This is a genomic window from Fenollaria sp. C0166D3 (genome assembly GCF_056590255.1).
This window is the reverse complement of the sequence record NZ_JBWPVU010000005.1, coordinates 1-115,343: the sequence shown is the minus strand read 5'-3', so window position 1 is coordinate 115,343 and position 115,343 is coordinate 1. Positions and strand designations below refer to the sequence as shown.

Here is a 115,343-nt window from a genome sequence, read left to right as displayed (position 1 = left end):
TATGTAACGCCGTAAGGGATTACGTTTGCGTCATCTGTGAAGATCCTCATCAGCTGTTCTGGTATAGCTAGCGCCAATATTGTGAATATACTTGCCACGATCACGGATAGCATCAAGGCCATGCCATGTGATTTTCTCACGCCTTCGTAGTCTTCCTTGCCATTGTACTGAGCAATCATAACTGAAGTACCTGTCGCTATCCCGAAGCAGATAAGCGTCATAAAGAAGAAGATTTGGTTTGCAAGACCAACTGCCGATATCGCATAGTCCCCTAGTGACGATATCATCGTTGTATCCAGTGTATTAAGTACACTTGCGAGCAGATTTTGAAGTGCGACTGGCACTGCAAGGCTATATACTAATTTTAAAAACTTTTTATCCTGAAACATTTCACGTAAATTTTTCATATAACTCATCCTTTCAATTCAATAATTTTATCATTTACAAGATGACTTGTCAAGACATTTCGCCTTACGAATGGAAAAGATCTTCCTCCATATATATAAATATATTTTGCAAAGAAAAAAGAGCCTGGCTAGAGGCTCATATTTCTAATAACTAATTAAAAATTACTACTTTTCTTCCATTACTAGTATTTCTTCATCAGCTTCGTTTTTTGCGTCTTCAACAGCTGCTTCGTAAGCTTTGTAAACTTTTTCTTCGATGTCAGCTCTTGCTTCTGTGTTGATTGGGTGGGCTACGTCTCTGTAAGTACCATTAGGTACCTTTCTTGAAGGCATTGCAATGAATAAACCTTCTCTTCCTTCGATAACTTTGATGTCGTGAACAACAAAAGCGTTATCAAAAGTAACTGAAGCTGTTGCCTTTAAGTTTAAACCTTCCTTGTCAACTAGTCTTACTCTTACGTCTGTGATTGTCATTTTCTCCATCCTCCTAATTCAGCTAAAATTTGCTTGATTTTTATCATAATATATATTATGATAGTTATATAAGCGAAATTATAAAATAGCTTATATATATATTATACTAAAGAGTTGAATTATTTTCAAGTACTTTTTATATATTTAGGAGGAAAAATGGGATTTTTTTTGAAAAAACACAATATTGATAATATATTTTTCATAGGCATAGGCGGAATAGGCATGAGTGGACTTGCTGAACTGCTTATCTCGGAGGGCTGCAAAGTTAAAGGCACTGACACAGGTGAATCACAAATCATAGAGAGACTTAAGAAGATGGGCGCCGTTGTATACAATAAGCACGAAGCAAAAAACGTTGAGTCATCAAAGGTAGTTGTTTACACAGACGCGATACGTCCAGACAATCCAGAGCTTTTAAGAGCAAAGGAGCTTGGCCTTGAGATTTATGACAGAGCAAGCTTCTTAGGCGAAGTGATGAAGCTCTTCCCTAACTCAGTTTGCGTTTCAGGCACACACGGCAAAACCACTACAACATCGATGATTGCTTCAATCACAACACATACGCAAATGGATCCAACCATACTTTTAGGTGGCGAACTTGACGAAATTGGCGGCAATATCAGGATAGGTAAAGGAAACATCATTGTCAGTGAAGCCTGCGAGTACAAGGCAAACATCTTAAAATACAATCCTACCATGGCCATGATACTAAACATCGACGAAGACCACTTAGACTTTTATAAAAACATCGAAGACATCATCGCCACATTCAAGAAATACGCTGACGACGTGCCATCAACTGGCTACGTCCTATACAATAAAGACGACGAACACGTTATTGAGGCCATCAAAGACGTTAAGGCCAAAACCATCAGCTTCGGTGTTGACTCTGATGCTGATTATAAAGCTGAGAACATCACTTATGATGAGAATGGCTGTGCGAACTTCGATTTAATTCACAACAACGAAAAAACTGAGATCAAGCTAAGCGTTTTAGGTAAGCATAACGTTTATAATGCGCTTGCTGCCATCGCCATGGCGAATACTTATGGCGCTTCACTACAAGATATTAAGAAGTACATCCTTCTATACGCTGGCGTTCACAGAAGGATCGAGACAAAGGGCTACATCGGAAGCGTGCGCATCATAGACGACTACGCACATCACCCAACAGAGATCATGGCGACACTTGAAGCCGTGAAGAAGATGGCTAAAGGCAGGATCATCACCATCTTCCAGCCACATACCTTCACTAGAACGCAAAAGCTTCTAGAAGGCTTTGCCGAAGCGTTTAAGAGAAGCGATGTAACCATCATCACAGACATTTACGCTGCGAGAGAAAAGGATACAAAAGTCGTTCACTCCAAGGACCTAATCAAGTCTATGAAGGAGCACGGCTACGATGCGATGTATATCTCGAAGTTCGAGGACATCGAAAATTATCTTCTTGACAATCTAAGGGAAAACGACATCATCTTAACTGTCGGCGCGGGCAATATCTACAAGCTTGGCGAGGACCTTTTAGAGATTAAGGAAAAATAATATAATTATAGAATAGTTTTACAAGGCACACAGCGATGTGTGTCTTTTTTTATGCTTATGGCCTTGCTGCGATAAATGTTTTGCCACGATTATGGTCTTGCTCCTCTGCTTATTTTTTCACTTTGCTAATGGTTTTGATACGATTTTTATTTTTGCTATCTTTAGTAATTTTACTTTTGAAAATGGTTTTGCTATGATTAGCAATTTTACTTTTGAAAGTGATTTTGCTATGATTAGCAATTTTACTTTTGAAAGTGATTTTGCTACGATTAGTAATTTTGATTTTGCTAATGGTTTTAACACGATTTTTATTTTGCTATCTTTAGTAAATTTGCTTTTGCAGAACGATGCCTTTTTAGTGAGAAAAGTGATTTTCACGAGCGCAGCATTCGGAGAAAACTGTTTTTAGTGAGAAAAGATATGTTCCAAAAGCAGCGCATTGAGACAAATTGCTTCAATTGCTTTGCGTAGGACGACGGCCAAAAATCCATCTAGTTGAGCGCAGCGAACGAATATGGATTTTTAGTCGGACAAGCTTAGCAATTGTCAATTTGTTGAACTAAGCTGCGTGGAACTATCTTTTCGATGTGCAAGCGAAGGAAAACACTTTTCGATGTGCAAAACAATATGAGTGAAATAAGTAAAAGCGCCCCACCATTATCATAGCTAGACCATTCGTAAAATTAATACTTAAGGCGTTAAGTATAATAATTTCTTATGCTATTAATAAAAATTTATCATCTTTCAATCTATTTACTCTTTATTTACTTCTATGATATAATAAAGAAAAGGAGGGAATAATATGATTAATACATATTTAGCATTTAAGCTAGAGCCCATCGTCAAGGCGATCAACAGTGTTTTATGGTCAAAGTTTTTGATGTATGCGCTTCTAGCTTTGGGTATATTCTACACTATATATCTAGGTTTTCCGCAGATCACTAAGCTTGGTCTTGCGTTTAAATACGCTTTCGGCGGATTATTTAAAAAGAAAGACAAAAAAGAGAAAAAAGATGATGTCGAGGTCGAGGTAAACTCTTTCCAAGCGCTTGCTACGGCGATTGCCGCTCAAGTTGGTACTGGTAACATCGGCGGTGTAGCTACTGCTGTTGCATCTGGTGGACCGGGTGCGATTTTCTGGATGTGGGTTTCTGGTATACTTGGCATGTCAACTATATTTGCTGAGGCAGTTCTTGCTCAACTATATAAGGAAGAAAGAGACGGCGAGCCTGTCGGCGGACCATCGTACTACATTTCCAAGGGTCTTAATTCAAAGGTCTTGGCAAGTATATTTTCAGTCGCTATAATTTTAGCTTTGGGCTTTGTCGGCAACATGGTTCAATCGAACTCCATAGCCCTAGCTATGTCGAACGCGCTAAATGTTAATGCGCTTTATATCGGTATCGGACTTGCGGTTCTTGTTGGCTTCGTCGTTATGGGAGGCGTCAAAAGAATCACGTCTATGGCTGAGCTTGTAGTGCCTTTCATGGCGCTTATCTACATCATCGGTTCATGCGCTATCCTATATATATACAGAAATCATTTGGGACTAGTTTTTTCTGGCGTATTTAGAGAAGCCTTCTCAACTGAAGCGGTTATCGGCGGTATGGCTGGTACTGTTATGAAGGAAGCGATTAAAAATGGCGTTGCGAGAGGACTTTTCTCGAACGAAGCTGGTATGGGCTCAACACCTCACGCTCACGCAACTGCAAAGGTTAAGGACCCTTGTATACAAGGTTTTGTAGCGATGGCTGGCGTTATTGTTGACACTATCGTTATCTGCTCAATCACTGCGCTTATAGTTCTAGCAACTGACGCTCACATGTCGGGTGCAAAGGCTGTTGCCATCACTCAATATGCGTTCACAGCGGCTTTTGGTAAGACTGGAACCATATTCCTAGCAGTATCACTAATGTTCTTCGCCTTCACAACCATAGTCGGTTGGTACATGTTTGGCGAGATGAACATCCGCTACCTATTCAAGGGCAAAGGGGCCATCAACGTATATAGAGTGCTTGTACTTATATGCATCGTCGTTGGCTCGGTATTCGGCTCAAATCTAATTTGGGACCTTGCCGATACATTCAACGGCTTCATGGTCATCCCGAACCTTATCGCTCTGTTCTTACTTGCGCCTCAAGTAAAAAAGGCGTACAAAAACTATTTGCGTAGAAAAGACATGGGCGAATTGGATTAATTTTGTATATTGAAAGGCTCTCAACATATGCTGAGAGCCTTTTTTACGTGTATAGAGCTATAATATTATTATAAAACTATTTGTCAAAATTTGCTTTTAGTAGAGCTTCGATGCTATCATAGCCAGATGGATCAAGATCAGTCATGCTAGCAGTATACTCGCCTTTTGAGTCGATGACAAGAACTTTATTTTCATTGTTAAGCTTGTATTTAAAAGCAAAGATGCTGCTTAAGTAGTCTATGTCAAAGTAAAGAGTCTCGTCAATGACCTTCACTTCTTCAGGTGCGTGCTTCTTGTAGGCAAAACTGTCAATTCCTTCGTCGTCACCGACGAAGCTGTAGCTGATATTGTAGCTTTCATTATAAGTATAGGAAAACTCCATGCTTCCAGGGTAAACGCCGTAGATGATTTCGTTGTCGTTAACGAGTTTTGAGTAGTCAGTCACTTGATCAAGAGCCTTGTCGTCAGCATATTCGCCACTCTTCCAAGCGCGAACCATGATCTTGTTAATGCCAGATGCGTTAAATAACCTTCCGCCAATAGTCTCTACGTAGCCGTAGTCTTCGCCGTCAACACTTACAGCGTATTCGATTTCTGCATCTTCATCTATTTTTTCTTCTGTTTTTTCATTTTCCTCGTCAATAGGCTCCTCGCCCTCTCTGGTCTCAGGCACTGCCTCTTCATTTGCATCCGCTTCTTCTATGCCCTTCTTTATAGCTTCCTCCTTGCTTGGTCCGCCGCACGAGACCATAAACATGGATAGAGCGAGTAAAATTAATAATATTTTTTTCATATAAACCTCCTAAACTAGTTTATTATAAGCCTTCTTTTGAAGATCATCAAGCCTTTCCTTATTGCCCTTCGCCATAGCGCCAGTAAAAGGCACCTCATAAAGCACTTTGGCTCCTAGATGAACTAAAGTAATATTTGCTTTGCTGCTTTTATAATCCACAGTAAAATTTTCAATCTCGTCCCAAGGCATCAAAACAAAATTTCCCTTCACAGAATTTGAAATTTCCTTCTCATATATACCCTTTTCACTAAAATATAATACAAAAGATCTAGCACTGTCCATAATATAATACAATTTACTCAAAAGTAACTTAGCTAAACCCCTTTTGAAGTCATTGCGTTTTAGCGTAAATAAATAATTTTTATCATCATTAAAATCTTCTTTGACCTTATCTGCGATTTCACTCGCAGTATTCATTAAAAGACCCATGTCTATACCTCCTACTTAAAAATAAATACTTCCTTAATGTCCTTGCCTAAGACCTTGCAAATCTTGTAGGCAGTCTCAAGACTTGGGCTGATAGTTCCCGCCTCATACGCCATGATGGATCTTCTCTTTAAGTCCACCGCCTTGGCAAGCCTGTGCTGCGAAAGACCTTGCTCCTTTCTAAATTCAGCGATTCTGTTTTCGATTATAACATCCAAACTATCACCCCTTATAATTATGGTTACATTTATAGTACTAAATATGTTACATTTATAGTACCATAGTCATGGATCTTTGTCAATAGTTTTTTTGTAAATATAAAAAAGTGACCTAGAATTAACTAAGTCACTTTGATTATGGGATTGAGTTATCCTAAAATTTCGGATAAGTCATTTCCTATTTCAGAAAAATGCCATTATGGCAATAATTCTAAATAGGATTTATTTAAAGCTAATTAATTCTTCTTCTTTTAATTCGTAGTAAACAATAGATTGCTTCTCTCCAAGCTGATTCGTCCACGAGTCATATTCAATACGAATTTTCTTAAAGCCAAGCTTTTCGTAAACGTGCTGAGCTCTTTCATTATTTAGATTTGTCGTTAGGAATATGGTCTTCGCGCCCATTTTGAAGAGCTCTTCTATAAACAAAGTAAGTATTACTCGTCCAAGCCCCTTCTCTTGATAGCTACTATCGCATATCTTTATACCTATCTCGCATCTATCATCATCAGAAAACTCATAATTCATCTCGCCAATGGCCTTGCCTTTGTACTCAATCATCAGTACTCTGTGAGTATCAGTGTAATTTTTGATCTGCTCCTTGATTTTCTCTTCATTAGTATTCACTCCGTTCGGGAAACCTGCGTGAGCCATGACAGAGCCGTCGTTCCACCAAGATGCGAGCTGAGCCGCATCAGTATCAACCACATTTCTAATTAATATGTCTTTGTAAATTATCTTCATAAGTACTCCTATATCTCTATATTTAATAATTTACATATATTTTTATATGCAATCTTCTCCATATCCTCATCTGAAAAATTCATTTCATCCAATATATTGCAGTATCTTTCGTAAACATCTTCTGCCTTTGTGTTATAAACTTGTGGAAAGTCAGTTCCAAAGATAAGCCTATCGGCACCGAATGCTTTTAATATACGTTCTGTCATATCTCTACCATATATTTCATATAGCTTTGGCAATATATATGAAATATCCACGTAAGTAAGTGCACTTAGCGCGTCTTGCCACTTCATTCCGCCAAGATGTGAGGCTATAAAAGTTATGTCAGGAAAGACTTGTATCATCTTGTTAATTCTATCTGGAGCACAGTCGTCGTGAAAGCCGATCATGGTTGGATTTGAGTGCACCATAACTGGAATTTTGAGTTCAGCCGCTTTACGAAGAACAGGGACCATCCTTAAATCATCGAATGGAATGTTTAAATTGTTCGGATGAATTTTAAGACCCGAAAGGCCATTGTCTTTAATCGCAATTTCTAAATGATTTGGTGCAACGTCTAAGATATATGCACCGTTATTTTGAATGTCAGCAAAGGCTAAGAACAAACCATTAGACTGCTTTACTTGTGATGCGAGCCAATTGTTATTCGTAACAGTTTCTTGATACATGTATGTATCGTTTGTTGGCTGCAAGATAAATTTCTTGACGTTGTATTCTTTAGCAATTTGCTTAAAATAACTCTTATTTGAATATGTCCAGCAGCTCTCCTTGTCATCTTTAAAAAATTCTCTAAAATCTTTTGTAACAAGATGAGCATGTGCATCAATTTTCGGAATCTCTTTCCACTTCATATTATCACCTCTATATAATTCAATAATACCACGAAGGCGGCTAAAAGTAAAGAAAAGTGACGAAGAATGAACTAAGTCACTGTGATTATGGTTTTGAGTTATTCGAAATTTTCGAATAAGTGAACCTATTTCGGAAAAATGCCATTATGGCAATAATTCTAAATAGTATTTATTTTTGTTCACTTATATCCTTTCTCTATACTCCTTCAAATTATTCTTCATAAGTCTCTCCCACTCATTAAGAACATCTACTAAGCCAGCTACATCCATCTCTTCTTCAAGCACGAGGCTATCTTTGCCTTTTTTGATTACGCCTATGTATTCTTTTTGAAGCTTTTGTGTTCTCTTCATAAGTTTATCCTCTTCAATAAGTATAAACATAGTCACTAAATCAAGTAGAGCCGCTCTAAACAGCGTATTCATTGACTCTCTTAGTTCCTGCTTAGTAATCACACGTTTTGAAAAATGGATTATATCCTTTTTAAGTGCGCCAAGATTTTCTATAGACTTTAAGAGCGGCTCCTCCATATCAACGTCCTTAGCATCGCATTTTTCAAGATGTGCAAGCTGCGTCACTTCATCAAGCCTTTCCTTAAGCTCCTCTGCAGTCCAAACGAATTCGTCAGGCTCGTCACTATCATCATATTTATTATTTATAAATCTAAATCTATTATCCTTGTAATCTTTAAAAATTATCGCATGCTTATTGCCTGGAGCAATATTAACACCGAGCATATAGTTTTTATCTGATGCTTCTAATATTTTCAAAACTTCATCTTTATCATATTTCTCTTCAATAAATTCATAGCCAAGAGCATTTAGATAAATATCAAAAATCTCTTTTGACTGCAGCATAGGACCTGCCAAGTAAGAAGCTCCATCTTTTAATAATAGGTATGGTAAATAAATCGCATTCGCAATTACGAAATCTTCTGTGTCAATGCCTTTCAAAAATAATAAATTAGCCACGCCCGCGTAAGAGCACGACGAATTAAAATACATATATTTCATATACTATCTCCTTTCATTCCAATATCAACTGTCTTCATTAAATAATACCACGAAGGCGGCTAAAAGTAAAGAAAAAGTGACCTAGTATAAACTAAGTCACTTCAAGCTCTATTTACTTAACTTTTTTGCGCAATAGTGATGCCATAAAGAAAAATAGCATTCCTAGTACTGCTGCTAGTATTATAGCTCCACCTGGTTTCACGTCGTAGTAAAAACTTGCTGTGATACCTGATAGCATGTACACTAGTCCTAGCAGTATCGTGATTAGAAGCGTCTTCTTGTATGAGCGTGCAAGTATAAGACTTGTTGCTACTGGCAAAACCACTAGCGATGTCAGCATTAGTGCACCTACTAGCTTCACCGCCATAGCTATGGTGATGGCGCTCAGTAGTGTGAATGCTGCATTTACTAATCTTACCTTAACTCCTGAGAGTCTTGCAGTGTTTGGATCTATGGCGATGGCAAGTAGTCCTGCGTACTCTTTGATGCTTGCAAATACTACAAATACAAAGACTACTAGTGAATTAATCACGTCCTGCATCGATACTGAGGCGATACTACCAAATAGGTATGAATCAAATGATGTTCCTCCCGGAGCGAAGTCCGATAGTATCGAGGCTACTCCAAGGCCTATACTCATGATTATGGCTGTTGCCATGTCGCCGTATTGAGGGAATTTATGGCGAATAATCTCGATTAGAAAGGCTGCAACTACGCATATGACTAGCATGCCTATAAGTGGGTCGAAGCCTAGTATAAGGCCCATACCTACTCCTGCTAGTGCAGAGTGCGATAGTGCGTCACCTATCATCGAAGTTTTTCTATTTACCATAACTACGCCTATGGCTGGCACCATGATTGATAAAAAGAAGGCAACTACGAGCGCCTTTCTCATAAATGCATACTCTAGCATGTCTTCGCCTCCTTTTTAATCTCTAATTTCTCTAGGCCGCCATCCTTTATTTCGTAGATGGCGTCAAGCTTTGTATATGCCATGACCTCGTCTAGGTCATGCGTTACTAAAACTATGCTTGTGCCTTTGTCGTCGTTCAAAGTTTGTATTGTTTTTAAGAAGGAAATTCTACTTTCTTCGTCGACTCCGGCTGTTGGCTCATCTAGTATTAATAGTTTTGGATTGTTTAGCATAGCTCTGGCTATCATGGTTCTTTGTTGTAAGCCACCAGATAACTCGTTAACAGGCTTGTTCTTGTACTCAATTAGCCCCAAATACTCTAAAATCTCGTCTACTTTTTTATAGTGTTTTTTGCGTGGGAACTTGAAAAATCCAAAGTCCTCATAAAGGTTCAAAACAACCATCTCCCTAACGGTGATAGGGAAGCTAACCTTGCTAACAACACTCATTTGCGGCACGTAGCCTATATCCTTGTAGCTTTTATATGACGCTATAGGTTTTTCTAAAATTTCTACCGATCCCTTTTGCGGTTTAAGCTCTCCTAAGAGGTTCTTGATGAATGTTGATTTACCGCTACCGTTCGCTCCAACTATGGCGATGAAATCACCCATCTCTAGCTCTAAATTTATATCAGAGAGAACTTTGTGATCAAGGTATGAAAAGTCTAAATTTTTTATGCTAATTGCTTTCATTTTGTAATTTCATCTCCTCATATAGATTCGTTAGGTTCATCTTCATTAGCTCAATGTAGTCCATCTCATCAATCGTTTGACCAGGTATTATAAACTCCATACTAGCTAGTGGACTTATGTGCGCACCCTCTATCTCCTCAGAAATAACTTTGGCAATGGCTGTCGGCGCACCGTACTCATAAAATATCGTCTTGATATGACCTTTCTTTGCATAGTCGATTGCCCTGACCATACTCCTAATGCTTGGCTCACTCATCGATGTAAGTCCTTGAAGTGGGTACTGCGTTAGTTTAAAGTCTCTAGCAAGATAAGCGAAAGCATAGTGCATTACGATAAACTCCCTCTTATCAAGCTCTTGAAACTTGTCACGAAACTCAGTTTGCATAAGAGTTAGCGTGTCAACCGCCTTAAACCTTCTCATATCAATCATAGCTGCCTTTTTTGGCACAAGATTCGTTATCTCTCTTGCTATGGTGTTAAGGTAAGTCTTCGCATTGTTTATCGATAGCCAAGAGTGCGGATCGTAAGTGATCTTGTCAAGCTTTTGTGAGCTGCCTCTTAAGAGTTCCTCTCCCTTCATCGGATTGTCCTGCATATCGACAAACTCGAAAGACAAGATGTCCTGAGGAAGTCTGTCCGTGTAGACTATCCACTTTCCAGTTTCAGGAAGCACGTAGTTTAGCTCACCCGACTCATGACGCATCTTTATCCTGTATACCTTGCCATCTTCAACGTCAAGCTGCGTTTCTTGGCGAACAATGTCACCTTCTACATTCATTATCTTGCGTCCTTCTTTCATAAGCTCATCTTCACTCATGCTGCCATCATCTTTTTTGAAAGCTATACGCAAGTAGTCTTCGTGAGTGTGACCAAATAATATGTTGTTTCTGTTTTCCTTGTAATCAAATCTTGTCATGAGCTGAAAGTCGCCGATGGCTGCCGCCCCAGTGTAAGAGATGAGGTCAACGTTATCAGACAAAGTCAAAACCTTCAAGTCAGGAAGGTTCTCTTTAATCTTATCAACCCATCTCTCCATGTTAGCTCCGTTAACAATCAAAAGATCAGCCTTAGCTAGCCTTTTGATGTCCTTAGCAGATGGCTCCCAGCTGTGAACTGTAGCAGACGTTGGCATAAAGCTCTTCACTTCTACATCATCTGCTGCCACCATCTTCGTAAGCTTATATATAGGAAAAAAAGAAGTATAAACCAAAGGCTTGTCCCCGGTCATACCTCTTTCTTCTATAGCATTATCACATGAAAAAAATGTTATTGATACAAGGAGCAAACATAGGAATAATAATTTTCTCCTCATATTAATGAAATTACTCAGTTAATTCTTCAGCAATGTCTTGGCTGTCTACAGATGTTCTGATGTATGTTGGGAACCACTTGCTGTCTTGGTCCTTAATATCATCTAAGTTATCAGTATATCTTGTGTGATAGTGAGCTAAGTGCTCTTCACCGTGGATTTGCATTAAAGCCATGTACTTCTTAACGTCTTTAGAATCAGTTTCAAATACGAACCAGTTTAAAGTCTTGTTTCCGTGAGGTACTTCGATAGTGTCAGCTAATTTATACTCAGCCTTAGCAATTTCATTGCCTTCACCAATCTTGCCATCATAGAAAGTGATAGTGTTGCCTTCAATGTGTAGACCCTTGTAGTCAGTTGCTCTTCTTTCTTCGATGCCCTTGATGTAATCATCAGCAGACATACCCTCTTCCTTAGCCTTTTTTTCTATAGCTTCCTTAACAACAGGGTCGTCGTAGTAAGCGTTGATAGAGTTCCAGTCTCCAGCCCACATTTCTAAAGAAACATCTTCAGCTGCTGGAGCTTCTTCGTGATCATTATCATGATCGTGGTCGTGATCGTCATTGTCTTTTTCGTCCATAGTATCTTTAGCGTCAGCAGCTGCTTCAGTCTTTTGTTCTTCATTTGCTGGTGCTGGCGCATCGTTTTTCTTGCATGCAAACATCATAGATGAAACTAGAGTTAGAGCTAATGCAAGAGTTAAAAATCTTTTTGTGTTTTTCATTTAAAACCCTCCAATGTAATATTTTGATTGATGCCTTTCTCCTCTTAGCACTAATCAGTGGTAATTATAGCATAGGCTAACTACTTTGTCAATACCCTGTATGGATGTAATTCTCTTGCTTACGCGGCTTTTCATATAAGCGAATTTTTATATTAATAAATATTAATATTTTCTAATAAAGTAAAATACATATTTTGTTAGCTTTGCCTAACTCAATGAAAAAGCAAAAATATTTCAAAGAATAAATTAATAAAATGTAAAAAAAAACTATGAATTATCATACTTTATAGGTAGTAAATAAAAAAGACAGAACGAGTCTGTCTTTATTATAAACTTAAATTGTATACAGTCAATACTAAGACGAAAGTCTTGTGCACCCCTTCATCCTCAAAGGACGAAACCTGAATTATGTACTCGTGGAACTTCTTGAAGCTTCTCATAGCCGATACGAAGTCGTCGATCTCGTCCTCACTAAGCGTCTTCATCTTGGCAATAGTTGTCTTGATAAAAAGTCTTTGCGCGTGGCAATGCCATTATCAAGGTCTTCTTTAAACAAAATCTCCATAACGCGCCAAAATCTATTTTGCGGATGGCCATAGAAAAAGCCATATTCGCGAGTCTTGACCGATGGAAATGAGCCAAGGATCAGAATTTTCGAATCCTTTGTAAAGCATGGCTCAAGCGGATGGACTATGGTTTTGTAATTATTATCTGTCATAAAATTATCACCTCTATATTAAAAGAAGGCAAATATATTTACTTAGCCTTCTCATAATTTATTTTATTCAGCACTTAAGGCTTCTACTGGGTCTTTCTTAGCTGCTATGCTTGACGGTATAAGTCCTGCTATCAAGCTAAGCGCAACTGATATTGCAATCAAGATAAGCGCCGCTTCTTTTGGAAGCGTGGAGCTAATAGTAGCTATGCCCGTTGCCTTAACCATGATCTTTGTTATAAATATATTTAAAAATGAGCTTATGCCAACACCTATGAGCCCTGAAAGCAAGCCTATAATTAAAGTTTCTGACATAAAAACTTTGTAGATGTCGCCCTTGCTTGCGCCAATCGCCCTTAGTATACCAATCTCTTTTGTTCTTTCAAAGACGGATATATATGTGATGATCCCTATCATTATCGATGAAACGATAAGCGAGACGCCTACAAAGGCTATCAAAACGTATGATATGGCTGCAAGTATGTCTGTGATGGATTTTGAAATGGAGCCGATAAAGTCGTTAAAGTTAAGTTTTTGTGCGCTTTTCTTGCCTTCATTGTACTCGTTAATAAGCTTTTTAACCTTATCTCTATTTTCAAATTCGTCCACATATATCGATATCTTCGATGGATTATTCTCATCGATATAGCCGAGATTTTCAAGGTTTTTCTTGTAAGAATAGTCTTTCAAAAATTCATCATAAACGTCTAAGTAGTCTTTGTCAGTGCCTTTATAAAGCATATAGTCAAGCATGGCTCTGTCATTTGACTCTCTTGTCTTAGGCGCAGCTGGTGCTATAGCATTCATGGCCGCATTAAGCGCTTGCATCTCTACTATCATCTCTTTTTTGTTTTGCAAGATCCATGCGTTGAACTTTGCAAGGCTTTCATCTGGCAAATTATTTAGATAGTCTTTTGCCTGATCCATCTTTTCTTTTTCAGTATCTGCCTTGAACTTAAGTCCATTTAAAACATTTATGTCCTTCTTATCTAATTGCTCCTTAATAATTTCTTGCTCTGAAACATATTTAATCATAGCATCAGTAAATTTACTGCTATAGGCAAGCGGTGTTTGGCTTATATTGGAGTCGTTGTCAGCCTTTTTCCTTGCAATGCCAGCTATATGCATGCTGATAGCAGAGTCTATAAGCTTTTCTTTCTTCTCTTCATCATCCTTGATGCTAATGTAGCTAACATCCTTCTTTTCGTAATAGTCCGATGGAGTGACTACCTTATACTCATGACCGATGATTTCCTTTGGGTCAATTTCAACTTTTTTTATGTCAACCTTTTTATTATCGTCCATATCAGAAAGAATTTTCTTGTATTCTTCCGAGTCTAAAAAGCCTAGCTCGTAGAAATTACTTCTTAAAATTTGATTATTATAATCAGTAAATAATACTAATTCGTCCTCTTTTTCAGACCACTTGCCCTCGATTAGCTCGTATTCATCTAAGACCATTGGCGAGATATTGCCGTCTTTGTCGCTAATAATCTGAGAAAAATTGTCATTGTTCTTTGAAGCTGACAAGCTGAAAAATTGATTAAAGCCAAAGCCGCTCTTCTTTTCAAAATCAGAACCATTAGTATTAATCACTTTGCCCTTAGCATCCTTTGTATAAATATCAAAGCCTCCATCATAAGCGTAAGAAATAAAGTGCTTGCCAAGCTTTTCGTCTAGCTCCGCTTCATTCTTGTCTAGGTAGTCTTTGAACGAGGCAAGGTCATTCTCATAGCCGCTGCCTGATATCTTTGACCTATTTGTAAGACCAATGTCATTTGAGCTAAATTTAGATCTATCCGTAGTCTTTGAAACGTTGTTATCAAGCTTTGTAAGACTAGATAGGTCGATGGATTTGCTCTCAATATCGATTGGGAAAGACTTCAAAGCATTCCTTTGATTGTCAGCAATGTAGTCACTTGCGCCATTTGATATAGATATGATGAGGGCAATCCCGATGATGCCGATGGAGCCAGCAAAAGCTGTTAGAAGCGTTCTTGCTTTTTTACTCAAAAGATTGTTAAAAGATAGTCCTAGAGCCGTTCTTAGCTTAAGAGCTATCTTCGAAATTTTAAAGCTGTCGCCCTTTTCTTCCGCTTCATAAGGATCCGTGTCAGAAATTATCCTGCCGTCCTTTATACCGATTATCCTTGTTGAGTACTCTTCCGCCAAAGTCTTATTGTGCGTAACCATGATGACAAGCTTATCCTTAGCAAGCTCCTTTAGTAAATTCATTATAGATATAGATGTTTCGCTGTCAAGAGCACCCGTTGGCTCGTCCGCAAGTATGATTTGTGGATCATTAACCAAAGCCCTAGCTATGGCTACCCTTTGCATTTGACCGCCAGATAAGGCACTTGGCCTTTTGTGTATGTGCTCCTTTAGGCCGACCCTTTCAAGAGCTTTGATAGCCCTTTCTTCAGCATCGCCAGTATTTTTATTCGATAAAGTCAAAGACAGCTTTACATTGTCAAGTATACTTTGATGATTAATTAAGTTGTACGATTGAAAGATAAAGCCTATCCTAACGTTTCTGTAGTAGTCCCAGTCCTTGTCCGAAAACTGCTTCGTAGATCTGCCATCGATTAGAAGGTCGCCCTCGTCGTATCGCATAAGACCTCCGACTATATTTAAAAGAGTTGTCTTGCCTCCACCCGATTCACCAAGTATAGAAACAAACTCACTCTCTCTAAACGAAATCGATACATTGTCTAAGGCCCTTTGCGAAAAGCCTTCAGTGTGATATATTTTTGAAATATTTTTAAGTTCTAACATATTTACTCCTTTCTCATACTTATTACCCAATAGCCACCTTTGATAATATTTTCATAAGCATAGATAAAAGGCAAACGAGACAAATAAAGCCCTCCTTACAACTAAAGTAAAGAGGGTGCTTTGATAAATTTTCCTTTTTTTGCCCTAAAAAATAAAAGAGCAAGTCTCAGGCGCAATTCTGTGCTATTATTTAATATTGTGCTTAGCCATCTTTTCCTTGAAAATATCAGTGATGATGTTCCTAAGCTCTTCCCTTTCCTTTTCAGGCAAATCGCCCTCAAGCTTTGCAATTGCAAATAGGTCGGGACGTTCATTGGCTATCCTTTCAATAGTTTTACTAGTCGCGTGCTTCCTAACGAAAAATGGTATCTTCTTAATCCAGCCCTCTGGCAATAGCGCAAGAATCTTATCTGCCGCAGCCTTATCGCTAATCTCAGCAGTAGATAGGCCTTTTTCTATTTGTCTTTGTTCTTTTTCAGTAAAATCTTTAATATCCATATTTACCTCCTAATGTATATCTTATAGCTAGTGTATTTTTACTTAATATATATACCCAGATTTATAAGAAATGCAAAAAAAGTTTCTGAATACAAAATATTTATAAATATGGTAATGCTTTGGCAATAAAAAAGAAGAGAGCGATTGCCCTCTTCTTATTGATTTATTTTGTTTTTATCGCTGAAAATTCATACGAAGCGATTGAATCATCACTATTTTAATTTCGCTGGAAAAATTCGATGATTGTGCGAAGTGGACAGACGAAGCAAGCGGAGTGTACTAAACGTACATGAGCATTGCTGAGGAAGGAACAAGCGCAAGGGCGAATTTTAACGCGAAATATTTATTATAACTAGTTCTGGTCGATTAAATATCCGTGGCACCCTAGTCGACTCTCTTGCCAAGCCCCTGCTAACTATCATCTCACTGCCATTGTCAAAGCTATATCTTCCTCCCGCATATTTCGGTAGCCAGCCTTCGTCTGGCGCGAAAGTACCGTTCAAAATGCCTGGGATGCGCCACTGACCGCCATGCGCATGGCCCGCAAGTACTAGGTCAAAGCCGGCATCCTTATACAAATTCACAAAAGACGGGCGATGTGTCAATAGCATCGTAAAAGCCGTATCGTCTCTTTCGTTTTTAGCGCGTTCAAGCTCAGTCACCATGCCATCACCTTCGCCTGTGTAGCGTGCTTCGTCTGGATCGTTCAGCCCAGAAAGACTGATTTCATTGCCATTAATAGCGGTGCGAATAGTCTTGCCACCGATGTCCTCAATGCCATTTGCTTCAAGCCAGTCTAGCATCTCGCCTACGCGGCGGCTCCAGTACTCGTGATTGCCAGTGACGTAGTAGCAGGGGTAGCGCTTCGCGATGGCTGTGAGAAATGTTTTTGTGTTATCATCAGGAATTTCGTCGTCAAAGATGTCTCCGCCCAAAAGAATCATGTCCGGCTTTTCTTTATCCACAGCATCTATCAGTGTTTTTTGATCCGCGCCATATTTGCACGAGTGAAGATCCGTGATTAAGGCTATGCGCATATGCGTATTGATTTTATCTGAAGTGATAGTGTAGTGAACTATTTTTAGGCGCACGTCAAAAGCTAGTAGCGCGAGAGCTATTAGCATAGTGAAGATGATGTATTTGATATGTTTTTTCTGTATTTTCATTTATTGCTCCTTTTGAGTTTATTAAAACACTGTCAACAGATATCCATCCACTGCTGCGACGACTATATACATAGGAACTGCTCTTAAAAAGGCTTGGATGTGTTTTTTAGGGTTTTGGTACAAGACCTTTTCTGGGACCTTGCTTAGTCTTATGCGTTTTGTATTTCTCCACCAAAGTAGGTCTATGACGACTAAATCAAAAATGTTTAGCGCCTGACCAAGTATAAGTAAATTTATAAGGTTTTGCATAAAATCTTTTTCGCGTATAAATATTCCAAAAATTATAAATAGTATTAAAAATACTACTAGATTTGCAAACCATGTAACGAGCTTGTTAGCTTCATGGTACTTGCCCTGGTATTCTTGAATTTCTCTGATTCGCTTTTGCACTTCATCTGGATATGAGGCGTAACTCTTAAGATTCTTCTCGTCTGTTCCTGTAGCTAAAAAGCATAGGACAAAAAATATTGTACACAAAATTATTATCTCTATAATTAACATTATTTATCACCTTTGCTTAATTATATCACATTAACAGTAGCTAATAAATATTTTATAATAATTTCAAAGCCATTTGCAAAATAAAAGCACCTATGATTATAGATGCCTTTCATAAATCCTACTTCTTCTTTAGCTCTTCGATGTTTTTATTAAGTCTATTAAGCTGCGTAATAATCATCCAGTTTTGCTCGATTAGTCCTTGCATACCGCTAAATCTTGTAGCTTTATATGTCTTATACATATCTTCTATTTCTTCTTCGTCAAAGTCTCCTAGTTTATAGCGCTCGATGAACTTTTGCTTATCCTCTGCTATCTTTTCTTCTTTTGCTCTCTTATCTGAAAATAGCCCCATAATATCACTCCACTTATATACTAATTTTATTTCTTTTTTATGCTCATACCGATACTCATGCCAAGCATCATGCCGACCGACAAACCGATGGCTATATTGTCAGCATCCATTGCTATGGATACAGCAATTCCTAAACACATGCCTATAGCCATGCCCTCAGACATGTAGGTTTCTTCTGTTTTTTCACCCTTGTCATCACCTTGCCTCTTCTTAGCTGTTTGTATGATGTATACCACTACTACACAAACTAGGAGTAGGGGTAGTATAATTCTTAAAATTTCCATATTTTCACCTCCTATATAACAGTAATACTTTTATTTTATCATTTTATCGAAACAATAGCAAGGGTATCAGACCAACACCCCACCTATTCCTCTCTCGTCATATAATACTCATCGCAGAACTTATCCCACTTCTCTACATATTCCTCATGCTCAAGCAAAATTAAGTCTTTTGCTGAGTATATATTTCTTTTTCTTGCTTCATCAAAGAAGTAGTCGAAGCCATCGAAGTCTTCGCTAAAATAAGCGTAGACGTGCTTGAAGCCAAGGGTATATGCAAGGTAGAGGCGTGTGTGGCCATCTAGGGATACGTATATATCATCGCGCTTCACAACTGGTATGATCACGTCTTCTTCTGTATGAACAAAGCTCTTTACTGCTTCTAATTTATCTTTATCGACAAAGAACTGTATCGGCTGGATTTTGTCTATATCAAGCTTAAAAAGCTCTATGTCTTTGAACTTCTTCACGATTTTGCCGCTCTCGTCGTAAAATTTTGTGATATGCTCTGCATTGAAGCGAAACTCGTCTATGACCTCATCGAAGTAGCTTTCATCGCCTATTATAATAGCCTCGCTCTGTGATATGATTTTAATCTCTATGGGCGCATCGCCATTCGCAAGGTAGCAGCCATGCTGATTAAGTGCTTCTTGACTGAAACGATGGTCGTCGTATGTATTGATTCTAGTTATGTTCATTAACTCACCACCTAATTTACTTGTTAAGTCTATTTTCTAAGTATATAATTTATTTTATCATTTTATCGGAACAATGGCAAGGGTATCGGAACGATATATCTCATTTTGCGGAACGATTGACGTGTTCGTAGTAAAGTGATATAATGAAAGTATACACTTAGTACTTATAGGAGGTGTATTATGTATAGATCTAGACGAATAATTGCTTTTCTTCTTTCTTTAATGCTTATAGTTTTGACATCTGCTGCTTGTGCAAATAAGGATGAAGACCGCTACACAAAGGCTGATCTTGAAGCGATGGATGCACATGACTTGTATGAATTATTAAAAAAGAATGGTTTAGAAGTGGGCGCTGACATTAAGGAAATTCTTTCTGACAAGGAATTGGAAGAGTACATCAAAGAGGATTTTGATTTGCTTATAGAGGGCGCTTGCTCAAGAAGTGATAAGGCGTACAAAAATCTGGCTGATAAAGTGGAGAAAGTTTACAAAAAATTGATTAAGGAGTAGTTTTTACTTAGAAAGTGATATGAAAATGGCGATAGATTTTGCTTCTATCGCCACAAAATTTATTATTCAATATTTATTTTAGGAAAATCAGATGTTAATACATCTACTATTTTGAATTTCAAAACTTGGTCTAAATCAAAGCTTTTTATCCTTATTAAATTCATCACTTAAGCTCTCTCCTGCTTCTAGTATAATGAACTGCTCGTCCCACCTGCCTGAGAACAGCTTTTCCAATAAATAGGTTCCGCCATCTACAAAGTCAAGCTTCGCATCAAGCCAAGCTGCATCTTCCTTGACGGTTCGAACGTAATCTGCTCTTCTGCAGTCATTAATTTTTGTATCGATGATGTCTATCTCGTGGTAATACCGCTTCCAGTCCTCATGGTAACGCTTCTTCGTATCTTCGTCTAAATTTTTAGTGAGCTTATCAAAAGTCGAATGAAAATTTTCTTTCATCGGATCTTTTTCGCGTACATATAGGTGGCCTGGCTCTTTTAAATCACTTTTTACTTCATCTGTGTTTTGCAAAAGAAGCGAAACGCACTCGTCTATCTTTGGCATAACAAGCCTACATGGAGCCTTGATGTCCTTCCACGATCCGCCGCAGTAACCCATAGCGACCAAAATCGTGTCTACGTCCTTGTCCATTGTCATCAGCTTGTGGATGATGTGATCACGCATCTCTTTTGGGTCTCTATGATAAAGACGATTTAAATAAAATACCGGGTAATTCGTTTTAACTTTTCTTTGAGCCTCATCGATGTAGTCTTTTAATGATGAACACCCTAAAATTACTGTTTTTGGCATAGTGTCACTTCCCTTTAATCTAAGTACTTTACATATATTTGACAAGGGTTGTTCTTATCCCATAAATCCGGAAATACTTCTAATTCTTTATATCCGACTGCTTTGTAAAATTTATTCGTTATGTCGTACTCATCGTAATGGCCGGACTGAACGGTTTTTACCTGTGTGTATGTGTAGCCTAAACTCTTGGCTAAGTCTTCATAGGCTTGGTTTAGCTCTCTTCCAGCGCCATGATGATGAAATTTTTTCTTCACGCCCATGACAAAAATCTCTGCACAGTCGGGGCTGCTCGCGCCAAGGACAATAAAGCCAACTAGCTCATCCTTATAAAAGCTTGCTAAGAATGGCTTTGCTTGTGACTCTTGAATGTAGTTTTCTGTGCTCTCGAGCAAGCCGAACCATTCTGGCAAGTCATAAAGCACTTCTCTTGCGATATTTTCTTTTTCTTTTTTATCTATAATTTCTTTTACAATAAATTTCATACTATAATTAGTCCATTATCCTTTCATCGTAATTATATGCTATACGCCATTTTATAAGCTTGCCTATCTATAGAATATCACCACTTATGAGTTTCTCCACTCATCTTGGATGCAAAGAGAATCTCGTAGATATAAAGCTGGATAGTCAGCATAATCAATATAGCAATAGTCCACAGAATTACTGGCTCATATAGGCTATATTTGCCTTTTGTCTGAAATTTTCCAAGCAATGAATCGAAAAATGATCTACTAAGTAATTCATATACTCCATAACCTAGTACTGCTCCAAAAGTATTCGTAATCAAGTCGTTTATATCTGTAGTCCCAAATCCAAACATTTGAATGATTTCTATAGACAATGAAAATAGAAATCCAAGTAATAAAACTTTGGATAAGCTATTATATTGCTCATAGAGTAGTGGCAGAAAAATTCCTAATGGAAGAAACAAAATTACGTTTAAAATTGTATCTTTAGGTCCTCTAATCATATCTATAAAAGGTAGTAATGAAAATCTCGGTGAAAAATTTGCTTTTAAACAAACACCTGTTGCAGACAAAACTCCTACAAGATAAAAAGGAAATATAAAAGCCAAAATTATATGTCCTTTGCTTGGTCTATTGCCAAATGATTTTAATATTATAAAATATAATATTAATAAGACCATAATAGGCAGGTATCCACTTATTACGTGATTAATAATAAATTCTAAATCCATAAAAATTCCTTTCTATTTGTTGTAAACAAGTTGTATCATGTATACTTTAGTTTATTTTAATTATATTTCTTTTAATAATTTCAATGCCAAATACAATTTTCCAAGATCGTGGTTGGCGCTATTAAGTCCCTCTACCTCATAAGAGCTCTCATCTAAAACATCTCCTGCTTCAAGAAAGTTATAAAGCTCAAAGCCATAAAAATCACAAGCTGCTTGTACGCCTGCAAGCTCCATCTCAACAGCTATGCAGCCTTCTGACTTTCTCTTTGCGACAAGCCCACGCGTCTCACGAAGCATAACGTCTGTAGTCCAGACCTTTCCCTTGGTATATGGAGCTTTTTCCTTGATGAAAAATTCTTCAAGCTTATCATGGTTTTTAATAGCAATGTAGTCTGAAGGAGCGGCATAATAATAAGATGCACCTTCGCCCCTGTAAGCCTCTGTGGGTACGATGTACTTGCCAAGAGTCTTTTCTTTGTCAAGGCTGCCGCAAGAGCCAAAGATAATAAATTTATTCGCACCTGTAAGCCAATTAACCTCAACACAGCTTGATGAAGCAAGTGCCGAGCCCATCATGCTAAGGTAGAAAGCAAATTCTTGACCTTCAAAATGGCTTTTATATATTGGCATTGAGCCATTCGCTGAGCCTACTTTAGCAATTTCTTGGCACTCAAAATTATCGAGTATATATTCTACTATCCTTTTTGAAAATATTACCAAGCATTTATCTATTAAATTTTTCTTCTCGCCATAAAAATGTTCTAGACTTGTAATTGGCTCTGTGTCTATATCGTAACTGTCTATTATCATAATTTACCTCTTTCGTTTACACTATACCATTATGAGTAAAGCAATAATTATTCTGCCTGTGCATCAAAAGATTGTTTTACAATCTCCATAACTTGATCTAATTCATCCTTATTCTCCATAAACAATTCTACATCACCATTTCCCCAACGTCCAAGTCCAGTAATATCTCTACAAATGCCATTAGGATCAATAATATTTGAAAACTTCATATTAATTGAAATGCGCAATCTTTGCTTTTGGAAAACAATATCTACAAAATTAGTATCCAGCTTATAGGCAACATATAACTTTTTATATTCCTTTTTTACTGCTGGAGATAGATTCATAATTCGCTTATCCAAAGAATCGAATAGCATCTTTGTAAAATCATTCATATCATATGTTTCCAAAGAATACTTCTGAGTTGTTTTTTCATCCGCTTGATACTTTGCAAGTTCTTCAGCTGTTAAACTTGGATATGGCCAGATATATTTGGCTTTGTTCGCTAATTCTTCTGCTCTCTCCTTTATATGTTTTTCATTCCACTCATTTTGTAAAACAAGAGATTTATTAAGTCTAAGTGCACTTTCTTTAAATCCTCCTGGCATATCCATCTTTACCAAAAAGTTCCTGTCGCTCATCTCAGAGTTATATGCAGTCAAAGTAAGATTACCAATTGTGTGCAAGTACTTTTTCTGAACCTCCTGCCAATTGTCGCCAAGGTCAGCTTGCCATTTTAAAGAAAGATTTTTGTTCTGTGGCATAATATGCTCAATGGTGTAATTTTCTATTATAATTGGAGCTTTGTTTTCAAAATTTTCCAAACTACTAAGAATATAATTTCTATTGCGCATATTGTAAATATCACGACTAACAAACGCAATTTCAAACTTATCGTTATCAGGAAATTCTTTATAAGTATCTTGCATCAAGAAGAATGCCTTAACAGAATTCATGTAATCATTTGATCTAATATAATTCTTCATAGTTGCAAAAGTTTTGTTCAGTGAATTAGTAGGGATTTCACAAATTGAACGTCTTAATACATAACTAATGCAAAGCTTTAGAATTTCCTTGAGCTCGTCTGATGTAATTAGTCCTTCATCACAATCGCGATGAATTTTCAATAAGAATGGATAAGATACTTCCATTTTTAAATCAATAATATCCTCATATAGATTTTTTAAATCTGTATCAGAACTTCTGATAAATACAATGTCTGTATAATATTTTGCATAATCAAGCAAATCTCGGCATAGCTCTCTTATAGTTCCAAACTCGCAATTTAAATGATACAGCTTAAATTCTTCATATACACGTCCCAGTTTTGGAATTCGAGAAAGTTTCATAGTCAAGTAGTGGCGGAAAAAAGCATCCATTACTGTTCCCTGTGTTTCATAAACAAATAGTTGTTCCATAGGTCGCCAAAGATGTTCATACACATATTTTTGTTCAGAAGGCTCTAGCCCCATCAATACATAGTTACGAATCAAATCAGATTCAGAAAGTTCTTTACCTGTTGAATTCAAGCTTTCAAAAATTGCTTGTGCATCATCTACGGCTCGATCTAATGTGATATTAACAATTTGTAATTTTCCGATTGACTCATAAACCTCAGCAGGCTGAATCTCTTTATCGGCAATCTTGCCTACAAAATAATCATAGTTTTCAATCAGCCTTGATTTAGTACCTTCCATAATTGGTTTTTTCTCAATAAGACTTATGAGAATATCTCGATCTGTTTCAGTTAACAAAAGCTTATATCTTTCATCACCATCTTCATACTCATTCTTTAAAAGCATATTATCTATACGTCGAGCATTTATTGTTTTATCATCCGGATTATTTAGTGCATAATCGCGCAAAGCTAAAAGAAGCAGTGTTAATGTAGTCATTCGCTGTTGACCATCTATAATCATATACTTTTGAACACCTGTTGGCATTGCTTGCTCAGCAATATTAACGATAGATCCAACAAAATGACCAATCTTTTTCTCTTTCTGCATTTCTACAATATCGTTCCAAAGTCTTTTGCACTGATCAATATCCCAGCTATAAAATCTCTGATAAACAGGGATTAAGAACTGCTTATTTCCATTTAATATCTCATAAATATTTCCTTTTTGCGCGTCCATATTGTACCTCCATTATTTGTTTTCTCCCTTATATCCTTTCAAGTCTCACAATGCTCTCTTCTTTTTTAAAGATTCTTATTCCACAATATAATCATTAATACTACAAGCAATAAAAGACTTATTTTTTATTCCTATATAATATTCTAAAAATTGATCTAATTAATAATTATATTAAATGGTGCTTTTATAATATTTGTTAAATTATTTATATCAAATCCTGTAATTATTAAAAGGATTAAAACAGGATATAAAGAGTAGAATAGATCTATAGCTCTCAATTGTTTTTTTAAAGCTATTTTCAATAAAACTACAAGATTGATTACAATTAAAATAAAGTGGGCTAAAAGCAATAAAGCAAATATTAAATCTATAAATCTACTTTGAGTGTTTTTCACAAGATGTATATCGTAGATATAATTAAATTTTCCTTCAAATTTAATAAATAATGCTACAAACGATATTATAAGTAAGTGTGAAATTAAAGTAATTATTCTAAGTTTTTTATAGTTTTTCATTTTAATACCTCAAATTTTTAATTATTAGATTTCTTGATTAATTTTAAACTTTAATATACTTACTTGATCTTCCCTTACCTACTTGCTTAATTAAGCCACTGTCTTTTAATTCTTTTAATGCCCTTTCTATAGTTCTTTGAGAAATATCTGGGCAAAGCACAACTATATCTGATTTAGATAATGGCTCTAAAGAATTTTCAAATATCTTCATTACTCTATCTGAAGAGGATAAAGATTTTTCTGATATTAGTTTAAATCTTTCATCGCATTCACTATATGCCTTATATATAACCGAAAGCATATATTTTATAAAGGGCAAGTCGTTATTAGTTCCAGAGTGCCAATTTTCACTAGAAGCTTGCAATTCTTCATAGTAAATATCTTTCGTCTCTTCGATAATCATTTCTAGTGAAATATATCTTCCTACAAAAAATCCATTTTTGTAAAAAAGTAGCAAAGTCAATAACCTTGACATTCTACCATTGCCATCAGCAAAGGGGTGTATAGCTAAAAAATCATGAATCACAGTTGGTATTAATAATAATGGTGGAATTTTTAAGCTAAGGGCTTTATTATAAGCCTCAATCATTGCATCAATATACTTTTCTGTTTCAAAGGCTGATACAGGCTGAAATCTAACTATTTTCTCGCCAAGGGAATTTACTTCAACGATGCTATTATCAATTGTTTTAAATTTCCCTTTATGACTTTCTCCAGAATAAGAATAAAGTTTATTGTGTAAGGTCAAAATATTATTTTTTGTAAATTCAATATTCTCATAGTTTTCATGAATGATGTCAAGAACCTCTCTGTAACCATATATCTCTTCTTCATTTCTATTCTTAGGTTCACTTTTTTTATTCATTAACTTTTCTAGTCTTGTATCATTTGTTGAAATACCTTCTATGGCATTAGATGATTTTGTTGACTGAATTTTCGCTACTTCTACTATTCTATCGAGAACATCAGAAAAATTAGCTACGTATAGCTCCTGTTTTCCCTTATATTCATAGATTTTTGATATTAAATCATACATTTTTGCCGGTATATTTAAATCTAACAGTTTTGAATAATCAAATTCTCTCATACAGTTCCACCACCTTCCTCGCCATTATATCACAAATGGCGTATATAAATCAATAGTGGCGAGATTATTTTCGCCATATTAATGAGTTTGAACATGATAAATCATATTCTTTCATCTGTAATTATATGCTCTACTCTATTATGCTTCGAGCTAAGATAGTTTTTCATAAATGTTGGGTATGCTTTGCATTTATCAAGCTCATCTATAGGCACCCAATGCATTGTCTCTTTAGCGCCTGACGCTGTAGTGCTTTGGCTCGTAAAATTTATTTTGCCCATGGGTTTCATAATGTAGTAGAATGTAAGCTCATGAAAGTCCACTCCTTTTAAGCCAGAGCTTCCGATGAAGAAGTTCTCGTGTATTACAGCAAGGTGATCTACCTCGTAATTAAGGCCCGTCTCTTCAAATACTTCTCTCTTCACGGCTTCTTCAGATGTCTCACCCATGTGAACTGCTCCGCCAACCGAGTAGTAATAGTCGTCCTCATCATTTCTTGCAAGCAAAACGCAGCCCTCTTCTACTATTATGGCTGCCGCCCTATATCTAAATGCTTTTTTATCGTTAATAATAGCGCAATTATTTTCCATAGTTTTCTCCTTTATATAATTTCTCATCTAAGATGCGTAACTTATGGTTCAAATGCAAACAGGTTCCCAAGCTGAATTGAAAATCCAAGTGATTTATACATTTGTATATCGCATTGTGCACAAGCAACAGTCATTGAACTTATAGCACTTGACTTATATGCAAATTGGACTAGCTGGCGTGCTATTCCTTTATGACGAAAGTCAGGACATATGAAAAAATCTTCAAATATTCCACTTGGCATATAATCAAAAGTTGAAAAACCAACTGTTATTGAACAGCAGCCTACCAATGCATCACCTTCCCATGCTCCGAAAAATAATATTTCCCCTTTGCTGATTGCATCTTTCAGACGTTTCTTGGATATATCATTCGGTATATCCTCTCCTATTTCTGCTTTATATTGCTTTTGAAGTTCCCACAAATGATCTATGTGTGAAGCGTCTATTTCCTTATAATCCATTCATAACCTCCAGATAAATTCCTATTATATTATAAATTCAAATTCTTATTTTCTTGTACAATAATGCTATAGTCTACACATGGCTTGCGTGACAAGTATGGATAAAATTATATTTTCCAAAATCTTCATAAGTTGAAATATATTTATTCTCAATTATTTCTAAATTTTTCTAACATTTTATTGAGAACTAATGCATTTTCATATTCTTCAACAAATGCATCTTCTTTATACTGAGGAAAATTTGGGATATTTGGTACTTTTAGATTCTTTAAATACTCTTTTCTATTATACCATTTATTCCTAATAAATTCTATACGCTATTCTTCCTATTCAAATAATAGTACTACTTCAAAGAATTCCTATCTATAGAACTAATACTGTAGGCTTCTTGAAAAATGAAAGGGTAGAGTTTGTGACATTTATGACTATATATTTAGCCAAACAATAAATTTAGAAAAGGTATCATCATATTTATCATATTATTAAAAATAAGGAATTAAAAAAGCGATAAATGTAAATCAATGATAACCTTACAAATCGTACTGGGAATAAATTGGAAAGAAACGCAATAATCGTTGCTTAAATTTATTAAAAAGACTTGACATATTTCGTTTACAATAGTATAATTGTTTTGAATATACTAGTTTACATTTGTAGACAACAAGGGGGGAGAGGAAAATTAGCACAATAGAACTTAATACTTATATCACAGATGCTGAATGGGAAGTCATGCGTGTAGTTTGGGCAAATGATCGAGTAACTAGTAAAAAAGTCATTTCCGTATTGCAAGAAAAAATGGACTGGACACAATCCACTATCAAAACGATCTTAGGTCGATTAGTTGAAAAAGGCGTACTAAATACAGAGCAAGAAGGTAGAAAGTTTATTTACACTGCCAATATTGAAGAGACAGAAGCCGTAATGGATTATGCAGAAGATATTTTTAACCGTATTTGCAATAAGAAAGTCGGAAATGTAATAGGAAGCATCATTGAAGATCATGTTTTAAGCTTCGATGATATAGATCGACTAGAAAAAATATTAGAGATGAAAAAATCTCTCGCAGTAGAAGAAGTGGATTGTAATTGTCCAGAAGGACAATGCAAGTGTCATTTACATCATCATGAAGAATAAGGAGGAATTTAAAATGGACAATAACAACAAACATTTATCCCACAGTCACCATAATCATGGCGACATGGATCATTCAAAACATGAGCACGTAAGCACGGAAGAACATGGAGACCATAAGGATCAACATCAAGAACATCATGCTGGGCATGATCACAGCGGGCACAATGGGCATGATCACAGCGGGCACGGAGGACATGAGCATCATCATCACGGAAACTTTAAGGAACTTTTCTTAAAGTCATTGCCACTAGGAATCATTATTATGCTCTTATCCCCTATGGCTGGGTTTGACCTACCATTCCAGTTTTCTTTTCCATATTCTGATATTGTAGTAGCTATTTTATCTACTATATTAATTATTTATGGTGGACGTCCATTCTATCAAGGTGCAGTTGACGAATTTAAACAAAAAGAACCTGGAATGATGGCTCTCGTTTCTTTAGGTTTAAGTGTTTCATATTTATATAGTATTTATACTGTAATAGCAAGCTACGTAACAGGTGAACAAATTATGGACTTTTTCTTTGAATTTGCTTCATTACTATTAATCATGTTATTAGGTCACTGGATTGAGATGAAAGCTATTGGAGAAGCAGGAGATGCACAAGCAGAATTGGCTAAATTAGTGCCGAAAGATGCTCATGTAGTATTAGATGACGATTCAATAGAAACACGACCAGTTGCTGACTTAAAGGTAGGTGATTTAATTCGTGTTCAAGCCGGAGAAAATGTGCCAGCAGACGGGATTATCGAGCGTGGCGAATCACGTTTAAATGAAGCTCTTCTAACTGGGGAGTCAAAAGCAGTTAAAAAAGGTCCTGGCGATGAAGTAATCGGAGGCTCAACAAATGGAGAAGGGGTTCTTTATATTAAAGTAAATGAGACAGGTGATAAGTCCTTTATATCTCAAGTACAGGATTTAATCAGCCAAGCTCAAAGTCAGCCTTCCAGAGCAGAAAATATTGCTCAAAAGGTTGCAGGATGGCTCTTCTATATTGCTGTTATTGTCGCGCTAATTGCTTTTGTAGTATGGATGGTTATAAAAGATGTGCCAACGGCAGTTATATTTACTATTACTACATTAGTTATTGCTTGTCCGCACGCATTGGGTCTGGCTATTCCATTGGTAACCGCTCGTAGCACAAGCTTAGGAGCTAGCCGTGGCTTATTAGTAAAAGACCGCCAAGCCTTAGAAATAGCTCAAGATGCAGATGTGATGATTTTAGATAAAACGGGTACTTTAACAACTGGTGAGTTTAAAGTATTAGATGTAAAACTTCTTAATGACAAATATACAAAAGAGGAAATCATTGCCTTACTGGCAGGTATTGAAGGAGGATCTAGTCACCCGATTGCTCAATCAATTATTAGTTTCGCCGAGCATCAAGGTATAAGTCCAGTATCTTTTGATTCAATTGATGTGATTTCCGGTGCTGGCGTAGAAGGCAAAGCCAAGGGCCATAGTTACCAATTAATCAGTCAAAAAGCCTACGGACGTAATCTGGATATTGATATTCCAAAAGGAGCAACTCTCAGTGTCTTAGTAGAAAACGATGATGCTATTGGCGCTGTAGCTTTAGGGGATGAATTAAAACCAACGAGCAAAGAGTTAATTAAAGTTCTTAAAAAGAACAATATAGAGCCGATTATGGCTACAGGTGATAATGAAAAAGCAGCTCAAGGCGCGGCAGAAGATTTAGATATTGAATATAGATCAAATCAATCTCCACAAGACAAATATGAGTTAGTAAAAACACTTAAAGAAGAAGGAAAGAAAGTTATCATGGTAGGTGACGGTGTCAATGATGCTCCTTCTCTTGCCTTGGCAGATGTTGGTATAGCTGTCGGTGCAGGAACCCAAGTGGCTTTAGATTCAGCTGATGTCATCTTGACTCAATCTGATCCAGGTGATATTGAATCATTTATTGAATTAGCGCACAAAACAACTCGTAAAATGAAACAAAACCTATTTTGGGGAGCTGGTTATAACTTTATAGCTATCCCTCTAGCTGCAGGAATTTTGGCTCCTATTGGTATCACATTAAGCCCTGCATTAGGAGCAATTCTAATGTCTGCGTCAACAGTCATCGTAGCCATTAATGCTATTTTATTAAGTTTAGATCCAAAAAATAACGGCTAACAAACCGAATGATTGAAACTCCTTAAAGTATCAAGATACACTAGTTTTACAGGAAAAAAAGAGATGTAAGTACTGGCTCTTTGTAAAATCGTGTTGGTAGAAGTAAACGATTTTTCTACCAACACGATTTTTAATTTATTATAAAACTGATTTCTTTTAAAATCCTAAAAGCCACCTATTTCGGCAGTTTTGTAGCTTGTTATTCTATTTTCTTGACATTAACACCACCGTCTCGACATTATCTTTATTGTCCAAACCAAAGTCAATCTCATTATCTATAAGCGGAAGCTTGAAAACAACCGATTTTATCCAAGTGTCCTTTTCTGTTTTTTCGTCATAAATTTGAATTTCTTCTATCATTTCGTTAAGTAATCTCTTCTTGTCGATATCTGAAAGAACTGTATAAAGGCTATTAAAATTTACAAGAATCTTATAAATATTATCCGAGGTTATTTTTTCTTCAAGAATTGCCTCTTTCCTTTTTCTGCTATCATTTAACTGCATTTCTGCATATTCTAACTGGTCATATATAGCATCAAGTCTAAGATTTAAATCGGTGTATTTTCTATCATAATGTTTATCTTCAAAATTTAAAGAATCTATTTGATTAATTAGTGATGCTTTTGTACCTGTTAATTGCCTAATCTTCGCTAAGTGCTTATTAATAACTTCATCAATTTCTTTTGTGTCTATTTGAATATTGATTTTTTCTTCAATTTTTTTGGCAAAAGTAGGATTACTAACTACTTGAGTAATTATTGTTTCAACTTCTTTTTCAATTAATTCAGCTCTAATTTGTTTATTAAAAGTACATTTATGTCCATTCATCATTTGTCTATGTTTACAACCGTAATAGTAATAATCTTTGTAATGCTCTCCTTCTTTGTTTTTATTACGTTTACGGCTTTTGTTTCCATACAAACCAGCACCACAATATGGGCATTTTATTAGATTTGATAAGATATGAACTCTCTCATCTTTTCCTCTATTTATCTTCTCATACTTTTTAGCTTGAGATTTTCTTTTTTCCTGTACTGTATTCCACAACTCATCATCAATTAAAGCTTCATGATTTCCTTGAGCTATAATATAATGATCAGATTTTTCTAATTTAATTTTACCAGTAGTTTTATCTTTAATTGTTTTTCTTCTTCCATATGCAATTTTCCCATTATATACAGGATTATCCAATATTTGTCTTATTAAACTAGCTGAAAAATATGGATTCTTGCCATTTTGTCTTATAGGTTTATTAATACCTAAAGAAACTAAATACTTAGATACTCCATTGGCTCCCATATCTGAATTAGCATATAAATCAAAAATCATCCTTACTGCTTTAGCTTCATCTTCATTAACAACTAATTCTCCATTATCTAATGAATAGCCAATTGGAGCAAAACCACCATTCCATTTTCCTTCTCTTGCCTTTTGTTTCCTTCCTTCCATAGTTTGAGAAAGTATATTTTCACGTTCCATTTCTGCTACTGCCGATAGAATTGTTATAACAAGCTTTCCAGAATCTTTAGAACTATCTAAACTATCATCAACACAAATCAGATTTACATTATGATTTTCCATGACTTGCAATGACTGCAATACATCCGCTGCATTTCTTCCAAATCTAGATAATTTAAAAACCATTACATAATCAACTTTATCTTTTTCAGCTTCTATATCATTAAGCATAGCTATGAATTCATTTCTACCTGAAATAGATGTTCCTGATTTTCCAGCATCTTTATAGGTTTCTATTATTTCTATACCATAAGCTTTTGCATACTGTTTTATTCTTTCTTCCTGAGCATCAAGTGAGTAACCGTCAATTTGCATAGATGTTGACACTCTTGTATATACATACGCCTTTTTATTTTTCATTTTTCCACCTTTAGTTTGGACATATTTTCACGTTATAGTTATACCTATATTTTACATAAATCATAATATAAAAGTCAATACAATAACCTAATCCGATGAATTAATATTATCCTCATTTTTATTTTTTTCTGAACATCTTGGCGGTACTTCCAATTTTTCAAAATCTAACTGATCTGCATACTTTTCTATTAATTCTTGTAAGAGACGTGCCAACCCATCTAATTCATAAGAACAATCTTTTACGCTATTTTTATTATACAAGGTAAATTGCCTCCTAATTTTGATTTCACCTTGTATATGTCAGAAAAAAGTATTGATTCGTGTTTTTCTCCACACAGACTTTTTTATTGAAAATCTTTTAATGCATATATTCAATAGTTAATTGAAGAAAGGAGTAAAAAATGAAAAAAGATAGGAAAATTCCACTATTAAACGAGTTTTATTGCCGCGGAAGGATTGTAGGAAAAGGAGGTTTTAAGGAAAGAAATCCATACTTAACAATCTTTATTAATGGGAAAAGAGAGCCAAATTATATGAAAGTATACTTTGAATCTATAGATATTCATGATTTTAAAATGAATCAAACTGTTTATATTACAGGTTTTGTGAAAAGCCCTGTCATTCCCTATTTATATGAAGGTAGAAAAGAACAGTATTTTCTTGGTGAAAAAATAGTCTTAGAGAACACTTTGTTATCAGAAGCCTTTGAAATAGAAAATATAGGTTTTTCTTTTAAAAACCCATTTTCACGAGTTTTTCTTAGCGGTTCTATCTTAAGCATCAAAGAGTTCAATAATTGGATTACGATTCAAGTGCGAGACTATAGAGAGCAAGTAATTACACTTCAATACTCTAAAAACATGCGTGTAAATGATGTTTCGCTCGAAATAAATGACTTTGTTTTCGTATCGGCAATACTAGTCTCTGCAAGGAAAAATTATGATGAAATTACAGTTGACTATGAGGATTTAATAGTGGATGATTTAGCTGTGAATTAAAAAATAAAAGCTTGAGGTTAGACAATCTCAAGCTTTTATTTTTACTAGATTTAATTATAATTTTTTAGTCACTCTCTTTGGATCTCATACACAAAGCTATGCCAGTTATTAAAGAATTTTTCATTAAACAAATGGGACAACTTTATGAAGTTTTTAAAGCCTATACTCTCTAAATCAAGCTCTATATCAAAACTTCCATAAACTTCTGCATAGCATCTTATGGTTACTATCATATCGCTTAAAAAGTACTGAAGTGACTCACCTTCTCTTTCTAGTAAAATATCTCTGACGCCATCTACACAATAATAGTGTCCTCCAACATCTAGCCACACTTCTTCACTTAAAATAGATTTTTCTACCGACATAATATTCATGACTACACTTTTAAAAACCTTATCCAACAATTCTTCTTTTTCTAATATCATAATAATTTCCTTTCCTAATATATATAGTTACTTCTTACAGTCTTTATATGTCAGAATTAATATCCAATAACAAACTTGTCGTCATTGAAAATTCTTCCTATTATTATAAGAGATTGCTACTTATCTTTTACACTAACTAAAGAGAGTAATACTTTCTTTAAATTCTACTACTTACACCAATCGAATATCTATCCTTTTTCACAATACATATCACTTCTATCCTCATTTAATGAGGTCATGAAATTGACTTTTTATACTATAAACTAAATTTTCAACTTTCTCTTTTTTATTTTTAGAATAATAAAGATACGGCTCCTTGCATAACAGTCTTTTTATATATCCTAAAATGCGCCCTTTGTTTTTATCTTTTAAAAAAACTTCACTAACAATTTCTAACAAATCATCTGAATCAAAAAGTATTTGATAACCTAATTGCCTTTCTTGAATTAGGATATCGCTAATCATTAAGCTTCCCCACTCTTTTCCTCTTCGATCCTTTTCCCTATATTTTTTAACGGCTTTCACAAGAAGGTCTCTACACATTAATTTTTGCTTTTCATATGGCTTAAAAAGATTTTTTTCTAAATATAAGAATAATTTTTGACGAAACACTTCTTCATTTAAATTAAAAAGATTTGTTTCTTCAAAAAAATCTTTAAACTTATCTGTTTTTTTTATTGTATGCTCATATCTATAAATACTCCCATTTAGTATCTCTCCATTTTCATCAACGATGACGATTTCTTTATTTTTATGCTTCTTTTTTGTTTCTTTTAATTTATCATAAAATGTAATTTTATGTCGTTGATTTTGTGCTGTTATTGTTTTGGATTCATAGCCGTCTTTCTCTTTATGGTTTTCAATATCTATGCAAATTTTCATATACGGGATAAATCTAACCAGAGTACGTAATGGGTCTTCAAAATCTTTAGTATTACCTGTCGTTAAATAATTGTAGTTAATTTCACAATAGTTAAAAATGACATTTGATATGTCTATCTCAATTTTATAATCTTCGTATAATATATTTTTAATTTCCACAACCACATCTTTTAATTCTTCTAAAGAAAAATTTTCTATATTTTGTCCTAGAATGTCCGTTGGCGAAAAATCTATTCTTGCATATAAGCCACAATCTATGTTGCAACAATTCTCTCTTCTTATCTCCAATCGCCCAATTCCTCCCCTTTCAATTCGAATGGATTTCAGTTCTTTTCTATAATAACTAAATTTCGTTATTCCATATGAGTTCTGATATAAGCTTATTAAGTGATTAATCTCATACTCGGTAACTCTTACATTCTTAAATTTCACTCTATCAAAGCCAATGCGTTGAAATTTCTCATATCTTACTAAGATGTTTTTTTCTATTTTCATAATTCCCCCATATAAAAGAAAGTTTTTAATCTATCTCTTATATGTCAGAAAATTTAATATTTTTATTTTCTACACAGGATTTCCAATAAATAAAATCTGTTTATACGGTCCATTTATGGACGTATAAACAGATTTAGGGTATTTACCAAGGATAAGTTTTTAAACTCTTTTGTTATTAAGAACCTTTTCTGACAAATTATAAATAGAAGATTGATGGTATGGAGAAAATAAAAAAGATAAGTGATCAAAAATGAGGAAACAAAGAGAGGAAGTCGCAAAATATGAAGTAAGAAAAAAATAAAAAAGATTTATAGAGCAAAAATTTTAAGTATGTAAAAAAATGTATAGTGTAGGAATTCACTTACAAAAGCATTAAATAGCAAGCCAAGCTATCAATCTAAAAATGTGTACTTTAGAGCAAGCCAAGCTCTTTAAAAAATGTGTTTTGTCTTAGATTGGACAACTTAGAAGCTTCTACGGACTCGGTAGTATAAAAAGCTTAGTCTTAACAATTAGAGTAACAAATAAGGCTCTAGAATCGTTTTTAAGAGCTTTAATTTTAAAAAGATAGTTATATATTTGAAAGGAGCATTCTATGTCTTTTAATATCACAAACAAAGCTTTTAACAAAGAATTTGGAATAATAGATGAAGAAAAGAAAAAAACTAAAAAATGGGATAAAAGAAAGCAAAAAAACATTTTAAAAAATCAGATTTATGATAGATTAACAAGAATGTTAAATGATGGTATGAGTACATCAAGAAATGACGATAAAAATGATTTATCAACTACAACAATAAATAAAATTTATAGCGTTACAACTTATAAGACATACAAAAAACAATGTTATAAATTTGCAGAATTTTTGAAAGAAAATTATCCTGAAATAAAGAAAATGCAACAAGTTAAAACAGAACACGTAAATGAATATCTGAAAAACTTAACAAATCAAGACTTATCTGCTTACTCAATTAGCACATCTAAATCAGCTATAGCAAAGGTTTTAAGAACATCATCTACAAACTTTATAGCGACAGCTCCAAGGACAAGAAAATCAATTAAAAGAAGTCGATATGAAGCTAAAAGAGATAAACACATATCAGAAGAGCTAGAAAGAAAATTTTCTAAAATAACAAGCTCTACAGGATTAAGAAAAAAAGAAATGGAAGCTGTAAGAGGGGTTGATTTAAAAGAAATCAACGGAAAATATTATGTAAAAGTTAGACAAGGAAAAGGTGGAAAAAAACGCTTAGCTTTAATCATGGGCAAAGATAAAGAAGAAACAGATGAAATAATAAATATTTTTAAAGAAGCTGGAGAGCTTAAAATAGCACCAAAATTACCTTCTCATTATGACAACCACCACTACAGAGCAGTATACGCCAAGAGAATTTATAATCATTATGCAAGACCAATAGATGAAATACCTGGTGGTTTAATTTCAGAAGGAGGAGAAAGATACATCATGAGAAATGATAGAGCTGGAGAAATATTAGATCGAAAAGCTATGTTAATAACCAGCAAATACTTAGGACATAATCGTATTGATGTAATCGCTCAATCTTATCTGTACTAAAATAAATAGATGTAGATATAAAATCTAGGTTTGGAGAAATTGATTTAAAGCTAGTTATTTTCTTATGATATACAACATCCACTGAATAAATTTTAAAAAATTGAAACTGAAATAAAGATCTTACATCATGAAGTATAAAAATGTAAAAAAACTGAATAAAACCAATTTACAGAGAAGTATTATATCGAACTTTCTATTTATAAAATAGCTACTAATGAAATTTTAGAAATCTATAAAATATTACCAAACATAAAAGAAATATTAATCAGACTCGATAAGTTGCAATAAAAAAGAATACCCTTATGCAAGAGCATTCTTTGAATAAAGAAGAATTTTCTGACCTTTTTCAGTATAGGAAAAACTATGAAAATCACTTATGGGAAGGAAGTGGAGAGATAAAATGCTATAAGCAGATAAACTTATATCTTTTTAAGATTATTTACAAAATTTTACTCTAAGCTTATTATATTACTTAAGGAGATCCTACTAGATGACCTACGAACATTGTTATAGGAAGTAATAAAATCAAAAGGATATTTAATGCCATAAACAACTTATCCTTTTCCTTTACCCCATATACTAAACCTATTAGTCCAATAATTGGCAGAAAAACATTAATGTGAAATTTATAATAATCTTTATGAATTTCATGAGCATCTATATAATTACTTGATTTGATTTTTATTTCACATCCACCATTAAATTTACAAACAACTTCATAAATACCATCACTGGAAAAATTTAATGGATATTCAACATTTTCATCATGATTTATAACTCCAATATATGCCAATTTATCCATTATTATCCACCATAAAATTTACTACTATATCTTTTAAGAGACATTTTAAAAATAAAGAAGGTTAACAAAAACAAAAATGTTCTTGATAGTAGTAGTTTTATATAATCATGTTGTAGTAAACTTAAAACTTTTATAGTCATCGGAAATGTAATATATCCACTATTAACTACTAAAAGTACCATTAATAAAATGTAATAGTTTATATAAGTAAACAAATCCTTTTTTAATAGTAATAAAATAGATAGAACTATATAACTTGCAGATAGAATTTCTAAAATTGTTAATACATTAAACTTAATACTAATTAAATACACTTCACCTGTTATAAAATAATTAATTCCTTGAAAAAAAATTTGTCCCAAAATATAAAATATTAATTCAGTCCCCAAAATAATATAAAATATCTTTCTAATATTCTTTTTCTCGTTAATTGAATATATTACCATATAGTCTTTCTGTATACATATAAACTTTTCATTTATTACATTTAATACAAAAATAGGCACCAAGAATATTAAAAATACTTGATGAGTCAAAAGACGAAATAAGGAGTTACTCTAGCACTTTTATTGTTTTTTATTACTTCCATTGCATATTCTTCTCCATCTAGTTCATCTAATTCTTTAGTTGCTACTGCCATTTTCTCAGTTTAATATAGATCCTTGCCTAGCTTATCAAAATCGCTGAAGTTATTTATAAGGCTATAGCAATGCAAGTTGAAACTTAGGCTTACTAAATCTGCCATTGTATTAGGTTCTTCTGTAAAGGTCGCAGCACAAAACTTTTCTATTTCCCTTGGACTGAACCCATCAAATCTTTTCATTAAATAGTTTAGTTCATCTATATTTACATTTTTATCAGCCAGTATATTTGAAAATCTTTCATCCCTACTGCCTTCTATATAACAGTTTGACCTTGTACTCATTTCTATTCCTAATTCATTGCATACCTCTTGTAGTTTATCTTCCTCCATTGGAATCCATATGGTTTTTCTTTTATCATCATCCCTTGATTTTTTAATAGTTATATTCAATCTTTTTCCTCCATTCTATTTATTAATTAAAAATAACTCTGTCCCGTATCTATTGATTAAGGCAGAGTTAATTATTGATTTAAATATATAGTCATCTATTAATTCCCTATCTGCTAGCTCATTGATTCTTATACACTCCTTTCCAGTTGATAGGGTCTTTGCAGTTTGGTATAAGGCATAGCCATTGGTATCTATATCCCGAAGACATATTTGTTTTAAGCCAAACTTAACATTTAAAATATGATTTTCAGAAACCTTCCATAGATTTTCATCGGCAGTAAGTAAAAATAGGATAGCAATAAATCTTGGGGATATATCATGAATATCTAGATCTTGGTTTCGAAGAAAATTATAGAATCTTTCTTTGTGGTTATGATTTAAAAAGATTTCCCCCTTGAAATTATTTGCTAGACTTTCTAATCTTTCCTTTAAATAATAATTATTTATCTTTCCAAAGCACTCTCTGACTAGATCCTTATATCTACATCTATCCACATTGATTTTGAAGTTTGAACCAATGTGTCCACACTCCTTACAATCATCATCAACATTAATCACACCAATCTTGCAATCTCCATCACCCCCTTGGCAATTAAAATAATTATTGATGATTATTCCATTTCCTCTTGGCTGGAAATTTGGAACCATAACCATCAATTGCTCTATTCCTTCCAAGGATGTACCATACATAAATAATTTTGACATTGTTCCCAATCCTTTCTTTCTATTTTTAAGCATAAAAAAATGACGAAGTTTATTGGTCTTTAGTTGACCTAAACTTCGCCACCATATTCTCGATATTTAATCTTGATTTATATACAAATAGATGTATTAGAATATCAGATATTCTAATACATCTATTTGCTACATTTCAAATTCCTTTAAATATTATTTCTTCATTAATTAGTTGCACATATACCTACTATATCAATAAATTTTGAGTTATCATTGACTATATTAGTTGCTATTATCAGAATAGTCGTCGATAACTATATTTTCGTGCAAATATGCAAATAAGTAAAATGATAGTTATGTTATATCATAATAATTGAAAATAATAGAATGCATTTTTCAATGTAATAAGATTAAGCGTTCTCTTAAAGTTAGAGAACGCTTAATTATTTTTAATTTATTGAAATAATTTGTAACTATTGAAAACAGACAAAAATTGTTCATTGGATAATTTATCAAGATCAGTAACATTCGCATGCTTCAGCACCTGTCTTAATTGATTTTTAGTAAAAAGAACATGATATTCCCTGTTTACCCATTTATAAACGAAAAATCTATACTTTTTGTAGTCCTTCTTTAAAATAAATGGTTTATGCCTTTCAAGTACAATCAATACAGAATCTACATTAGGCTTAGGGTGAAAATATGCTCGTGGCACTTTTTTAAGAATTTTTATATCCATTTCCACCATTAACAGCAAACCTAAAGCTCGTTGGGTATTTTGCAACCTTTTAGCAAATCCCCTCTCTACAATAAGGTAGCTATATTTCGCTTGACTATCAAAAGCAATCTTTTTTACAATATCAGTACTAATATTGTAGGGAATATTACCAAATATTTTATAGTCTGTATTTTTAGGAAAGCTAAACTTCAAAATATCCTCATGAATAACTTTTATATTCTGAAAAGGTTCAACTGCTTTTTTCGTGGCATGACATAAACCTTCATCAATCTCTATAGCATTCACCCGTTGACTCATTTCCACAAGTTCCTTGGTAAAATGTCCTTTTCCTGACCCAATTTCTATTATTTTATCTTGTTTATTGATATTCGTATATTTTAATATTTCCTTTACATGCTTTTTAGATGTAATGAAATTTTGCGTATTTTTCGGGTTTTTCTGTTTCATTATAACCTTCTCCTTGCCGGTTATAATGAACTAATCTTAAGAGCTCATTATAACCAATTATTTTTGGTTTAGTTGATAATTAAATCTCTCAATAACAAATATAGAAAACATACCCATACCTTTACCTCCTTTAATTTTTTTCATTATAAATGAGATAAAGTAATATCTACTACTGCAATACATGTACACATATTTAACTCCTCCTTATGCAACTGATTATATCACTTTTAATTTCTCTATTCAATAAAGTTCTGTGCTAATCTACCTCACCCTATGGATTTTTAATCCCGAAACATCAAATGTCATCTGTCAAATGCCCTATTTAAAAGGGTCAAAAAACGGTATTTTTTAGCCTGTTTTTGACCCGATTTTCGTACTCAAACCACTACATGTTGTGGTTGACTCCTATTATTCCTTGTCCAAACCACAATACGTCATCAGAATTGCTGCTTCAACGTGTGTCGAGTTGCCTTGATAGCTATCAAAACTGCATTCTCAACCCCTAAGGTTATGGGGAACATATCCACGCTCGTAGATGGAAACATATCAAAGATTGGCTCTCGTTTGTAGGAACATATCGACTGTAATTATTTCATTTTCAAGCCTTTATCGATAGCTTCCTGAATAATCTTATGACAACAAACTCCCAACGGATTGTTTTCTTTACAATTAGAATTTTTCATTGCCCCAGTGATGGCATTTACTTCTTTTACGGATTTCGCGCCATGCTTTACAACTGCTTCAATTACCTGATTTTCTGTGACTTCGCTACAATAACAAGCATACTTAGGATCTGCATCTTTCTTAAACCAGATAGGAACTCTAACTTGGTCTTTCAAGAATTTTATTTCATTATCTAAGTTATAGTAAACAACGTCGCAGTCCTCGTTCATGCAAATCTTATATTGATCTCCGTTAACAGCATTACGATAATCATCTACCACTAGATGTTCAACAGTTACTTTACTAACGGAAATCCCTTCATTATTACATACAGGACAATTGTCTTTAATTTGATCCGGCTTTTCTGTTTTGCATCCACAACAACATTCATTATTAATCTTCATATTCTTAGCCTCCATATTTTCATTATAATTTCTTTTTTAAACTAGGTAAAACCAATTTCATATACTTGTCATTTATTAATAGCGTCAAACATTTTAGCTGGTGTTAATTTACTTAGCTCCCTGTTGTCAGCCAACGCACGTGTAGCTTTTTTGTGTATAAACACATCAGCGTCATGTTACCCATTGCTCGGCATTCTTCTAATGAACCCAAATACATGGAATGGCAACCCTTTTTTAGACAATTTATAACCGAACATTATCAAGCTTGAAAGTTTCTTTAGATTATAAAATATATTCTCAGACAATCAAGGGTAAAGACTTCGCCCAAATTTCGTTGAAATTTGCCCTTGACAGTCTGTTCATATATTTTATTTAATTTATGAAACTTCCAGAGCTTTTTATTCTGCTTTTCTATATTCTACTGGTGTTTTATATCCTAAAGATCCATGAATTCTTAGGTTATTATACCAATATACGTATTCTGCTAATTTTAGATTAAGTTCTTGGAAATTAGTAAAGTTCTCCTGATATATGAATTCTGTCTTCATTACTTTATTGACTGCTTCGCTTACTGCGTTATCATATGGGCTTCCTTTTTTACTTAGCGATCTTTTTATCCCAAATACCTTTAATATTTCTTCTATTTTTATATTTTTAAATTCTCTTCCTCTGTCTGTGTGAAATATTTTTATACGATTTAGTGGCTGCCTTATTGAGTAAAATGCTTCTACTACTAGATTTGCATCTTTGTTTTTACCTGATGAGTATCCTATTATTTCACGGCTGTTTAAGTCTATTATTAAACATATATAATTCCATGTTTTTCCTACTCTTACATATGTTAGGTCGCTTACTATTGCTTCTAAATAGTCTCTATTGTCAAATTATCTATTTAAAAGGTTAGGGATGTCTTCTTCGTTGCATTTGGATCTTATTACTTTATATTGTGCTACTGTATAGTTTGAGACTAGGCCATTTTTCTTCATTATTCGGCCTATTTTTCTTCTCGATATTTTATATCCAATTTTCCCTAGTTCTTTTTTTATTTTGCGTGTTCCATAGTTGTTTCTACTTCTTCTGAATATTTCTTTTATTTCTTCTATTAGTTTTTCATCTTCATCTAATTTCACATCTTTTTCTTTGTTCAAATGATAATAGACTAAACTTCTTGTGACCCCAAGTAGTCTACACATTGCACTAATGCTATATTTATCTCGGTTCGAGATAATGAGGTCTATTTTTTGCCTAACAGTAGTGCAGCTTGCTTTAAAATATCATTCTCCATTTCAACCTGTTTCAATTTTTTACTAAGTCTGATTATCTCTTTTTGTTTCGCATCTACATTATCAAAATGGTTACTCTAAGCAGCACACCAACTATTTATTTTTTGAGTTTTAAACTTTGGTAGAAGTCTTGAACTCTTTATATTTACATAACTATTTGCCTCTATCACTATTATGACACGAAACCCTGCACAATGATCTAAAATTTTCAATTCTAACAAGTCTTTTTCAGTATTTTTAACTTCATAAAAACCTCTTTGGCAATAATGCCTAATTCTTCTTTAGTTGTTAAAATTTTTTATTTTACCATCATCGTTCCCCTGATTTTCAATTAATCTTCTTAGGTTATATAAGAAGTACATATCTTTTTAATCTTAAAGTTTTTAAGTCTTAATTTTAAAATTTTCAATCTTAGATATTATTTAAATCATTCCAAAATGCTCTAAAGCATCTTCGATTGCTTTTTCTTTTTCTTCTGGGCAATTTGGCACTCTTTGATTTTCTTTCTTACTAAAATTATAATTTTCTCTCTCTATTAGACCATGTTTCCTTTTTATTTGTGCAATATATAGGCTTGAAACTTTTAGTCCGTATTTATCTAACACATACTTTTTAATTTCTCCATAAGTTGCGTCTTTTGAAAAGTCAATTTCAGATAATTCATCTTCCCCTATTTCTATATCTAAATGATGTTCTGTATTTAGTTTGTACAACAGAGCTACCGTCTCCAAATGCCCACTTCTAGCAAACATATCAACTGCGGCTACTCTCTCAACCTTATACACCCCACTCATCAAGGCGATGTCTCTCGCTAGGCTTGCGTGGTTACAGCTGATGTATACAATCTTTTCTACACCGCTCTTATTTAGCATATCTACTACTTTTTTGTCTAGGCCCTTTCTCGGCGGATCGACGATGACTGCGTCGTAAGTTTTTTCTTTCAAGACTCTATTTATCGCGTCTTCGGCCTTGGCGTGTATGAATTTTGCGTTTTTTATGCCATTTACTTCTGCGTTTTCGTCTGCGCTTTTAACTGAGGCTTCTACGACTTCGACTGCTGTGACTGATTTTGCTTCTTTGGCGGCGCATAGGCTTATTGTGCCTATGCCTGAGTATAGCTCAAGGACGTCCATCTCTGCTGCGTCCCCTAAATACTCTAGTGCTTTTTTATACAAAACGTCCATCATCTCTAAATTCACTTGCAAAAATGTTTGCGGATATATTTTAAAATCAAGTCCCAAGATGTTTACGCTTAAAAAGTCCTCGCCATATAGCTTAGTAAATTTCCTTCCGTATAAAACTTTATCTGATTTATCGTTTATGTTTAGATAAATGGATTTGACTCTGCTCATGTCGATGGCTGCTTTTAATTTTTCAATATCTATCGTGATTTCATCGTGCGATACAAAGGTGATCATCAGCTCATCTTTTTCGTTATTTCTAAAGACTATATCCTTGATATCGCCTTTCTTTGCCTTCCAATCGTAGCCCTTATAATTTTCTTTTACAAATTTTCTTATGCCCTGATAAACTTTTAGCGCTTCTTTATTCATGTAGAGCATCTCTTCTGAGTCGACTACTGTATTAGTGCCTTCTTCAAAATAACCGATAGCTACTTCACCATGTGCCCCACGAGCGACTTTGACCTGTGTATTGTCCCTATAGTGTGTTAAAATCTTCGCCATATACTCTTCTACGTCCACGTCAAGCCCAGCCATCTTCTTAAGGTTCATCTTAAGGCCATTAACCTTCCACTCAAATTCTTTTTCATAAGCAAGGCCTGAGAGTATCGCCTCATCACTTGCTCCGTCTACGCGAAACTCTGATGGGATGGCTATATCCAAGACATCTGCCTCGATAAAGCTCTTCTTTTTCACTTCGTTTGTGATTGTGACTGTATCGCCAAGGACGGCTCCTTTAATAAAATAGACCAGTCCCTCGGACTTCGCAACGCCCCTTAGCTGACTGGTCATATCTTCAATATAAAACTCTTTCATTAGATTGAACTTCTTAAATTGATTGTGTTGTCTATGATGGAAAGGTCTATGACTTTGCAGTCGTCGATGACGCGCTCGTTGTAATCGGGTGTTTTCTCGATATTTAGAAATTTGTTAATGGTTCCGATTGCTTCTTCCAAGATGATTAGTCCGTCTTGGTCAAGTCCTGTTCCTTTTTCCAAAATAATTGTCTTAAATGGTGTTTCATTCGGCTTAACTGATCCTGACAATGGATGTGTTAAGAGTTTATATCCTTCGTGAATTAGGTCTCTCGCCTTAAGTAAAACGCCTGTATAATTATCGACTTTCTCTACATAAATCATGTCGAAGTCGTCTTTGTATTTGTCTCTAACGTAGTCGTTGTTTGTAACTATGGTTCTCTTCATATTAATTCTCCTCATTTATTCGTAAATTTTCTGCCATTTCGGCAAGTTTTTTAAGTCTATGGTTTACGCCACTTTTGCCAAGCTCTGGCTCCATAAGCCTTCCAAGCTCTGCAAGTGAGGCGTCTCTATTATTCAGTCTAAGTATTGCTAGTTCTTTTAAATCTGCTTGTAATGCGTCTAGGCCTATCATCTCGTCGATGTACTCTATATCAGCTACCTGCCTTGTCGATGCATCAACTGTCTTCTGTATATTGGCTGTTTCGCAATTGGTCCGTCTATTAGCATTGTTTCTAACGTCCTTAACTACTCTGATATTCTCAAAGCTAAGTACGGTTCTCATCGCGCCTATAACTGTGAGAAAATCTGAGATTGCCTCGGCGCCCTTTAGATAAGTGATGTAGTTCTCCTTGCGTTTGACGTACTTCGCCCCAAGACCGTAGACGTTCATCAGCTCCTTGACCTCGTTTGCCTCGAACTCACTTTCGAAGAGCATTTCGAGGTGGTAGCCGCGCTCCGGATTAGTGATGGAGCCGACCGCCAAAAAGGCCGCTCTTAGGTAGCTACGCCTCATATCGTCACTCTCTTTGACTGCCTTCGGAATCTTGTTCACGTCCAAAAAGCCTTCCATGCGCGTGTCCTTAAACATCTGCATAACTATATCCGTATCGTTTAGGACTATTGTGTAGATGTTCATCTTCTTTAGCTGCGTCATCTTTGAGATGTCGACGTCAAGGTCTGTATCGTATAAATTTCTGATTACTGTAAAAATTCGTCTCGCAAGCGCCGCCTTTTGCACTCTGAATGAAACGGCCACTTTGCCTGATATGAAGCTAATGGATGAGACGTATCTCACGTAGGCCATAAGCTCAGCTAGGGATGTGTCTTCGTCCGTGATCATCAGCTTTGCCGCTTCGTCCTTAGCTTTTTGTGAAAAACTCATTTCCTCTCCTCATTCTTTTCTCTGTCGTACTCTTCTATGGCTTTTCTAATAATTTCTCTCTCTTGGCTGTATTTCATAAGGCTAATCGCTTCTTCTCTTTCGTAGAACTTCGCCGTCTTAAAGCCTTCCATGCTCTGCGGCTTAGTGTGCGTGTCCTTTGTTGACATCAAAAAGAAGTGTACCGTCTTGTCAATCCTTATGTTTCTCATCCTGTTAATGAAAGAGTAATCAATCTTGCCTAGGTATTTTTTAATCTCGCCAGTGATGCCGCTTTCTTCCTTTACCTCGCGTAAGGCAGCTTCCTCAATGCTTTCGCCACGCTCGATTCTGCCCTTCGGTAATACATAGTCGCCGTTGTACTTCTTCAAAAGTAGTATTAAATTGTTATTGATAATTACGCCTCCTGAGCTAAGTACCCTCACCTAAATCACCTGAACAATCTTAAAAATTTTTCTTCCTCATCTGAAATATCGTCTTGAGCGAGTAAATATTCCTTCTTGATAAGAATTTCCTCAAGTTTCAGCCTGCCCTTCTTTGTTAGAGACACGCTGTAATCCGAGTCTTCCTTCTCTATATATCCCTTTTTTAATAGCTCTTCATACGAAGCATTTAGTTTTTCCTCGACAAGCTTGTCAGTCTCGTCCACTCCTAAGTAGCTAGCGACCTTGTCTTCCTTCGTGTCATAAAATTGATATACTAGGTAAATGTACTCATCAAGGTCCTTTATGTCGAAAGTTTTACCGCTTCTTTCCTTTTCTTCGTATTTCTTCTTTATTCTAAATTTATTTCTAAATCTTTGGTTCTTCGTCATCAAAAAGCCGACGATGATAAACGCTAGTAAAGCCACCGCTATAAGCCCCTTAAGAACTAGCTCAGAGACGCCCGGCTTGTCAATGCGTGTAATTTGCGTCCTCATCAGCTCGTCATTACGGTAGTCATCGTAGTCCATATCCAAATATGGCGCGTTCACGAACTCATTCTTCGGATACTTAATGCCTATAGCTATGTCAATGGGCTCGTCTATCTCGTAAAGACCAGTCTTGCCATTTTCAAAAGTAGCGTTAAGACCCTTTGAAGTAAATAGTTCATATACCGGCTCGTCAAAGTAAACGCTCTCGTAGGCTATCTCAATGGTGTTGATGTGCGTGTTAAATGAACGATATAAGCCAAATACAAAACCATCGGCCCTTTTAAAGGCTTTTGGAAGGCCCTTGATCTTGTAAGAGACTTCTTTGTCGCCGCCGTTAAAGTCAAAGATGTATTTCGTTCCTGAAAGGAAATTGTCTCTAAGGCTCTTGCCCTCTACATCGTATACCTCAGCGCCATCTGGCACATCGATTCCAAACTTAAAGCCCGTATGCTCCGTCTCGATCTTGACGTCTACATACATCGCGTCCTCTTTGAGATTCATCTTGTAAGTCATTTTATTTTCGCTCGCTGCATGCGCGTTAAATCCTGCCATGAACATGACTATGGCAGAAAAAATTATTAAGAATCTAAATTTCTTCAATTGACTCGCCTCCTAGTACTCTTCATACATTTATACCCATTTACTCCATAAAAGCTAACAAAATTGCATCCTTTTTTAAATTTAATTTATTAAAGTCATCAGGCTTCATTGTGACTAGGCAGATGGCTGATGGCCCGCCCGATGCATTTAGATCAAAGTCCTCATTCACTATGCGTGCCTTAAGTCCAGCGTATGCCTCGATCTCAGCTAGTTCATGCGCCGCTCCCTTTGAACCGATTGGAACTATGTCATGAATATAGTTTTGCTCCTTTAAATATATATAATCACTCATGCTCATGGCCTTGTCACGATACTTAATTAGATCCTCGCCCACTAGTGCCTTGCCGATGGCGTAGATGGCATCGCCTTTTTGCGCCTTGCGTATATCAAGCCCGCGTCCCAAGACTGTGACGCCTATCCCTGTCATCTTTGTCACGAAGTTTTCTTCAGTCGATCCAGTAAAGCCATCTCCCTCATCAAGCCCCGCGTCCTTCATCGCCATTTTGATGCCGTGAATGATTTTCTCGCCATAGGGCTCTCTCTCGTTGCAAAGCGTATCGACCAAGACCATTGGCACGCTTCTTACGCATAAAAGCTCGGCTATTGGCACGAAGGCTGCATAATATGAAACCATTTCTATATCAGCAAAAACTTCGTCACATGGCTTCTCGCCTATCCCTGCTGCGCTGTCACAAGCAAGAACTAAATTCATATCGTCTAAAATTATTAAATCTCTAAAACTTTTCATGGCGCCTCCATTTACATATTCTTAATATATATGGTATAATATATTATATCATAAGTAGAGAGTATTTAATACTTTAATCGCAAAGGAGGACAAAATGAATTTTAAAGATAAGTTAAGGAATTACGCGAAGGTCGTTATCGAGAGGGGCATAAACGTGCAAAAGGGCATACCGCTCGTGATAAATACATCAACTGAGGCGATGGACTTCGTTAGACTTTTGACTGAACTTGCCTACGAAAGAGGCGCAAGCGAAGTAATTGTAAGGATACAAGACGACGAGTGCAACAGATTGAGCGCGATGATGATGAGTGAAGAGGCGATCAAACACGCACCCGAGTGGAAGCTTGATATGATGCTTGATTTTGCAGAGAGAAAGGCGGGCTTCTTGTCTGTTGCAGCGCCAAATCCATCGCTAATGAAGGACGTTGACCCTGAAAGAATAAAACTAATGCGCAGCGTGAACGCAAATCTGATGAAACCATTCCAAAAGTACACTATGAACGACATAAACCCATGGTGCGTCGTTGCCGTTCCATCAAAGGCTTGGGCAGATAAAGTGCTTCCAGATGTGGCTGAAGAAAAGCGTGTAGAAGAGCTATGGGACTTAATATTTAAGATAGTTAGAGTAGATGGCGCTGATCCAGACAAGGCTTGGGACGAATTTGAAAATACTATACAAGAAAAAGCTAAGTACTTAAACGAAATGCAGTTTGAAAAATTACATTACAGATCAAAATTAGGTACTGATTTGACTATAGAGATGCCAAAGAATCACCTATGGATAGGCGGCTCATCCATGAGTGAGACAGGCGTTCGCTTTACAGCCAATATCCCTACAGAAGAAATCTTCTCTGCGCCTAAGAGAGACGGGGTTAATGGTATTGTTTATGCGACAAAACCATTGTCACTATCAGGAAAATTAGTTGAGAACTTCTCACTAAGATTTGAAAATGGTAAATGTGTTGAAGTAAAGGCAGAGAAGAATCAAAAATTACTAGAAGATTTAATCGCGACAGATGAAAACGCCTCAATGCTAGGCGAAGTGGCCCTTGTGCAAAACGACTCACCTATTAGCAATAGTAAAAAATTGTTCTACTCAACACTATTCGACGAGAACGCATCTTGTCACCTAGCTTTCGGAGCTGCTTACCCAACATGCGTGGAGGGCGGCGCTGCCATGAGCGAAGAAGAATTACTTAAAAATGGTATTAACGATAGCAAAATTCATGTCGATTTTATGATTGGTGATGAAACAACTGAGATAATTGGGTATAAAGATGGTAAAGAATACAAAATATTTGAGGAAGGCAACTGGGCCTTCTAAGGAGGGATAATATGAACGACAATTTTGTATATGAAGAGTTTGATCCGAAGAGAAAGGGCGGCAGAGCAAGCGGCGTCTCCGAAGTATTTCAAGCGACAAACAGCTATATTAAAAATAATATCAAGGCGCTTCTTTGCTTCGCACTAGTCTACATCTTGCTTATAGGCGGATTTGTAGCTATAAACGTTGGATCAATCATGCAAATTTCATCAGACGTAATTAAAGAAGGCTACAGATACAACGATGACGTTATGTCAGACGAGCTCGATAGCTCCTTAAAAGAGCTTGATGAGGCTGAAAGTTTTGAAGACGTTATGCAAGGCGTGGGCAATTTGAGAAAAAGCATAAGAGAAGATGATTTTAAGAGAGTTATGAGCGTAACAAGATCATCAGTGCTTATGATGCTAAGCTTCATTGCCATGGGTATATTGATTCAGTTAATAGGCATCGCCTTCGTTACACACGTTAATAAGTGGATTTTCAAGATGGATAGAGGCTTTAAAGACGTGTCAGAAGCAGTATTTATTAAGTTTATCAAGTCCATTGCCATAGCCATAGTATTTGGACTTATATCAGGCGCTACAGCCCTAGTCTTCGGCATAATCGCTGCTTTAACTGAGTCTTATGAGGCGATAATTATAATCATGACTATAGTTTTAGTCTTAGTAAACATCTACATCAGCATAGCAGGAAGCTTTGCCCACTACCTAGTTACTACAAATAAGTACATCGGCATAGGCACATGCATCAGCACAGGCTTTGGACTTGCCAATAGATTTTTATTCAACTGGATTGGCAAGATGCTTTTGATTGGCATAGGCATTGCAGTTATCGCGGGCCTTGCAACAGTACTCATAGCGCTACTTGCAACAGGACTAAGATCCCCTTGGATCATGGCTATAACAACAATACCTTGGATCATCGGAACGCTTTACTCAGCAGTCTACTCACAAGTAACGATGTGCGACTACACAAATCAATACGAGTTTAGAACAGGAAATGTAGTCAGAGACTACGACTACTACGACATCTACGACGATGACGGATATGACTATACAGACAGACCAAGACGCTACCAAGACGACGAAGCAAGAAGCGTGGATGATTTTTATAATAACTTGGATAGATAGATAATTTTTGAAACGATTTAAGCGCAGCAAGTGCTGCGCTTTTTTTGTGAGCAAAACAGACTGAAAATTAAGGGGAAAATTCCCCTTAATTTTCAGTTTGCATATTGACTAAGCCGAATAAAACTATTATAATATAGATAAGTAAGAGTATTAACCATATTTTTGGAGGTGATATTAATGAGAATTTCAAGAGACAAATACTTAAACGATTTGATAGTAAGGATGCATAACGGCTTGATTAAGGTAATTACAGGTCTTAGACGAAGCGGAAAATCTTATCTATTGTTTGAATTGTTTAAGAGCTATTTACTAGAAAATGATATTAGTGAAGATCATATAATTGAAATTTCTTTAGATCAAAGAAAAAATAAACAATATAGAGACCCAGACACTATACTTGATTTTATTGAGGAATCCATCGTCGATAATGATAATTACTACATCTTCCTAGATGAAGTGCAAATGCTTAATGATTTTGAAGAAGTACTTAACTCTTTAATGCACATAAAAAACGCTGACATCTACGTAACTGGAAGCAATTCGAAATTCTTATCGAAGGACATAATCACTGAATTTCGTGGCCGCGGTGACGAGATCCATATATACCCTCTTAGTTTTAAAGAGTTTATGCAGGTTTATGATGGTGACAAGTACGAGGGCCTTTCTGAATACACAGTTTATGGCGGTCTGCCTCTTGTTGCCACTATGAAAAGCGATGAGCAAAAGGTTAAGTATCTTGAAAATTTATTCGAGGAAACTTATTTAAAAGATATCAAGGAGCGTTACAATATTGAAAAATTGCAAGAGATGGACGATTTAATTAAGGTTTTGGCCTCAAGCGTTGGCTCTCTTTCAAATCCATCGAAAATTGCAGACACTTTCAAAAGCTCATTAAAATCAGATATTAGCATGAATACTATAAAAAGCTACATTACCTATCTTAAAGAATCTTTTTTGATTAACGAAGCCAACAGATATGACGTCAAGGGCAGAAAATACATTGGAACTCCTCTTAAATACTACTTTGAAGATATTGGCCTAAGAAATGCCAAGCTTGAATTTAGACAAATCGAAGAAACTCATTTGATGGAAAATATTGTTTACAATGAGCTAAGGGCAAGAGACTTTCAGGTCGATGTAGGCATGGTTGAGACAAAAGAAAAGAATAAAGATGGTAATTTCGAGAAAAAACGTCTAGAAGTTGATTTTATCGCAAATAAAGGAAGTCACAAATATTATATACAGTCTGCATATAGCCTAGCTACAGAGAAAAAGATAAAGCAAGAGAAGAATTCTCTTCTAAATATTAATGACTCTTTCAAGAAAATAATTATAGTTAAAAACGTAATAAAACCACAAAGAGATGAAAATGGCATAGTAAGCATTAGTTTGTATGATTTTTTATTGGATGAAAATAGTTTGAGTTTATAAGCTCATTGAAAAATAAGGGGAAAATTCCCCTTATTTTTCATTTTGGACGAAGTGGCAAGACTATAAACATAGTTTTGCAAATAAAGCTCCTTTATGTTATAATGACGATAAGAAAAAACAAATAAGGAGGAAGAAATGAGTAAATTTATTGCGGACAAAAGCTTTTTTGAATTATTCCCAGAGGCGAAGCTTGGGGTAATTCTTGTAAAGAACATGGAAAATTCTGATGAAAGCCCGATTGAAGTTAAAAAAATGCTGCTTGATGCGAACGACGAAGCGGAAAAATATCTTGTAGCTGGACAGCTTAGTGAGAATAAGGAGATTGCTGTTTGGAGAGAGGCGTACAAGAAGTTTAAGACTAAAAAGGGCGCGAGATGCTCGATTGAAGCGCTTTTAAAGAGACTTTCTAAGGGCAACATTGTTGGCTCAATCAATACTTTGGTTGACATCTACAACGCTGCATCGCTTAAATACGCGCTACCATGCGGTGCTGAGGACTCGGATAAGTTCGTTGGCGATTTGAGGCTAACTATCACTGAGGGCGGCGACGAATTCCAAGCTATCGGCGAGGATCCATCTGAGACTTATCCAGGCGAACTTTGCTACAAGGACGACAAGGGCGCTATCTGCAGATGCTTTAACTGGCGCGATGGCATCAGAACGATGATTACTGAAGATACTAAGAACGCTTTCATGATTATGGAGCTCGTTGACCCAGATAGGTACGACGCACTTGAAGGAGCTCTTGAGTTTTTAAAGGAAAATCTTACAAAGTACTTAAATGCGGACGTGGCAGTGCATATACTGGATAAGGATAATCCTTCAGTAGAAATATAAAGAATTTTTTATTAGGATTGCGCCTGGAACTCGTTCACTTTTCGGCAATGCTCGAGTATGACTTATACGCTCCGCTTGCCTCAAAGTTCCACTTCGTCCCATGCATCAATCCTATCTAAAAAATTAATGTAAAGTAAATAAATAATATTACATGGCTTAAAAAAATAGAATGGGCATATGGTTTAGACCATATGCCCTTGTTTTAATTTTATTCAAGTTAATATATTTATTTTCAATGTAATATATCAAAAATTAAGTTTGCAGTAAAACGAGATGATTGAGCGATGTGGACCGACGAGGTAAGCGGAGCATACTAAACGTATGTGAGCATTACCGAGGAGGGAACAAGCTCAAGGGCTCGTTTTACAATAACTAAGTCTAATCTATTTTGCTTACCATTCCTATTATATATCCCTTCTCAGGCATAAATATCAATCCAACTACTGCATCTTCATATGCAATCATTTCAGTTATAGGTCTTCTCTTATAATCAGTCATGTTTTTGTAGCCACGTTTTAAATTTACGCCTAAAGCTTCTGCTTGTTTATCAAGTCTTGCCATAAATGTTTTTACTTCAGCTTCGCTTACATTTAGATCAAGTCCCTTTAATACGTCAGCAGCAAAATCATATTGACCTCCAGTCATAAACATGTAGAATGCAGATAAAACGCTGTCAATTTGTTCTGGATTGTTTGAATATTTTTTGATAGATGTATCATTTAAAGGTATTAGCGCGTAAACTGCCTTTTGTTCATCTGTTAATTCTGACTTAGCCTTGCTGTCATCAGCTGGGGCCTTAGTCTCTTCCTTATTTTCCTCAGGCTTTTCTTCAGTTTTTTCCTCAGGCTTTTCTTCAGGCTTTTCCTCTACAGATCCATCACTCTTTAGAATGATAGTTTGGCTCTTTGTATCGTAGCCAACGCCAAAACCAGCTAGCTCACCTAAGTCCCTTAGTTGCAAGTAATTGCTGTTATTAATAAGAGCAGTTCTTATTTGCTTTTCTTCGCCATTAACAACAATCGCCTTCACCTCAACCTTAGCTTTAGCCTTAGTCTCAGTGATTTCAGCTAGGTCGCCTTCGACCTTTTCGTAAGGCTTATTAAGATCAACACTAACAAGCTTCTTTTCATTGTCATAGCCAACGTTAAATTGAGCCTTTTTGCCGCTCATAATCGCAGCAACGTCACGAAGCTTCAAGTAGTTGAAACCTTCAACAACGTATGAGCCTACCATAACCTTCTCACCATCTAGAGTGATTGTCTTAGTGTTCTTCACCGCGCTTATAGTCTTGCTTTCAGCAAGTGCCGCCGGCATAAGTGTTACTAGCATCAAAATTGCTAATAGTAGTGAAATTTTCTTTTTCATTGATATCCTCCTTATAGATATAGTATATTAATTATAAGGGATATGTAGAAATAAAGCAAGCAAATAAAAAAGGTATATGGACTTGCCATATACCTTGTTTTAATTTTATTCAAGTAGATATATATTAATTCTACAATAAAGTTCGCAGGAAAAACGAGATGATTGGGCGAAGTGGAGGTTTTTGTCAAACGGAGTGTACATACGGTACTCGAGTATTGACAAAAATCGAACGAGCTCAAGGGCTCGTTTTAACAAGAACTAGTCAACGTAGACCTGAAAGCCCTTAGCTAAGGGATTCACCGAATAATCTATCGTAAATTTCTCAATATAATCCATATTCTTGTTCACGCAAACCCTAAAGCCATCGACCTCAATCACTATATCGTTTTCATGTAACTTATCCAAAGTCACGCCATAAACGGCGCCCCTTCATGAGTAGTTGAGTAGCCTTATGCGCAGGGCCTTGTCCTCGTGCTCTTTAACATTTAGCTCATTAAGTCTTTGAGCTGCTCTTTCTTTTATTTCAACTTTCATAATTATCACCAGTATATATATACCCACGGTCCATAAAATTTATCTATACTTTCATCGCCATTATTATAAATATGTCAATAGTTTTGCCACGATTATAAGTTTTATCTATATATTCACTGCCAAAATCATAAATAAATCAATGCCTCTTTGCAACAATATAAATTTTACCTATACTTACTTTACCATAATTATAAATTTATCAATATCACTTTCGCCATTGCCCTAATTTTTATCTATACTTTCACCACCATAATCATAAATTTATCAATAACAGTGCACAAAAAAATCTGCCCACGTCAATGGGCAGATCTTGTAGAGAGTATTTTATTTTGCGCTCCAAAGCTCTTCAGCCTTTGGTTTCCAATGCTTAGCGTAATTTTCGCACTTGTCGCACAAGTGGTCAACGCTTTCTGGAGACTCAAGGTCTGTAGATTTGGCGCCGGTTTTCTTTACCATTTCCCTTAAAAGTTCAGGGTTTTCAAGCATTGGGCACGGTCTAAGCATGTTGTCGTTGAATGGGTGTCCGTCGTGGTATGCCATGAACAGTGGTGATCTCAATGCTTCGAGTATAGTTTTTTCTCTGATATTCGAGTCGGAGTAGTGTATGAAAACGCACGGATCAAGGTCGCCGTTTGCGTTTATGTGTAAGTAGTTTTTGCCGCCTGCGATGCATCCGCCAACAAATTCAGCGTCGTTTTGGAAGTCCATAGCGAACAGTGGTTTTCTAGCTCTTTGTTCTCTAATTCTTCTGTAAACAAGCTCTCTTTGTTCAGGGTTTGGCATAAGCTCAACGCTAGCGTCGTTGCCAACTGGCATGTAGTGGAAGTACCATACAAAGTAGGCTCCCATCTCTATCATCATGTCCCAATAAGCTTCTGATGTGATTGAGTCGTAGTTTTCACTAGTGTAGCAGCATGAAATTCCGTATAAAAGTTTCTTTTCGCGTAATAGCTTCATCGCCTTGACAGCCTTGTCGTAGACACCGTCTCCACGTCTTGAGTCAGTCGCCTCTTTAGATCCCTCCAAGGATATGGACGGAACGAAGTTTTTCACGCGTAGCATCTCGTCAGCAAAGGCTTCATCTATTAGCGTGCCGTTAGTAAAGGCCATAAATACGCAGTCATCGTGCTTTTCGCATAGACGAATCAAATCGTCCTTTCTAACAAGCGGTTCGCCGCCAGTGTATATGTAGAAATAAACACCCATTTCCTTGCCTTGCTTGATGATATCGTCAATTTCGTCGTATGATAAATTCAATTTATTGCCATATTCCGCAGCCCAGCAACCTGTGCAATGCAGATTACAAGCCGATGTTGGATCTAAAAGTATAGTCCACGGTATATTGCAGTTGTACTTTTGTCTAAGCTCCTCTTGAATAGGGCCGCCGACCAAGTTGCCATTGATAAAGAAATTTACGATCAAAGTCTTGACAATTTCTGGGTCAACATCATTAAGTATGTGACGAACATATGGGTAGTATGGATCACTCGGGTCACTTATAGCCTTACGAATGGCCGCTCTTTGATTAGCAAAGCCGCCATTTGAAAACTTATCTGCCCAGTCCATAGCCTCAAGTAAATTCGCCTCAGGGTCCTTGTATAGATGATTAAATGCCTTAGTTAAGCCAAATTTGGCTAGTGTAGTAGAAACACTCATATATAATCCTCCTTTTTTACTATTCTACAATATAGCATATCACCAAGCCCATGGTCTTGTGAATATGCAATCTAGGAGAATTGTTCAAATTAGGACATATTTATTTATCTGTACCAAGGCCCCCATCAAAAGAGTCAATCAGCTCGTCAAAGATCACACCAAGCTTGTCTATACCATCGTCGATGTCGTCTTGCATGTCATTCCATAAGAATCTCATGAAAAATCCGCTTATCGTGTAAGTAATCATCTCGGAAGCCAGCTTTGCGCGAGCTGTGTCGCCGCCCGTGATTCGCGCGTACTCCTCCATATACAAAGAGACGGTCGAAGAGATCCTTTCAAATACATAAAAGCAGATTTGGTCACGCGATAGAGAGTTGTAAACGTTGTAAATCCTCTTCTTGTGATCAATGCATGAGTAAAGTATCGCCTTGGCAACGTCCTGCCACGACTGAGCCGAAGTCGACTCGATGTGCGCTTCAAGCCACTCAGCAAGCGCCTCGTCCAATAGTTCGTAGATGTCTTGGTAGTGGTAGTAAAAAGTATTTCTGCCGATTTGGCACTCCTTGATTAGAGCCGTCACCGTAATCTTGTCGAACGGCATACGATCAAGCATCTCGTTAAACGTGTCAATAATGAGCTTTTGTGTGTAGTTTGCCATATAAACACCCCTTTATGTATATCTACCCATAATCATAAATATTATACTTATATTTGTCAAAACATACTACTAAAGTATGATTTTAAAAAAAGTACTTGACACAATCGATTTACCATGCTATAATGTAATCAAGATAGAAGAAAGATAATTCTATCTAAAGAAAATTAGCTCCATCCCTTGACTTAATATAGATACGAAGCTAAATATTTTAGCAAGGAATGAATGGCTTAAGTTTTACTATTTGAGAGCGAAATGTGGATCAAAGGTAAATAAAGTCTAAATTAGATGAACCTTAAGTGGCAATAGCTGCTGAAGTGCTTGTTTAATCATATTCTCTTAATTCTTATATAAGAAGAATAAGATATTTATTAGTGGAGGTAATTTAGAAATAAAATTTAATATTTATGACGATGGTAGATGACATGTGTAAAAAAGTCACGACTATGAAAAGACATTCATTTATCTCTGTAAAAGGAGAATTATTTATCTTTTCAAGGTGAAAATTAAACAATGAAGGGCATATGGATGAATCTACAAAGGAAGATCGCTAAGAAAGGATGTATAAGATGTTCTTTTGAAGCACACGAACGAAAGGAAGTTGTTAAAGCGATGATTGAACCTAAAAATGATCGTCAAGGGATGGATAGCTAGTGTTTTGATCTACTAGCTATTTTTATTTGCTAATTCTTATCAGAATTGCGACTAAGGCTTGTTTCGCTCACTTCCTCCCTCAACGTACCCGTTAGTACGATGTCGGTCGGGCGTTCGCTGTACTTCGCCTTATTCATCAATTCTGCTGAAAGAATTTATTTATGTAGATGCTATCTTTTTTAAATTTTAGCTTTTTTTGCATTCGATTTGCGATCTTGGCTAGTTTCGAATTATTTGTCAGGCTCATTGACATGGGTAAGTAAAAAAAGAATTTATTTACATAGATGTGGGTCGATTGAATTTTAGCTTTTTGCGCTCGATTTGCTATCTTTTAAAATTTCATCTTTTTCACTTGACAAAATCAATAAAATTAATTAAAATAAATATATAATAAATACATGGGAATGAAGTTCTCCCACGAAATGAAACCGCTATAGGCTGATGACTTCTGTTTTTACAGGGGCATTAGCTTTTTTTATGCTTCAAATCATGTAATAATAAAATATAATTTTGCATAACGAGCTCAAGGGCGCGTATGAACGCAAAAGAAAAAGGAGATTTTTTATGATACAATCAATGGCATTCATACTATTATTAGGCCTAATCATGGCTGAAATTTCAAAACGTCTAAAGCTGCCACGCATAGTCGGCATGCTATTTACAGGGATAGTCTTGGGACCCTTCGTTCTAAATCTACTCGACCCTAAAATTTTAAGCATCTCAGCCGAGCTAAGGCAAATCGCCCTACTCATCATACTAATCAAGGCAGGTCTATCACTCGATTTAAAAGACCTCAAAAAAGCAAGCAGACCCGCCCTCCTACTAAGCTTTCTGCCCGCATCCTTCGAAATTTTGGGCTACGCGCTTCTTGCACCCATACTTTTAAAAATCTCAAGCGTAGACGCCTTGCTTATGGGCGCCGTCCTAAGCGCAGTCTCGCCCGCAGTCGTTGTTCCGCGCATGTCCATGCTCATGGATGAGGGCTACGGCACAGACAAAGCCATCCCTCAGATGATCATGGCAGGCGCATCCATGGACGACATCTTTGTCATAGTCCTATTCACAAGCTTTTTAGGTATGGCCATGGGTCAGGGCGTAGACCTAAGTCAGTTCGCCAAGATCCCCATAAGCATAGTACTAGGCATAGCAATAGGCGCCATCTTTGGCCTAGTAGCGAGCTTCGTCTTCGAAAAATCATTCTCCAAAAAGCATCTAATTAGAAACAGCATGAAAGTCATCATCATCATGGCGCTAAGCTTTTTGCTCGTTGCGATCGAGGGGCTGCTTAAGGAAAGAGTGGCAATTTCCTCGCTTATAGCCGTCGTCACCATGGCGATGACCATCAGAATCAAGAGCGTGGAGAGCGTCAGTGCAAGGCTATCGGCCAAGTTTGCGAAACTTTGGATAGCAGCCGAAGTCATGCTATTTGTACTCGTTGGTGCCGAAGTCGATATACGCTACACACTAGATGCTGGGCACATGGCGGTCGTCATGATATTTGCAGCACTTGCGTTTAGAACGATTGGCGTTTTGATTGCACTCGCAGGCACTGGGCTTAATAAAAAGGAAAAGCTATTCACAGTCTTTAGCTACCTACCAAAAGCCACAGTGCAAGCGGCTATAGGCTCCGTGCCACTCGCAATGGGCCTTGAAAGCGGCAAGATAATATTATCCGTCGCTGCACTTGCGATACTGATTACAGCACCCTTAGGAGCTACGGCGATGGATTTGACATACAAGAAGTTTTTGAATAAATAATTCTTAAAAATATAAATTTTGACATAAAAGAAGGACAGAGATTTTATTTTCTCTATCCTTCTTTTATTGAATCTTATTAAATTATTTGATTAATAGTCAGTTTTATTAATAAAAGTGTTTTATATCTCTTTTTTGAAGAGGACTGACAAAGCAAGCTTGACCGTAAGTTTAATCAAAGCTATGTTCACTTCGTTCCGTCTCTTTGTAAACTCTGGCATAAGGCGTGCATAGCCAATCGAACGCAAAATTATCCAGCTATGGTTTTAAGCTCCTTCACCATATCAATCCTTTTAATCTTCCTTCTCTCAATCCATTGACAAAGTATAAAGACTACAACTGTCATCAAATAGCTTGTTACAAAAACTCTCACTGGTACTATTACTTCTAAATATGCGTCAAACTTTTGCATTGCTATAAAATAAAAATATTTAACGAGTTTATCTAGGATTGGAATTAGTATTATTTGAAATATTATTAGCATGGCAAAGCTTGTGTTTACATAAAATTTCGCGACTTCTTTATCTTTATATCCAAAAACTTTTAGATAGGTCATATTGAGTTTGGCTTTGTCTATGATGAGCTCTGTTACCATGAGTATCAATATAAAGAAGAATGCTACGGCAACGAGCTGAATCATGATGAAAACTGCTGAGAATGAATCTAAAAAGTGTCTCATAAATCTTGACATTTCTTTTCTGTCTATATGTGTAAGTAGATTTTCTTTAGTAATTTTTAGCTCTTTATCGCTAAGATAAGCGTTGTAATAATCACATTCTTTACCAATAATTTTATTTAAAATCTCTCTTTTTGTAAAAATTTGGAAATAATTATTGGTCTTATCTATGTCCTTGACCACAAGATATTTTTCTTCTGTATTGTATGGCTCTCTAATCTTGATTTTATCGCCTATTTCGTAGTTAAATCTCTTTGAAAGACCAAGGCTGATAACTACTTCATCAGCTTTAAGGCTTTTTACATCAATCTCATCATATTTTGTATCAGCGTCTATGCCATAAGTTTGGACTTTTTCCTCATCTCTATCAAGTAGTTCAACGCTTACTAAGCTTATCTTGCTCGCATCTAAATCATCCATATCGCTCTTGACAATGTAGGTGTGGGCGTATTTCATCTGATTTTGCATATCATCAGCATATTTTGTAAATATGGGTTTGGCCGAAACACCAAAGATGAGTAATAAATTTGCTATAAAAACGCCAAAAAGCAAGGAAACATAGCTAAATTTATTTGCAAATATAACTCTTAATTTAAATTTATTTATAAAATTCATATTTTTTAGCTTAAATCTACTTCTTGTTTTTGCCTTTTTAAAGTTTTTTCTCAAGAAATCGACTGGCCTCATCTTAAGGCTCTTTGCTATGATGATGTAGTTAATCACAAGATACAAAACTAGTGGCATAATTGATGTTATCAAGAAGGAGCGAAGTGTGATATATGGCTCAAAGATTGGTAAATCATAGGATTGATAATAAACGTTTGCATATATTTTATACGCACGAAGATAACTTATCGAATTTCCCGCTATTGACGCAATTATTACTATGAATAGTGGCATTGCCATGTAATTTAAAAGAAGCTCTCTCTTTTTATAGCCTGAAGCAAGCAAAGTTCCGATGATTGGCGCTTCTTCTTCGATGATGGATTTAACTTCTGCGCTCGAAATGAAAGCGATTGCAATGAAGAGAAGTGCTGTAACTATGCTCATTGTAGGTACGTCGCCGCTCATGTCATCTGCAATGAAGGTGATGCACTTGTTGTCAAAGCGTGTGACAGCGTCAACCACAAGATTATCCTTGTTAACTATCTTGACTATATCTTTTAATTTTTCTCTCGCATCTTTTTTATTTAAAGCCTCATCTGTGTGATAAGAGTAAAGATATTTCACTTGAGCGTCCTTCATATCGTCAAAGGCTTCTTCAGATATAGTCGCTATGCCGAAGTGACCTGTGTCCATGGTCAAGTCGTTTCTATTTCTAAGTGCTGAAGAGTAATCAGGGAAGGATGCTAGTGAAGACACTTTAAATTTTTTATTTTGTATAGTGATTTCATCGCCAATATTTATTTTATTATTTCTTGCATAATAAGCGGAAATATTTATCTCATCTGATTTTTCTGGTAAATTTCCTTCAAAAATTTGTGCTTCGTTTATATCTTTTCTATTTTTAAAAATTCTTAAGGCTCTTTCATCATCATTTTCATATTCAAAATAATAATTTTCATAAAGTTTTACACCAATATCTTTTATCTCATCTTTTGCCTCATCGCTAAGCGCATAAATTGCTTCAAACTCGCCATCTTCAACTTTTCCATTAATTATTTGCTTATTATAAAGCTTTTCAACTGATTCTTGTGAAATGAAGAATGACGATGCGAAGACAACTATAAAAGTAAGTGCTAGCAAGATGGGTATGACTTTTAAAGGCTTGTATTTAAACTGCCTGTAAATACGTTTATTAATAGGGCATCTCATCTACCAAGTCACTTCCTTTGCAGAGATTTTCTCTGTATTTCTCTCTACGCTTTTGATGCTGCCGTTATGCAAGGACAAAATTACGTCGCTCATCTTGGCAATTTGTGTGTTGTGGCTCGCGATGATGACTGTTGCGCCGTATTTTTGATTAAGTTTTTCGATTAAACACAAAACATCTTTTGCGCTCTCATAATCAAGTGCTCCAGTTGGTTCATCGCAGATAAGTAATTTCGGGCTCTTAATCATAGCTCTTGCAATGGATGCTCTTTGCGCTTGACCACCAGAAATTTCGTTTGGGTACTTGTACTTGTGTTCATCAAGTCCTAAGTCCTTTAGAAGCTCATCTATATCAAGCGGCTCCTTCGATAGATACTCGCCCACTTGAACATTCTCAAGAAGATTGAGGTCGCTAATTAGATTATAGAATTGAAAAACAAAACCAAGGTATTCGCGCCTGTAATTTTCAAGTGCCTTCTTTGACATAGATTTAAGATCCTTATCAAATACACTGACATCGCCTTCGTCAATAGTTTCAATCCCGCCTAAAATATTTAATAAAGTTGACTTACCAGAGCCAGATGGACCTAAGACGCAGATAATCTTGCCATCTTCAAGTTCAAGGTCAATCCCTTTAAGTACCTCTGCTCTGTTATCTTTTGTGCCGTAAAATTTGTGTAAATTAGAAATTTTTATCATATAAACACCTCATTTCAATATAGTATTATAATTATTGAAATAACCTTTCAAGATAATAATAGCACAATTTTTGGTTAGCGTCAACTAACTTTTTTAATATTTTTATTTTTTCTACAAAAAAGAGACCCGCTAAGGTCTCTTAAAAAAATATATATTGTATTTATTTTAAAACTCGGCTACTAATCCATCCCGAGTAGCTTGATCCGTCAATATCCACCGCATCAACTAAATACCATGTTCTTCCGTCGTCTGTGTGCTTTTCGTCGTTAACTGTTACTTCTGCTCCGTCTGAAAGCTTTACGATAACGTCTGCGTCTAATGAGTAGTCTTCTCTTAGATTGCCTTCGTTTTTAACGTAGAATGTTTTGCCGATGTCGTTTGTTTCTTCTTTTGCTTCATCTTGATCATCTTCATCATCTTTTTCTTCTTTATCTTCTTTATCATCATCGTCATCTTTATCGTCAGTTTTTTCTTCTTTTGGCTCTTCTTTGGCTTTCTTTTCATCTAAAAGCTGATAGCCTTTGAAGCCAAGGTTATTAACAAGTTCATCGTAATTGTCGTAGTAGCCATCGAAGTAAAATTCAGATATTACCTTGCCGTTTGCTTTTTGGAAATTGTAGCTGTCCATGATGTAGTAGTGAGTCTTCCTAGTCTTAGTACCGCTCCACCAGTCACTTTCGTTGAAGCTTGCTTGGTATATGGCAAGTAGTCTATATTTTGACTTAGCGTCATAGGAACTACTTACTTCATAAATTTCAGCCTCGTCCATAGGTTTTTCCATTAGAGTAAGTCTTTCTATTTTAAGTCCATCTGGCTTATATAGTGAATCGTAAATGCTCTTATTAGCTCTCTTGTCAAGTCTATCAAGAAAATCGCTTGGAAGCTCGCCAAAACTATTAACAAGTTCAGCAAGTCCTTCTATAGTCATTTCCTTTTCAATAGTGTCGTTATCAAATTTTACCTTGAATTTGTCAGAAGCAAGTTTAACCTTGGCAATGATTTTGTCGCCATTCTTAAGGTCTTCCTTCTTATCAAATTCAATGTCGCCGTAGCTAATACTGTCTAAAATTTCGTAATCTCTGTCTTTTAGCTTTGTTTCAGTAATTTCAGGCATCCCTTGAAGTGAGCCACTTGCAACAGCGTGGCCGTTAAAGCCCTTAACATCAATAATTATATCCATACCCTTTGTTGATACATCTGCGTCTGGTTTTAATGCGTAGATAATCTTCGGAACGAAGATGATAGCTAGCACTAAAAGGATCGCAGCGATAACTCCTATGATTATAGGCTTTGTGTTAACAGGTTTTGCTCTGTAAGCTGGGCCATAGCCGTCGTCGTAGCCATCATCATAATCGTCGTAGCCGTCATCGTAGCCATCATCGTAGCTATCGTCATTGTCATAGCTGTCATTATAGCTGTTATCATTGTCATAGCCATCGTCATAGCTGTCATCATAATTATCGTCATAGTTATTGTCATAGCTATCGTCATAATTATTGTCGTAATTATTGTCGTTGTAATCGTTATATTCGTTATATTCGTTGTTGTCGTTATACTCGTTGTTTTCGTTGTAATTGTCTTGAGGCGCTTTTCTAGGAACTCTGTTTTCTCTGTACTCTCTGTTATTATCTTTATTCGTCATATTCATTACCTTGATCGTGGTCTTCGTTTTGTGGTCTAGGTCTTCTTGGAGCTTGTGGTCTTTGTGGTGCGTCCGGTCTTTGTGGTGCGTCCGGTCTTTGTGGTGCGTCCGGTTTTTGTGCTACGTCTGGTCTAGCTGGTCTAGCTGGTCTAGCTGGTCTTTGTGGCGCATCTGGTCTAGGTCTTCTTGGTGCTTGTGGTCTTGCTGGTCTTTCTGGTCTTTCGTCGTAATAGTCATCGTAATCATCATATTCAGCGTCTCTTTGTGGTCTTGCTGGTCTTCTTGGTGGTCTTTGTGGTGCATCATAATAATCATCGTAGCCGTCGTCATAATCCCTTGGTGCTGGTCTTCTTGTATCGTAGTCAGCAACGTTATCAGGGTTTCTTAAGTCTTCAGCTGCGTTTTGTGCTGTTTCTTTAACTGCATTTGCAGCGTTTGAAACGCCTCTACCAACTGCATTTATTTGTCTTGATAAATCTTTAGGTCTAACTCTTCTATATATCTTTTTGTAAAGAAGTATACAGCCTATAATTAGTGAAATTAGTGCTAATATGCCTATAATAAGACCAAATACAGGTGTATAATTAGGATCAAAGTCACTTGACATTCCAAGTCCTAACATGCCTCCTAAAGAGTCCATCGCTTTAGCAATCATCTTTAGCATCTTTCTAAACTTCATCATTGCGAAGAAGTCAATGAATGTGAATAATAGTCCAAAACCGATCATAACATTGTCAAGTGTCTTAACATTTCTTCTCTTGCCGCTTCTTAAAAGTATTGTGTAAATAAGAGCAAGTGTAGTTGTAACGAATGCTATAACAATGAAGATAAAGTAAATATTTAGCCTCTTTGCCATAGATATAACTTTGCCTACAGTGTCAAAACTATCTGAATTACCGATTACAGCTCCGCTTATAATGTAGTCTAGAGCATAAATCAAAGTAAATGCTAGTAGTATAAGTGCATTGAAAAACAACACTTTGTCGTACATTAATAATGACTTTTTAGGTCTTCTTCTCCCTTCCATAATAAGTCCTCCTTAAAAATTATTTCTACAACTTTATTATACAATATATTGACTTTTATTGCAATTGTATTTACTTAGTTTATTAAATCTTTTTGCTATAATGCTTTCAGTGTGAGTAAGTAAATTGTTTGCTAAGCTTTTTTCTATGACAATGGCCTTGCCACTGCGTAAATAATTGCTCAAGAAAAAATGCAGCTACTGATTAAGTAGCTGCATTTAAATTAAATTTGATCTAATTGCGATTCTATATACTGATTTCTATACAAGTTGTAGTAAAGTCCTTTCTTCTCAATCAATTCCCTATGCGTACCCATCTCGGCTATACGTCCTTGATGAATATACAAAATCCTATCGCTCGTAACTATTGTCGATAATCTATGTGCAACGGTGATCGAGGTTCTTCCCTCAAGAAGTTTTTCGATTGCGTCCTGTATCCTCTTTTCTTGATAAGTATCAACTGATGATGTTGCCTCGTCTAGTATCAATATGGCTGGGTCCTTGATCAAGGCTCTTGCGAAGCTCACTAATTGCTTCTCGCCTTGTGAAAGCTTTCCTCCACCTTCGCCGACTTCTGTGTCGTAGCCGTCTTTGAATGACTTAACTAGCTCATCTAGGCCAACCACTTCGGCCGCTCTAATCATATCCTCTTCTGTCGCATCGTCCCTGCCATATAAAATGTTGTCGCGTATACTTCCGCTAAATAGGTAAGGCGTTTGCAAAACATAACCCAAATTCATTTGCACCCACTTAAGTGGCATATTTTTATAATTAATGCCGTCGATGTAAACTTCTCCCTTTGTTGGCTCATAAAATCTTGATGCTATGTTAATGATGGTCGACTTGCCTCCGCCAGTTTCGCCGACTAGAGCAAGTCTTTCGCCATCTTTTATTTTTAAAGAAAAATCTTTTAGTATATAGTCATCGTCTTTATATGCAAAGTATACGTCCTTAAACTCGATCTCGCCCTTCATCGCTGGAAGCGGCTTAGTAGGCGCCTCAAGTGCATCGCCGTATTCTGCCTCTATCTCTTTCGTGTCATAAACTTCGACGTCCGCTTGTAAGATGCTATTGACCCTATCCATGGAGGCTTGCATCGATATAAGCTCTTTCAAAACTGAAGCAACTTGCCTTATGGGCTCGTAGATTTCTGTCGAGTACTGAACCATGGCAAATAGCGTACCAACTGTCAAAGTGCCTGCTATGGCTGCCGCACCGCCATCTTTAAGTATAAAAGCTGTGGCGATCGAGCCTAAGAATGTTAATGACGGGATGTATAGACTTTGCAGCGTAACTGAGTGCTTGTTGCGTCTTTCGTACCTCGCGGATATTTCCTTAAACTCGCCAAGATTTTCCTTTTCTCTAAGCAGAGTCTTTATAGTCTTTTGTCCTTGTATATCTTCATTTAACTTGCTTGTAAGGTCAGACGATGCCGCCTTAATCTCCTTTTGCGCTTTCATCATCTTTTCTTGGAAAATAAAAGTGAAAGCGGCTATGAATGGCATGCTTGCTAAAACGTATAGCGATAGCTTTGCATTAAGTAAAAACATAGTTATAAATATGATGACTAGCCTCGATAGACCATCTGCCATATCAAAGAGTTCCCACACAACCGCTTCTTTTATAGACATAGTGTCGTGAACAAGCCTTGAGACCATCCAACCAACTTGATGCGTATCCATGTACTTGGCTGATAGTTTTTGCGTCTTCAAAAATAGTTCGCTTCTTAAGTAAAGTATGATTTTCTTTTCGAATTTTCCTGCCATAAACGTATAAGATAGTTCAGTAGCTGATATCATTACGACAAAAAACAGCATAATGGCGATGAATCTTGGGAAGCTTTCCATATCACTTTTATAGATGTAATTATCGATGATAAACTTTGTTAATAGTGGCCAAAAAGCAAGCAGTACTGCATAAATTAGGTTAAGCACCGAAACAATGGCGGCTTCCTTTTTAAATTTTTTCACTAAATTAATTAAACTTATCTTCATCTAGTCCACCTCGATGTTTTGTATCTCATAAATTGTCTTATAAAGACCATCCTCGCGAATAAGTTCATCATGAGTTCCCTCTTGAATTTTTTCGCCCCTCTTCATAACGATGATCTTGTCAGCGTTCATAAGCGTTGAAATTCTATGCGAGATGATGATCTTCGTTTGAGCTTTTTCATTTTGACTAAGTGCAGTTCTTATGTTAATGTCAGTTTGCGTATCAACAGCCGATAGTGCATCGTCGAAGATGATTATAGGTGTGTGAACAAGTATAGTCCTTGCGATTGCAAGTCTTTGCTTTTGCCCGCCAGATAGACTCACGCCTCTCTCTCCAACCATTGTGTCGTAGCCCTCAGGGAAATTCATAATGTCTTCGTGAATATCCGCAATCTTCGCCGCTTTGATTATGTCCTCGTCACTTGCGTTAGGACATCTATATGCAATATTTTCTTTTATAGTCTTGTTAAATAGATATGGTTCTTGTAAAACTATAGAAGTATTCTCTCTTATCTTGCGCTTAGCTATGGTATTTAGCTCCACTCCGTCAATCTTTATTGATCCATCGTATTCCATAAGCCTAGGTATAAGCGAAACTAAAGTTGATTTACCCGAGCCAGTTAGACCAAGCACACCAAGAGTTTTGCCCGCGCCTATGCTAAAAGAAAGGTCTTTAATTGCATCGTGCGCCCCGTCATAAGTGAAAGACACCTTGTTAAAGTCTATAGCTCCCTTGATATCCATATCTTTGATGCCGCTGTCAAGGTCTTCAGAGTCCTTTTTTAAAACATCGTCGAAACGCCTTATGGCAACAGTAACTCTTGTGAATCTTGAAAGCATTCTGCCTGTACCTAAGACGACCCAAACCATATTCAAGGCAACGGCAAAAACTGCTGTGAACTCACCTATGGACACAGCTCCATTTTTGTGCATAATAACACCAAATATCGCAATCAAAGTTATTTGCAAGAAGCAAAGAAATTCAGCTACCGTCCAGAAGTAGGCAAAGTACTTCATAATCTTGTAGTCTTTATTCGCAAGGTCCATGTTTTTCTCTTCGAAGTTCTCTATCTCGTGCTTTTGTTTGAAAAAAGCCCTAACAACTTTGTAAGAAGATATATTTTCTTGAACAGTCGAAGTTAGTCTCGCCTCCGACTTTTCGAAGGCATCGAAGACCTTGACTACGCTTCTATCGAATAGGTAGGTTCCTATGAATAGTATAGGCATCAAGGCTATGGATATAAGTGCAAGCTTCAAATTTATTGTAAATAGTGTGATTAAAGAGATTACGATGTAGGAGATGTTTCCTAAAAGCGCCATCATGGTAGTAGAAATAATGATTTCGAATTGAGCGATGTCGCTCGACGCCCTTTGAAGCATGTCACCAGTTGTGATCGATGCCATGTCCTTAAGGCTTAGAGACGAAATCTTCTTGTAGATATTGTCACGTATGCCCTTGCTGATGGCACATGTTGCCCTGCCGCTCATGTATGGCCTTAGGAAGTTAAGTAGTGCTATAGTAAAGCTGATAGTGATGAAAGCTATGGCGATGATGCCAAGGCGTTCCCTCACTAAGTCTCTGCCGCCCAAGAAGTTTATGAAGCCAATCATAATCTTATTAGTCGGCTCTTCACTGCCTATGATGCTATCAATAGTTGTACCTAAGATTATAGGTATAAGCATTTGCAGTGCGCTCGACATTATTTCAAATAAAAATGCTAAAAAATAAATAAATATGTATGGCTGAATGTATTTTTTAACTAGAGAATATTTTTTCATTGTATCACCTCATTTTGCCAATGGTACTATTATACCACTTTTTACTACGAAATACAAATGATTTGCATTCAAGCAAGCCCTTGAACTTGTTAAGTCCATGCACCAAGAGAACGAGTGTTAGCGATGTTCGATTGGCTATGCATGCCTTATTCCAGAGATTACAAAGGTATGGAGCGATAGCGAACATAGTTTTGCTTAATCTTACGGATCCCTCCTCAGCAATGCTCACGTACGTTTAGTACGATCCGCTTGCTTCGTCAGTCCACTTCGTCCAATCATCTCGCTTGCTCTGCAAATCATAAGTTTGGCGATGATTCTCTGTCGTAAATAAATATTTTGATGTAAAATCATATCTAGCAATAAAAAAATGGATACAAATTAATTGTATCCACAGAAGTATTTATTAATTTATAAAAGAACTGTTTTTTACTACGGATGAATCAACTAAGACTTAAGCTTAAAATTTTAATTTTAAGTTTAAGTCATTCTTCAAGCAGAATTTTAGCATAAGGCGAAGCGCGCGAGCCTTAAGCGCAATTGAAGAACCTCACCCATTCACAAAGCTTCGCTTTGGATGGGTCCCGAGAACCTTGGTGCTTCGCACGTGCTAAGAATTAATTTGCTCTGACCATTATATTGTTAATATCAACTATCCTGTCGCAGACATGTTCTAGCAATTGTACATCATGACTAACAAGTATAATGCTCATCCCATGTGTTTTTCTATACGCATCAAGTAACTCTGTGATCTTGAGCTTCAGATTAACATCAAGTGGCGATGTAATCTCGTCTGCAAGGAGTACTTTTGGCTCTGTTAGTAGCGCTCTAATTATTTGCGCACGGCTAATCATGCCGCCTGATAATTCATTTGGAAGCTTTTGTAAAGAGCTTCTATCTAGCTCGAAGTCATCCATTAGTTTTTCTAGCTCTTCTTCGTTAAAATCTTTTTTCGAAAAGTGAAGCGCCTCTTTAAAGCTAGCTAGTATAGTTTTTTTCGCATCGAAGGATGAGACAGCGTTTTGAAATATTAGCTGTACTGGAAAATCATCGAGGTTCCTTCTTTTGTCGCCAACTATGGGCAAATCGCGTCCCTTGTAGAGAATTTGGCCTTTGTCAAGAACTATGAGACCAGCTATGAGCCTAAGAAGGGTTGTCTTGCCGCTACCTGAGGGGCCTATGATGCCTAAAAATTCATTCTCGTATAAATCTAAATTTAAATCAGAAATGGTTGGCGCGTCTGACATTTTAAATGTCTTTTTTAAATTTTTAATCTCTAAAATTTTTTCCATATATTTTCCCTGCCGCATCTAAAAGTAATTTCGTATTCTCTTCTTCGCTTTCAAAAATCTCGTCTGACGCTCTATTCTCAATAATCATGCCGTCTTTAAAAACGCATATCCTATCTGTTAGCGCTATGCCGTCAAAGGGGTTGTGCGTGATATAGATAAGGCTCATCTTGTTTTTGTCCATGTGATTTTTAATCATATTTATCGCCATATCGGTCGATTCTCTGTCAAGCGCGCTCGAAATTTCGTCCGCAATCAAAAGCTCTGGCCCTCTGTTTAATATCATGGCTATGACAACTCTTTGCTGCATGCCGCCTGAAAACTCATCTGGGTACTTCTTTGCCTTGTCTTTACTGATTCCAATCGCTTCTAAGGACTCAAGCGCCTTTTCTTTGGCCTCCAATTTAGAAATGCCTTTTGCAAAAACTAAATCGCTCGTCATCTGATCAATGACTTTGATGTAAGGATTTAGCGAGTTTTGCACGTCTTGCGTGATATAGCCGATTTCATTTTTTAATTTATCTTTTAAAGTTTTTACCCTTTCACCTTTGTAATATATCTCGCCATCTATTTGCGCTTTGTCCACTAAACCAAGTGCTGACCTAAAGGTCATGCTCTTACCTGCTCCTGAAACACCAATCACGCTCATCGACTTACCATCATCAATTAAAAGGTTTATATCTTTGATTATGGATTTGCCAGCTATGCTCACTGAATAATTTCTTAGCTCAATCATACGTTCACCTCATCAAATGTGTAGTGAAAAATTAAGCTTAGGAAAAATATGCCAAGTGCTGGCCACAAAACTATAAGCGGCTTGTCAATTATGTAGCCTCTGTACTGATACAGCATAGTTCCAAAGTCTGGGGCTGTGATGTCTGCGCCTAAACCGATAAATGTTAGTGAAGCGTAAGCTAGTATATGATTTGAAGCTTTGTTGCCCATAAGATTTAGGCTCGGTGCAAGAAGCTCTGGCAGCAAAAACTTTCTCATGATGTATGAGTTTGGTGCTTGCAGCATTCTAAGCGTATCAACATAAGGGTCTCTAAGAATAATTTCACTAAGTTTATAGCTTTGGTTCGCGAAGAAACCTATATTTGAAAAGCCAAGCGCAAGTCCAACGGCTAAAACCGTGTCCGAGAAGATGATTGACGCGATCAAAGCAACTATAAAGGTTGGTATGATTAAGGTTAAGTCCGTTAAAAAACGTATGACGCTTAAAAATGCCCCGCCATAAAAGCCAGCTACTATGCCAAGTGCAAGTCCAGCTGCGTATGAGACGGCGCTCGCTATCAAGACAACGCATAAGGTTCTTAAAAAGCCTTGTGCCATAAGCGAGAAGATATCACGGCCCAAGTGGTCTGTGCCCATGATGTGTTCAGCCGATGGCGGCAAGAATTTATTTTTGATGTCAACGAATTTTGGGTTTTGTGTCGGGATTATTGAGAGGACTATCGCTACCAAAAGTATTATGACTACTGATATTATCATCTTTTTCATTATGCGCTTCCCCTCCTTATTACATATTTCGAAAATACACTAAAAATTAAGTGTACAAAGAACATCCATATAATTACCATCATGATATATGTTTGTATGATTAGATAATCTCTGTGGGCGATGGACTCGATCAAGAATGTCGATAGTCCTTGTATTGATAAAGCGAACTCTACAACTGAGCTGGCGCCTATCACGTAAGCACTTTGACTGATAAGTAAACCGGAAAGGCCTTGTAAGGGCTCGTGGTAGCAGTACTTTAAAAGAGCCTTTTCTCTTTTGTAGCCTCTTTCTATATAAAAACGGAAGAATGGTTTTTTCATCACTTCTAAAAAATATATCCTAACCGTTCTGGACATAGGGCCAATAAGTGGAAGACCCACAAAAAACGTTCCAACTGCTAGGCTTGCGATTGAGCCAGTTTTGAAGAACCTAATGAATCTGTATTTCACGCCAAAGAAGTACACAAAGAGAATAATAAGTATAAAAACTGGAACGGTTTGAGTGAAAAGAGCGAGTGCCCTTGTGAATTTATCAAAAAAGCCATCTTTAAGGCTCGACAAATAGCCTAGCCAAAAGGCTAATATACTCGCATATATTAGCCCTAATAAGCCAAGCATAATTGAAACAGGAGCTCTCCTTAATATTTCAGGCTTCAAATCGACGTCTGTCATGTAGCTCTTGCCCCAATCGCCTTTGATAAAATCACTTATCCACTCAAAATACTGCATGCCAAGTGATTTATCAAGGCCGAATTCTTTTTTCAAATAGCTAATATTTTCTTCAGTCGCAGGAAGGTTTCTTTCGCTAAGCGCCATCATAACTGGATCGCCGCTCATAAGCCTAACGATGCCAAAGGCGATTAGAGAGCCTACTATGAATATCAAAAGCCATTTGCAAAAAAAGTTTATGACTTTCATTTATCTAACTGTTAGTGTTGGATTTGTTACAAAATAGTCTCCGTTCCAGATTTCATAATTCTTAATATTATCAGAAAGCATTACAAACCAGTGCGGATCAACTGTATATAGTATTGGAAGATCTTCATAGATCTTTGCTTGAATTTCTTTTGAAAGCTCGTCTCTCTTAACAATATCAGCTGTTACGCCAAGTTCGTCGATTAATTTATCAACTTCAGCATTAGCATAGTAGCTGTGGTTCTTAACAGCGTCTGTCTTAAAGTGTTGAGCGAAGAAATAGTGTGGGTTGCCGCTTGCTGTTGGGTTTTGAGCGTATAATAAGATATCGTGATTACCCTTAGCAGCTTCTTCGTCGATGCTGTCAGCTAGTGAAACGCTTGCTTCTATACCCACTTGTTCTAGATCAGATACAAGTACTTGACCAATAACTGGTAGATCTGGTTTAGCTGAGTATGTTAATATAGTAAGCTTAACAGGATTTCCGTTTTTGTCCATAAGCTTGTCGCCTTGATAAGTGTAGCCAGCAGCTGCAAATTCTTCTTTAGCCTTGTCTACATCAAAAGTTAATTTTTGATCGCCATTGAAGCTGAAGTTCTTGGCAAATAGTCCTGTAGGCATGTCTCCTCCGCCAAGTGCATCGATAATCTCTTGTCTATTAACAAGAAGGTCAAGCGCCTTTCTGAAGTGAAGGTCGTTTAAATGATCTCTCTTAAGATTTAAGAAGCAGTAGTATTGGTATCCAGCATTGTAATCAAGCGCTTTGAAGCCCTTGTCCTTTAAACCGACAGCCACATCGTTTGTAAGGCCGAAAGCTAGGTCCACTTCACCGCTTTCATAAGCAAGCTTAAGCGCATTTCCGTCCTTGAAAGCCTTGATAATAACAGTTTCAGGTCTATTTTCAAAACCATCGTAATATTCGTTTCTCTCTAAAACTACTTCAGCTCCTGGTTTAAGCTCTTTAATCTTGTAAGCGCCTGTGAAGATGTATTTGTCGCCATCTTTCTTGAACATAACGTTAGTCCACTCAGCGAAAATTGATTCAAGATTAACTGTAGGTAGCTCAGTAAGTATCTCTACTTTGTAGTCTTCTACTGGAGTGAAAACGATCTTACCAGCAGAAGCGCGAGCAAATTCATTGTTTTCCATGATCATGTTCATTGCTTCACAAAATGCCTTAGCATCAACTGGGCTGCCATCAGCAAACTTAACGCCTTCGTTTAATTCAGCAGTAAAGTGAGTCTCGTCTTTAGCCTCGATTGATTTAACAAATCTTGATTTTAAAGTACCATCAGCTTGAAGAGTGTAAACGTACTCGCTGATGCCGTGGTTTGTGATGCTCCAACCGTTTGCTCCATCAAGTGGGTCATCACTTGTAATAACCCAAGTTTGACCAACAGTTATCTCTTTAACATCAGACTTTTCAGTAGTTTCTGTTTTTTCGCCAGAGGCAGTCTTTTCGTTCTTGTCTGCGCCTGTGTCGTTAGTTTTGCAGCCAAATGTGAATAATAATGATAAGATGACTGCCAAGAAAATAATTTTTTTCATAAAATCTTTCTCCTTTAATATACTATAGTATAGAATTAACTGTGCTAAAAAAACTAGCCTTGCTCTGAACCGGAGCAAAACTAAAGTACAAGTATCGGACTTATGCTAATCGCAAATACCGTAGCGGCACTGTGTAGGACTCTAACCTACTTCCTTGTTATATTCTATCCGCACTTATTATACTACATTTCACGCATTTAGTCAATTAAAATGTATTTGTATAAATAAAAATAGATACATATAGGGTATCTATCTTGACAATTTCACATCGAAAAGTGTTTTCCTTCGCTTGCTAGTCTACGAAAACTGATAATTTCTAAGCTTGCACATCGAAAAGATTGTTCCACGCAGCTTAGTGGGGCAAATTGACAATTGCACATCGAAAAGTGTTTTCCTTCGCTTGCTACGTCTACATAAATTGTTAATTTCTAAGCTTGCTCACCTGTGGTCTCATATCCGTTCGCTTCGCTCAACTAAATGAGCCCACGGGCGGCTCACTGCGCTAAGAAATTAATGCAATTTATTCCGAAGGCTGCGCTCGTGAAAATCACTTTTCTCACTAAATAGTATCGATAAAAAATGGATACAAAATTAATTGTATCCACAGAAGTATTTATTAATTTATAAAAGAACTGTTTTTTACTACGGATGAATCAACTAAGACTTAAGCTTAAAATTTTAATTTTAAGTTTAAGTCATTCTTCAAGCAAAATCGATGGATGAGGCGAAGTGGAGCTTTGAGGCAAGCGGAGCGTACACGCGAGTACTCGAGCATTGCCGAAAAGCGAACAAGCCTCAGGCGCGATTTTGATAAGAATTTTGGTCTAATGCGAAATCCTATCTAATATATTTTGCAAATAGGCTATCGTAACCCCATAATTCGTCATCGCAATACCCTTCTCTTTCGCTTGACGCACCCTACTCATTAAATGCGCCCTGTTAAACATACAACTCCCACAATGAATAATAATATCATAGCCACCTATATCATCAAAGTCATCGGCTCTTGTAAATGTAAATTTCAAACCATCGCCGAAGCGTTTCTTAAGCATGGCGGGTATCTTGACTGTGCCTATGTCCTCATTTAGCGGCGGATGCGTACAAGCCTCGGCTATTAAAATCTTCTCGTCGCCTTTAAAAGTATCGAATTTCTTTGCGGACTCGATAAAGTAATCTATATCGCCCTTCATTTTCGAAAAAAGTACTGAGAACGAAGTGACTTTTGTAGTCTTTCCAAAAATCTCGTAAACCTTCTTAAAAACTCTTGAGTCGCAGATCACAAGGTCGATGTCAGTAAATCTATCTCTCACTTCTTCAAGCCTTTCGTCACCCACGACTATGCTTGTCATGCCCTTGTCAAGCGCTTCTCTTATCGCTTCGACTTGCGCTTTGATCAGTCTACCCTTTGGCGCTGCTGCATCTTGCGGCATAACCATAACTATGGTCGCACCACTATCAACAAGGCCAGCTAATAATGATTCTTCCTTTACTTCTAAAACTTTTTTAAGCGCTGAAAATATTTCTTCGCGTGATGAGTCATCTCTATAAACGATTGCATCTTCATTATCATAGCTCACGTCTCTATCGATTGCCATAATAACTTTGATGACAGGCTTATTGTATTTTTTTAGCTCTGATAAAATAGCCTCATCACCATTATCAAGGGTATATATAAAGGCGTCGGCCTTGTTAAATTCGGTGTGCGTCTTTTTTAGCCTCTCAGCTGAAAGAGCTGTGTCGTCGTCAAAGCCTGCCGTATCAATAAAAACGACTGGTCCAAGTCCCGGCACTTCGATGGATTTACGAACCGCATCTGTTGTCGTACCGCGCTCTTCCGAGACTATCGCCGCGTCTGAACCCATTATGGAGTTAAAAAGCGTTGACTTGCCTGCGTTTACTCTGCCTGCGATGACAACGTGCTTTTGTAATGAACGCGCCATCATAGTCTGAAGTCTCTCTCGCCTTCTTCGATTTTCTTAAGATTTGCTCTAACTAGCTCTTTGATGTCGTCACGCGAAATATTTTCTATCTCTTTTTCAATAAGCGCTTCGCCCTTCTTCCTTGTTTCAGGCGATGCGTAATCCATAAGATATTCTTTAAGTGTCATAAGTGCGTTTGGTTGACAGATATTGCCTATTTGTCCAGCTTTAACAAGGCTCATAAATCTATCGCCAGTTCTGCCTGCTCTGTAGCAAGCTGTGCAGAATGATGGTATGTGGCCTGTATTCATTAACCATGAAACGACCTCGTCAAGCGTTCTTTGGTCTGATGTGAAGAACTGCTCTGTATCAGCTGCTGCAGCGACTTCCTCTGTAGCGTAGCCGCCAACTGATGTCTTCGAGCCGCCACTGATTTGACTGATACCGAAGTCTATGACCTTAGCTCTTGTCTCGATTGACTCTCTTGTCGATATAATCATGCCTGTATATGGCACAGAAACTCTGATGCAGGCAACTATTTTCTTAAATATATCATCACTAATTGCGTTTTCAAAAGTCTCTGGATCTATGTCGTCAGCTGGTCTGATTCTTGGCACGCTAATGGTGTGCGGGCCAACGCCGAAGCGCGCTTCAAGGTGCTCTGCGTGCATCAAAAGACCCACGAAGTCGTATTCGTAGTTATTTAGCCCGAATAAAACGCCGCAGCCGACATCGTCGATGCCGCCCAATTGCGCCCTGTCCATGGCCTCTGTGTGATAAGCGTAGTCATGCTTTGGTCCTGTTGGGTGAAGTGCTTCGTAATTTTTTCTGTGGTATGTCTCTTGAAACAAAATATATGTTCCTATGCCAACATCCTTTAATTTCTTGTAATTTTCAATACTTGTCGCAGCTATATTGACATTGACTCTTCTAATGTCACCAGCTTTGTGATGAACGGAGTAAATGGTCTTTATAGACTCAAGTATGTAATCGATCGGGTTATTTACAGGGTCTTCGCCAGTTTCAAGGGCAAGCCTCTTGTGACCCATGTCTTGAAGAGCGATGACTTCATTTTTAATCTCTTCTTGAGTCAATTTTCTTCTGTGAATAGTTTTGTTCTTTAGGTGATATGGGCAGTAGACGCAGCCATTGACACAGTAGTTTGAAAGATATAGCGGCGCGAATAAAACTATCCTATTGCCATAAAATTTACGCTTAATATCGTTCGCAAGCTTGTAAACTTCTTCGTTTAAGTCCTCTTCTTCAGACGATAAAAGTAAAAATGCCTCTCTGTGCGAAAGTCCCTTAACTTCCTTCGCCTTCTCAATCGCGGCCTTAATCAGCTCTCTGTTGTGTTTATTGCTTCTTCCATATTCAAGCGAGGCGAGTATCTCCTCGTGATTTATAAATTCATCTGCTTTTTCTGATTTTACATCATATTTATACATTGTAGTCTCCTCTCGTAAATTCAATCTCGTAGCCAAATTCTTTCAAATATTCGTTCAGTTCGCGAACACCCTCAATCGCCTCAAGGCCTGATGCCTTCTTGCCGTCATAAAGATTGTAGTTATCGCGTGCAAATTTTGGCGAGACGTTTGGCATGATGACGTTTGCGCCCGATAAGATGCCTTTTATCCTACCCGTCTCGCTTATGGTGTTGAGCGCAGTCGTTGATGGTATCAAGGCTTTCGGGTGTTCGATTCTTAGTATTGCGAGCAGCTTTCGCGTCAGCTCCACAGTTCCCGCTGGATAAGCTTCAAAGCGCGTTCCCTTCGACGGAATGAAGGGCCCTATGCCTATCATGGCGGGATCTATCTCTCTAATTAATTTTATGTCCTTTATATGACTTTCATGATTTGTGAATGGTGCAGCCACCATAAAACCAGTTCCGACTTGGTAGCCAAGAATCTTTAATTCATAGATGGCTTTGAGTCTACGCTCTAAGCTTTGATCCGATGGATGCAATTTTCTAAAAACATCTGCATCTGCCGTTTCGTGTCTAAGTAAAAATCTATCTGCACCGGCCTCTTTAAAGAGCTTATAAGCCTCGTAGCTCCTAACGCCTAAGGACAAAGTGATGGCAGCATCATAATTTTTCTTTAAATAAGAAATGATTTCAGCGAAGGCCTCGTCGGTGAAGTGAGCATCCTCGCCGCCTTGTAAGACAAAGGTCCTAAAGCCCGCTTCATAAGCCGTCTCTGCCGCAGAATATATCTCGTCCTTAGTCAAGCGAAATCTGTGGACAGAAGATTTATTTCTGTTTATGCCGCAGTAGTAGCAGCCCTCTTTGCAATAGTTGGAAAACTCTATCAAAGCCCTTATGTAAATCTTGTTCGAGAAAGTGGATTTGGCCGTTTCACGTGCTTCTTTGTATAGTTCTTCTAAAAAGTCTTGATCCTCGCTAAGAAGTATTTCCCTAAGCTCCTTATCAGAAAAAAGCATTAAACTCCCTCCAAATCAAAGCTTGGCGTGTAGTTCTTGCCATCTTGCTTGTCTTGAACAAAGGCCTTCGATATGCCAAGGTCAGCTGCATAGTCAATAAAGCTATCGTATTCCAGGTCGCTTACAGTCCTATTGATCTTCTTATAATCCTTCGCCTTATGCATAGGTTGATATTGATTCATCAGTGAAAATATCACGCTATCTCCATATTTACCATAAAGCAGGCGAACTATCTTTTTCGCATCAAAATATAAATTCGGTAGTAAAAGTAGACGTATAATGACGCCCTTCTTCATTATCCCGTCCTCTACAATTACCTCAGGGACTTGTCTATGCATCTCGTCAATGGCCTCAAGCGCGTACTCTCTGTAGTGAGGCGCGTGCGAAAATTCATTGGCGTAGCTATCTGAAAAGTACTTGAAGTCAGCTAGGTAGATGTCGATGAGACCATCAAGATTTTTGATAGCCTCTTTGAGCTCGTAGCTGTTTGTGTTGTAGACAAATGGCAGGTCGAAGCCCTTGTCCTTCGCCATAATGATGGCGTCCTTGATAAGATGAGAAAAGTGCATTGGCGAAACCAAATTGATGTTGTGAACGCCCTTTGCTTTGAGCTCGAAAAAGATCTCCACGAGCCTTTCTTTGCTTATGTACTTAAATACTGCGTCCTTATTTTGAGAAATTTCATAATTTTGGCAGAAGACGCAAGATAGATTGCATCCTGCGAAAAATATAGTCCCCGAGCCACGTGTACCCGAGATGACAGGCTCTTCAAAGACATGAACAGATGCCTTTGAAACGGCAAGTTCATTCTTCATTTTGCAAATGCCAAGTTTTTCGTCTCTATCGATGCCGCACTTGCGCGGACATAAATTACATATATACATCATATCACCATGAATATTATATAACTAATGAAGGATTATTGTCAATAAATATGTATTGACAGAGGCTTTGTAAAAAGATATAATATAATTAGAAAGTAAGAAATTCCAACTAAGGAGGTAAGGCTATGTTAGTTGAGTTAAAAGCTAAATCGCAAGTGACTATACCTAAGGAAATAGTGAGCTTGATGAATTTAAGTCAAGGAGATAAATTTGAAATTATTGAGGAAAGTGGCAGGATAGTTTTGATCCCACTTGAAGTCTACCCAAAGAATGTGATTGATGAATTAAAGGCCTCAGTTAAAGAGATAAAGGCAAGCATTGACAATGGTGAAAGACCTGTCTTTGACTCGATAGATGCCTTGTTTGAAGAGCTGGATAAGTAATGAAATACAAAATTACTTATTCGGATGCGTTCAAAAAGCATTACAAAAAACTATCAGATATAGAAAAGGCTCAGACAAAGAAAAAAATTAGTTTTTTTGTAGAAAATCCCTATCATCCGTCACTAAGAACTAAAAAAATAAAAGGCAGTGACAATATTTATGAGTTTTCTGTCAACATGGACATAAGAGTTATATGGTTTTATCATAATGATGAAGTCATTATACTTTTGGATATTGGTCACACGATATACTTAATAAGATTTAAAAATGCTAGACGTCGTGTCTAGCATTGTTTTATTTCTTTTCTTTAAATAAGGTAATGCTGTTGATAATAATCGATCCTGCTGAGCAAACGAAAAGGCCATTTATCAATGTTGGAGCAGTGTCTTCAAGTGCAGCGAAGTCCTTTATAAAGAATAGATTAAGCTCCTCTTTAAGAGCCACCCACAAAGTAATTATACTTAGAGCCATGCTCATAAATCTAAAATATTTTGCCTCTTTTCCTTTAAATGCGAAAACCAAATTTAATATGGCAAATATTACTGCCAAAATACCAAATGCGAACCACATAGATAAAACCTCCTATTTTCTTATCTTTAATCAAAATTTTATTTATTCACAATTAACACAAACTATTTGAAGAACCTCGTCCAAAATGGACGAGAACCTTTGCACATCGAAAATTGTTTTCCTTCGCTTGCTGGTCTACGAAAACTGATAATTTCTAAGCTTGTTCACCTGTGAGCCCATATTCGTTCGCTGCGCTCAACTAGATGGTCTCACGGGCGGCTCACTTCGCAAAGAAATTTAAACAGTTTTCTCCGAATGCTGCGCTCGTGAAAATCAATTTTCTCACTATTAGTTCCAGGCGCACAGTGCGCAGCACCAAGGTTCTCGGGACCCATCCAAAGCTTTAGCTTTGATGATGGGTGAGGTTCTTCTTTGAATGCGAAAAAATTATTTATTCAAAACATTTTTAATAAAGTAACCAGTAAACTTCCCTGCTCCTTCACTATTCAAATGCGACGCATCGTAATAATCATCAAAACCCAGATCCTCATCCATTGCCTTAGTAAAGTCTATAAAATCCGCGCCTATACTATTCAAATACTCCTCAAGTGCTGCGATATTCTCATCGTAGACATCCTTTGTGTAAACCGGCGTCTTTATAAAATGCACTTCAACTCCATTTTTCTTAGCAAGATCATTTATCCTCTTAAGCGCGGCGTACTTTTTCTCTCTAAAATCCTTATCGCGCGCGTTAGCGATATTATCAAGGTTTTCCTTGCTTAGCTCGGGATTTTTAACAAATTCTTTGCTCTGACGTTCAAGCTTCACAAAACCATTTAAGTCGTCGTGGTAGTCTTTCCACTTGGCCTCGTAATCCTTCTCCTCAAGCGATCTCCATCTTGTATGGTACTTGATTAGCGGCATCACATTCTCCGCCCATTCCTCAGGAGGAAGGCTATCCTTAATCATCATCGCCTTATTTATGCCCATGGGGAAGTAGTCGGTGTAAGTGTGGACGCTGCCCTCATCTATCTCATTCATTGCCAAGGCATCGAGCACGTCAACGTAGATGGCCTTTGGCTTTGACCTCTTAATCGCTTCCTTGATGTAGTAGTATGTCGCCTCAAGCGGCTGCTTTTGGCTCGCTAAAATGTATGAAGTGACGCCATGTTCTGCCAAATCCTCTGTATCGAAGGAGCAATAAGCGTGCGACGTGCCAAAGAAGATGACGTCGTAAGGCTTGTCCTCATTGAAGTAGCCCGCAATCTTGTTAATCATGTCCCAAGGCTTCACGTCAGATTTTCTAATGAAGATGATATTTAATTTTGCAAGCGCAAGGCCCAGTATAATCACAAAGCCCGCGATTTTTAAAATTCTCTTAATGTATTTCATCTCTCTCACCCTTTAGAACTGGAAGTAAATGAACTGCGCTTCGCTGTAGCCCGGTCCGTAAATCCCAAAAATCAATGTCGCTATCAATAAAAATATATATATCGGCCATCTTATAACTAGGCTTCTCCTCTCGATATTGTCCGCAAGTTTCACTTTATTGTAAATTAATATATCGATTACCACGAGTATGGCAATCGCAATGAGTAAAATGACTGTATCTTCGTAAGGAAAAGCGATGGACGCATCTAGGCTTCCTGCCTGTCTCTTAAGTATGCCAAGTAAATAGGCTTTTGCCGCGCCAATATTTTTGCTTCTAAAGATGACAAAACTCAAAACTGCAACGACAAAGGTAATAAGCCTACGAATATTTTTATAAATAAAATTATCTCTGATACCCTTTGTGATGCCTTTAAAACTATCTTCCAAGATATTGAAAACGCCATGAATAAGGCCCCAAAGAACGAAAGTGTAGTTCGCTCCATGCCAAAGACCGCTCACTAAAAAGACGATTAAAACGTTTAAGTGCTTTCTGAAAGCGCCCTTTCTGTTTCCGCCCAAAGGGATGTAAAGGTAGTCCTTAAACCAAGTAGATAGCGAAATGTGCCAGCGTCTCCAAAATTCTGTGATTGACGCCGATAGGTATGGCGCTCTAAAATTGTCCATAAGATCGTAGCCTAAGACCTTTGCCGAGCCCTTTGCGATGATTGAATATGAATAAAAATCGCAATAGATTTGCACGGCGAATAAAAGGGCTCCGTAGCATAAAAAGATGTATGAGTAGCCTTGGTAGCCGTCAAAGACTTGGTTTACGAAGATCGCTGCCCTATCTGCAATGACTAGCTTTAGGAAAAAGCCCCAAAGTATGTAAAGAAGCCCTTTAGATAGGTTTTCGTAACGTCTGTGGCCTAAATTATCTATTTGCGTAAGAAGGTTTTTTGACCTCTCTATCGGCCCAGCGACCAATTGCGGGAAGAACGAGACGAAGAGAGCGTAATTAATAAAGTTCCTCTCGGCCTTGATCTCGCCTCTGTAAACGTCAACGATGTAGCCAAGCGCTTGAAATGTATAAAAGGATATGCCGACTGGCAGCAAAACGTCTATGACAGGCATGTCAATACTTAGAGCCGCTATGCCAAGTATTTTATTTATAAAATTAACTGTGAAACTGTAGTACTTAAAGACGAAGAGTATCGCCAAATTGACAAAGAAGCAAAGTCCGAGATAGAGCTTTTTCTTTTGTTTCGCTCCCACCATATCCATGGCGATGGCTGTTAAGTAAGTCGCTACTGTGCTAAATAGCATTAGTAGTGAGTACTTAAGATTCCAGCACGAATAAAAGAAATAGCTTGCCAAGAGCAAAAAGACTCTCTTAAGCTTCTTTGGTAGTATGAAATAAACTAGGCAAACGATTGTAAAGAACACAATGTAGCCAGCTGAGTTAAATAGCATATAAAATCTCCTATGTATCTAAAATGGACAAAGAGCTGATTTTGCGCGCCTTTGTCCAAGTTCATCATATAGTTTTGTCTGAAAGTTTTTTAATATCGTTAATAATAATCTTGCTGCGTTCGAGCGTGATGATGCCCTCGTCTTGGAATTGGCTGAGCTTTCTCGATATAGTCTCGCGCGTAAGCCCCGTAAAGGAGCCCATCTCCTCGCGATTGATCTTAAGATCGACCGTGATGACGCCATCATTGATCGAGCCCGATATTTTTATAAGGTTAATAAGGGCTTTAGCAACCTTCATGTCCGCGTTAATGACTGAAAGCCTGTCTATGAGCTCTTCTGACTTTCTGATTCTGTAATAAGCTTCCTCCAGAACTTTCAAAACGAAGTCGCGGTTCTTAAGCATGATGTTTTCGAAATCGTATTTATTTATGACTATGATCTTTGCATTCGTTGTGGCAGCTGCATTGTAGACGTACTTGTCTTGGTAAAGTATGTTGAAGCCGCCAACGAAGTCGTCCTTTTTGTAGATGTAGAGGATTTGCTCCCTGCCATCCGAAAGGTACATCGATATCTTCATAAAGCCTTCGTAGACGATAAACATCCTGTCCGCGCTGTCCCCTGATGAGAATATAGCGTCGCCACGCTTAAAAGTCTCGAGCTTAAGACCTTTTTTGATCTCCATCAGCTCGTCATCGGAAAAGTATGAAAAAAGTGGTATCTTCTTTAAATCAATATTATCTGGGAATTTATTATTCATCTTATTCTTTATTTACTAAGACTACAAGGCTCTCACTGTCATCCATTGCCACCGCGCTTATGGTATTAGTGCCATCGAAGTTAAGCGCTTCGCCCGCCTTAACAACATGCTTTTCCACTTCGCCAATGGTGATTTCGAAAGAACCCTTCATTACAGCGAAAACTATCTCCTTATCAGGATGATTGTGTTTTTCAATAGTATCGCCCTTCTTCAAAATTTTGTGAACGAAATTAACTCCGTTTATGCTTTTTATCAAGCCTTCTTCTTTTAAAACTTTTGCTAACATCTTATCCCTCCTCTAATATATTTCTAATTTTTTCCTTGTAAACTTCAACGCCCGGCTGACCATAAGGCTCAAGCATGTCCATAGCTGCGTTGTAGACGCAGGCTGCCATGTAGAAGATGGCGAGCTTTGCAAGACTCTCCTCGTCTATGGCATTTAATTTAATAGCACAGCTTGGCACGCCGCCCATGTGATGCGCCTTAACCGTAGCTTTGAAGGCAATTTCATTTATCTTATTTAAATTGTTTATAGCCTCGTCTTGACTTATGAGCTGCTCTGCAAATATATGGGTCTCGATTATATTGCGCCTGCCCTCTTGCAAGAGCTGACCCATAGAGTGAAGGTCCTGAGTGTATTTAAGATTTGAAACTATCAGTCCCTTGCCGTCCTTTGCAAGCGATTCGCAAAGAAGCTGCTTGATCCACTCAGTAAATGACGCGAGCCTTTCCTCGTAAATGCTGATAAACTCAAGCGCGTAAGTATCTCCAGCAAGGTGCCTATAGTAAGCGTAGTCAAGAGCCGTATTAGCACTGCCACTATTATCAAAATACTCTTCCTTAGCATTTTTTATACCCAAAACAAGCGCATCTATATCAAGCCCCGCAATAGCCATTGGCAAAATGCCAACTGCAGTGAAAACGCTGTAGCGACCGCCGATGTCCTCAGGTATAGTAAAAGTCTTTATATTATGTACCCTAGCGAACTTTGCTAATTCACTAGTCTTCGAGCTCGTCACTATAACACCATTAGCAAAGTCAATACCCTTCTTCTTCATATCCTCAAGGAAGATTTCGAAGACAAGTTTCGTCTCCATCGTAGTTCCCGACTTACTTATCACGTTTATGGCGTAGCGCTTGTCACGTAATTCGTGAAGAAGCTTAGTAATGCAGCCGCTGTCAAGCATATTGCCTGTGAAATATATAGGAAAATCACTTCCTAAAGCGTCGATGAAAGCCTTGGCACCGATAAATGATCCGCCGATGCCGATAACAACGAGAGCGTCAAAGTCCTTGCGAATGCGCTCAGCAGTGTTTTTTACGTCACTAATAAAGGCCTCGCTTAAGTAGTCAAGCCTAATCCAGTCCGACGCATATTTCGTATGAAATTGTTTAAACGCATCAAGCTTTTTCTCGGATGCATTCGCCTCGTATTGAAGCGGCTCCTTGAATATATCAAGCTGCATTTGATTCACCTCGCTTATAAGTATCTATATTATAACACGAAAGAGCATAAATTTCCACAAAAAATCGTGACTTAAAAAGCCACGATACTTTGATATATTATTTAATTGTTTTCAATTGGTACAACTGCTAGAGTTTTTCCTAAAGGTTTTAGTATTTTAATAAGTGTACTTACTTGAGGACTAGTCTTGCCTGTCTCCATCCTAGCAATTATTGGTTGTTTGACTCCACTTAGTTCTTCTAGCTTCTTTTGACTAATGCCTTGCTCGTTTCTTGCTCTTACTAGTTCATCAATTAACTGAACACGTAAATCACTTTCAAGTATTTCATCTGGACTCATAAGTGAATCCATAAATTCTAAAGCATCATCGCCTAAAGCATCTTGACCACGTTTCTTTACATCTATAAGTTTTTCTTCAGCTTCTTTTATAGCCTTATTATAATCTTTACTCATCCTCTTCACTCCTTTCAACATAATCCTTCATTAATCTCTTTGCTTTTTCTATTTCTTTATTAGGTGTCTTTTGCGTTTTCTTTATGAAATGAGACAATAACACGATTTTATCTCCATAATATGTAAAGAAAAGTATCCTGTTTCTTAACGGTCTTAGCTCCCAAACCTCACCATCTATATGCTTCACATATGGTTCCGACAATGCTGTACCATGAATTTGTAATAGCTTTATGTAGTCTCTTATCTTGTTAAAATTAATTCGGCTGTCCTTGTCACTCTTCATATGAAGTTTTTCCAGATACTCTTTTACTTCTTGTTTACCTTTTTTATCTTTATAAAATATTATTGAGTACACTTCAATATACCTTCCTCTCAACTATATTATACTAAAGCTCTTTACATTTGTCAAGTACTTTTAAGTTATTATATCCAATAATATAAATTTACCCGTTTAAAAATTTTCATTTAGGGTAAATAAATTACACTAGGGGGTAATAAATATGAACGAAAGAAAAGGTATAATTACATTTGGCGGAGATCCAGTTACATTAATTGGTGAAGAAACAAAAGTAGGCAGCAAGGCGCCTGAATTTAAGGCACTTAAGAATGACTTGTCAGAGTTTTCTCTTGACGAAGTGGAAGGCAAAGTAGTCATCATCAGCTCAGTTCCTTCCATTGACACACCTGTTTGCGAATTACAAACAAAGAGATTCAACGAAGAAGCTGCTAAGCTAGGTGATGCAGTTGTTTTAACACTTAGCTGTGACCTACCATTTGCCCAATCAAGATTTTGCGCTGCAGACGGCATTGACAAGGTCATAGTTTTATCAGACCACAGAGACCTTGATTTTGGTACAAAATACGGTCTTGTGATCAAAGAGCTTCGTCTACTTGCAAGAGCCATCACTATCATTGATAAGGACGGCACTATCAAGTACCAAGAAATCGTTAGCGAAGTAACTAATCATCCTGATTACGACAAAGCTTTGGAAGAAGCAAAGAAGCTTATCTAAGTAAATACTTTTTTATATGACAATAGCTGGGCCACGAGGTCCAGCTATTATTTTTGAAAATAGTTTTTGCAAACAAAAAAAACGCTCGGCCAAAGAACGTTTTTTTAGGTGGTGTAAATTATGTGTCTAAGATTATTCTTACAATTTAATTATACTATAGTCCATAATTTTAAATATGTCAATGGATTTCGCATAAATCGCCGCTTGTATAATAAATTACAATATATGGCCCTCTTAGTATAGATAAATTTTATAAATATACTCTTTTCATCTCGCCATATTAATGGTATACTATTTAGGAATAAGGAGTGATATATTTGAATACAGTTTTTGGAATTATAATTGTGGCGGCGGTGACAGTTTTAAGTGAGTTCTTATCAAAGACCATAGCGCTTCCTGTTCCTGCAAGCATATACGGCATCATTATACTTTTTTTGCTCTTGCAAATGGGTCTCGTTAAAAAAGAAAAAGTCGAAGGCGTGTGCAAATTTTTAATTAAAATCATGCCATTGACATTTATACCGAGCGCAGTTGCACTAATCGACAGCTTCCTAGACCTTAAGGCCATCATAGTCCCTGTCGTAGCCTCTATTGTCTTTTCAACGATTTTTGTTATGGCAACGACAGGCTTTTTCTGCGAAACGCTTTTAAAGAGAAGGAAGGTGAAGTAATGACAGCAATTTTAATGCTTCTGCTAACAGCACTTCCATACTTTTTCTTTGTCTACGTAAAAAAGAAGACAAAGTGGTCCTTTATCAATCCGCTTCTTTTTGCTATAGCAGTCGACATGGCGGTACTTTTAAGTTTTAAGATAGACAGCAAAACTTACGCTTCTGGCGCAAAATACGTTTCGCTGCTTTTAACGCCAGCAACCATAGCCCTAGCATATCCATTATATGAAGAGCTGAAAACTATAAAAAAAGACATAGTCCCAATACTTATGAGCATAGTCTTCGGCGTATTATCTTCAGTTTTAACGGTTTTTGTGATATATAAGATATTTATGCTTGAAAAAGTGCATTTCGCAACGCTACTACCTAAGTCCATCACCACAGCTATAGGCATAGACGTCTCTAGGTCTATGGGCGGGATAGTATCGATTACGGTCTTTACCATCATATTCACGGGGATATTTGGCGCTATAGTGAGCGATTGGGTCTTTAAGCTTATGAAAATTAAGTCTGACATCGCTAAGGGCGTTGCCTTGGGAAGCGCCTCGCACGCAATAGGTACGGCTAAGGCTAATACTATGAATGAACTTACTGGGGCGGCGAGCTCGATGAGTTTAGTCATCAGTGGCATACTAAGCGTAATTTTACTACCTTTGTTTATATAATCAATTTGCAAAGATAATCAAAAATGGATATCTCAGTTTTATCTGTGATATCCATTTCATTTCCATCTAATTAAATTTTTTCACTGCGCATATATGAACTGTGCCCGGACCTGTGTGAGCGCCTATGCTCACGGCAAATGGATTTAGTTCTATCGTCTTATCAGGGTACTTTTCTACAAGCGCATCCCTTACCTTAGTCGCAAGATCAATGCAATCTGCGTGGCAAACCATGATCCTGTCGTCATAAAGCTCGTGTCCGACCTCTTCCTCAAATATGTCTACTGTCTTTGCTATGGCTCTGTTAGTGCCTCTAACCTTGTCCCTTGTGTAAATTACTCCATCGTCATGAAGGTGAAGAATGACCTTCATATTGATTAAATTGCCGATAGTCGCCTTAAGCTTCGAGACTCTGCCGCCTCTTTGCAAGTACTCAAGCGAATCGACAAAGAAAACATATCTCGTGTTCTTCACAAAATTATCCGCATATACCTTAAGCTCGTCAAAGCTCATGCCCTCCTTCGCAAGCTTTGCAAGATTTATAGCCATCAAACCTTGGCCCATGGATGCGCCGCGCGAGTCAACGAGTAAAAGCCTGTCATCACCTATACCCAAAGAGTTCTTTGCAAGAACCGCGTTGTTAAAAGTTGACGACATGCCAGTAGAAAGCGATACGTATATCGCCTTATCATATTTATCTAAAACTTCCTCAAATTTCACTTCGTATTCGTGCGGAGTGATCGCTCCAGTCTTGTAAACAGCGCCATTTCTCATGTCATCGTAGATTTCTTTGCCGCTGATGTCGACGCCATCTAAGTAAGTTTTGTCATCTTTCATAATGGCGATTGGCATTATATCTATAGAAAAGTCCTTAGCTAAGTCTTTACCTATATCTGAAGCCGAATCTGTTATAATCTTAATACTCATGATTTCCTCCTCATATATACTTATTATATGATAAATTTACTATTTTTTCAAGTCCAGAATTATTTTTTTCACTATGCTCATGGCAGAGCGGATCTCATCCTCAGCCATAGCCCCGTAACCAAGCAGTAGCGCGTCCTTCGCCATAGGCTCCTCACTTAGATAATAGTCTTTGAGTCTTGAGGCTTTTATGCCACTCATTTGAAGCGCCTTGACAATGTCTTCATAATCATCTACGCCATCGACATATACTTTAAGATGCATGCCAGCCATGGAGTCGATGGCGTGAAGGCCGTCTATGTCCTCGAGCTCATCAAGTAGCACGAGCCGCTTCTTATTGTAAATGCCCTTCATTCTGTTGAGCTGCCTTTCGAAGTGGCCGCCCTTCATAAAGTCCTTGACAAGTATCTGAACTATGTTTGACACGGTCGAGTTGATCTGCGGCTTGACCTCGTAGTACCTCTTGAGTAGCTCGTTCGGCAAAACCATGTAACTAAGTCTTAACAAGGGACTGATGGATTTTGAAAAATTCGCGATGTAGATGACTTTATCCATCTCGTCGAGGCTCTTTAAGGGTGAGAGCGCCCTCGATGAGTACCTAAACTCGCTGTCGTAGTCGTCTTCAATGATGTAGCGGCCGCTTGCCCCATAAGCCCAGTTCAAAAACTCGAAACGCCTCTTGATTGGCATGACGGTCGCCGTCGGAAATTGGTTCGATGGTGTAAGTAGCGCAGCCGTAAGGTTTGCACGCTTAAAGCGCTCGAAGCTCATCCCACTATTATCCAATCTAATGGGCTCGTAGTCAATATTATTGAGCTTCAAAAGCGTTTTGAGCTCCTTGTAGCCTGGATTTTCGAGGCCAAGGCGAAGCTTTTTATCCAAAATGATGAAGACTATAGTCAAAAGCTGCTCAAGACCCGAACTGATGATGATATTATCCTCGCTAGTCTTGATGCCGCGCGCCTTGAAGAGGTAATTCTTGATCTCGTGACGCAAACCAAAAAGACCTTGGTAGTCCCTCTCGTAAAATTCCTCGTCGTAAATGACCTCTTGCGTGAAAATCTTTTTAAATTTGTCTATTGGGTAGCTTTCTTTATCCCCTTCGGTTATGGCAAAGGAGTACTTGTAGCTCTCCTTCTCTGGTCTAGTCGCGTTTATGGGCTCCGCCTTAAAATTATACAAAGAACCGATCTCGCTAACGAAGTAGCCGCGCTTCTCGACGCTCTCTATGTAGCCTTCGCAGCTAAGGGCGTCGTATGCCGCTCTAACAGTATTCGTGGCGACAGACATCTCCTTAGCGAGCGCCCTCTTAGATGGCAGCCTCTCGCCTTTCTTGAAGCGTCCCTCAAGTATGGCGTCCTTAAAATATTCATATATCTCTTCATAAATGGGCTTATCGCCTTTCAAATCTATTTGCATAGCTCCTCCTATCTGGTACCATCAAATTAATCATAATTGGTACTTTTAATTATACCATAATCCAAGTATAATAGCTATAAAAGAGGAGGAATATTATGAATAAAAAATTTTTAGACTTTACAAATACACTTAAAGGCGGCGTCATCATGGACGTTACTAATCCTGAGGAAGCGAAGATTGCTGAAAGTGCTGGCGCATGCGCTGTCATGGCGCTTGAGAGGGTGCCTGCGGACATCAGACGCGAAGGCGGCGTTGCTAGGATGAGCGACCCAGAAATGATTTTGGAGATAAAAAAAGCTGTCAAGATCCCTGTTATGGCGAAGTGCAGAATCGGTCACTTTGTTGAGGCAGGCGTTTTGGAAGCGCTTGGCATTGACTACGTCGATGAATCGGAAGTTTTGTCTAAAGCTGATAACGACAATCACATAGATAAATACAAGTTCGACGTGCCTTTCGTTTGCGGAGCGAGAGACCTTGGCGAAGCGCTTAGAAGGATTGAAGAAGGTGCATCGATGATTAGAAGCAAGGGCGAAGCAGGTACTGGCGACGTCGTACAAGCTGTGAGCCACTTAAGACAAATACTTGGCGGCATATCGCTACTTGTGTCGAAGAGAGAGGACGAGCTTTATACTTTTGCAAAGGAATATAGAGTTAGCTACGATATAGTGAAATACGTTCATGACAATAAGAGACTACCTGTACTAAACTTCTCAGCTGGCGGTGTCGCAACACCTCAAGACGCAGCACTTATGAGAAGACTTGGTGCTGAAGGCGTCTTCGTTGGCAGCGGTATATTTAAGAGTGAAGATCCAGAGAGAAGAGCTAAGGCAATAGTTAAGGCAGTGGAAAATTATGAAGACAACAAGATTATAGCTGAGGTGGCGACTGGACTGGGTAAGGCTATGTTTGGGATTAATGAAGATGAACTTCAAATAAAAATGGCCGATAGATAAAATTTCACGCCAAAATTGTGTGATCAGATTTGCTGACATAATAATTGTATGAAATATAAATTTAGACATAAAAGAAGGACAGAGAAAAATAAATCTCTGTCCTTTGTTTTTATTTGTGTGTGACAGTATTTGGCTATGATTTTTTATAATAATAAATCACTTTTCTTTTACAGCAAATGTTATTGGATCAAAATAATAATTATTTAATAAATCAGTGGCTGTTATAATTTTTATCAATCCTCTTCTTGTGCTCTTATCAAAATTGTATACCCTATATATAACTGCGCCATTATTCTCATATTCCTCAAAGAATTTTTTCTCATTTCTGCTCATGTAAAAAACACCATTAGCTGGTCCAGAACTTGTTTTTACTTCTATTCTTAATATATTTCCATTATTATCTATTGAACTAATGTCATATCCTAATCCATCACCTTGCAATTTACTTAAATGTTGCACTCTATCAACATCACTTGGACTAAATTCAGAAACCCTATCCCTTTCATATTGACAAACAAATTCTTCCCCCATATTTCCAATTTCTTTATTTTCTTCATATTTATTTGCCCAGTCAACATCTCTTCCAACAAATTTTTTAGATCTTCTTTTTCTGTTTTTAATTTCAGTTTTAGATATTGCAGATAAGTTTATGTTCGCAATGCCATCTACAGCTGTAAAAGTAGCCTCTGCACCGCTCTTGTCTAGTTCAAATCCCTCATCGTATATCTTTTTTTTCACTGCTTGATGTGAAACTATATTACCTATTCTTTGTATTATTTTAATTTCATTTCTCGAATCAGATGGTTCTTTGTCTTCATCATCAAAATTTAAAACTTCGTTTAATTTTTGCTTAACTTCAGAAGTAGTCAGTTGGCCATACTTATCTAATAAAGGCTTAATTGCTCTCCTAATTTCAGCTTCTGAGTGCATGATTTTCCCTCCTCTAATTTGTAATTTGTTATTATTAAATGCTCTGCTTTTTTGTCGTTTCTATTTTTAAAGCTAACAAGATATTTTTTATCAAAACTCTTTATGTTAAAATCTTTATATAGTTCATAAATAAAATCAGTATTTTTTATTACCAACATAAAGTTTGCTTGAATATTTTTGCAAAAATTCGATAATCTAATTTGATCTGAAGCATCAAATGAATTGTTAGCATATGTTGAAAACGAGCTATCGTATGGCGGATCTAAAAATATAAAATCTCCTTTTGACGGCCCATAAACTTCCATAAAATTTTCAAAATCTAAAGAACTAATATTTGTTTTTCTTAATCTTGATATAATTTCTTTACTTTCCATATATTCTATTTTTTTTGTTAAGTATTTTCTATTATAACTTATGCCTCCATATGGAACATTAAAACAATTATTTTTATTATATCTAAACATAGACGAATAACAATACTCTCTTATAAAATAAAAAATAGCACTTTTGAAATTGCTGTCTATGTTTTCCGAATGATTATATAAATATCTAAAATGTGTATAAAGACCGCTTTTAAACCCTGTTTCTATATTTATTTTTACATCTTCAGTTGTTAAGTCGCCCATTCTTTGCTCTAAAACTCTCATTCTTTTTAATCTCTGAAAAACACCTTTATATAGTTCTTTTAAAACTCTTTTCCCGTCAATTATAAACTGATCATTTAACATACCGTTAAAATCGTCCGAATTAGTTATAATAAAATCTTTTATATACAATGAAAGTTCCTTGTCTGTAATCAAGTAATTTTTATATCTTTCATATAAATCCACAAACTCAACAACATGTTCTTCAGTTATATCTTCTAGAAGTTTCCAACATTTATCTATTTCTTTTATTGCGTAAAAAAAAGTCTCATCTTGTTCTTTTATCGCTTTGTACAATCCCATCAATTCGTTAGACTTATCATTAATATAATACCTGTTAAGATTATCCAAGCCTAAATACACTGCACCACCGCCAACAAAAGGTTCATAATAGTTATTTATTTCCAAGGGTAAATTATTAAGAATTATTTTTAACTCATCACTTTTTCCGCCAGGCCACTTTATAAAAGGTTTCATCTATATCCTCCCTAATGCTCACATCAAAATCTTAAAATTTTTTTAACATCTTAAATAGTAACTACAACCTATAATAACTACTTTATTAAAAAAATATTTACAAATAAATATGTCTAACTTTATTTTACTAGTATTTACTTAAATTATAACACATATATGGTCCAAAATCACTATAATACTTGTTAAATTTAATCAATTGTCTATTTTTAATAATTAGATTAGATTAAATTATATATTATCTACTTATGATATGCCTCTCCGTTAATAATTTTAAAGCATCTAAACACCTGTTCAAGTAGTACCACTCTCATCAGTTTATGGTTCATGGTCATTCGTCCGAAGCTTAGCTTTAAGTCTGCCTTATCTGAGACTTTCTTATTAAATCCATTGGATCCTCCTATAATCAAGGTGATCTTGGAGTAACCATCGACGCCTGCGTTTTTAATCGCGTCTGCGAATTCTTCGCTCGTTAAGAGCTTTCCAGCTATTTCCAAAGTGATGACGAAGCTCTCTTCGTCAAGCTTCGTAAGTATTTCTTCTGACTCTTCATCCACTATCTTTTCGAGCTCGGCGGCTGAGAGCTTATCCGGTTTGTCTCTATCTTTGAGTTCTATAATATTAAGCGAGGCGAAGCGTGAGATGCGTTTCTTGTACTCGTCTATGGCCTCGTTTAAGTACTTTTCCTTAATTTTACCAAGTACTATCAGATCAATCTTTAGCATCTAATCCACCTCGTATACAAGTGTTCTTTTTAGTCTGTGTGTGACTCTTAGCCTAAAGTCTTCGGCTCTTCGTCCTGACTGAATGAGTTCTTTATAAACTGTCATGTAAGCGAGTTTCTCTGTGTTGTTCTCGTGCGATAGGTGCGCTAGGAAAACTAATTCGTTCTTGTCCTTTAATGACTTTTTAATCAGGTCTGCGGCCTGCATATTAGAAAGGTGGCCTTCTTCTGAACGCACTCTTCTCTTTAGGTAGTAGCTATATGGGCCCTTCTCAAGCATCTCCTCGTCGTGATTGCTCTCGATGTAGTAGATGTCGGAGTCCTTAATCTCATCCGCTATATCACCATCAACAAGGCCAGTATCTGTCAGTATGCTGAGCTTTTTATTCCCCGCGTATATGGCAAGGCCAACCGGGTCGTAGGCATCGTGATAAACCTTAAACGGCTTTATCACTAGGTCCTTCACTTCAAAAGCGCCGTCAAAGATATGAACGCAGTGCTCCTTAACTGAGCCGATGCGTGGCAGCGACGCGAGATAGGTCTTTTCATTGGCATATAGTTTTGCGCCGTACTTCCTCGAGAGTATTCCTGCGCCTTGAACGTGGTCTCTGTGCTCATGCGTTAATATAACTGCGTCTAGGTCCTTGATGTCTGTACCTATCTCCTTGAGTGCATTTTCTGTTGTCACGCCATTGAGCCCCGCATCTATCAAGACTTTGGTGTCTTTGTACTCGATGTAGTTTGCGTTTCCGCAGCTACCAGAGCTCAATGAGCAAAATTTTAATATGTCTTTCATATATTTCCCTTCGTTATAATATCATCTTGTAACCGTCTGAGAAAGTGATTCTCCAGTGCGGTTTGGCTCTAAGCCTTGTAATCTTGAGTTCTTCTGCTTGGTCGAGTGTAACTTGATCTAGGTAATAGCAAAGCTCGACTCTGTCTATGGTCTTGCCCTTTACTTCGGGCTTATCGATTATCGAAAGTATCTTGTCCTTCACATCATTCAAGGCAAAGACTTCGTCCTCTGTGTTGATGTATTCAAGGCACATTGCGTCGACTCTCCTCACGCCTCTTTTGTCAATGGTAAAGTTTATAAAGCTATTCTCCAGGTAGATGTCATCGTGCTTAACCGCGTAATGCACTTGGTAGCTCCCTTCGTCCATGTAGGCGCCGTCAAAGACCATGCCTCTAATTAAAATTTCCTTCTCTTTCAAAAATTCGTTCGCTAGCTCTATCGCCTTGTCCATATCGATATCTGGGTACTTAACTTCCTCACTTGCATCCACGTAGCTAAATAGCGTTCCTTGCGATAGTGAGACGCTTTTATCGTCCTTAGTAAGTATCTTTAGATCGTATCTGTCATCGATTTCTCCCTCGCCATTAAAAAAGTTCTCGTTAATTTTCTCAAGATCGAAGTCGTAGTACTTAAGTATATAACCCTTGTACTCGCCCCCTGTCTTGAGCTCTTTTTCGTCTATATCTATATCTTGCGCTTTAAGTATCTCAATCGCATCGTTTTTGCTAATGGATAGGCTGCCATCGTCCTTAGTTTTTTTCATATACATAGTTAATAGAACGACGTCTATAATCAAAAAGCATACTAGGAGTATGGATTTAGCTTTGTTCCAGTTCATAATCTCTCTCCTTTATCAGCTCAAATGTCTTCGCGTCGAAGATGAAGTAGCCCTTCTTCGTGTCAATACGTATCTTTGGAGCAACGGACTCCGCTTCGTCCTTCTTCACTAAATAGACGATACTGATCTTGTCAATGGACTTAAGCGGATTCTCCTCAGCGTTGTCACGAAGTAAAACTGCGTTCTTCTCAATCAGTTCGAGTATGTTCTTCGTGTAAAAAGCTTCTTGGGAGTCCTTATTGAAGCTGGCCTTATTAACCGAAGCAAAGCGCACTTCGTCCATGAAGACGTCGACGTATGCGTAGTGATCTGCGTCCTTCTCATAGTTTAGCTTTAGCCCGTCTAGGTAGTAGTCGAAGCTTATCCTATATCCCACGCTCTCTTCACTAGTAATTTCCTCTATCTTAGATAGTTTTAGTGGCTGCTCTTCATCCATATATTCTTGCAGAAAGCCTATAGCCGTCTCTATCGACTTAAGCAAATTCCTTTCCTTGTAAATCTTCTTAAGTGGGTCAAAGTACTCAATTGAGCCGTCGTACTTAAGCTTGATAACTTCTGAGTCGTAGCTATATATCTTGGAGAAGTCTTTTTCCTCAAGCTCCTTTAAATACTTTAGCTCCTTATTGAAAAACCTTTGCGCAAAACTCCTCGCATTCTCCCTGTCAAGTATGTCGAAATCGTGTGCAACTGTGTATTTATCGAAGATGTAGCTCGCGTACTCGTCTTGATACGGTATGTATAGTGGGCTTTTCTCCCCAAGTATGCTCGATGCGTTATAGTAGTACGCTAAATTCGGCTTTAGCTCAAGATTATTTACTATAGTGTTTGGTATTGAAAGAGATGTATTAAGCTCAGTAATCTTGTATATGGAAGCGTCCGTCTTAAACATCGCCTCTCCGCTATATAGAAGGATGGCTATCTCCTTAATATTTTTATCATCATCTATAAAATTATTTTTCTCCATAATATTAAAAGTTCTCGCGATTAATCTTAGAGGGAAATTGCCTATAAAAGTGAAGACAACTGATCTAGAGCTCTCTATAGCCTTTTCGTACTCCTCTTCACCAATAAGGCTCACTCTGTAATTATTTTTCGTAAAGACATCAGAAAAAAACCCTTTGAAACTTTGGAAGAGTCCTTGCTCCCCAGGGTTGTCTAAAACAGTGTGCTTGTCCTTTGAAAAGTTGACGATGGCAGTCTCGGCGCTAATATAGTCCTTTAGCTCCACCTTCTCTTTCTCCTTTGCCTCGATACCGACTCTTCTCTCACTAGAAAAGTCCAACCATAGCTTTGAACTTAAGAATATGGCAAAAATAATCAAGAAAAAAAGAAGGGCTGTCTTGATTCTTTCTCTCAATCTAGCTCCTCCTATCTCAAATTTTTTATTAGATCAATAGTTTTCATAAGTGTAATGCTTTCTGATAACTTATCTGTGTCAGTTAAGTATATGTAGAAAACCTTCTCCGACTTCGCTGTGCTTACGACTATCTTGTTAAGCCCATTCATAAGGCTAAGCTTTTTGGAGAATATACCTAAAGATCCAACACTTATACTTGTCTTTGATAGCTCTTCATATCCATCGTCCTTAATCACTTCTTCCTCAAAGTGCTTCTTAAAGTCATCAAGCTTAGGATACTTGTCCTTGTAGCTTTCAAAGTCCTTAAAGCTAATGTCCTTTAGGTAGTGTTTTATCTCAACATTCGCATTCTTCGGTGCACTGCCATTGATAAATAAAGTTTCGTCAATGGTAGAGTATATATCTTGATCAGGTTTTGTAACCTTAAATACATATGCATCTTTCGCAAAAGAAGATGATCCAATTGTGAATATGAAAAGGCATAAAATAAAGATTAAGACTTTCTTTTTCATACCTTCCCTCCTTATCTACATCTATTATAACATAGATGGGAGGGCTTTTATATTACAGTTGTATTAAATTGTTATTACGAATTTATTTCTTTATATTCGTCGATTAAGAAGGTGAATGTCGTGCCTATACCAAACTTCGAAGTGAAGACTATGTCTGCTTTGTAGGCATTTGCCATCTCCTTGGCAATGGATAGGCCTAGACCTGTTCCACCCATCTTTCTCGAGCGGCCCTTTTCGACTCTGTAGAATCTCTCGAAGATTCTCTTTTGGTCCTTCTCTGGTATGCCTATACCATTGTCAATAACATCGATGTGGATCTTTCCTAAAACTGAATATAGTTTTACCTCGATGGTACCTTCTTCATTCGTATACTTAATCGCGTTCGATATAAGATTTGTGATGATCTGTTCAAATGAGTCAGGATCGATCAGCGCCTTAAGCGGCTCGACCGCAATAGAGTAAATAAGCTTTTGCTTCTTTTCATCCGCAAGTATCTTTAATTTATCGATCGCGTCCTTAACCTTATCATTAAGCACAGTGACCTTGACGTCCTCCCCGCCCTTGTAATCGATATTCGATAGAAGAAGTAGGTCCAGAACAAGTCTGTTCATCCTGTCCGCTTCCTTCTCGATAACGCCTAGGAACTTGTTTTGCATCTCCTCTGGTACACCGCCCTCAAGCAGCGTCTCCGAGTAGGACCTTATAGCCGTGATAGGCGTCTTTAACTCGTGCGAAACATTGGCAACGAACTCCTTACGCATATTGTCAAGCCTGTGCTCCTTAGTTATGTCTTGGAACATGATGATGATGCCACCAAGACTATAGTCCTCGTTTTCGAATGGCGCATAAGTCATCTTGTAGACACCGCCCTTAAGCTCGATCTCCTCTTCGCCTTCAAGGGTAAATGGATTATCGAAATTAATCGATGAAAGCCCGATCTTGTCAAGGTTAAAGTACCTTTGCGTGTCCCTCTTTATGTCAATATCAATAAGTTTTTGCGCAACAGAGTTCGCGTGAATAAGCTCACCCTGGCTATTTAAGGCAATGATGGCCTCAGTCATATTTGTAAATATGGTCTCGAGCTTCTTTTGCTCAAGGTCTTTCTCGCTAATGGTCTTGTTTAATTCATTTGTAAGCGTGTTAAACATAGACGCCAGCTTACCTATCTCGTCTTTGCTCCTTACCTCAACCTTTTGAGTGAAGTCACCCTCAGCTAGTCTCTTGGCCTTCGCAGTCAAGCTACTGATAGGCGAAACTATTGACGAAGCGAGTAAATAAGCGATAAGTATCGTAACGAAGATCGCCGCCAAACTGATCATAGTAAGTAATTGTCTCGCCTTCTTTACAGTCGCCTCAACCATCCTTGTAGAGCTGATTACGTAGACAACGCCCTTGACCTTGCCCTTCTCCGATACGACAGGGTAGCTTAGATGCACTTCGGCGTCTATTCCTTCGCCGATAATCTTTTCGCTTAAGTTGCCCTTTAGAGCCTCAAGTAGCATCGCTTGATTAATCGTGTCAACATCATAAGCGTTTTTGCCCACTATTAGTCTAGTGCCTTCGTCGTTACCCGCAATAACGGATGGGTAGCTGTCGTTGCTTATAACGTAGACAAGTTCGTCCGCGTTAAACCTATTCTCATCGATAACAGTCTGTATGTGAGTGATAGTGTCTTCGTCCGACCAGTTCTCCTTCGTAAAGTATCTTGAGGTCGAGGTCATGGTCTCAACCTGCTTTTTGATATCGTCCTTTAGGCCCTTCATTAGCTCAGTTTCAAGCCCTGTAACAATGAAGGCAGCAACGCTCACTAGGACAAATAGTACTAGCGACGCGTAGATGATGACAAACCTAAACTTTATCGAATTAAACTTCATTTGAGATGTAATAACCCATGTTTCTTCTTGTCTTGATGTATTTGTAGTCGTCTGTTAATTTCTCGTCAACTTTTTCGCGCACACGTCTGATAGTTACGTCGACAGTCCTTACGTCGCCGATGTAGTCGTAGCCCCAAACGTCCTTAAGTAGATCCGCCCTTGAGAATACTTCGTTAGGGTGCTGCATCAGATACTTTAGCACTTCAAACTCACGAAGAGTTAGCTCAACCGGTTTTTCCTTCTTAAATACTTGTAATAGAGTCATATCCATCCTTATATCGCCTATGGTAATGGAGTTTTCAGTCGATTTGCTCTTGGGCGCACGTCTAAGATTCGCCTCAACCCTTGCAATTAACTCTCTTATGCCAAATGGCTTAGTGATGTAGTCGTCAGCACCAAGCTCTAGACCCTTGACTTTATCAGCTTCCTCTTCCTTCGCAGTCAGCATAAGTATAGGGAACTTATACTTTTGTCTTAAAAGCTCAAGCGTCTTAAAGCCGTCCATCTCAGGCATCATGACGTCAAGTAGCATTAGGTCCGGCTCGTACTCGTTCACCGCAAGCAGCGCTTCTTTGCCGTCGTGAACCGCCTTTGTCTCAAAACCTTCCTTTTGTAAATTGAACTCGATGATATCAGTTATCGTCGTTTCGTCGTCAACAATTAGTATATAACCCATAACTCCTACTCCTTATTTTTATATATTACTATCCTCTTCTACGATTATGGCCTTGCCACTATCGTCATTTTTCTCATCTTGAGTATTTTCGTCTTCTTTAGTAGAATCACTTTCTCTAGTAGAATCGCTATCAATAGTAAAATCACTTTCTTTAGTAGAATCACTTTCAATAGTAGATTCACTTTCTGTAGTATTTTCGCTTACTTCGCCATTTGCGCCATTAGCATCACCATTGCCATCACCATTAGCATTATCGTCTTCATTAAAGATCTTCATAAACTCTTCTCCGCTGATGGTTTCTTTCTCGATAAGGTATTTTGAAATCTTATCAAGCTTAGTCCTATTCTCACTAAGTATGCGTTTTGCCTCTTCATAAGCTTCTGCAATAAGGTTTTTAACGATATCGTCGACCTTGGCAAAAGTGTCTTGGCTCGCTGTAAGCTCGCCTGCGCCTCCTAGGTAGCGGTTTCCCTCGCTCATTAGGCTCATCATAGGGAAGTCGTCGCTCATGCCGTAGCGCATAACCATGTTTCTAGCGATGTTTGTGATTTGCTCTATATCATTGCTTGCGCCAGTCGTAATTACGCCAAAGACTATATCCTCAGCGGCTCTACCGCCTGATGCAGTAACCATCATATTGAAGAGCTCTTCCTTGTCCATAAGGAACTTTTCTTCTGTATCTGACTGTAGTGTATAGCCGAGTGCGCCCGATGTCCTTGGTATGATGGTGATCTTCTCAACTGGAGCGCTCTTCTTTTGAACAGCTGCGACTATCGCGTGACCAACTTCGTGGTAACTGATCATTTCACGCTCTTTCTTTGAGATAATCATAGTTTTTCTTTGATAGCCAACTATAACTACTTCGACCGACTCTTGTAAATCCTCTTGTATTACATAATCTCTTTTGTTTCTAACTGCTCTAAGCGCCGCTTCATTCACGATATTTGCAAGGTCCGCGCCCGATGCGCCTGCTGTGAGTAGACCTATCTTTTTAAAGTCTACATCGTCTGACATCTTTATGTTTCTTGAGTGTACCTTTAATACAGCTATTCTACCATTAAGATCAGGTAATTCAACTGGTATACGTCTATCGAAACGACCTGGACGTAATAAGGCTGGGTCAAGTACTTCTGGTCTATTTGTTGCCGCAAGTACCACTATACCTTTTTTGGAGTCGAAGCCGTCCATCTCTGTAAGTAATTGGTTTAGAGCTTGCTCTCTCTCGTCGTTTGAGGAGAAAGATCCTTCACGTGACTTACCTATGGCGTCAATCTCATCTATAAATATGATGCATGGCGCCTTCTCTTGCGCTTCTTTGAATAATTCTCTAACTCTCTTGGCTGCAAGACCCACGAACATCTCTACGAAGGATGAACCCGATATGGAGATGAATGGCACGTCTGCTTCGCCCGCAACTGCTTGTGCTAGAAGGGTTTTACCTGTGCCCGGAGGTCCTACAAGTAAGGCTCCTTTAGGAAGGTTGGCGCCTATCTTGGCGTACCTTTCTGGGTAGTGAAGGAAGTCGACTATCTCTAGAAGCATCTCCTTCGCTTCTTCTTGGCCCGCAACGTCTTCGAAAGTCTTCTTTTGCTGTCCCTTTACATAAACTTTGGCGCCCGATTTGCCGAAGCCAAATTTATCAAGGCCGCCGCCCATATCCTTGAATAAAATTCTGGATAGAACGAGACCCATAATCAAAAATGTCGCTATCGGTAGTAGGAAGCCCAAGATTTTTACTAGGATCGATGGCTCTTCGATGATCTCGCTACCGAAGTGAACGCCCTTTGCCTCAAGCTTTTCTGTAAGGCCGTCGTAGTCCCACTCGCCTGTGATGAAGACTCTAAGCTCTTCGTCTTCACTCTTGCTTATGGCCTTGCCACTTTTATCTAATTTTGCTTTTTCAAATTTTAATTTCTTGTCATTGTCTTTATCGCGAACGGCCACGTAATCGGGCTTAAGCTGAAATACAATGTTGCCGCCCATCTTTTGCACCTTGTCAACAACGCCCTCGTCAATCGCTTCCAAAAAGGCATCGTAAGTGACCTTCTCAACATTCGGCTTCATGATGTCCTTCATGAAGAAGACGTTGAAGAAGTAGGCAATGATTAGTATAACTATATAGTAATAGACGAGAGACTTCTTAGGTCCCTTCTTGTCTTTATTGTTCTTGTCCATGTTCTCACTCCTTTATTAAGTATATATACCCATTCGGCCATATACTTAGCTATTTTAATTTTAACACAAAAATCTATTTTTTTCAATAAAGCAAGGCAGAAAAAAAGAACTGCTCTCACAGTCCTTTTCATTTAATCTATTCTATAATAATAGTCTCTATACCATATTAATAGTTAGCGATAGTGTATGCACTTGCGTTTGGATTGAAAGTGAATTGCACGTAGCTCCTCTTAACTAGGTCTGCCTTTGTCTTGATAGGCTTGTTAAAGACGTTAATGTATCTAACCTTGTCAAGCACTTTGACTGACGCTTCGTTTGAGCCGGCAACGACGTAAACGTTTTTACCCATGTCGGCAAGCTCTTTAAGCTTCGCGTGAAGTAATTCTGCTTCCTTCTTGTCAGTGAAGCCGCCCTTGCCAAAGACAGGGCTAGTCATAGTCACGACAACGTTCTTTTGCGTGATGTTCTTCAGACTGCCTGTGATGTAGGACCACTCTTTTGCGTCGGAAAGCCTTAGTGACCTCTTCGAAGTATTTAGGTTTAGTATAAAGGCGTTTGTCGTTGCACTTGTCGAGAAAACGTTTCCATTCTTAAGAAGGTTTTTCGAAACTGCCTTCTTCAAGGCGCTGTCGTAGCTATTAAGCGTAATGCCTGTGTCAACTTTATTCATCTTATTGATTATGGCAGCCTTGGCGCCAGCAAAATTTTTGTCTTGATTAGCGTCGTAGCCTGTAACCACTAGGTATTCGCCGCCACTAGCCTTTGCTAAAAAGCCGTTTTGACTATCTGCCAAGACGGATGAATTGTCGATGGCGTTTTCAAATTTGTGTTCATATAGTAAATCGATTGCGTCGACCAAGATCTTTGACTTGACCATGGCAGAGTTATTGGAGCTGCCAATGTAGATGTTTAGTAGGCTATATGGATACGCCTCGTTATCAGGAATTTCTGCTTCAAGGTATCTGTAGTCACTAAAATTAATCTTTTCAGTGAAAGTGATTTGCTCAGCAAAACCTTCGCTGTCCTTGATAGTCGCCTTAAGCATGGCGCCCTTCGCGTCGCCCTTGACCCAGATGCCAAGCCTCTTTGGCTTTCCTTCTAAAACTGGAGCCTTCTTGAAGCTTATATAAGCAGCTCTTGAGTCATCAAGCTTAGAAAAGTCATAGTTTAGCTCAAGTGCTCCGTTTCCTTGCTTAGCGACCTTAGAAATTTTTAGGCTAGCTGCCACCTTGTCAGCCGGGAAGCTCGATGCCTTAATATTATCAAGGCTTTCAAAGTCAAGTAGCGGCTTTGTATTGAAGCCAATAGTTACTGGGATGTTCTTATAAGTATTTTTATAGCCCATAGTGATGTAGCCGTAGCCAATATTATTTGATGCAGTGAAAACATTTCCGCTCATCGCACCAACTTTGCCCCAGATGGAGAAATTAATGCTCGAAGTCGGTATCTTCGCGCTGCGGCCTTGATTATCTAGACCGACGATGTCTTTGATAGTGTATTTATCGCCAGGTTTTGCGTTTATGCTCTCAATCGAGCTTCTTAGCTCTACCGGCTCTGAATATACTTCGATGTTTTTCGTGTCGCTCGCACCTTGGTAAGATACAGTCACTTGCGAAACGCCTTGACTAGCGCCAATGAAGCTGCCTCCTGCGCAAGATGCACCATTCGTAGCGCTTGCACTTACTGCATTTGCGTCAACTCTAACTGGATTGTTGTTTGCGTCGTAAGCTTTAACACTGTAGCCTACTGGTACGCCAGGGAAAGCCTTGTCAGTATCAAGCTCAAGCTCAATTCTTTGTGCAGCGCCTGGATTGTCGTTCGAGAAAACGCCAACGCCCGATACAACAGCTCTTGGAGTGCCGCCCGATGGCTTGTTGATGATCTCAGCCGAGTCCATCGCCTTAGTCTTTTTGACCATGGTAGTCGATCCGCCGCCATCAAGGTTCATCGCGTTGTAGCAGCCGAAGCTCTTAAAGAGTTCGCCGAATTCCTTTTGAGTCAGACCTGCATAGCCATTCCTTCCGTCAACAGTGATGATGACTATCTTTGAGCCGTCTTGAGTGACGCCGATACCAGTCCTTGGGTGCCTGCCTTTATTAACAATATTAGTTTGCATTGCTACGCCATCTTTTAAGATGATCGAGCCGCCGCCCATAGCGAATTTTAGACCATTGTGGTCAACATTTGAAGTGACTTGTAATTCAAGCGGAGTGCCAAGAGTTAGACTTGCTAGAGGCGAGTCATTTTGGCTAAGTACATAGCCATCTTGAGGGATGTCAAAAGGCTCGCCATTCGTTCTAATGTCAGCAACAACGCCATTAACCACAAGGATTTCAGTCATGTTCGCAGCCTTAGCGCCGAAACTCTTCTTGCCCCAGTCCCTTGTTAATAGAGATAAGTATTTGTAGCCACCGTAAGCCTTGTTGTAGCCGCTAACGTGGTATTTTGCACCAGTAAGCTGATTTAAGATGTCAACAGATTGAGTGATGTAGCCCACATGCGAGTCGCCAGCACTGCTTTGGTAGAAGACAGGCAGATTGTTCTTGCCCTCTTGAGCCGAGCTGATAAGTTTGCCGTCATTCACGATCACGCCAAGCGTCGATGGATGCGGTTGGTAGTTGAAGTAGTCGCCGTTAACACCAGCAACAGCGCCACTTACAGAGACCATGTCCTTAACATTCGACCTGTGAGATACACCTTCAGTGTTAAACATCGCCTTGATCTCGTTCATGCCGCTAGTCGCGTCAATCGTCAAGACATTTAAGTTTTGCCAGCCCTCAGAGGTGAACCTCTCGATGTTCGCGCGATGCACGCCGCTCGCCAAATACTCTTCCTTTCTTTCTTCGTTAATTATATAAGCTAAAGAACTTTGACTTAAAATCGAAAATGCAAGCGTTGCGCTCAGAGCGATACTTGCTATGCGTTTAAATTTCATTTTATCCTTCCTTTCTATCATACGTCTCCATTATATAACAAAATGCACTAACTTTGTTAATATTCGTGCAATTGTAACTATTTTGAAATATTGAGAATGGTTTTGTCTGCTGCCTATTAAGATAAAATAAAAATATTGTAAATTCGTGAGATAATAGAAGAAAAACTATAATAATAGTAGTTTTAATGAGAAAATAAGATTTATCTTCACTTGCAAGAATGTATAGAGAACGGTATAATAGGTGAGTAATATTTCGGCGGGGTGTAGCGCAGTTTGGTAGCGCACGTGGTTTGGGACCATGGGGCCGGGAGTTCGAACCTTCTCACCCCGACCATACAAAAAACGACTAAACAATTGTTTAGTCGTTTTTTTATTTCGCATTCGATTTGCGCCTAAGGCTCGCGCGCTCACTCCCTTCCTTGCGGAGTACCTTCAGTACACCTCAGTCGGTCGTTCGTTATGCTTCGCCTTATCCATCAAATCGCTCTGCGAAATACACGAAGTATTAATTACATCTAATTCTAATTACTTAAATTGATTGTAAAGACAAAAAAATATTTAGACTAAATTACATATTTTATATCTATTCAATATACATTTACGTAAGCAATGGACATCGAAAAGTATTTTACTCGCTTGCTGCGTCTACAAAAACTGATATAGATATCGAAAAGTGTATTACTTGTGACTTAGGCTTCGCAAATTGGAAATTTCTAAAAGCTCGTTCACTTGCAAAACCATATTCGTTCGCTACGCTCAGCTAGATGGTTTTGGAAGAACCTCGTTCTTGCGAACGAGAACCTTGGTGCAAGACACTTGGCCAGTTCACTTCGCTAATAAATTTCACAATTTGTTCAGATGCGTCACTTCGTTAATAGCACTTTTCTCTTATTTAATAGAGAAAACAAAATTTTAATCTTAAATAAGTTGCGCTCGTGAAAATCAATTTTCTCATTATTGCGCTTTTGCAGATCAAACAAGTTCAAGGCGTATTATTTCTTATTTTGATCAATTTTTTATCACCTATCGCATCAACATACATATACGCGGGAGTTCGCAGAGCAAACGAGATGATTGGACGAAGTGGACTGACGAGGCAAGCGGAGCGTACAAATGCGTACTCGAGCATTGCCGAGGAGGGAACGAGTTCAAGGGCTCGTTTGAATGCGAAATCCAAAGTAAAAAGGGTCAGCATTTGCTGACCCTTTGATTATTATGTAAGTGCACCCGACTCCGTGCGCCCCCTCCAAGTGTTACCACAACAGACAGCTCCCGAACGGCACCCTCGCGGCACACACAAATACATACTTATCGCTGCTTCCGCCAGGACCTGACGAGGTTCGTAAGATTTATGTTGCGCAAGAACCCTTCGTTCAACACCTCTTATTGTGGGCAAGCCCCACAGAAGACGCCCTCGGTCGGGAATTCATTCCAAATATAGCGGATTTATGGTTACAGGATGCCGCTACCTTCCCAACTAGCACGTGGCGGAGAGAAGGGGATTCGAACCCCTGATACGCTTAATCACGTATACCCGCTTTCCAGGCGAGCGCCTTCAACCAACTCAACCATCTCTCCATGCCGATTGTTTTACAAAGTTTCTTAACTTGACTTAACCATTATAGTATAAATAGCCTATCTTGTCAAGATATATTATTTAAGCAAAAAAGATCCGCCCATATCAATGAGCGGACCCCTTAGGACTTTATAAATTATTTACTTAATACTCTTCTTGTTAAGTTAACTTGCTTCATAACTGGATCCCAGATGATGTCAGTACCATCTATTAGACCAAGTGCTCTAGCAACGTTAGCAATTGGAAGCATTGTTCTACTGTTATTGATTTCAGGCTTAACATCACTTGTGTAAGTTACGCCATTAACAATCATCTTGTTAGACTTTATAGGTATTTCAACTCTTTGAGTTAAATCCCAGATAACAACAGTTTTTGTTTCAGGAACCCAAGATACTTGTAGACCAAGTGCTTCAGCAACATATCTTAGTGGAAGCATTACTCTGCCGTTTTTAACGTATGCAGCAACATCCATTTGATGAGTAGTAGTAACGTTCTTGTTCACCTTAGTAAACACGTTTGAACCAACGTTTATAGTTGCGCTTGCTTCGTAAACTTGTGGAGTCTTTTCTTCAACTGGCTTCTTTTCTTCCTCTTCTTTTTCTTCTTTTACTTTGTCTTTCTTGTCTCTATGATATCTATAGTAATAGTAGTCATCATAGTAATAAGGGTAAGCATCAGTAAATTCTACGTAAACAGTTACATTGCTTGCTGGCATTGTGAATTCATCACTTGTGTTGAAATTATATCTACTATAGTTATAGTATCCGAAGTCATATCTGTAGTCATAGTAGTCTCTGTAGTGATCTCTGTGTTTATAATATAAGTATTCTTCATAATTATCATATCTGTTAGAATAGTTTCTATCGTAATCATCTAAATATCTGTAATAATAGTTGTCGTATCTGTTATACCAGTCATAATCATATCTATCTGTCCAGTAGTCGTAGTCTTCATAGTATCTGTAGTGGCTTGGATATTCATAACGTAAGAATTCTCTGTAGCTATCGTATTTTCTTAAGTAATAACTATTATTTTCATATTTGTTTAAATATTTATAATAGTCATTGTATCTTCCATAATATCCGTTACCATAGTAATATTTGTATGGGTTGCTTCTTAAAACTCTTGTTTCTTTTGTTGCTCTGTTATAAACAGATACCTTGCTAACTACATAGCCATAGTTTGGTTCAGCTGTTACTGTGATAGTTTCATTTTCTTTAGCTGTTCTTTTGCTTACTGTGAATGATCCGTGATTTGTGTATGCTTTAGATATAGTGTATTCTTCTGTTCCTGGCTTTGGTTGTGGTTTGTCATCTGGTTTTTTATCGTCTTCAGCTTTTTTTACTTCTAATTCAGGTGATTTATAAACTTTTTTACCAGCAACTTCTGTGGCTGTAACCTCAGCGTTATTTAAAGTAACTTTTAAAGTATCAGCAAATTTAGCTTTGTCTCCTTTAGGTGCTATAGTGAAAGTATAAGTATATTTACCTTCTTTAAACTTTCCACTTGCTTCTTCATCGCCCTTATACCATTTGCCAAATGTTACTGTTGCATTTTCTCCTTCAACAGTTAATTTAGGATTTGGGATAGCATCTCCAACTTTTAATTCGCCAGTAATATCAGATTTTATTTTTACATCTTTGATTTCATCTTGCTTTTCGTCTTGCTTTTCATCAACTACTGGTGTATCGGCATCCCCAGCAAATACATTCATTGGCATAACTGCTACTAGCATAACGAATACCATTAGCATAGCCAAAATATTTCTAAACTTTTTCATACTACTACCTCCTTAGTGTAGAATAATTTTGAAAGTCCTAAATAATTCTTTCTTATCTATATTATACTTCTTAATTAAACCATTTGCAATATAAAAAAAGATTTTTTAATCAAAATGTAATATAATATTATACTATGCTAAAGGCGTTTAATATAAATTCTATCAATAACAATTTTTGACGCAGTGGCAAGACCATAACCATCACCATAAACATAAAGATAATACAAAACGATTGCCATAAACTATAATAAGTGGTATAATACTCTTTGGGTGATAATATGGATTTAAAAAGCACTATAAGGGTGATTGAAGGCTTCCCGAAGGAAGGGATTTCGTTTAAGGACATAACTACGCTTCTTAAGGATAAGGACGCTTTCAAGTACGCTGTAGATGAATTAGAAAAGAATATCGAGGGTCTTGGCGCTGAATACATCGTTGGACCTGAGGCGAGGGGCTTCATGCTTGGCTGCGCGCTTAGCTACAAGATGGGTCTTGGCTTTATTCCTGTTAGAAAGAAGGGCAAGCTGCCTGCTGAGACTGTGTCGTACTCGTATGAAAAGGAATATGGCACTGACACTATCGAGATTCACAAGGACGCGATCAAGCCGGGCACTAAGGTTGTTGTTATTGATGACCTGCTTGCGACTGGAGGAACTGTTGAAGCTGTTAAGGACCTTCTTGTGAAGATGGGTGCGGAGATTGTTGCTTTTGAGTTTTTGATTGAACTAACTGACCTTAAGGGCCGCGACAAGCTTAAGGGCTACAAGGTCGACTCTTTAATCACATATAATGTATAGTATAGAAAAAAAAGAGATTGAGCGCTTCATCATCAAGAGCTACAGAAAGGAGCTTTGGAAGAAATTTCTTAAGGCGATAAATGATTTTAATCTGATTGAGGAGGGTGACAAGGTCTTGGTCGCTATCAGTGGCGGCAAGGACTCGATCCTTCTTGCGAAGATGTTTGAGGAGCTTAAGAAGCACTCGATTTTTAAATTTGATGTCTGCTACGTGAGCATGGACCCGGGCTTTACTAAGGAGAACAGGGACAAGCTTGAGGAGCTATGCAAATTCTTGGGCATAGACATACAAATATTTGAAACGGACATATTTCAAGTGGCTGAGAAGCTTGCGGGCGACTACCCGTGCTACATGTGTGCTCGTATGCGCCGCGGCGCCCTTTATGGCAAGGCGAAGGAGCTTGGTTGCAACAAGGTCGCTTTGGGTCATCATATGAATGATGTGGTTGAGACGACGCTTATGAACATGCTATACGCTGGCACTTTCAAGACGATGCGCCCGATACTCGATAGCCAAAACTTTGAAGGGCTCAAACTGATTAGGCCTATGTACTACATAAGGGAAGATGACATTAAGAGATGGCTTAAGAGAAGTGATCTCAAGGCTTTGGACTGCGCCTGCTCTGTTACGAAGAAGAGAAGTGGCAATATACGCTACGAGATCAAGGACCTTGTCGCCGAGCTTATGGAGAAGAATAATATGGCGGAGAGAAATATTTTGAATAGTGCGATGAATATTAATTTGGACTCTTGCGTGGCTTGGGAAAAAGATGGGAAGAAATTTCTTCTGGGAGAAGAGATAGATAAATAGTTTGCATTCAATTGAATTATACACAGAAAAATGGTCGGATCACTCCGGCCATTTTCATTTTGGTACATTTCAATAATATTGACCATACAATTTTTCACTATATGGGGGTATTATTATAGCAAAGGAGGTCTTATTATGACAGAAAATAAGAAAAAAGTCGATTGGATTTCGCTAATCATAGGAATAATTTTCATTTTTATTGCCTTCATAGCATTCAAAAATCCACTAGCCAGTGTAGCTTCACTTGTGATTTATTTCGGGCTAAGTGCTATATTCAAAGGAGTCGGTGGCCTTATAATACATCACAATATCAAAAAGTACACTAGACTAAACATCAACATATTCATGTGGACAAGTATACTAGACATTTTACTAGGAATTATAATCGTATCAAACATACCGTCCATGGTTATGTCGCTTCCATATGCGTTTGCAATTTGGTTTATAATTGACTCAGTCAATGACCTATTCTACGGAAAGTATTTGAAGGAGATCAATGGCGGACTTTATGGACTAAATATCGCTATAAACATCATCTCGATTATACTTGGTATAATGATGATACACAACCCTCTAGGCGCGACATTTACACTTGTTTACCTAATTGGTATGTACTTTATAATAAGTGGTGTTAAGTATATAGTTCACGCATTTGAATATCAATATTAATATCTTCATCAAAAGAATGGCCGGAGTGATCCGACCATTTTTCTTTTGCTTATCTTATTTATTTAATGTTAAAGTTTTATCTAAAACTTTAACCCCATTCTTCTTAAGCTCCTCTAAAGCTACTTCCCTCATTAGCCTTTCAACTCTCCATTGCTCACCCGGAATAGTTTTGGCCGCACAGGAGATAATTATACCATTGCTATTAAAATCAGTGATGCCCCAGACATTAACCCCTTCAATAACGGCGTGGTCCTCATCAACTTTTTTCAGTGCCTTCGTCAAGATGTCGATCGCCATTTGCGCGTCTGCGTCATAAGCTATAGGCACTGTAATTAGCGCTCTTTGAACATTTTTGTTCCTGTTAGTCACGACTCTGATCTCGCCATTGGGGATGACGTGCAGCTCACCAGTATAATCACGGATAGTCGTTGTACGCAGACCAATCTTCTCAACAGTACCAGTCTTGCCCGCCACAGTGATGTCGTCGCCAAGTACAAAGCTATCTTCAAGCATCAAAAATATACCGCTGATGATGTCCTCAACGAGGCTCTTCGCTCCAAAGGAGATCGCGATACCCCCTATCCCAGCAGTTGTAATGATCGCCGAAGTGTTGACACCGAATATCCTTAAGGCCGACAAAAACCATGTGAACATGATGATGATTGTCGCGAAGCTCTTCAAAACGCTAAGCACCGTCTTAAGCCTCTTCGCGTCGATGGTTCTGAGCTTGTCGTACTTTTTCTTGGCAAGCCTACCTATGATGAAGCTTATAATCTTCACTATAATCAAGGCGATGACGAAGTATAAAAGCACAAGGGCGATCTTGCCCAAAGTGTTCAGCGTGCCCGCCTCGGTCAAAAAACGTAATTTTATTTTATCAAACATATGATTCTCCCCTCTCTACCTATCTATTTTATCACAAGACGCCTCCATTATCAAGAATAGCTGTGCCACGAAGACCATATTTATATATAATAAGAAGAAAATTAAAATACTTTACATTTTCCTTACAATTTTTGGGTAATATAATAAGGAAAAGATATAAAAGGAGGAAAGTTATGTTTATAATAATTTTAGCAGCAATAGTAGTGATTTTAATCTCTTACTTTATCGGCCAACAAAGGCGTTTCGTATTTTTGGAAGAAAACGTTGACAACTCTCTTGCCAACATCTCTGTCAATCTTAACTCGCGTTGGGATGCTCTAAAGGCGCTTGCTAGTGCGGTTAAGGCTTACTCTTCACACGAGTACGAATCCCTTGTAGGCATCATCGAAAAGCGTAGACCAGTTCTTAAAACTGCTGACGATGTCAATGGCGATGAGGCTCTTCTTGAAGGAGCTCTATCTAGGATAAATGCAGTTGCAGAGAGCTATCCAGAGCTAAAAGCCTCAGAGCTTTATACTAAGACTATGGACTCGATTAACGACTACGAAAATAAAGTTAGAATCAGCCGCATGGTTTACAACGACTCAGTTACAAAGCTTAACAGAAACGTTAAGATGTTCCCATCATCACTAGTTGCTTCGATGCTAAACGTGCATCCAAGAGAGTACTTAACTGTTGATGAGAACAAAAAGGACATGCCTGATTTGGAGTTTAGATAATGAAAAAAGTACTCGCGACTATCCTCGCAGCTATAATTATAGTTTTTTCTGTAAATATCTATGCTGCCTCGGATAGTATTGACTCGATTGAGATAAAAGCCACGCTAATGGATGACGGCGCGCTTATGGTGACTGAGGTTTGGAAGGCTAGAGCCGGATCAGGCACTGAGTTTTTCATACCTAAGAGCCACATGCGAGATATAGTCATCATGGATTTTAAAGTTTCCGATGAGAGCGGCCCATACGAGACCATTGACAAGTGGAACGTCGATTGGACCTTTGGCGAAAAAGCGCGCAAATGCGGTATACACGGCACCTCTGACGGTGTCGAGCTTTGCTTTGGCAAGAGCGATCTTCACAAGAACAAAACTTATACTTTGACTTACACCATGAGGAAAGCGGCCCAAAGTTTTGATGATATGGACGGATTTAACATTCGCTTCGTCAATGACCAGATGAATCCCGCTCCAGAAAAAGTTTCTTTCGAGCTAAGTTTGGAAAATGGCGAGATAAACGAGAACAACGCTCGTGTTTGGGGCTTCGGTTCAGACACGCCAATCGTTTTTGAGGGCGGCAAGGTCGTCGTTCACGAGATAAATGATTTTGGTCCAGAAAATCACCTAACAGTTTTGTTCGGTCTTGAAAAAAATATCATTCACCCTATTAGCATAGGTAGCGGAAGCTTTGAAGATTTGAAAAACACTGCACTTGAAGGCTCAGACTATAATAATCGTGAAGAAGATATTGAAGAAGAAAATAATTATGATAATAATAAAGACAATTACTATTATCCAGAATATAATGGCAATTTCGTCACAAGATTTATTGGCACAGCTAACCCCATTGTCATACCGATAATTTTAATTTTTATTGCGTCAATCTTTTCCATGATTATGTCGGGAATTAAAAAATCCATGATAAATTCTGAGAATAGACTGCCGAGAGACGTAAACTATTGGCGTGATTTGCCGATGAATGGAAATATTTTGCTTAACAGCGGCATTTATTGGGTAAATGATAGTTTTTCTGTGACAAATGTGGTCGCTGCCTATTTTCTAAAATGGATTAAGGACGGAAATTTAGAGCCTGTCAAGGAAAAATTTACTAAGGGACTGATTTTCAAAAAGGATGTTCTTGAAGACTGCTTTAAAATTATTAGAGCGCCCGAGGGTGATGACGTGATGGAAGATTGGCTATATAAGCTGATTACAAGTGCGTCGGGCGATGACCTCATACTTAGAAACGATGAGCTAACGAGGGCTTTTAGCCGCGGCGATCTTGCGGAAAGGTTCGTTAAAAGCTACAAGGAAAATGCGTTTTATGCAGCTGAAAAATCTAAGCTATTGTATAAGAAGCCGGGCTTTTTATTCTTAAGCTACGATGTTTTCACTGAGCAAGGTCGGAGCGAAGCCATTAAACAAAAAGGATTTATAAAGTTTTTGAAGGATTTCACTTTGATTAATGAGCGTGAAGCAGTAGAAGTCGCTCTATGGGACGAATATTTAGTGCTTGCGGCTTTGTTTGGACTTGGAGAAAAAGTTTTAGAAAAGTTCAAAAGCCTTGATCCGAGCTACACTTACGCTGGATATACAGGCCTTGACCCAGTTATTTTGTATCACGTTGTGAATAATGTCGGCACATCAGTGAACCACGCCTACCAAAGCAATCGCTCATCATCAGCCTCACATGGAGGCGGAGGTTCTATGTCCTCTGGTGGAGGCGGGGGATTCTCTGCCGGCGGAAGTGGCGGTGGCGGACGGTAAGCTTCGTAGGATTTTACGTTCAATTGGCGCCTGAAACTCGTTCGCTTCTCGGCAATGCTCGAGTACATTTGTACACTCCGCTTGCCTCGAAGCTCCACTTCGTCTCATCCATCCAATTGCTCCGTAAAATCTGTTTGATCAGGCCCTTTCGCTCTGCAAACTCTAGTTGCGGTGCTGGCGGCGGAGGCGGTTGTGGATAAATTATTTTTAAAGATATTCTATATATTTAAATCCACTTCGTCTCATCCATCCTAGCGTAAAGGTTCACGTATATTTATGGACGGGGTTCTTCAATCTGTTTGATCAGGCCCTTTCGCTCTGCAAACTCTAGTTGCGGTGCTGGCGGCGGAGGCGGTTGTGGATAAATTA

111 protein-coding genes, 2 tRNA genes, 1 other RNA gene, 1 pseudogene and 2 riboswitches (1 of these 117 running past the window's edge) are annotated in these 115,343 nt (G+C 37.5%); of the genes and pseudogenes, 24 read left to right on the top strand and 91 right to left on the bottom strand.

Annotated elements, in window-relative coordinates:
• Positions 1–407: the 5' portion of an MATE family efflux transporter gene (locus AC1EJ0_RS04995; RefSeq protein WP_480023424.1), read on the bottom strand. It extends 961 nt beyond the left edge of the window; only the first 407 of its 1,368 coding nucleotides appear in the window; its start codon is at positions 405–407; its stop codon lies beyond the left edge, outside the window.
• Positions 408–572: 165 nt separating this feature from the next.
• Positions 573–881: a septation regulator SpoVG gene (spoVG, locus tag AC1EJ0_RS04990; protein WP_058259771.1), complete on the bottom strand. Its 309-nt coding sequence runs from the start codon at positions 879–881 to the stop codon at positions 573–575.
• Between the two features lie 156 nt (positions 882–1,037).
• On the opposite strand from spoVG, the gene murC reads away from it, so the two are divergent.
• A complete protein-coding gene (murC, locus tag AC1EJ0_RS04985; protein ID WP_480023425.1) occupies positions 1,038–2,423 on the top strand; it encodes a UDP-N-acetylmuramate--L-alanine ligase in 1,386 nt (461 codons plus the stop codon).
• 802 nt (positions 2,424–3,225) lie between these two features.
• Positions 3,226–4,620: an alanine/glycine:cation symporter family protein gene (locus tag AC1EJ0_RS04980; RefSeq protein WP_480023426.1), complete on the top strand. Its 1,395-nt coding sequence runs from the start codon at positions 3,226–3,228 to the stop codon at positions 4,618–4,620.
• Positions 4,621–4,696: 76 nt separating this feature from the next.
• On the opposite strand, the gene AC1EJ0_RS04975 is transcribed toward AC1EJ0_RS04980, so the two are convergent.
• The 19 genes from AC1EJ0_RS04975 to AC1EJ0_RS04885 all read right to left on the bottom strand — a co-directional run bounded on the left by AC1EJ0_RS04975 (position 4,697) and on the right by AC1EJ0_RS04885 (position 19,287).
• Positions 4,697–5,413, bottom strand: a complete 717-nt coding sequence (locus tag AC1EJ0_RS04975; protein ID WP_480023427.1) for a hypothetical protein — start codon at positions 5,411–5,413, stop codon at positions 4,697–4,699.
• A 9-nt stretch (positions 5,414–5,422) separates the two neighbouring features.
• The gene (locus AC1EJ0_RS04970) at positions 5,423–5,842 is read right to left on the bottom strand and encodes a histidine kinase (RefSeq protein WP_480023428.1); all 420 of its coding nucleotides are present in this window, start codon (positions 5,840–5,842) and stop codon (positions 5,423–5,425) included.
• Between the two features lie 11 nt (positions 5,843–5,853).
• Positions 5,854–6,057: a helix-turn-helix transcriptional regulator gene (locus AC1EJ0_RS04965; protein WP_019214835.1), complete on the bottom strand. Its 204-nt coding sequence runs from the start codon at positions 6,055–6,057 to the stop codon at positions 5,854–5,856.
• Between the two features lie 222 nt (positions 6,058–6,279).
• On the bottom strand, positions 6,280–6,801 hold the full coding sequence (locus AC1EJ0_RS04960; RefSeq protein WP_480023429.1) for a GNAT family N-acetyltransferase: 522 nt from the start codon (positions 6,799–6,801) through the stop codon (positions 6,280–6,282).
• A gap of 8 nt (positions 6,802–6,809) precedes the next feature.
• On the bottom strand, positions 6,810–7,652 hold the full coding sequence (locus tag AC1EJ0_RS04955) for an amidohydrolase family protein (protein WP_480023430.1): 843 nt from the start codon (positions 7,650–7,652) through the stop codon (positions 6,810–6,812).
• A 183-nt stretch (positions 7,653–7,835) separates the two neighbouring features.
• Complete coding sequence (locus AC1EJ0_RS04950; protein WP_480023431.1) at positions 7,836–8,663, bottom strand: hypothetical protein; 828 nt, start codon at positions 8,661–8,663, stop codon at positions 7,836–7,838.
• Positions 8,664–8,775: 112 nt separating this feature from the next.
• The gene (locus tag AC1EJ0_RS04945; protein WP_480023432.1) at positions 8,776–9,576 is read right to left on the bottom strand and encodes a metal ABC transporter permease; all 801 of its coding nucleotides are present in this window, start codon (positions 9,574–9,576) and stop codon (positions 8,776–8,778) included.
• Positions 9,570–10,268, bottom strand: a complete 699-nt coding sequence (locus tag AC1EJ0_RS04940) for a metal ABC transporter ATP-binding protein (protein ID WP_480023433.1) — start codon at positions 10,266–10,268, stop codon at positions 9,570–9,572. The genes AC1EJ0_RS04945 and AC1EJ0_RS04940 overlap by 7 nt, the downstream gene beginning before the upstream one ends.
• Complete coding sequence (locus AC1EJ0_RS04935) at positions 10,255–11,478, bottom strand: metal ABC transporter solute-binding protein, Zn/Mn family (protein ID WP_480023978.1); 1,224 nt, start codon at positions 11,476–11,478, stop codon at positions 10,255–10,257. The genes AC1EJ0_RS04940 and AC1EJ0_RS04935 overlap by 14 nt, the downstream gene beginning before the upstream one ends.
• Positions 11,479–11,590: 112 nt before the next feature.
• Positions 11,591–12,301 (bottom strand): ZinT/AdcA family metal-binding protein, encoded by a 711-nt coding sequence (locus AC1EJ0_RS04930; RefSeq protein WP_480023435.1) that lies wholly within the window; start codon positions 12,299–12,301, stop codon positions 11,591–11,593.
• A gap of 326 nt (positions 12,302–12,627) precedes the next feature.
• Positions 12,628–12,786: a hypothetical protein gene (locus AC1EJ0_RS04925; protein WP_480023436.1), complete on the bottom strand. Its 159-nt coding sequence runs from the start codon at positions 12,784–12,786 to the stop codon at positions 12,628–12,630.
• Positions 12,783–13,019, bottom strand: a complete 237-nt coding sequence (locus tag AC1EJ0_RS04920) for a uracil-DNA glycosylase family protein (RefSeq protein ID WP_480023437.1) — start codon at positions 13,017–13,019, stop codon at positions 12,783–12,785. Before AC1EJ0_RS04920 ends, AC1EJ0_RS04925 begins: the two co-directional genes overlap by 4 nt.
• 63 nt (positions 13,020–13,082) lie before the next feature.
• A complete protein-coding gene (locus AC1EJ0_RS04915) occupies positions 13,083–15,791 on the bottom strand; it encodes an ABC transporter ATP-binding protein/permease (protein ID WP_480023438.1) in 2,709 nt (902 codons plus the stop codon).
• A 186-nt stretch (positions 15,792–15,977) separates the two neighbouring features.
• Entirely contained in the window at positions 15,978–16,289 is a 312-nt protein-coding gene (locus AC1EJ0_RS04910) for a hypothetical protein (protein ID WP_480023439.1), read from the bottom strand.
• A gap of 329 nt (positions 16,290–16,618) precedes the next feature.
• Complete coding sequence (locus AC1EJ0_RS04905; protein ID WP_480023440.1) at positions 16,619–17,455, bottom strand: metallophosphoesterase; 837 nt, start codon at positions 17,453–17,455, stop codon at positions 16,619–16,621.
• Between the two features lie 21 nt (positions 17,456–17,476).
• Positions 17,477–17,956, bottom strand: coding sequence for an ABC transporter permease (locus AC1EJ0_RS04900; protein ID WP_480023441.1), 480 nt, complete (start codon positions 17,954–17,956; stop codon positions 17,477–17,479).
• Between the two features lie 118 nt (positions 17,957–18,074).
• On the bottom strand, positions 18,075–18,308 hold the full coding sequence (locus AC1EJ0_RS04895; protein ID WP_480023442.1) for a hypothetical protein: 234 nt from the start codon (positions 18,306–18,308) through the stop codon (positions 18,075–18,077).
• A gap of 26 nt (positions 18,309–18,334) precedes the next feature.
• Positions 18,335–18,592 (bottom strand): glycine zipper domain-containing protein, encoded by a 258-nt coding sequence (locus tag AC1EJ0_RS04890; RefSeq protein ID WP_480023443.1) that lies wholly within the window; start codon positions 18,590–18,592, stop codon positions 18,335–18,337.
• Positions 18,593–18,675: 83 nt separating this feature from the next.
• Positions 18,676–19,287, bottom strand: a complete 612-nt coding sequence (locus AC1EJ0_RS04885; RefSeq protein WP_480023444.1) for a hypothetical protein — start codon at positions 19,285–19,287, stop codon at positions 18,676–18,678.
• A gap of 180 nt (positions 19,288–19,467) precedes the next feature.
• Here AC1EJ0_RS04885 and AC1EJ0_RS04880 point away from each other — a divergent pair, with 180 nt between their 5' ends.
• Positions 19,468–19,797, top strand: a complete 330-nt coding sequence (locus tag AC1EJ0_RS04880; protein WP_480023445.1) for a hypothetical protein — start codon at positions 19,468–19,470, stop codon at positions 19,795–19,797.
• A 135-nt stretch (positions 19,798–19,932) separates the two neighbouring features.
• Here the strand turns inward: AC1EJ0_RS04880 and AC1EJ0_RS04875 are convergent, their stop codons facing one another.
• From AC1EJ0_RS04875 to AC1EJ0_RS04835, 9 genes are all read right to left on the bottom strand, one after another.
• A complete protein-coding gene (locus AC1EJ0_RS04875; RefSeq protein ID WP_480023446.1) occupies positions 19,933–20,604 on the bottom strand; it encodes a DUF1638 domain-containing protein in 672 nt (223 codons plus the stop codon).
• A 14-nt stretch (positions 20,605–20,618) separates the two neighbouring features.
• Positions 20,619–21,086 (bottom strand): GNAT family N-acetyltransferase, encoded by a 468-nt coding sequence (locus AC1EJ0_RS04870; RefSeq protein WP_480023447.1) that lies wholly within the window; start codon positions 21,084–21,086, stop codon positions 20,619–20,621.
• Between the two features lie 77 nt (positions 21,087–21,163).
• Entirely contained in the window at positions 21,164–21,802 is a 639-nt protein-coding gene (locus tag AC1EJ0_RS04865) for a VanZ family protein (protein ID WP_480023448.1), read from the bottom strand.
• A gap of 60 nt (positions 21,803–21,862) precedes the next feature.
• Entirely contained in the window at positions 21,863–22,612 is a 750-nt protein-coding gene (locus tag AC1EJ0_RS04860; RefSeq protein ID WP_480023449.1) for a nucleoside phosphorylase, read from the bottom strand.
• A gap of 47 nt (positions 22,613–22,659) precedes the next feature.
• Positions 22,660–24,726, bottom strand: a complete 2,067-nt coding sequence (locus tag AC1EJ0_RS04855; protein ID WP_480023450.1) for a GmrSD restriction endonuclease domain-containing protein — start codon at positions 24,724–24,726, stop codon at positions 22,660–22,662.
• Between the two features lie 155 nt (positions 24,727–24,881).
• Positions 24,882–25,241 (bottom strand): hypothetical protein, encoded by a 360-nt coding sequence (locus AC1EJ0_RS04850; protein WP_480023451.1) that lies wholly within the window; start codon positions 25,239–25,241, stop codon positions 24,882–24,884.
• A gap of 43 nt (positions 25,242–25,284) precedes the next feature.
• Positions 25,285–26,328, bottom strand: coding sequence for a Fic family protein (locus AC1EJ0_RS04845; protein WP_480023452.1), 1,044 nt, complete (start codon positions 26,326–26,328; stop codon positions 25,285–25,287).
• A 101-nt stretch (positions 26,329–26,429) separates the two neighbouring features.
• A complete protein-coding gene (locus AC1EJ0_RS04840) occupies positions 26,430–26,915 on the bottom strand; it encodes an NUDIX hydrolase (RefSeq protein WP_480023453.1) in 486 nt (161 codons plus the stop codon).
• Positions 26,916–26,956: 41 nt separating this feature from the next.
• Entirely contained in the window at positions 26,957–27,376 is a 420-nt protein-coding gene (locus tag AC1EJ0_RS04835; protein WP_480023454.1) for a GNAT family N-acetyltransferase, read from the bottom strand.
• Positions 27,377–28,054: 678 nt separating this feature from the next.
• Here AC1EJ0_RS04835 and AC1EJ0_RS04830 point away from each other — a divergent pair.
• Together AC1EJ0_RS04830 and AC1EJ0_RS04825 are read left to right on the top strand one after the other, a co-directional pair.
• Positions 28,055–28,510, top strand: a complete 456-nt coding sequence (locus AC1EJ0_RS04830) for a CopY/TcrY family copper transport repressor (protein ID WP_480023980.1) — start codon at positions 28,055–28,057, stop codon at positions 28,508–28,510.
• A 13-nt stretch (positions 28,511–28,523) separates the two neighbouring features.
• Complete coding sequence (locus AC1EJ0_RS04825; RefSeq protein ID WP_480023455.1) at positions 28,524–30,650, top strand: heavy metal translocating P-type ATPase; 2,127 nt, start codon at positions 28,524–28,526, stop codon at positions 30,648–30,650.
• Positions 30,651–30,854: 204 nt separating this feature from the next.
• Here AC1EJ0_RS04825 and AC1EJ0_RS04820 read toward each other — a convergent pair whose 3' ends face one another.
• Together AC1EJ0_RS04820 and AC1EJ0_RS04815 are read right to left on the bottom strand one after the other, a co-directional pair.
• Complete coding sequence (locus AC1EJ0_RS04820; protein ID WP_154271853.1) at positions 30,855–32,528, bottom strand: recombinase family protein; 1,674 nt, start codon at positions 32,526–32,528, stop codon at positions 30,855–30,857.
• 87 nt (positions 32,529–32,615) lie between these two features.
• Entirely contained in the window at positions 32,616–32,789 is a 174-nt protein-coding gene (locus tag AC1EJ0_RS04815; protein WP_000282420.1) for a hypothetical protein, read from the bottom strand.
• A 140-nt stretch (positions 32,790–32,929) separates the two neighbouring features.
• Between AC1EJ0_RS04815 and AC1EJ0_RS04810 the strand changes: the two genes are divergently transcribed.
• Positions 32,930–33,526 (top strand): hypothetical protein, encoded by a 597-nt coding sequence (locus AC1EJ0_RS04810; protein WP_000711069.1) that lies wholly within the window; start codon positions 32,930–32,932, stop codon positions 33,524–33,526.
• A 68-nt stretch (positions 33,527–33,594) separates the two neighbouring features.
• Here the strand turns inward: AC1EJ0_RS04810 and AC1EJ0_RS04805 are convergent, their stop codons facing one another.
• Complete coding sequence (locus AC1EJ0_RS04805) at positions 33,595–33,951, bottom strand: hypothetical protein (RefSeq protein WP_000599722.1); 357 nt, start codon at positions 33,949–33,951, stop codon at positions 33,595–33,597.
• A gap of 222 nt (positions 33,952–34,173) precedes the next feature.
• Entirely contained in the window at positions 34,174–35,328 is a 1,155-nt protein-coding gene (locus AC1EJ0_RS04800; RefSeq protein ID WP_000687657.1) for a hypothetical protein, read from the bottom strand.
• A gap of 595 nt (positions 35,329–35,923) precedes the next feature.
• On the opposite strand from AC1EJ0_RS04800, the gene AC1EJ0_RS04795 reads away from it, so the two are divergent.
• The gene (locus AC1EJ0_RS04795; RefSeq protein ID WP_000009490.1) at positions 35,924–36,904 is read left to right on the top strand and encodes a site-specific integrase; all 981 of its coding nucleotides are present in this window, start codon (positions 35,924–35,926) and stop codon (positions 36,902–36,904) included.
• Positions 36,905–37,376: 472 nt separating this feature from the next.
• On the opposite strand, the gene AC1EJ0_RS04790 is transcribed toward AC1EJ0_RS04795, so the two are convergent.
• The 13 genes and pseudogenes from AC1EJ0_RS04790 to AC1EJ0_RS04730 form a co-directional block, all read right to left on the bottom strand.
• Positions 37,377–37,706 (bottom strand): hypothetical protein, encoded by a 330-nt coding sequence (locus tag AC1EJ0_RS04790; protein ID WP_000359188.1) that lies wholly within the window; start codon positions 37,704–37,706, stop codon positions 37,377–37,379.
• Positions 37,707–38,355: 649 nt separating this feature from the next.
• A complete protein-coding gene (locus AC1EJ0_RS04785; RefSeq protein WP_001027813.1) occupies positions 38,356–38,739 on the bottom strand; it encodes a hypothetical protein in 384 nt (127 codons plus the stop codon).
• Positions 38,740–38,754: 15 nt separating this feature from the next.
• The gene (locus tag AC1EJ0_RS04780; RefSeq protein ID WP_000039974.1) at positions 38,755–39,444 is read right to left on the bottom strand and encodes a hypothetical protein; all 690 of its coding nucleotides are present in this window, start codon (positions 39,442–39,444) and stop codon (positions 38,755–38,757) included.
• 424 nt (positions 39,445–39,868) lie between these two features.
• A complete protein-coding gene (gene erm(A) / locus AC1EJ0_RS04775) occupies positions 39,869–40,600 on the bottom strand; it encodes a 23S rRNA (adenine(2058)-N(6))-methyltransferase Erm(A) (protein ID WP_000810833.1) in 732 nt (243 codons plus the stop codon).
• A gap of 57 nt (positions 40,601–40,657) precedes the next feature.
• Entirely contained in the window at positions 40,658–40,717 is a 60-nt protein-coding gene (locus tag AC1EJ0_RS04770; RefSeq protein WP_480023979.1) for an erythromycin resistance leader peptide, read from the bottom strand.
• A 470-nt stretch (positions 40,718–41,187) separates the two neighbouring features.
• Entirely contained in the window at positions 41,188–41,667 is a 480-nt protein-coding gene (locus AC1EJ0_RS04765; protein WP_000700631.1) for a Csac_0668 family 2Fe-2S cluster-binding (seleno)protein, read from the bottom strand.
• A gap of 398 nt (positions 41,668–42,065) precedes the next feature.
• Positions 42,066–43,015: pseudogene (locus tag AC1EJ0_RS04760) on the bottom strand (IS3 family transposase); the annotation flags it as partial.
• Between the two features lie 357 nt (positions 43,016–43,372).
• Positions 43,373–44,947 carry a 23S rRNA (uracil(1939)-C(5))-methyltransferase RlmD gene (gene rlmD / locus AC1EJ0_RS04755; RefSeq protein ID WP_480023456.1) on the bottom strand — a complete coding sequence of 525 codons (1,575 nt, stop codon included), beginning with the start codon at positions 44,945–44,947 and terminating at the stop codon, positions 43,373–43,375.
• Complete coding sequence (locus AC1EJ0_RS04750; protein ID WP_480023457.1) at positions 44,947–45,333, bottom strand: GrdX family protein; 387 nt, start codon at positions 45,331–45,333, stop codon at positions 44,947–44,949. Before AC1EJ0_RS04750 ends, rlmD begins: the two co-directional genes overlap by 1 nt.
• Position 45,334: 1 nt before the next feature.
• Positions 45,335–46,273: a DNA-binding protein WhiA gene (gene whiA, locus AC1EJ0_RS04745; RefSeq protein WP_480023458.1), complete on the bottom strand. Its 939-nt coding sequence runs from the start codon at positions 46,271–46,273 to the stop codon at positions 45,335–45,337.
• A complete protein-coding gene (locus tag AC1EJ0_RS04740; RefSeq protein WP_304017846.1) occupies positions 46,270–46,695 on the bottom strand; it encodes an NUDIX hydrolase in 426 nt (141 codons plus the stop codon). Before AC1EJ0_RS04740 ends, whiA begins: the two co-directional genes overlap by 4 nt.
• A 5-nt stretch (positions 46,696–46,700) precedes the next feature.
• Positions 46,701–47,783, bottom strand: coding sequence for a hypothetical protein (locus tag AC1EJ0_RS04735; protein WP_480023459.1), 1,083 nt, complete (start codon positions 47,781–47,783; stop codon positions 46,701–46,703).
• Positions 47,784–47,823: 40 nt separating this feature from the next.
• Positions 47,824–48,531, bottom strand: a complete 708-nt coding sequence (locus AC1EJ0_RS04730; RefSeq protein WP_480023460.1) for an AIR synthase related protein — start codon at positions 48,529–48,531, stop codon at positions 47,824–47,826.
• A gap of 94 nt (positions 48,532–48,625) precedes the next feature.
• Here AC1EJ0_RS04730 and AC1EJ0_RS04725 point away from each other — a divergent pair, with 94 nt between their 5' ends.
• The 4 genes from AC1EJ0_RS04725 (at position 48,626) to AC1EJ0_RS04710 (ending at position 53,253) form a co-directional block, all read left to right on the top strand.
• Positions 48,626–49,855 (top strand): aminopeptidase, encoded by a 1,230-nt coding sequence (locus AC1EJ0_RS04725; protein ID WP_480023461.1) that lies wholly within the window; start codon positions 48,626–48,628, stop codon positions 49,853–49,855.
• Between the two features lie 11 nt (positions 49,856–49,866).
• Positions 49,867–50,985, top strand: coding sequence for a hypothetical protein (locus AC1EJ0_RS04720; RefSeq protein ID WP_480023462.1), 1,119 nt, complete (start codon positions 49,867–49,869; stop codon positions 50,983–50,985).
• Positions 50,986–51,162: 177 nt separating this feature from the next.
• A complete protein-coding gene (locus AC1EJ0_RS04715; protein WP_480023463.1) occupies positions 51,163–52,416 on the top strand; it encodes an ATP-binding protein in 1,254 nt (417 codons plus the stop codon).
• Positions 52,417–52,551: 135 nt separating this feature from the next.
• Complete coding sequence (locus tag AC1EJ0_RS04710; RefSeq protein WP_480023464.1) at positions 52,552–53,253, top strand: B3/B4 domain-containing protein; 702 nt, start codon at positions 52,552–52,554, stop codon at positions 53,251–53,253.
• Between the two features lie 378 nt (positions 53,254–53,631).
• Here AC1EJ0_RS04710 and AC1EJ0_RS04705 read toward each other — a convergent pair whose 3' ends face one another.
• The 4 genes from AC1EJ0_RS04705 to AC1EJ0_RS04690 all read right to left on the bottom strand — a co-directional run bounded on the left by AC1EJ0_RS04705 (position 53,632) and on the right by AC1EJ0_RS04690 (position 57,466).
• A complete protein-coding gene (locus tag AC1EJ0_RS04705) occupies positions 53,632–54,618 on the bottom strand; it encodes a hypothetical protein (RefSeq protein WP_480023465.1) in 987 nt (328 codons plus the stop codon).
• A 258-nt stretch (positions 54,619–54,876) separates the two neighbouring features.
• Positions 54,877–55,023, bottom strand: coding sequence for a hypothetical protein (locus tag AC1EJ0_RS04700; RefSeq protein ID WP_480023466.1), 147 nt, complete (start codon positions 55,021–55,023; stop codon positions 54,877–54,879).
• 453 nt (positions 55,024–55,476) lie between these two features.
• The gene (locus AC1EJ0_RS04695) at positions 55,477–56,808 is read right to left on the bottom strand and encodes a radical SAM/SPASM domain-containing protein (RefSeq protein WP_304016870.1); all 1,332 of its coding nucleotides are present in this window, start codon (positions 56,806–56,808) and stop codon (positions 55,477–55,479) included.
• A 100-nt stretch (positions 56,809–56,908) separates the two neighbouring features.
• Positions 56,909–57,466 carry a TetR/AcrR family transcriptional regulator gene (locus AC1EJ0_RS04690; protein ID WP_480023467.1) on the bottom strand — a complete coding sequence of 186 codons (558 nt, stop codon included), beginning with the start codon at positions 57,464–57,466 and terminating at the stop codon, positions 56,909–56,911.
• Positions 57,467–58,508: 1,042 nt separating this feature from the next.
• Positions 58,509–58,575, top strand: a riboswitch (Fluoride riboswitch).
• Between the two features lie 106 nt (positions 58,576–58,681).
• On the opposite strand from AC1EJ0_RS04690, the gene AC1EJ0_RS04685 reads away from it, so the two are divergent.
• Entirely contained in the window at positions 58,682–59,875 is a 1,194-nt protein-coding gene (locus AC1EJ0_RS04685; protein WP_480023468.1) for a cation:proton antiporter, read from the top strand.
• A 247-nt stretch (positions 59,876–60,122) separates the two neighbouring features.
• Here the strand turns inward: AC1EJ0_RS04685 and AC1EJ0_RS04680 are convergent, their stop codons facing one another.
• The 15 genes from AC1EJ0_RS04680 to AC1EJ0_RS04610 form a co-directional block, all read right to left on the bottom strand.
• Entirely contained in the window at positions 60,123–62,363 is a 2,241-nt protein-coding gene (locus AC1EJ0_RS04680) for an FtsX-like permease family protein (RefSeq protein ID WP_480023469.1), read from the bottom strand.
• Positions 62,364–63,059, bottom strand: a complete 696-nt coding sequence (locus AC1EJ0_RS04675) for an ABC transporter ATP-binding protein (RefSeq protein ID WP_480023470.1) — start codon at positions 63,057–63,059, stop codon at positions 62,364–62,366.
• Positions 63,060–63,219: 160 nt separating this feature from the next.
• Positions 63,220–64,701, bottom strand: coding sequence for an SH3 domain-containing protein (locus AC1EJ0_RS04670; protein WP_480023471.1), 1,482 nt, complete (start codon positions 64,699–64,701; stop codon positions 63,220–63,222).
• Positions 64,691–65,728, bottom strand: a complete 1,038-nt coding sequence (locus AC1EJ0_RS04665) for a hypothetical protein (RefSeq protein ID WP_480023472.1) — start codon at positions 65,726–65,728, stop codon at positions 64,691–64,693. Before AC1EJ0_RS04665 ends, AC1EJ0_RS04670 begins: the two co-directional genes overlap by 11 nt.
• A 221-nt stretch (positions 65,729–65,949) precedes the next feature.
• The gene (locus AC1EJ0_RS04660) at positions 65,950–67,719 is read right to left on the bottom strand and encodes an ABC transporter ATP-binding protein (protein ID WP_480023473.1); all 1,770 of its coding nucleotides are present in this window, start codon (positions 67,717–67,719) and stop codon (positions 65,950–65,952) included.
• Positions 67,720–69,495 (bottom strand): ABC transporter ATP-binding protein, encoded by a 1,776-nt coding sequence (locus tag AC1EJ0_RS04655; RefSeq protein WP_480023474.1) that lies wholly within the window; start codon positions 69,493–69,495, stop codon positions 67,720–67,722.
• A 614-nt stretch (positions 69,496–70,109) separates the two neighbouring features.
• Positions 70,110–70,784 carry an ABC transporter ATP-binding protein gene (locus AC1EJ0_RS04650; RefSeq protein WP_480023475.1) on the bottom strand — a complete coding sequence of 225 codons (675 nt, stop codon included), beginning with the start codon at positions 70,782–70,784 and terminating at the stop codon, positions 70,110–70,112.
• Positions 70,762–71,517, bottom strand: coding sequence for an ATP-binding cassette domain-containing protein (locus AC1EJ0_RS04645; protein ID WP_480023476.1), 756 nt, complete (start codon positions 71,515–71,517; stop codon positions 70,762–70,764). The genes AC1EJ0_RS04650 and AC1EJ0_RS04645 overlap by 23 nt, the downstream gene beginning before the upstream one ends.
• Entirely contained in the window at positions 71,514–72,281 is a 768-nt protein-coding gene (locus AC1EJ0_RS04640) for an ABC transporter permease (RefSeq protein ID WP_480023477.1), read from the bottom strand. The genes AC1EJ0_RS04645 and AC1EJ0_RS04640 overlap by 4 nt, the downstream gene beginning before the upstream one ends.
• Positions 72,281–73,165 (bottom strand): ABC transporter permease, encoded by an 885-nt coding sequence (locus tag AC1EJ0_RS04635; protein ID WP_480023478.1) that lies wholly within the window; start codon positions 73,163–73,165, stop codon positions 72,281–72,283. The genes AC1EJ0_RS04640 and AC1EJ0_RS04635 overlap by 1 nt, the downstream gene beginning before the upstream one ends.
• Positions 73,166–73,198: 33 nt before the next feature.
• A complete protein-coding gene (locus AC1EJ0_RS04630) occupies positions 73,199–74,743 on the bottom strand; it encodes an ABC transporter substrate-binding protein (protein ID WP_480023479.1) in 1,545 nt (514 codons plus the stop codon).
• Positions 74,744–74,792: 49 nt separating this feature from the next.
• Positions 74,793–74,912: riboswitch (adenosylcobalamin (AdoCbl) riboswitch) on the bottom strand.
• 655 nt (positions 74,913–75,567) lie between these two features.
• Complete coding sequence (gene hydF, locus AC1EJ0_RS04625) at positions 75,568–76,686, bottom strand: [FeFe] hydrogenase H-cluster maturation GTPase HydF (RefSeq protein ID WP_480023480.1); 1,119 nt, start codon at positions 76,684–76,686, stop codon at positions 75,568–75,570.
• Positions 76,683–78,110, bottom strand: a complete 1,428-nt coding sequence (gene hydG, locus AC1EJ0_RS04620) for a [FeFe] hydrogenase H-cluster radical SAM maturase HydG (RefSeq protein WP_480023481.1) — start codon at positions 78,108–78,110, stop codon at positions 76,683–76,685. The genes hydF and hydG overlap by 4 nt, the downstream gene beginning before the upstream one ends.
• Positions 78,103–79,104 (bottom strand): [FeFe] hydrogenase H-cluster radical SAM maturase HydE, encoded by a 1,002-nt coding sequence (gene hydE / locus AC1EJ0_RS04615; protein WP_480023482.1) that lies wholly within the window; start codon positions 79,102–79,104, stop codon positions 78,103–78,105. The genes hydG and hydE overlap by 8 nt, the downstream gene beginning before the upstream one ends.
• On the bottom strand, positions 79,104–79,988 hold the full coding sequence (locus AC1EJ0_RS04610) for a radical SAM protein (protein ID WP_480023483.1): 885 nt from the start codon (positions 79,986–79,988) through the stop codon (positions 79,104–79,106). The genes hydE and AC1EJ0_RS04610 overlap by 1 nt, the downstream gene beginning before the upstream one ends.
• 125 nt (positions 79,989–80,113) lie before the next feature.
• On the opposite strand from AC1EJ0_RS04610, the gene AC1EJ0_RS04605 reads away from it, so the two are divergent.
• Positions 80,114–80,371 (top strand): AbrB/MazE/SpoVT family DNA-binding domain-containing protein, encoded by a 258-nt coding sequence (locus AC1EJ0_RS04605; RefSeq protein WP_480023484.1) that lies wholly within the window; start codon positions 80,114–80,116, stop codon positions 80,369–80,371.
• Positions 80,371–80,658, top strand: a complete 288-nt coding sequence (locus AC1EJ0_RS04600; protein ID WP_480023485.1) for a type II toxin-antitoxin system RelE/ParE family toxin — start codon at positions 80,371–80,373, stop codon at positions 80,656–80,658. The genes AC1EJ0_RS04605 and AC1EJ0_RS04600 overlap by 1 nt, the downstream gene beginning before the upstream one ends.
• 7 nt (positions 80,659–80,665) lie before the next feature.
• On the opposite strand, the gene AC1EJ0_RS04595 is transcribed toward AC1EJ0_RS04600, so the two are convergent.
• The 8 genes from AC1EJ0_RS04595 to AC1EJ0_RS04560 form a co-directional block, all read right to left on the bottom strand.
• A complete protein-coding gene (locus tag AC1EJ0_RS04595) occupies positions 80,666–80,941 on the bottom strand; it encodes a hypothetical protein (protein ID WP_480023486.1) in 276 nt (91 codons plus the stop codon).
• 387 nt (positions 80,942–81,328) lie between these two features.
• Positions 81,329–82,273, bottom strand: a complete 945-nt coding sequence (locus AC1EJ0_RS04590) for a hypothetical protein (RefSeq protein ID WP_480023487.1) — start codon at positions 82,271–82,273, stop codon at positions 81,329–81,331.
• A gap of 12 nt (positions 82,274–82,285) precedes the next feature.
• Positions 82,286–83,722 carry an MBOAT family O-acyltransferase gene (locus tag AC1EJ0_RS04585; protein ID WP_480023488.1) on the bottom strand — a complete coding sequence of 479 codons (1,437 nt, stop codon included), beginning with the start codon at positions 83,720–83,722 and terminating at the stop codon, positions 82,286–82,288.
• 64 nt (positions 83,723–83,786) lie between these two features.
• Positions 83,787–84,479 carry a Crp/Fnr family transcriptional regulator gene (locus tag AC1EJ0_RS04580; RefSeq protein ID WP_058259578.1) on the bottom strand — a complete coding sequence of 231 codons (693 nt, stop codon included), beginning with the start codon at positions 84,477–84,479 and terminating at the stop codon, positions 83,787–83,789.
• Position 84,480: 1 nt separating this feature from the next.
• Positions 84,481–84,765: a cupin domain-containing protein gene (locus AC1EJ0_RS04575; RefSeq protein ID WP_480023489.1), complete on the bottom strand. Its 285-nt coding sequence runs from the start codon at positions 84,763–84,765 to the stop codon at positions 84,481–84,483.
• A gap of 1 nt (position 84,766) precedes the next feature.
• Positions 84,767–85,945, bottom strand: a complete 1,179-nt coding sequence (locus AC1EJ0_RS04570) for a glucose-6-phosphate isomerase (RefSeq protein WP_480023490.1) — start codon at positions 85,943–85,945, stop codon at positions 84,767–84,769.
• A 101-nt stretch (positions 85,946–86,046) separates the two neighbouring features.
• Positions 86,047–86,397, bottom strand: coding sequence for a helix-turn-helix domain-containing protein (locus AC1EJ0_RS04565; protein WP_480023491.1), 351 nt, complete (start codon positions 86,395–86,397; stop codon positions 86,047–86,049).
• On the bottom strand, positions 86,390–86,680 hold the full coding sequence (locus tag AC1EJ0_RS04560) for a type II toxin-antitoxin system RelE/ParE family toxin (protein ID WP_480023492.1): 291 nt from the start codon (positions 86,678–86,680) through the stop codon (positions 86,390–86,392). Before AC1EJ0_RS04560 ends, AC1EJ0_RS04565 begins: the two co-directional genes overlap by 8 nt.
• A 217-nt stretch (positions 86,681–86,897) precedes the next feature.
• On the opposite strand from AC1EJ0_RS04560, the gene tpx reads away from it, so the two are divergent.
• From tpx to AC1EJ0_RS04545, 3 genes are all read left to right on the top strand, one after another.
• Positions 86,898–87,410 (top strand): thiol peroxidase, encoded by a 513-nt coding sequence (gene tpx / locus AC1EJ0_RS04555; protein WP_480023493.1) that lies wholly within the window; start codon positions 86,898–86,900, stop codon positions 87,408–87,410.
• 317 nt (positions 87,411–87,727) lie between these two features.
• Positions 87,728–88,081 carry a CidA/LrgA family protein gene (locus AC1EJ0_RS04550; RefSeq protein WP_480023494.1) on the top strand — a complete coding sequence of 118 codons (354 nt, stop codon included), beginning with the start codon at positions 87,728–87,730 and terminating at the stop codon, positions 88,079–88,081.
• Positions 88,081–88,746, top strand: a complete 666-nt coding sequence (locus AC1EJ0_RS04545; protein WP_480023495.1) for an LrgB family protein — start codon at positions 88,081–88,083, stop codon at positions 88,744–88,746. Before AC1EJ0_RS04550 ends, AC1EJ0_RS04545 begins: the two co-directional genes overlap by 1 nt.
• Positions 88,747–88,812: 66 nt before the next feature.
• Here the strand turns inward: AC1EJ0_RS04545 and AC1EJ0_RS04540 are convergent, their stop codons facing one another.
• Both AC1EJ0_RS04540 and pdxR read right to left on the bottom strand, forming a co-directional pair.
• A complete protein-coding gene (locus AC1EJ0_RS04540) occupies positions 88,813–89,670 on the bottom strand; it encodes a DegV family protein (RefSeq protein ID WP_480023496.1) in 858 nt (285 codons plus the stop codon).
• Between the two features lie 39 nt (positions 89,671–89,709).
• Complete coding sequence (gene pdxR, locus AC1EJ0_RS04535; protein ID WP_480023497.1) at positions 89,710–91,086, bottom strand: MocR-like pyridoxine biosynthesis transcription factor PdxR; 1,377 nt, start codon at positions 91,084–91,086, stop codon at positions 89,710–89,712.
• A 95-nt stretch (positions 91,087–91,181) separates the two neighbouring features.
• Here pdxR and pdxS point away from each other — a divergent pair, with 95 nt between their 5' ends.
• Complete coding sequence (pdxS, locus tag AC1EJ0_RS04530; protein WP_480023498.1) at positions 91,182–92,039, top strand: pyridoxal 5'-phosphate synthase lyase subunit PdxS; 858 nt, start codon at positions 91,182–91,184, stop codon at positions 92,037–92,039.
• 156 nt (positions 92,040–92,195) lie between these two features.
• Here the strand turns inward: pdxS and AC1EJ0_RS04525 are convergent, their stop codons facing one another.
• The 11 genes from AC1EJ0_RS04525 to AC1EJ0_RS04475 all read right to left on the bottom strand — a co-directional run bounded on the left by AC1EJ0_RS04525 (position 92,196) and on the right by AC1EJ0_RS04475 (position 105,974).
• Positions 92,196–92,969 (bottom strand): protein NO VEIN domain-containing protein, encoded by a 774-nt coding sequence (locus AC1EJ0_RS04525; protein ID WP_480023499.1) that lies wholly within the window; start codon positions 92,967–92,969, stop codon positions 92,196–92,198.
• Entirely contained in the window at positions 92,924–94,090 is a 1,167-nt protein-coding gene (locus AC1EJ0_RS04520; protein WP_480023500.1) for a DNA adenine methylase, read from the bottom strand. Before AC1EJ0_RS04520 ends, AC1EJ0_RS04525 begins: the two co-directional genes overlap by 46 nt.
• A 239-nt stretch (positions 94,091–94,329) precedes the next feature.
• Entirely contained in the window at positions 94,330–94,812 is a 483-nt protein-coding gene (gene rlmH, locus AC1EJ0_RS04515) for a 23S rRNA (pseudouridine(1915)-N(3))-methyltransferase RlmH (protein ID WP_480023501.1), read from the bottom strand.
• On the bottom strand, positions 94,813–95,607 hold the full coding sequence (locus AC1EJ0_RS04510) for an MBL fold metallo-hydrolase (protein WP_480023502.1): 795 nt from the start codon (positions 95,605–95,607) through the stop codon (positions 94,813–94,815).
• Between the two features lie 13 nt (positions 95,608–95,620).
• On the bottom strand, positions 95,621–96,445 hold the full coding sequence (locus AC1EJ0_RS04505) for a two-component system regulatory protein YycI (RefSeq protein ID WP_480023503.1): 825 nt from the start codon (positions 96,443–96,445) through the stop codon (positions 95,621–95,623).
• Positions 96,426–97,802: a hypothetical protein gene (locus AC1EJ0_RS04500; RefSeq protein ID WP_480023504.1), complete on the bottom strand. Its 1,377-nt coding sequence runs from the start codon at positions 97,800–97,802 to the stop codon at positions 96,426–96,428. Before AC1EJ0_RS04500 ends, AC1EJ0_RS04505 begins: the two co-directional genes overlap by 20 nt.
• An 11-nt stretch (positions 97,803–97,813) precedes the next feature.
• Entirely contained in the window at positions 97,814–98,314 is a 501-nt protein-coding gene (locus tag AC1EJ0_RS04495; RefSeq protein WP_480023505.1) for a hypothetical protein, read from the bottom strand.
• A 74-nt stretch (positions 98,315–98,388) separates the two neighbouring features.
• Positions 98,389–100,188 (bottom strand): sensor histidine kinase, encoded by a 1,800-nt coding sequence (locus AC1EJ0_RS04490; protein ID WP_480023506.1) that lies wholly within the window; start codon positions 100,186–100,188, stop codon positions 98,389–98,391.
• On the bottom strand, positions 100,178–100,864 hold the full coding sequence (locus AC1EJ0_RS04485; RefSeq protein WP_058259593.1) for a response regulator: 687 nt from the start codon (positions 100,862–100,864) through the stop codon (positions 100,178–100,180). The genes AC1EJ0_RS04490 and AC1EJ0_RS04485 overlap by 11 nt, the downstream gene beginning before the upstream one ends.
• Before the next feature lie 18 nt (positions 100,865–100,882).
• Positions 100,883–103,039 (bottom strand): ATP-dependent zinc metalloprotease FtsH, encoded by a 2,157-nt coding sequence (ftsH, locus tag AC1EJ0_RS04480; protein WP_480023507.1) that lies wholly within the window; start codon positions 103,037–103,039, stop codon positions 100,883–100,885.
• 166 nt (positions 103,040–103,205) lie between these two features.
• The gene (locus tag AC1EJ0_RS04475; protein ID WP_480023508.1) at positions 103,206–105,974 is read right to left on the bottom strand and encodes a phosphodiester glycosidase family protein; all 2,769 of its coding nucleotides are present in this window, start codon (positions 105,972–105,974) and stop codon (positions 103,206–103,208) included.
• Between the two features lie 257 nt (positions 105,975–106,231).
• On the opposite strand from AC1EJ0_RS04475, the gene AC1EJ0_RS04470 reads away from it, so the two are divergent.
• A tRNA-Pro gene (locus tag AC1EJ0_RS04470) sits at positions 106,232–106,308 on the top strand.
• Positions 106,309–107,193: 885 nt separating this feature from the next.
• Here the strand turns inward: AC1EJ0_RS04470 and ffs are convergent.
• The 3 genes from ffs to AC1EJ0_RS04455 form a co-directional block, all read right to left on the bottom strand.
• Positions 107,194–107,460, bottom strand: an RNA gene (ffs, locus tag AC1EJ0_RS04465) — signal recognition particle sRNA large type.
• Positions 107,460–107,552, bottom strand: a tRNA-Ser gene (locus AC1EJ0_RS04460). The genes ffs and AC1EJ0_RS04460 overlap by 1 nt, the downstream gene beginning before the upstream one ends.
• A gap of 134 nt (positions 107,553–107,686) precedes the next feature.
• Entirely contained in the window at positions 107,687–109,330 is a 1,644-nt protein-coding gene (locus AC1EJ0_RS04455) for a copper amine oxidase N-terminal domain-containing protein (RefSeq protein ID WP_480023509.1), read from the bottom strand.
• A gap of 278 nt (positions 109,331–109,608) precedes the next feature.
• On the opposite strand from AC1EJ0_RS04455, the gene AC1EJ0_RS04450 reads away from it, so the two are divergent.
• The 3 genes from AC1EJ0_RS04450 (at position 109,609) to AC1EJ0_RS04440 (ending at position 111,607) form a co-directional block, all read left to right on the top strand.
• A complete protein-coding gene (locus AC1EJ0_RS04450; protein WP_058259599.1) occupies positions 109,609–110,127 on the top strand; it encodes an adenine phosphoribosyltransferase in 519 nt (172 codons plus the stop codon).
• The gene (locus AC1EJ0_RS04445; protein WP_480023510.1) at positions 110,120–110,938 is read left to right on the top strand and encodes a tRNA 2-thiocytidine biosynthesis TtcA family protein; all 819 of its coding nucleotides are present in this window, start codon (positions 110,120–110,122) and stop codon (positions 110,936–110,938) included. The genes AC1EJ0_RS04450 and AC1EJ0_RS04445 overlap by 8 nt, the downstream gene beginning before the upstream one ends.
• A gap of 135 nt (positions 110,939–111,073) precedes the next feature.
• Entirely contained in the window at positions 111,074–111,607 is a 534-nt protein-coding gene (locus AC1EJ0_RS04440) for a DUF308 domain-containing protein (protein ID WP_480023511.1), read from the top strand.
• A 54-nt stretch (positions 111,608–111,661) separates the two neighbouring features.
• Here AC1EJ0_RS04440 and AC1EJ0_RS04435 read toward each other — a convergent pair whose 3' ends face one another.
• The gene (locus tag AC1EJ0_RS04435; RefSeq protein ID WP_480023512.1) at positions 111,662–112,492 is read right to left on the bottom strand and encodes a mechanosensitive ion channel family protein; all 831 of its coding nucleotides are present in this window, start codon (positions 112,490–112,492) and stop codon (positions 111,662–111,664) included.
• 173 nt (positions 112,493–112,665) lie between these two features.
• Between AC1EJ0_RS04435 and AC1EJ0_RS04430 the strand changes: the two genes are divergently transcribed.
• Positions 112,666–113,211 carry a LemA family protein gene (locus AC1EJ0_RS04430; RefSeq protein ID WP_480023513.1) on the top strand — a complete coding sequence of 182 codons (546 nt, stop codon included), beginning with the start codon at positions 112,666–112,668 and terminating at the stop codon, positions 113,209–113,211.
• Entirely contained in the window at positions 113,211–114,974 is a 1,764-nt protein-coding gene (locus AC1EJ0_RS04425; protein WP_480023514.1) for a DUF2207 family protein, read from the top strand. The genes AC1EJ0_RS04430 and AC1EJ0_RS04425 overlap by 1 nt, the downstream gene beginning before the upstream one ends.
• Positions 114,975–115,343: the final 369 nt, after the last annotated feature.

What these genes read in the sequence shown, in the direction of transcription:
- spoVG (WP_058259771.1), bottom strand. Translation starts at nt 881, where the DNA reads ATGACAATCACAGACGTAAGAGTAAGACTAGTTGACAAGGAAGGTTTA.
- murC (WP_480023425.1), top strand. Translation starts at nt 1,038, where the DNA reads ATGGGATTTTTTTTGAAAAAACACAATATTGATAATATATTTTTCATA.
- AC1EJ0_RS04980 (WP_480023426.1), top strand. Translation starts at nt 3,226, where the DNA reads ATGATTAATACATATTTAGCATTTAAGCTAGAGCCCATCGTCAAGGCG.
- AC1EJ0_RS04975 (WP_480023427.1), bottom strand. Translation starts at nt 5,413, where the DNA reads ATGAAAAAAATATTATTAATTTTACTCGCTCTATCCATGTTTATGGTC.
- AC1EJ0_RS04970 (WP_480023428.1), bottom strand. Translation starts at nt 5,842, where the DNA reads ATGGGTCTTTTAATGAATACTGCGAGTGAAATCGCAGATAAGGTCAAA.
- AC1EJ0_RS04960 (WP_480023429.1), bottom strand. Translation starts at nt 6,801, where the DNA reads ATGAAGATAATTTACAAAGACATATTAATTAGAAATGTGGTTGATACT.
- AC1EJ0_RS04955 (WP_480023430.1), bottom strand. Translation starts at nt 7,652, where the DNA reads ATGAAGTGGAAAGAGATTCCGAAAATTGATGCACATGCTCATCTTGTT.
- AC1EJ0_RS04950 (WP_480023431.1), bottom strand. Translation starts at nt 8,663, where the DNA reads ATGAAATATATGTATTTTAATTCGTCGTGCTCTTACGCGGGCGTGGCT.
- AC1EJ0_RS04945 (WP_480023432.1), bottom strand. Translation starts at nt 9,576, where the DNA reads ATGCTAGAGTATGCATTTATGAGAAAGGCGCTCGTAGTTGCCTTCTTT.
- AC1EJ0_RS04940 (WP_480023433.1), bottom strand. Translation starts at nt 10,268, where the DNA reads ATGAAAGCAATTAGCATAAAAAATTTAGACTTTTCATACCTTGATCAC.
- AC1EJ0_RS04930 (WP_480023435.1), bottom strand. Translation starts at nt 12,301, where the DNA reads ATGAAAAACACAAAAAGATTTTTAACTCTTGCATTAGCTCTAACTCTA.
- AC1EJ0_RS04925 (WP_480023436.1), bottom strand. Translation starts at nt 12,786, where the DNA reads ATGAAGACGCTTAGTGAGGACGAGATCGACGACTTCGTATCGGCTATG.
- AC1EJ0_RS04920 (WP_480023437.1), bottom strand. Translation starts at nt 13,019, where the DNA reads ATGACAGATAATAATTACAAAACCATAGTCCATCCGCTTGAGCCATGC.
- AC1EJ0_RS04915 (WP_480023438.1), bottom strand. Translation starts at nt 15,791, where the DNA reads ATGTTAGAACTTAAAAATATTTCAAAAATATATCACACTGAAGGCTTT.
- AC1EJ0_RS04910 (WP_480023439.1), bottom strand. Translation starts at nt 16,289, where the DNA reads ATGGATATTAAAGATTTTACTGAAAAAGAACAAAGACAAATAGAAAAA.
- AC1EJ0_RS04905 (WP_480023440.1), bottom strand. Translation starts at nt 17,455, where the DNA reads ATGAAAATACAGAAAAAACATATCAAATACATCATCTTCACTATGCTA.
- AC1EJ0_RS04900 (WP_480023441.1), bottom strand. Translation starts at nt 17,956, where the DNA reads ATGTTAATTATAGAGATAATAATTTTGTGTACAATATTTTTTGTCCTA.
- AC1EJ0_RS04895 (WP_480023442.1), bottom strand. Translation starts at nt 18,308, where the DNA reads ATGGGGCTATTTTCAGATAAGAGAGCAAAAGAAGAAAAGATAGCAGAG.
- AC1EJ0_RS04890 (WP_480023443.1), bottom strand. Translation starts at nt 18,592, where the DNA reads ATGGAAATTTTAAGAATTATACTACCCCTACTCCTAGTTTGTGTAGTA.
- AC1EJ0_RS04885 (WP_480023444.1), bottom strand. Translation starts at nt 19,287, where the DNA reads ATGAACATAACTAGAATCAATACATACGACGACCATCGTTTCAGTCAA.
- AC1EJ0_RS04880 (WP_480023445.1), top strand. Translation starts at nt 19,468, where the DNA reads ATGTATAGATCTAGACGAATAATTGCTTTTCTTCTTTCTTTAATGCTT.
- AC1EJ0_RS04875 (WP_480023446.1), bottom strand. Translation starts at nt 20,604, where the DNA reads ATGCCAAAAACAGTAATTTTAGGGTGTTCATCATTAAAAGACTACATC.
- AC1EJ0_RS04870 (WP_480023447.1), bottom strand. Translation starts at nt 21,086, where the DNA reads ATGAAATTTATTGTAAAAGAAATTATAGATAAAAAAGAAAAAGAAAAT.
- AC1EJ0_RS04865 (WP_480023448.1), bottom strand. Translation starts at nt 21,802, where the DNA reads ATGGATTTAGAATTTATTATTAATCACGTAATAAGTGGATACCTGCCT.
- AC1EJ0_RS04860 (WP_480023449.1), bottom strand. Translation starts at nt 22,612, where the DNA reads ATGATAATAGACAGTTACGATATAGACACAGAGCCAATTACAAGTCTA.
- AC1EJ0_RS04855 (WP_480023450.1), bottom strand. Translation starts at nt 24,726, where the DNA reads ATGGACGCGCAAAAAGGAAATATTTATGAGATATTAAATGGAAATAAG.
- AC1EJ0_RS04850 (WP_480023451.1), bottom strand. Translation starts at nt 25,241, where the DNA reads ATGAAAAACTATAAAAAACTTAGAATAATTACTTTAATTTCACACTTA.
- AC1EJ0_RS04845 (WP_480023452.1), bottom strand. Translation starts at nt 26,328, where the DNA reads ATGAGAGAATTTGATTATTCAAAACTGTTAGATTTAAATATACCGGCA.
- AC1EJ0_RS04840 (WP_480023453.1), bottom strand. Translation starts at nt 26,915, where the DNA reads ATGGAAAATAATTGCGCTATTATTAACGATAAAAAAGCATTTAGATAT.
- AC1EJ0_RS04835 (WP_480023454.1), bottom strand. Translation starts at nt 27,376, where the DNA reads ATGGATTATAAGGAAATAGACGCTTCACACATAGATCATTTGTGGGAA.
- AC1EJ0_RS04825 (WP_480023455.1), top strand. Translation starts at nt 28,524, where the DNA reads ATGGACAATAACAACAAACATTTATCCCACAGTCACCATAATCATGGC.
- AC1EJ0_RS04820 (WP_154271853.1), bottom strand. Translation starts at nt 32,528, where the DNA reads ATGAAAAATAAAAAGGCGTATGTATATACAAGAGTGTCAACATCTATG.
- AC1EJ0_RS04810 (WP_000711069.1), top strand. Translation starts at nt 32,930, where the DNA reads ATGAAAAAAGATAGGAAAATTCCACTATTAAACGAGTTTTATTGCCGC.
- AC1EJ0_RS04805 (WP_000599722.1), bottom strand. Translation starts at nt 33,951, where the DNA reads ATGATATTAGAAAAAGAAGAATTGTTGGATAAGGTTTTTAAAAGTGTA.
- AC1EJ0_RS04800 (WP_000687657.1), bottom strand. Translation starts at nt 35,328, where the DNA reads ATGAAAATAGAAAAAAACATCTTAGTAAGATATGAGAAATTTCAACGC.
- AC1EJ0_RS04795 (WP_000009490.1), top strand. Translation starts at nt 35,924, where the DNA reads ATGTCTTTTAATATCACAAACAAAGCTTTTAACAAAGAATTTGGAATA.
- AC1EJ0_RS04790 (WP_000359188.1), bottom strand. Translation starts at nt 37,706, where the DNA reads ATGGATAAATTGGCATATATTGGAGTTATAAATCATGATGAAAATGTT.
- AC1EJ0_RS04780 (WP_000039974.1), bottom strand. Translation starts at nt 39,444, where the DNA reads ATGTCAAAATTATTTATGTATGGTACATCCTTGGAAGGAATAGAGCAA.
- AC1EJ0_RS04765 (WP_000700631.1), bottom strand. Translation starts at nt 41,667, where the DNA reads ATGAAGATTAATAATGAATGTTGTTGTGGATGCAAAACAGAAAAGCCG.
- rlmD (WP_480023456.1), bottom strand. Translation starts at nt 44,947, where the DNA reads ATGAAAGAGTTTTATATTGAAGATATGACCAGTCAGCTAAGGGGCGTT.
- AC1EJ0_RS04750 (WP_480023457.1), bottom strand. Translation starts at nt 45,333, where the DNA reads ATGAAGAGAACCATAGTTACAAACAACGACTACGTTAGAGACAAATAC.
- whiA (WP_480023458.1), bottom strand. Translation starts at nt 46,273, where the DNA reads ATGAGTTTTTCACAAAAAGCTAAGGACGAAGCGGCAAAGCTGATGATC.
- AC1EJ0_RS04730 (WP_480023460.1), bottom strand. Translation starts at nt 48,531, where the DNA reads ATGAAAAGTTTTAGAGATTTAATAATTTTAGACGATATGAATTTAGTT.
- AC1EJ0_RS04725 (WP_480023461.1), top strand. Translation starts at nt 48,626, where the DNA reads ATGAATTTTAAAGATAAGTTAAGGAATTACGCGAAGGTCGTTATCGAG.
- AC1EJ0_RS04720 (WP_480023462.1), top strand. Translation starts at nt 49,867, where the DNA reads ATGAACGACAATTTTGTATATGAAGAGTTTGATCCGAAGAGAAAGGGC.
- AC1EJ0_RS04715 (WP_480023463.1), top strand. Translation starts at nt 51,163, where the DNA reads ATGAGAATTTCAAGAGACAAATACTTAAACGATTTGATAGTAAGGATG.
- AC1EJ0_RS04710 (WP_480023464.1), top strand. Translation starts at nt 52,552, where the DNA reads ATGAGTAAATTTATTGCGGACAAAAGCTTTTTTGAATTATTCCCAGAG.
- AC1EJ0_RS04705 (WP_480023465.1), bottom strand. Translation starts at nt 54,618, where the DNA reads ATGAAAAAGAAAATTTCACTACTATTAGCAATTTTGATGCTAGTAACA.
- AC1EJ0_RS04695 (WP_304016870.1), bottom strand. Translation starts at nt 56,808, where the DNA reads ATGAGTGTTTCTACTACACTAGCCAAATTTGGCTTAACTAAGGCATTT.
- AC1EJ0_RS04690 (WP_480023467.1), bottom strand. Translation starts at nt 57,466, where the DNA reads ATGGCAAACTACACACAAAAGCTCATTATTGACACGTTTAACGAGATG.
- AC1EJ0_RS04685 (WP_480023468.1), top strand. Translation starts at nt 58,682, where the DNA reads ATGATACAATCAATGGCATTCATACTATTATTAGGCCTAATCATGGCT.
- AC1EJ0_RS04680 (WP_480023469.1), bottom strand. Translation starts at nt 62,363, where the DNA reads ATGAGATGCCCTATTAATAAACGTATTTACAGGCAGTTTAAATACAAG.
- AC1EJ0_RS04675 (WP_480023470.1), bottom strand. Translation starts at nt 63,059, where the DNA reads ATGATAAAAATTTCTAATTTACACAAATTTTACGGCACAAAAGATAAC.
- AC1EJ0_RS04670 (WP_480023471.1), bottom strand. Translation starts at nt 64,701, where the DNA reads ATGACGAATAAAGATAATAACAGAGAGTACAGAGAAAACAGAGTTCCT.
- AC1EJ0_RS04665 (WP_480023472.1), bottom strand. Translation starts at nt 65,728, where the DNA reads ATGGAAGGGAGAAGAAGACCTAAAAAGTCATTATTAATGTACGACAAA.
- AC1EJ0_RS04660 (WP_480023473.1), bottom strand. Translation starts at nt 67,719, where the DNA reads ATGAAGATAAGTTTAATTAATTTAGTGAAAAAATTTAAAAAGGAAGCC.
- AC1EJ0_RS04655 (WP_480023474.1), bottom strand. Translation starts at nt 69,495, where the DNA reads ATGAAAAAATATTCTCTAGTTAAAAAATACATTCAGCCATACATATTT.
- AC1EJ0_RS04650 (WP_480023475.1), bottom strand. Translation starts at nt 70,784, where the DNA reads ATGGAAAAAATTTTAGAGATTAAAAATTTAAAAAAGACATTTAAAATG.
- AC1EJ0_RS04645 (WP_480023476.1), bottom strand. Translation starts at nt 71,517, where the DNA reads ATGATTGAGCTAAGAAATTATTCAGTGAGCATAGCTGGCAAATCCATA.
- AC1EJ0_RS04640 (WP_480023477.1), bottom strand. Translation starts at nt 72,281, where the DNA reads ATGAAAAAGATGATAATATCAGTAGTCATAATACTTTTGGTAGCGATA.
- AC1EJ0_RS04630 (WP_480023479.1), bottom strand. Translation starts at nt 74,743, where the DNA reads ATGAAAAAAATTATTTTCTTGGCAGTCATCTTATCATTATTATTCACA.
- hydF (WP_480023480.1), bottom strand. Translation starts at nt 76,686, where the DNA reads ATGATGGCGCGTTCATTACAAAAGCACGTTGTCATCGCAGGCAGAGTA.
- hydG (WP_480023481.1), bottom strand. Translation starts at nt 78,110, where the DNA reads ATGTATAAATATGATGTAAAATCAGAAAAAGCAGATGAATTTATAAAT.
- hydE (WP_480023482.1), bottom strand. Translation starts at nt 79,104, where the DNA reads ATGCTTTTTTCTGATAAGGAGCTTAGGGAAATACTTCTTAGCGAGGAT.
- AC1EJ0_RS04610 (WP_480023483.1), bottom strand. Translation starts at nt 79,988, where the DNA reads ATGTATATATGTAATTTATGTCCGCGCAAGTGCGGCATCGATAGAGAC.
- AC1EJ0_RS04605 (WP_480023484.1), top strand. Translation starts at nt 80,114, where the DNA reads ATGTTAGTTGAGTTAAAAGCTAAATCGCAAGTGACTATACCTAAGGAA.
- AC1EJ0_RS04600 (WP_480023485.1), top strand. Translation starts at nt 80,371, where the DNA reads ATGAAATACAAAATTACTTATTCGGATGCGTTCAAAAAGCATTACAAA.
- AC1EJ0_RS04595 (WP_480023486.1), bottom strand. Translation starts at nt 80,941, where the DNA reads ATGTGGTTCGCATTTGGTATTTTGGCAGTAATATTTGCCATATTAAAT.
- AC1EJ0_RS04590 (WP_480023487.1), bottom strand. Translation starts at nt 82,273, where the DNA reads ATGAAATACATTAAGAGAATTTTAAAAATCGCGGGCTTTGTGATTATA.
- AC1EJ0_RS04585 (WP_480023488.1), bottom strand. Translation starts at nt 83,722, where the DNA reads ATGCTATTTAACTCAGCTGGCTACATTGTGTTCTTTACAATCGTTTGC.
- AC1EJ0_RS04580 (WP_058259578.1), bottom strand. Translation starts at nt 84,479, where the DNA reads ATGAATAATAAATTCCCAGATAATATTGATTTAAAGAAGATACCACTT.
- AC1EJ0_RS04575 (WP_480023489.1), bottom strand. Translation starts at nt 84,765, where the DNA reads ATGTTAGCAAAAGTTTTAAAAGAAGAAGGCTTGATAAAAAGCATAAAC.
- AC1EJ0_RS04570 (WP_480023490.1), bottom strand. Translation starts at nt 85,945, where the DNA reads ATGCAGCTTGATATATTCAAGGAGCCGCTTCAATACGAGGCGAATGCA.
- AC1EJ0_RS04565 (WP_480023491.1), bottom strand. Translation starts at nt 86,397, where the DNA reads ATGAGTAAAGATTATAATAAGGCTATAAAAGAAGCTGAAGAAAAACTT.
- AC1EJ0_RS04560 (WP_480023492.1), bottom strand. Translation starts at nt 86,680, where the DNA reads ATGAAGAGTGACAAGGACAGCCGAATTAATTTTAACAAGATAAGAGAC.
- tpx (WP_480023493.1), top strand. Translation starts at nt 86,898, where the DNA reads ATGAACGAAAGAAAAGGTATAATTACATTTGGCGGAGATCCAGTTACA.
- AC1EJ0_RS04545 (WP_480023495.1), top strand. Translation starts at nt 88,081, where the DNA reads ATGACAGCAATTTTAATGCTTCTGCTAACAGCACTTCCATACTTTTTC.
- AC1EJ0_RS04540 (WP_480023496.1), bottom strand. Translation starts at nt 89,670, where the DNA reads ATGAGTATTAAGATTATAACAGATTCGGCTTCAGATATAGGTAAAGAC.
- pdxR (WP_480023497.1), bottom strand. Translation starts at nt 91,086, where the DNA reads ATGCAAATAGATTTGAAAGGCGATAAGCCCATTTATGAAGAGATATAT.
- pdxS (WP_480023498.1), top strand. Translation starts at nt 91,182, where the DNA reads ATGAATAAAAAATTTTTAGACTTTACAAATACACTTAAAGGCGGCGTC.
- AC1EJ0_RS04525 (WP_480023499.1), bottom strand. Translation starts at nt 92,969, where the DNA reads ATGCACTCAGAAGCTGAAATTAGGAGAGCAATTAAGCCTTTATTAGAT.
- AC1EJ0_RS04520 (WP_480023500.1), bottom strand. Translation starts at nt 94,090, where the DNA reads ATGAAACCTTTTATAAAGTGGCCTGGCGGAAAAAGTGATGAGTTAAAA.
- rlmH (WP_480023501.1), bottom strand. Translation starts at nt 94,812, where the DNA reads ATGCTAAAGATTGATCTGATAGTACTTGGTAAAATTAAGGAAAAGTAC.
- AC1EJ0_RS04510 (WP_480023502.1), bottom strand. Translation starts at nt 95,607, where the DNA reads ATGAAAGACATATTAAAATTTTGCTCATTGAGCTCTGGTAGCTGCGGA.
- AC1EJ0_RS04505 (WP_480023503.1), bottom strand. Translation starts at nt 96,445, where the DNA reads ATGAACTGGAACAAAGCTAAATCCATACTCCTAGTATGCTTTTTGATT.
- AC1EJ0_RS04495 (WP_480023505.1), bottom strand. Translation starts at nt 98,314, where the DNA reads ATGAAAAAGAAAGTCTTAATCTTTATTTTATGCCTTTTCATATTCACA.
- AC1EJ0_RS04490 (WP_480023506.1), bottom strand. Translation starts at nt 100,188, where the DNA reads ATGAAGTTTAATTCGATAAAGTTTAGGTTTGTCATCATCTACGCGTCG.
- AC1EJ0_RS04485 (WP_058259593.1), bottom strand. Translation starts at nt 100,864, where the DNA reads ATGGGTTATATACTAATTGTTGACGACGAAACGACGATAACTGATATC.
- ftsH (WP_480023507.1), bottom strand. Translation starts at nt 103,039, where the DNA reads ATGGACAAGAACAATAAAGACAAGAAGGGACCTAAGAAGTCTCTCGTC.
- AC1EJ0_RS04475 (WP_480023508.1), bottom strand. Translation starts at nt 105,974, where the DNA reads ATGAAATTTAAACGCATAGCAAGTATCGCTCTGAGCGCAACGCTTGCA.
- AC1EJ0_RS04455 (WP_480023509.1), bottom strand. Translation starts at nt 109,330, where the DNA reads ATGAAAAAGTTTAGAAATATTTTGGCTATGCTAATGGTATTCGTTATG.
- AC1EJ0_RS04450 (WP_058259599.1), top strand. Translation starts at nt 109,609, where the DNA reads ATGGATTTAAAAAGCACTATAAGGGTGATTGAAGGCTTCCCGAAGGAA.
- AC1EJ0_RS04445 (WP_480023510.1), top strand. Translation starts at nt 110,120, where the DNA reads ATGTATAGTATAGAAAAAAAAGAGATTGAGCGCTTCATCATCAAGAGC.
- AC1EJ0_RS04440 (WP_480023511.1), top strand. Translation starts at nt 111,074, where the DNA reads ATGACAGAAAATAAGAAAAAAGTCGATTGGATTTCGCTAATCATAGGA.
- AC1EJ0_RS04435 (WP_480023512.1), bottom strand. Translation starts at nt 112,492, where the DNA reads ATGTTTGATAAAATAAAATTACGTTTTTTGACCGAGGCGGGCACGCTG.
- AC1EJ0_RS04430 (WP_480023513.1), top strand. Translation starts at nt 112,666, where the DNA reads ATGTTTATAATAATTTTAGCAGCAATAGTAGTGATTTTAATCTCTTAC.
- AC1EJ0_RS04425 (WP_480023514.1), top strand. Translation starts at nt 113,211, where the DNA reads ATGAAAAAAGTACTCGCGACTATCCTCGCAGCTATAATTATAGTTTTT.